99 protein-coding genes, 1 tRNA gene, 2 pseudogenes and 3 riboswitches (1 of these 105 only partly in view) are annotated in these 114552 nt (G+C 62.5%); of the genes and pseudogenes, 67 read left to right on the forward strand and 35 right to left on the reverse strand.

Features of this window, described 5'->3' with window-relative positions; all coding sequences use genetic code 11:
- The 3 genes from ACZ9IU_RS21860 to ACZ9IU_RS21870 form a co-directional block, all read left to right on the forward strand.
- Positions 1-907, forward strand: partial view of an efflux RND transporter periplasmic adaptor subunit gene (locus ACZ9IU_RS21860; RefSeq protein WP_038547057.1) — the 3' portion only. Its footprint begins 290 nt before the window's first position; 907 of the gene's 1197 nt are visible here — the last part of the coding sequence; its start codon lies beyond the left edge, outside the window; its stop codon occupies positions 905-907.
- A 50-nt stretch (positions 908-957) separates the two neighbouring features.
- A complete protein-coding gene (locus tag ACZ9IU_RS21865; protein WP_038547060.1) occupies positions 958-4056 on the forward strand; it encodes an efflux RND transporter permease subunit in 3099 nt (1032 codons plus the stop codon).
- 132 nt (positions 4057-4188) lie between these two features.
- Positions 4189-5616 carry an efflux transporter outer membrane subunit gene (locus ACZ9IU_RS21870; RefSeq protein WP_038547062.1) on the forward strand — a complete coding sequence of 476 codons (1428 nt, stop codon included), beginning with the start codon at positions 4189-4191 and terminating at the stop codon, positions 5614-5616.
- 100 nt (positions 5617-5716) lie between these two features.
- Here the strand turns inward: ACZ9IU_RS21870 and efp are convergent, their stop codons facing one another.
- Entirely contained in the window at positions 5717-6286 is a 570-nt protein-coding gene (gene efp, locus ACZ9IU_RS21875; protein ID WP_038547065.1) for an elongation factor P, read from the reverse strand.
- 165 nt (positions 6287-6451) lie between these two features.
- Between efp and epmA the strand changes: the two genes are divergently transcribed.
- Both epmA and ACZ9IU_RS21885 read left to right on the forward strand, forming a co-directional pair.
- Positions 6452-7522: an EF-P lysine aminoacylase EpmA gene (gene epmA / locus ACZ9IU_RS21880; protein WP_038547068.1), complete on the forward strand. Its 1071-nt coding sequence runs from the start codon at positions 6452-6454 to the stop codon at positions 7520-7522.
- Positions 7519-8565, forward strand: coding sequence for a lysine-2,3-aminomutase-like protein (locus ACZ9IU_RS21885; protein ID WP_038547071.1), 1047 nt, complete (start codon positions 7519-7521; stop codon positions 8563-8565). The genes epmA and ACZ9IU_RS21885 overlap by 4 nt, the downstream gene beginning before the upstream one ends.
- A gap of 627 nt (positions 8566-9192) precedes the next feature.
- Here ACZ9IU_RS21885 and ACZ9IU_RS21890 read toward each other — a convergent pair.
- Positions 9193-10083, reverse strand: a complete 891-nt coding sequence (locus ACZ9IU_RS21890; RefSeq protein ID WP_038547075.1) for an AraC family transcriptional regulator — start codon at positions 10081-10083, stop codon at positions 9193-9195.
- 137 nt (positions 10084-10220) lie between these two features.
- On the opposite strand from ACZ9IU_RS21890, the gene ACZ9IU_RS21895 reads away from it, so the two are divergent.
- On the forward strand, positions 10221-11000 hold the full coding sequence (locus tag ACZ9IU_RS21895; protein ID WP_038547078.1) for an SDR family NAD(P)-dependent oxidoreductase: 780 nt from the start codon (positions 10221-10223) through the stop codon (positions 10998-11000).
- Between the two features lie 49 nt (positions 11001-11049).
- Here ACZ9IU_RS21895 and thiC read toward each other — a convergent pair whose 3' ends face one another.
- Positions 11050-12861 carry a phosphomethylpyrimidine synthase ThiC gene (gene thiC, locus ACZ9IU_RS21900; protein ID WP_038547080.1) on the reverse strand — a complete coding sequence of 604 codons (1812 nt, stop codon included), beginning with the start codon at positions 12859-12861 and terminating at the stop codon, positions 11050-11052.
- A 99-nt stretch (positions 12862-12960) separates the two neighbouring features.
- Positions 12961-13092, reverse strand: a riboswitch (TPP riboswitch).
- Between the two features lie 179 nt (positions 13093-13271).
- On the opposite strand from thiC, the gene ACZ9IU_RS21905 reads away from it, so the two are divergent.
- Genes ACZ9IU_RS21905 through ACZ9IU_RS21925 form a run of 5 tightly spaced genes read left to right on the forward strand, consistent with a single transcriptional unit; the run spans position 13272 to position 19132 of the window.
- Positions 13272-13523: an acyl carrier protein gene (locus ACZ9IU_RS21905; RefSeq protein ID WP_038549844.1), complete on the forward strand. Its 252-nt coding sequence runs from the start codon at positions 13272-13274 to the stop codon at positions 13521-13523.
- Position 13524: 1 nt separating this feature from the next.
- A complete protein-coding gene (locus ACZ9IU_RS21910; RefSeq protein ID WP_038547083.1) occupies positions 13525-14706 on the forward strand; it encodes an acyl-CoA dehydrogenase family protein in 1182 nt (393 codons plus the stop codon).
- 46 nt (positions 14707-14752) lie between these two features.
- Positions 14753-15664 carry an amino acid--[acyl-carrier-protein] ligase gene (locus tag ACZ9IU_RS21915; RefSeq protein ID WP_038547086.1) on the forward strand — a complete coding sequence of 304 codons (912 nt, stop codon included), beginning with the start codon at positions 14753-14755 and terminating at the stop codon, positions 15662-15664.
- A 4-nt stretch (positions 15665-15668) separates the two neighbouring features.
- Complete coding sequence (locus ACZ9IU_RS21920; RefSeq protein ID WP_038547088.1) at positions 15669-16652, forward strand: DUF1839 family protein; 984 nt, start codon at positions 15669-15671, stop codon at positions 16650-16652.
- A complete protein-coding gene (locus ACZ9IU_RS21925) occupies positions 16649-19132 on the forward strand; it encodes a beta-mannosidase (RefSeq protein WP_080719241.1) in 2484 nt (827 codons plus the stop codon). Before ACZ9IU_RS21920 ends, ACZ9IU_RS21925 begins: the two co-directional genes overlap by 4 nt.
- Here ACZ9IU_RS21925 and ACZ9IU_RS21930 read toward each other — a convergent pair.
- The gene (locus tag ACZ9IU_RS21930; RefSeq protein ID WP_244447451.1) at positions 19100-20941 is read right to left on the reverse strand and encodes an alpha/beta hydrolase family protein; all 1842 of its coding nucleotides are present in this window, start codon (positions 20939-20941) and stop codon (positions 19100-19102) included. The genes ACZ9IU_RS21925 and ACZ9IU_RS21930 overlap by 33 nt on opposite strands.
- Before the next feature lie 487 nt (positions 20942-21428).
- Between ACZ9IU_RS21930 and purU the strand changes: the two genes are divergently transcribed.
- The 3 genes from purU to ACZ9IU_RS21945 all read left to right on the forward strand — a co-directional run bounded on the left by purU (position 21429) and on the right by ACZ9IU_RS21945 (position 25674).
- Positions 21429-22313 (forward strand): formyltetrahydrofolate deformylase, encoded by an 885-nt coding sequence (gene purU / locus ACZ9IU_RS21935; RefSeq protein ID WP_038547091.1) that lies wholly within the window; start codon positions 21429-21431, stop codon positions 22311-22313.
- Positions 22314-22398: 85 nt separating this feature from the next.
- Positions 22399-25044 (forward strand): aminotransferase class III-fold pyridoxal phosphate-dependent enzyme, encoded by a 2646-nt coding sequence (locus tag ACZ9IU_RS21940; RefSeq protein ID WP_038547094.1) that lies wholly within the window; start codon positions 22399-22401, stop codon positions 25042-25044.
- 432 nt (positions 25045-25476) lie between these two features.
- The gene (locus tag ACZ9IU_RS21945; RefSeq protein ID WP_038591355.1) at positions 25477-25674 is read left to right on the forward strand and encodes a hypothetical protein; all 198 of its coding nucleotides are present in this window, start codon (positions 25477-25479) and stop codon (positions 25672-25674) included.
- Positions 25675-25726: 52 nt separating this feature from the next.
- On the opposite strand, the gene ACZ9IU_RS21950 is transcribed toward ACZ9IU_RS21945, so the two are convergent.
- Positions 25727-25963, reverse strand: coding sequence for an Lrp/AsnC ligand binding domain-containing protein (locus ACZ9IU_RS21950; protein WP_038547100.1), 237 nt, complete (start codon positions 25961-25963; stop codon positions 25727-25729).
- A gap of 53 nt (positions 25964-26016) precedes the next feature.
- Complete coding sequence (locus tag ACZ9IU_RS21955) at positions 26017-26955, reverse strand: LysR family transcriptional regulator (RefSeq protein WP_038547103.1); 939 nt, start codon at positions 26953-26955, stop codon at positions 26017-26019.
- A gap of 98 nt (positions 26956-27053) precedes the next feature.
- Here ACZ9IU_RS21955 and ACZ9IU_RS21960 point away from each other — a divergent pair, with 98 nt between their 5' ends.
- The 3 genes from ACZ9IU_RS21960 to ACZ9IU_RS21970 are packed head-to-tail and all read left to right on the forward strand — an operon-like array spanning position 27054 to position 30937.
- Complete coding sequence (locus tag ACZ9IU_RS21960; RefSeq protein WP_038547106.1) at positions 27054-28337, forward strand: NAD(P)/FAD-dependent oxidoreductase; 1284 nt, start codon at positions 27054-27056, stop codon at positions 28335-28337.
- Between the two features lie 56 nt (positions 28338-28393).
- On the forward strand, positions 28394-29935 hold the full coding sequence (gene amaB, locus ACZ9IU_RS21965; protein ID WP_038547109.1) for an L-piperidine-6-carboxylate dehydrogenase: 1542 nt from the start codon (positions 28394-28396) through the stop codon (positions 29933-29935).
- A 3-nt stretch (positions 29936-29938) separates the two neighbouring features.
- A complete protein-coding gene (locus ACZ9IU_RS21970; protein WP_038547112.1) occupies positions 29939-30937 on the forward strand; it encodes a P1 family peptidase in 999 nt (332 codons plus the stop codon).
- Here ACZ9IU_RS21970 and cobD read toward each other — a convergent pair.
- On the reverse strand, positions 30930-31958 hold the full coding sequence (cobD, locus tag ACZ9IU_RS21975) for a threonine-phosphate decarboxylase CobD (RefSeq protein ID WP_051899891.1): 1029 nt from the start codon (positions 31956-31958) through the stop codon (positions 30930-30932). The two genes, ACZ9IU_RS21970 and cobD, sit on opposite strands and share 8 nt — an antisense overlap.
- On the opposite strand from cobD, the gene cbiB reads away from it, so the two are divergent.
- Positions 31957-32922: an adenosylcobinamide-phosphate synthase CbiB gene (gene cbiB / locus ACZ9IU_RS21980; RefSeq protein ID WP_038547115.1), complete on the forward strand. Its 966-nt coding sequence runs from the start codon at positions 31957-31959 to the stop codon at positions 32920-32922. The genes cobD and cbiB overlap by 2 nt on opposite strands.
- Here the strand turns inward: cbiB and ACZ9IU_RS21985 are convergent.
- The 4 genes from ACZ9IU_RS21985 to ACZ9IU_RS22000 are packed head-to-tail and all read right to left on the reverse strand — an operon-like array spanning position 32906 to position 35940.
- Entirely contained in the window at positions 32906-34375 is a 1470-nt protein-coding gene (locus ACZ9IU_RS21985; RefSeq protein WP_038547118.1) for a cobyric acid synthase, read from the reverse strand. The two genes, cbiB and ACZ9IU_RS21985, sit on opposite strands and share 17 nt — an antisense overlap.
- A gap of 2 nt (positions 34376-34377) precedes the next feature.
- Positions 34378-34992 carry a cob(I)yrinic acid a,c-diamide adenosyltransferase gene (cobO, locus tag ACZ9IU_RS21990; protein ID WP_038547121.1) on the reverse strand — a complete coding sequence of 205 codons (615 nt, stop codon included), beginning with the start codon at positions 34990-34992 and terminating at the stop codon, positions 34378-34380.
- Positions 34989-35750 carry a CbtA family protein gene (locus tag ACZ9IU_RS21995; protein ID WP_038547124.1) on the reverse strand — a complete coding sequence of 254 codons (762 nt, stop codon included), beginning with the start codon at positions 35748-35750 and terminating at the stop codon, positions 34989-34991. Before ACZ9IU_RS21995 ends, cobO begins: the two co-directional genes overlap by 4 nt.
- 13 nt (positions 35751-35763) lie before the next feature.
- Positions 35764-35940, reverse strand: coding sequence for a CbtB domain-containing protein (locus ACZ9IU_RS22000; protein WP_038547127.1), 177 nt, complete (start codon positions 35938-35940; stop codon positions 35764-35766).
- 37 nt (positions 35941-35977) lie between these two features.
- Positions 35978-36206, reverse strand: a riboswitch (cobalamin riboswitch).
- 59 nt (positions 36207-36265) lie between these two features.
- Positions 36266-36504, forward strand: a riboswitch (cobalamin riboswitch).
- A 108-nt stretch (positions 36505-36612) separates the two neighbouring features.
- On the opposite strand from ACZ9IU_RS22000, the gene ACZ9IU_RS22005 reads away from it, so the two are divergent.
- Genes ACZ9IU_RS22005 through ACZ9IU_RS22035 form a run of 7 tightly spaced genes read left to right on the forward strand, consistent with a single transcriptional unit; the run spans position 36613 to position 45022 of the window.
- Complete coding sequence (locus ACZ9IU_RS22005; protein ID WP_038547130.1) at positions 36613-37023, forward strand: DUF1636 family protein; 411 nt, start codon at positions 36613-36615, stop codon at positions 37021-37023.
- Entirely contained in the window at positions 37020-38057 is a 1038-nt protein-coding gene (cobW, locus tag ACZ9IU_RS22010; protein WP_038547132.1) for a cobalamin biosynthesis protein CobW, read from the forward strand. Before ACZ9IU_RS22005 ends, cobW begins: the two co-directional genes overlap by 4 nt.
- A gap of 18 nt (positions 38058-38075) precedes the next feature.
- Positions 38076-41585: a cobaltochelatase subunit CobN gene (cobN, locus tag ACZ9IU_RS22015; protein WP_038547135.1), complete on the forward strand. Its 3510-nt coding sequence runs from the start codon at positions 38076-38078 to the stop codon at positions 41583-41585.
- Positions 41582-42895: a precorrin-3B synthase gene (gene cobG, locus ACZ9IU_RS22020; RefSeq protein WP_038547139.1), complete on the forward strand. Its 1314-nt coding sequence runs from the start codon at positions 41582-41584 to the stop codon at positions 42893-42895. The genes cobN and cobG overlap by 4 nt, the downstream gene beginning before the upstream one ends.
- Positions 42892-43521 carry a precorrin-8X methylmutase gene (locus tag ACZ9IU_RS22025; RefSeq protein ID WP_038547143.1) on the forward strand — a complete coding sequence of 210 codons (630 nt, stop codon included), beginning with the start codon at positions 42892-42894 and terminating at the stop codon, positions 43519-43521. Before cobG ends, ACZ9IU_RS22025 begins: the two co-directional genes overlap by 4 nt.
- Positions 43518-44258, forward strand: a complete 741-nt coding sequence (locus ACZ9IU_RS22030) for a precorrin-2 C(20)-methyltransferase (RefSeq protein ID WP_038547146.1) — start codon at positions 43518-43520, stop codon at positions 44256-44258. The genes ACZ9IU_RS22025 and ACZ9IU_RS22030 overlap by 4 nt, the downstream gene beginning before the upstream one ends.
- Entirely contained in the window at positions 44255-45022 is a 768-nt protein-coding gene (locus ACZ9IU_RS22035) for a precorrin-3B C(17)-methyltransferase (RefSeq protein ID WP_038547149.1), read from the forward strand. Before ACZ9IU_RS22030 ends, ACZ9IU_RS22035 begins: the two co-directional genes overlap by 4 nt.
- On the opposite strand, the gene ACZ9IU_RS22040 is transcribed toward ACZ9IU_RS22035, so the two are convergent.
- Complete coding sequence (locus tag ACZ9IU_RS22040) at positions 44998-45753, reverse strand: cobalt-precorrin-6A reductase (protein WP_038547152.1); 756 nt, start codon at positions 45751-45753, stop codon at positions 44998-45000. The two genes, ACZ9IU_RS22035 and ACZ9IU_RS22040, sit on opposite strands and share 25 nt — an antisense overlap.
- A 1-nt stretch (position 45754) precedes the next feature.
- Here ACZ9IU_RS22040 and ACZ9IU_RS22045 point away from each other — a divergent pair, with 1 nt between their 5' ends.
- The 3 genes from ACZ9IU_RS22045 to cobM are packed head-to-tail and all read left to right on the forward strand — an operon-like array spanning position 45755 to position 48173.
- Positions 45755-47008: a bifunctional cobalt-precorrin-7 (C(5))-methyltransferase/cobalt-precorrin-6B (C(15))-methyltransferase gene (locus tag ACZ9IU_RS22045; RefSeq protein ID WP_038547155.1), complete on the forward strand. Its 1254-nt coding sequence runs from the start codon at positions 45755-45757 to the stop codon at positions 47006-47008.
- Positions 47005-47391 carry a cobalamin biosynthesis protein gene (locus ACZ9IU_RS22050; RefSeq protein WP_038547158.1) on the forward strand — a complete coding sequence of 129 codons (387 nt, stop codon included), beginning with the start codon at positions 47005-47007 and terminating at the stop codon, positions 47389-47391. Before ACZ9IU_RS22045 ends, ACZ9IU_RS22050 begins: the two co-directional genes overlap by 4 nt.
- A complete protein-coding gene (gene cobM, locus ACZ9IU_RS22055; RefSeq protein ID WP_038547161.1) occupies positions 47388-48173 on the forward strand; it encodes a precorrin-4 C(11)-methyltransferase in 786 nt (261 codons plus the stop codon). Before ACZ9IU_RS22050 ends, cobM begins: the two co-directional genes overlap by 4 nt.
- Here the strand turns inward: cobM and ACZ9IU_RS22060 are convergent.
- Positions 48146-49258 carry a cobalt-precorrin-5B (C(1))-methyltransferase gene (locus ACZ9IU_RS22060; RefSeq protein WP_038547164.1) on the reverse strand — a complete coding sequence of 371 codons (1113 nt, stop codon included), beginning with the start codon at positions 49256-49258 and terminating at the stop codon, positions 48146-48148. The two genes, cobM and ACZ9IU_RS22060, sit on opposite strands and share 28 nt — an antisense overlap.
- 53 nt (positions 49259-49311) lie before the next feature.
- Here ACZ9IU_RS22060 and cobA point away from each other — a divergent pair, with 53 nt between their 5' ends.
- The 8 genes from cobA to ACZ9IU_RS22100 all read left to right on the forward strand — a co-directional run bounded on the left by cobA (position 49312) and on the right by ACZ9IU_RS22100 (position 58164).
- Positions 49312-50091, forward strand: a complete 780-nt coding sequence (gene cobA, locus ACZ9IU_RS22065) for a uroporphyrinogen-III C-methyltransferase (protein WP_038547167.1) — start codon at positions 49312-49314, stop codon at positions 50089-50091.
- Complete coding sequence (locus ACZ9IU_RS22070) at positions 50088-51401, forward strand: cobyrinic acid a,c-diamide synthase CobB (RefSeq protein ID WP_038547169.1); 1314 nt, start codon at positions 50088-50090, stop codon at positions 51399-51401. Before cobA ends, ACZ9IU_RS22070 begins: the two co-directional genes overlap by 4 nt.
- A gap of 164 nt (positions 51402-51565) precedes the next feature.
- On the forward strand, positions 51566-52759 hold the full coding sequence (gene kynU / locus ACZ9IU_RS22075; protein ID WP_038547173.1) for a kynureninase: 1194 nt from the start codon (positions 51566-51568) through the stop codon (positions 52757-52759).
- 4 nt (positions 52760-52763) lie between these two features.
- Complete coding sequence (locus ACZ9IU_RS22080) at positions 52764-53279, forward strand: MarR family winged helix-turn-helix transcriptional regulator (RefSeq protein ID WP_080719242.1); 516 nt, start codon at positions 52764-52766, stop codon at positions 53277-53279.
- A gap of 144 nt (positions 53280-53423) precedes the next feature.
- On the forward strand, positions 53424-54572 hold the full coding sequence (locus ACZ9IU_RS22085) for an ABC transporter substrate-binding protein (protein ID WP_038547176.1): 1149 nt from the start codon (positions 53424-53426) through the stop codon (positions 54570-54572).
- 74 nt (positions 54573-54646) lie between these two features.
- A complete protein-coding gene (locus tag ACZ9IU_RS22090; protein WP_038547178.1) occupies positions 54647-55681 on the forward strand; it encodes a branched-chain amino acid ABC transporter permease in 1035 nt (344 codons plus the stop codon).
- Between the two features lie 3 nt (positions 55682-55684).
- On the forward strand, positions 55685-57454 hold the full coding sequence (locus ACZ9IU_RS22095; RefSeq protein WP_051899895.1) for a branched-chain amino acid ABC transporter ATP-binding protein/permease: 1770 nt from the start codon (positions 55685-55687) through the stop codon (positions 57452-57454).
- On the forward strand, positions 57451-58164 hold the full coding sequence (locus tag ACZ9IU_RS22100) for an ABC transporter ATP-binding protein (RefSeq protein ID WP_038547181.1): 714 nt from the start codon (positions 57451-57453) through the stop codon (positions 58162-58164). The genes ACZ9IU_RS22095 and ACZ9IU_RS22100 overlap by 4 nt, the downstream gene beginning before the upstream one ends.
- A gap of 27 nt (positions 58165-58191) precedes the next feature.
- Here ACZ9IU_RS22100 and ACZ9IU_RS22105 read toward each other — a convergent pair whose 3' ends face one another.
- Complete coding sequence (locus ACZ9IU_RS22105) at positions 58192-59832, reverse strand: sulfatase-like hydrolase/transferase (RefSeq protein WP_038547184.1); 1641 nt, start codon at positions 59830-59832, stop codon at positions 58192-58194.
- Between the two features lie 27 nt (positions 59833-59859).
- Here ACZ9IU_RS22105 and ACZ9IU_RS22110 point away from each other — a divergent pair, with 27 nt between their 5' ends.
- Entirely contained in the window at positions 59860-60786 is a 927-nt protein-coding gene (locus ACZ9IU_RS22110) for a lysylphosphatidylglycerol synthase transmembrane domain-containing protein (RefSeq protein ID WP_038547187.1), read from the forward strand.
- 5 nt (positions 60787-60791) lie between these two features.
- Here ACZ9IU_RS22110 and ACZ9IU_RS22115 read toward each other — a convergent pair whose 3' ends face one another.
- Together ACZ9IU_RS22115 and ACZ9IU_RS22120 are read right to left on the reverse strand one after the other, a co-directional pair.
- Positions 60792-61541, reverse strand: a complete 750-nt coding sequence (locus ACZ9IU_RS22115) for an FkbM family methyltransferase (protein ID WP_038547190.1) — start codon at positions 61539-61541, stop codon at positions 60792-60794.
- The gene (locus tag ACZ9IU_RS22120) at positions 61528-62322 is read right to left on the reverse strand and encodes a CDP-alcohol phosphatidyltransferase family protein (RefSeq protein ID WP_051899897.1); all 795 of its coding nucleotides are present in this window, start codon (positions 62320-62322) and stop codon (positions 61528-61530) included. Before ACZ9IU_RS22120 ends, ACZ9IU_RS22115 begins: the two co-directional genes overlap by 14 nt.
- A 219-nt stretch (positions 62323-62541) precedes the next feature.
- Between ACZ9IU_RS22120 and ACZ9IU_RS22125 the strand changes: the two genes are divergently transcribed.
- The 4 genes from ACZ9IU_RS22125 to ACZ9IU_RS22140 are packed head-to-tail and all read left to right on the forward strand — an operon-like array spanning position 62542 to position 65776.
- Positions 62542-63543: a zinc-dependent alcohol dehydrogenase gene (locus ACZ9IU_RS22125; RefSeq protein WP_157885192.1), complete on the forward strand. Its 1002-nt coding sequence runs from the start codon at positions 62542-62544 to the stop codon at positions 63541-63543.
- 12 nt (positions 63544-63555) lie between these two features.
- On the forward strand, positions 63556-63954 hold the full coding sequence (locus ACZ9IU_RS22130) for a 6-pyruvoyl trahydropterin synthase family protein (RefSeq protein ID WP_038547193.1): 399 nt from the start codon (positions 63556-63558) through the stop codon (positions 63952-63954).
- The gene (locus tag ACZ9IU_RS22135) at positions 63951-64994 is read left to right on the forward strand and encodes a glycosyltransferase family 4 protein (protein WP_038547196.1); all 1044 of its coding nucleotides are present in this window, start codon (positions 63951-63953) and stop codon (positions 64992-64994) included. Before ACZ9IU_RS22130 ends, ACZ9IU_RS22135 begins: the two co-directional genes overlap by 4 nt.
- Complete coding sequence (locus tag ACZ9IU_RS22140; RefSeq protein ID WP_038547199.1) at positions 64991-65776, forward strand: class I SAM-dependent methyltransferase; 786 nt, start codon at positions 64991-64993, stop codon at positions 65774-65776. Before ACZ9IU_RS22135 ends, ACZ9IU_RS22140 begins: the two co-directional genes overlap by 4 nt.
- Here ACZ9IU_RS22140 and ACZ9IU_RS22145 read toward each other — a convergent pair.
- From ACZ9IU_RS22145 to ACZ9IU_RS22155, 3 genes are all read right to left on the reverse strand, one after another.
- The gene (locus tag ACZ9IU_RS22145) at positions 65735-66553 is read right to left on the reverse strand and encodes a RibD family protein (RefSeq protein ID WP_038547202.1); all 819 of its coding nucleotides are present in this window, start codon (positions 66551-66553) and stop codon (positions 65735-65737) included. The two genes, ACZ9IU_RS22140 and ACZ9IU_RS22145, sit on opposite strands and share 42 nt — an antisense overlap.
- Positions 66554-66926: 373 nt before the next feature.
- Positions 66927-68780, reverse strand: a complete 1854-nt coding sequence (locus ACZ9IU_RS22150; protein WP_038547204.1) for a methyl-accepting chemotaxis protein — start codon at positions 68778-68780, stop codon at positions 66927-66929.
- A 355-nt stretch (positions 68781-69135) separates the two neighbouring features.
- Positions 69136-69225 (reverse strand) — tRNA-Ser (locus ACZ9IU_RS22155).
- Between the two features lie 321 nt (positions 69226-69546).
- On the opposite strand from ACZ9IU_RS22155, the gene rplU reads away from it, so the two are divergent.
- The 4 genes and pseudogenes from rplU (at position 69547) to ACZ9IU_RS22175 (ending at position 71509) form a co-directional block, all read left to right on the forward strand.
- On the forward strand, positions 69547-69858 hold the full coding sequence (rplU, locus tag ACZ9IU_RS22160; RefSeq protein WP_038547207.1) for a 50S ribosomal protein L21: 312 nt from the start codon (positions 69547-69549) through the stop codon (positions 69856-69858).
- A gap of 32 nt (positions 69859-69890) precedes the next feature.
- Positions 69891-70161: pseudogene (rpmA, locus tag ACZ9IU_RS22165) on the forward strand (50S ribosomal protein L27).
- A gap of 128 nt (positions 70162-70289) precedes the next feature.
- Complete coding sequence (locus tag ACZ9IU_RS22170) at positions 70290-70925, forward strand: GNAT family N-acetyltransferase (protein WP_038547209.1); 636 nt, start codon at positions 70290-70292, stop codon at positions 70923-70925.
- On the forward strand, positions 70922-71509 hold the full coding sequence (locus tag ACZ9IU_RS22175) for a GNAT family N-acetyltransferase (protein ID WP_038547212.1): 588 nt from the start codon (positions 70922-70924) through the stop codon (positions 71507-71509). Before ACZ9IU_RS22170 ends, ACZ9IU_RS22175 begins: the two co-directional genes overlap by 4 nt.
- Positions 71510-71554: 45 nt before the next feature.
- On the opposite strand, the gene ACZ9IU_RS22180 is transcribed toward ACZ9IU_RS22175, so the two are convergent.
- The gene (locus ACZ9IU_RS22180; RefSeq protein WP_038547215.1) at positions 71555-72418 is read right to left on the reverse strand and encodes an endonuclease/exonuclease/phosphatase family protein; all 864 of its coding nucleotides are present in this window, start codon (positions 72416-72418) and stop codon (positions 71555-71557) included.
- A gap of 114 nt (positions 72419-72532) precedes the next feature.
- Between ACZ9IU_RS22180 and obgE the strand changes: the two genes are divergently transcribed.
- From obgE to ACZ9IU_RS22230, 10 genes are all read left to right on the forward strand, one after another.
- Positions 72533-73594, forward strand: coding sequence for a GTPase ObgE (obgE, locus tag ACZ9IU_RS22185; protein ID WP_038547218.1), 1062 nt, complete (start codon positions 72533-72535; stop codon positions 73592-73594).
- Positions 73591-74769 carry a glutamate 5-kinase gene (gene proB, locus ACZ9IU_RS22190; RefSeq protein ID WP_038547222.1) on the forward strand — a complete coding sequence of 393 codons (1179 nt, stop codon included), beginning with the start codon at positions 73591-73593 and terminating at the stop codon, positions 74767-74769. Before obgE ends, proB begins: the two co-directional genes overlap by 4 nt.
- Positions 74762-76045: a glutamate-5-semialdehyde dehydrogenase gene (locus tag ACZ9IU_RS22195; RefSeq protein WP_038547226.1), complete on the forward strand. Its 1284-nt coding sequence runs from the start codon at positions 74762-74764 to the stop codon at positions 76043-76045. Before proB ends, ACZ9IU_RS22195 begins: the two co-directional genes overlap by 8 nt.
- A 42-nt stretch (positions 76046-76087) precedes the next feature.
- Positions 76088-76684 (forward strand): nicotinate-nucleotide adenylyltransferase, encoded by a 597-nt coding sequence (locus ACZ9IU_RS22200; RefSeq protein ID WP_244447539.1) that lies wholly within the window; start codon positions 76088-76090, stop codon positions 76682-76684.
- 150 nt (positions 76685-76834) lie between these two features.
- Positions 76835-77266 carry a ribosome silencing factor gene (gene rsfS / locus ACZ9IU_RS22205; RefSeq protein ID WP_037086221.1) on the forward strand — a complete coding sequence of 144 codons (432 nt, stop codon included), beginning with the start codon at positions 76835-76837 and terminating at the stop codon, positions 77264-77266.
- A gap of 108 nt (positions 77267-77374) precedes the next feature.
- Positions 77375-77857, forward strand: coding sequence for a 23S rRNA (pseudouridine(1915)-N(3))-methyltransferase RlmH (gene rlmH, locus ACZ9IU_RS22210; protein ID WP_038547232.1), 483 nt, complete (start codon positions 77375-77377; stop codon positions 77855-77857).
- Between the two features lie 91 nt (positions 77858-77948).
- The gene (locus ACZ9IU_RS22215; RefSeq protein ID WP_051899898.1) at positions 77949-79364 is read left to right on the forward strand and encodes a murein hydrolase activator EnvC family protein; all 1416 of its coding nucleotides are present in this window, start codon (positions 77949-77951) and stop codon (positions 79362-79364) included.
- Positions 79354-80688, forward strand: a complete 1335-nt coding sequence (locus tag ACZ9IU_RS22220; protein ID WP_038547237.1) for a S41 family peptidase — start codon at positions 79354-79356, stop codon at positions 80686-80688. The genes ACZ9IU_RS22215 and ACZ9IU_RS22220 overlap by 11 nt, the downstream gene beginning before the upstream one ends.
- A gap of 89 nt (positions 80689-80777) precedes the next feature.
- Entirely contained in the window at positions 80778-81974 is a 1197-nt protein-coding gene (locus ACZ9IU_RS22225) for a divergent polysaccharide deacetylase family protein (RefSeq protein WP_038547240.1), read from the forward strand.
- Positions 81975-81990: 16 nt separating this feature from the next.
- Positions 81991-82536, forward strand: coding sequence for an RNA pyrophosphohydrolase (locus ACZ9IU_RS22230; RefSeq protein ID WP_038547244.1), 546 nt, complete (start codon positions 81991-81993; stop codon positions 82534-82536).
- Positions 82537-82652: 116 nt separating this feature from the next.
- Here ACZ9IU_RS22230 and bfr read toward each other — a convergent pair whose 3' ends face one another.
- The 5 genes and pseudogenes from bfr to ACZ9IU_RS22255 all read right to left on the reverse strand — a co-directional run bounded on the left by bfr (position 82653) and on the right by ACZ9IU_RS22255 (position 89405).
- Positions 82653-83138, reverse strand: coding sequence for a bacterioferritin (gene bfr / locus ACZ9IU_RS22235; RefSeq protein ID WP_038547247.1), 486 nt, complete (start codon positions 83136-83138; stop codon positions 82653-82655).
- Positions 83104-83507 (reverse strand): annotated as a pseudogene (locus tag ACZ9IU_RS22240) ((2Fe-2S)-binding protein). The gene bfr and the pseudogene ACZ9IU_RS22240 overlap by 35 nt, the downstream one beginning before the upstream one ends.
- 57 nt (positions 83508-83564) lie before the next feature.
- The gene (locus tag ACZ9IU_RS22245; protein ID WP_038547251.1) at positions 83565-87005 is read right to left on the reverse strand and encodes an error-prone DNA polymerase; all 3441 of its coding nucleotides are present in this window, start codon (positions 87003-87005) and stop codon (positions 83565-83567) included.
- Positions 87002-88555 carry a Y-family DNA polymerase gene (locus ACZ9IU_RS22250; protein WP_498957799.1) on the reverse strand — a complete coding sequence of 518 codons (1554 nt, stop codon included), beginning with the start codon at positions 88553-88555 and terminating at the stop codon, positions 87002-87004. The genes ACZ9IU_RS22245 and ACZ9IU_RS22250 overlap by 4 nt, the downstream gene beginning before the upstream one ends.
- A complete protein-coding gene (locus ACZ9IU_RS22255) occupies positions 88467-89405 on the reverse strand; it encodes an ImuA family protein (protein ID WP_038547258.1) in 939 nt (312 codons plus the stop codon). The genes ACZ9IU_RS22250 and ACZ9IU_RS22255 overlap by 89 nt, the downstream gene beginning before the upstream one ends.
- 172 nt (positions 89406-89577) lie before the next feature.
- On the opposite strand from ACZ9IU_RS22255, the gene ACZ9IU_RS22260 reads away from it, so the two are divergent.
- Positions 89578-90015, forward strand: a complete 438-nt coding sequence (locus ACZ9IU_RS22260) for a metallopeptidase family protein (RefSeq protein ID WP_038547261.1) — start codon at positions 89578-89580, stop codon at positions 90013-90015.
- Between the two features lie 17 nt (positions 90016-90032).
- Here ACZ9IU_RS22260 and ACZ9IU_RS22265 read toward each other — a convergent pair whose 3' ends face one another.
- A complete protein-coding gene (locus ACZ9IU_RS22265; RefSeq protein WP_007764402.1) occupies positions 90033-90239 on the reverse strand; it encodes a DUF1737 domain-containing protein in 207 nt (68 codons plus the stop codon).
- Positions 90236-91138 carry an HpcH/HpaI aldolase/citrate lyase family protein gene (locus tag ACZ9IU_RS22270; protein WP_038547265.1) on the reverse strand — a complete coding sequence of 301 codons (903 nt, stop codon included), beginning with the start codon at positions 91136-91138 and terminating at the stop codon, positions 90236-90238. The genes ACZ9IU_RS22265 and ACZ9IU_RS22270 overlap by 4 nt, the downstream gene beginning before the upstream one ends.
- A 107-nt stretch (positions 91139-91245) precedes the next feature.
- On the opposite strand from ACZ9IU_RS22270, the gene ACZ9IU_RS22275 reads away from it, so the two are divergent.
- The 5 genes from ACZ9IU_RS22275 to lpxE all read left to right on the forward strand — a co-directional run bounded on the left by ACZ9IU_RS22275 (position 91246) and on the right by lpxE (position 94791).
- On the forward strand, positions 91246-91473 hold the full coding sequence (locus ACZ9IU_RS22275) for a hypothetical protein (RefSeq protein WP_038547268.1): 228 nt from the start codon (positions 91246-91248) through the stop codon (positions 91471-91473).
- Positions 91474-91610: 137 nt separating this feature from the next.
- A complete protein-coding gene (leuD, locus tag ACZ9IU_RS22280) occupies positions 91611-92216 on the forward strand; it encodes a 3-isopropylmalate dehydratase small subunit (protein ID WP_038547271.1) in 606 nt (201 codons plus the stop codon).
- A gap of 16 nt (positions 92217-92232) precedes the next feature.
- Positions 92233-92622: a RidA family protein gene (locus tag ACZ9IU_RS22285; protein ID WP_038547274.1), complete on the forward strand. Its 390-nt coding sequence runs from the start codon at positions 92233-92235 to the stop codon at positions 92620-92622.
- Between the two features lie 108 nt (positions 92623-92730).
- Complete coding sequence (gene leuB / locus ACZ9IU_RS22290) at positions 92731-93840, forward strand: 3-isopropylmalate dehydrogenase (protein WP_038547277.1); 1110 nt, start codon at positions 92731-92733, stop codon at positions 93838-93840.
- 135 nt (positions 93841-93975) lie between these two features.
- Positions 93976-94791 (forward strand): lipid A 1-phosphatase LpxE, encoded by an 816-nt coding sequence (gene lpxE, locus ACZ9IU_RS22295; protein WP_038547280.1) that lies wholly within the window; start codon positions 93976-93978, stop codon positions 94789-94791.
- A gap of 94 nt (positions 94792-94885) precedes the next feature.
- On the opposite strand, the gene ACZ9IU_RS22300 is transcribed toward lpxE, so the two are convergent.
- Positions 94886-96769, reverse strand: a complete 1884-nt coding sequence (locus ACZ9IU_RS22300; protein WP_038547283.1) for an MFS transporter — start codon at positions 96767-96769, stop codon at positions 94886-94888.
- Positions 96770-97272: 503 nt separating this feature from the next.
- Between ACZ9IU_RS22300 and ACZ9IU_RS22305 the strand changes: the two genes are divergently transcribed.
- Together ACZ9IU_RS22305 and ACZ9IU_RS22310 are read left to right on the forward strand one after the other, a co-directional pair.
- Complete coding sequence (locus tag ACZ9IU_RS22305) at positions 97273-98307, forward strand: aspartate-semialdehyde dehydrogenase (protein WP_038549857.1); 1035 nt, start codon at positions 97273-97275, stop codon at positions 98305-98307.
- Positions 98308-98510: 203 nt separating this feature from the next.
- The gene (locus ACZ9IU_RS22310) at positions 98511-99323 is read left to right on the forward strand and encodes a lytic murein transglycosylase (RefSeq protein WP_038547286.1); all 813 of its coding nucleotides are present in this window, start codon (positions 98511-98513) and stop codon (positions 99321-99323) included.
- 37 nt (positions 99324-99360) lie between these two features.
- On the opposite strand, the gene ACZ9IU_RS22315 is transcribed toward ACZ9IU_RS22310, so the two are convergent.
- Together ACZ9IU_RS22315 and pdxY are read right to left on the reverse strand one after the other, a co-directional pair.
- Complete coding sequence (locus ACZ9IU_RS22315; RefSeq protein ID WP_038547289.1) at positions 99361-100035, reverse strand: carbonic anhydrase; 675 nt, start codon at positions 100033-100035, stop codon at positions 99361-99363.
- Positions 100036-100105: 70 nt separating this feature from the next.
- Positions 100106-100978 (reverse strand): pyridoxal kinase PdxY, encoded by an 873-nt coding sequence (gene pdxY, locus ACZ9IU_RS22320; protein WP_038547291.1) that lies wholly within the window; start codon positions 100976-100978, stop codon positions 100106-100108.
- A gap of 175 nt (positions 100979-101153) precedes the next feature.
- On the opposite strand from pdxY, the gene ACZ9IU_RS22325 reads away from it, so the two are divergent.
- Positions 101154-105920: an NAD-glutamate dehydrogenase gene (locus tag ACZ9IU_RS22325; protein ID WP_038547293.1), complete on the forward strand. Its 4767-nt coding sequence runs from the start codon at positions 101154-101156 to the stop codon at positions 105918-105920.
- 34 nt (positions 105921-105954) lie between these two features.
- The gene (locus ACZ9IU_RS22330; RefSeq protein WP_038547296.1) at positions 105955-107337 is read left to right on the forward strand and encodes an MFS transporter; all 1383 of its coding nucleotides are present in this window, start codon (positions 105955-105957) and stop codon (positions 107335-107337) included.
- A gap of 202 nt (positions 107338-107539) precedes the next feature.
- Here the strand turns inward: ACZ9IU_RS22330 and purH are convergent, their stop codons facing one another.
- The 4 genes from purH to htpX form a co-directional block, all read right to left on the reverse strand.
- A complete protein-coding gene (gene purH, locus ACZ9IU_RS22335) occupies positions 107540-109156 on the reverse strand; it encodes a bifunctional phosphoribosylaminoimidazolecarboxamide formyltransferase/IMP cyclohydrolase (protein ID WP_038547299.1) in 1617 nt (538 codons plus the stop codon).
- An 86-nt stretch (positions 109157-109242) separates the two neighbouring features.
- Positions 109243-110925 (reverse strand): heparinase II/III family protein, encoded by a 1683-nt coding sequence (locus tag ACZ9IU_RS22340; protein ID WP_038547302.1) that lies wholly within the window; start codon positions 110923-110925, stop codon positions 109243-109245.
- Positions 110926-111024: 99 nt separating this feature from the next.
- Complete coding sequence (locus tag ACZ9IU_RS22345; RefSeq protein WP_080719243.1) at positions 111025-112443, reverse strand: RsmB/NOP family class I SAM-dependent RNA methyltransferase; 1419 nt, start codon at positions 112441-112443, stop codon at positions 111025-111027.
- Positions 112434-113396, reverse strand: a complete 963-nt coding sequence (gene htpX, locus ACZ9IU_RS22350) for a zinc metalloprotease HtpX (RefSeq protein ID WP_038547307.1) — start codon at positions 113394-113396, stop codon at positions 112434-112436. The genes ACZ9IU_RS22345 and htpX overlap by 10 nt, the downstream gene beginning before the upstream one ends.
- A gap of 123 nt (positions 113397-113519) precedes the next feature.
- Here htpX and ACZ9IU_RS22355 point away from each other — a divergent pair, with 123 nt between their 5' ends.
- Positions 113520-113738, forward strand: a complete 219-nt coding sequence (locus ACZ9IU_RS22355) for a DUF1674 domain-containing protein (RefSeq protein ID WP_038547309.1) — start codon at positions 113520-113522, stop codon at positions 113736-113738.
- A 49-nt stretch (positions 113739-113787) separates the two neighbouring features.
- Complete coding sequence (locus ACZ9IU_RS22360) at positions 113788-114234, forward strand: thermonuclease family protein (protein WP_038547312.1); 447 nt, start codon at positions 113788-113790, stop codon at positions 114232-114234.
- 14 nt (positions 114235-114248) lie between these two features.
- On the opposite strand, the gene ACZ9IU_RS22365 is transcribed toward ACZ9IU_RS22360, so the two are convergent.
- Entirely contained in the window at positions 114249-114506 is a 258-nt protein-coding gene (locus ACZ9IU_RS22365; protein ID WP_366518548.1) for a hypothetical protein, read from the reverse strand.
- Positions 114507-114552: the final 46 nt, after the last annotated feature.

The following is a 114552-nucleotide window of genomic DNA, read 5'->3' on the forward strand; positions in this document are numbered from 1 at the left end:
TAAGATCGAGGACAGCACCTATGCAGCCGAGGTCGCCCAGGCGAAGGCGACCGTCTCGAAGGCGGAAGCCAGCATCCCGAGTGCCCAGGCGAACCTCTCCCGCTACGAGCGGCTGGTCAACAGCGGTGCGACGCAGATCGAATATGAGAGCGCGCGAGTGACGCTTCTCCAGGCGCAGGCGGATGTGGCGCAGGCCAATGCCGCGCTCAATGCCGCCCAGATCAATCTCGACCTGACCGAAATCCGCGCGCCCTTCGACGGCGTCACGTCGATCTCCAATGTCAGCATCGGTAATATCGTCACCGCCAACCAGACGACGGCGCTGACGACGCTCCGCCGCCTCGATCCGATCTATATCGATCTCATCGATTCCAGCACCAATCTTCTCGAACTGCGCTCGGCCATGGCTTCCGGCCGCTTGAGCGGCGATCCGCGCAAGGCCGATATCCGCCTGACCCTTGAAGATGGAACGGACTATCCCCTGACCGGCAAGCTCGACATGGCCGACATGGCGGTCAGCGAAACGACCGGCACCTATCAGATCCGCGCGCTCTTCGAGAACCCGAGGGACATGATCCTGCCAGGCACCTATGTGCGCGCCACCGTCACCCTCGGCAACGAGACCGGCTACCTGATCCCGCAGCGCGCCGCGACGCGCAATGCCCGCGGAGAACTTTCCGCCAAGTTCGTCACGGCGGACGGCAAGGTCGAGACCCGCATCTTCCCGACCAGCGGCGTCTCCGGCAACAATTGGCTGGTTACGCAGGGCGTAACCGACGGCGATCGCCTGGTCGTCGACGGCTTCCAGTGGATCGCCGATGGCGCGACGGTCCAGCCGGTCGAGGCGACGGTCGACGACAAGGGCTTTGTCGTCGAGGCGCCGAAGCCGACCGCTGCAAAGCCGTGAAGGCCTCAAGCGGAAACGATCATGACGAAACGCGGCAAGGAATAATCTGAATGGCCAAGTTCTTCATCCGGCGACCGGTCTTCGCCTGGGTCATCGCGATCGTCATCATGCTCGGCGGCGCGCTCGCCATCGCGACGCTCTCGATTTCGCAATACCCCGACATCGCGCCGACCACGGTCAGGATTACGGCAAGCTACAATGGCGCAAGCGCCGAGACCGTCGAGAAATCGGTGACGACGATCATCGAGGACGGCATGACCGGTCTCGACGACCTCACCTATATGACCTCGTCCTCCTCGACCGGCCGCGCCACCGTCACACTCACCTTCGGCAGCAGCGTCCTTCCGGACATTGCCCAGGTTCAGGTGCAGAACAAGCTGCAGCTGGTGCAGTCGCAACTGCCCGACGTCGTGCAGCAGGCGGGCATCGAAGTCGCCCGTTCGACATCGAGCATCCTGATGGTCGGTGCGCTGGTATCGACCGACAAGAAGCGGAGCTCCGTCGATCTCGGCGACCTGTTTTCCACGCAGATCGAGGACCAGGTCAAGCGCCTGGAAGGCGTCGGCAGCATCGACATCTTCGGGTCCGGTTACGCAATGCGCGTCTGGCTCGATCCCTATAAGCTGCAGAAATACCAGCTGACGCCGGCCGATGTGACGTCAGCGATCCAGTCTCAGAACACGCAGGTTTCCGTCGGCGCGCTCGGCGGTCTTCCGGCCAAGGCGGAGCAGCAGCTTACGGTCACCATGACCGCGCAAAGCCAGCTGACGACGGTCGACGATTTCGAACGGATCATCCTCAAGGTCGAACAGGACGGCGCAACGGTGCGCCTCAGCGATGTCGCCCGCGTCGAGATCGGTGAAGAGAGTTATGGCGGCGGTTCTCGCCAGAACGGCCTGCCATCCACGGGTTTTGCCGTGAATCTCGCGACCGGCGCCAACGCTCTCGATACCGCCGCACGCGTCAGAGAGGCGCTGACCGCCGTCGGACCCCATCTTCCAGACGGCGTGGAGATCACTTACCCCTATGATACGACGCCCTTCGTGCAGCTTTCGATCGAAAAGGTCGTCCACACGCTCATCGAAGCAATCATCCTGGTTTTCGTCGTCCTGCTCATCTTCCTACAAAATCTGCGTGCAACGCTGATTCCGATGATTGCCGTGCCCGTCGTCCTGCTGGGCACGTTCGGGGTGCTGGCGTTGACCGGATATTCCATCAACACGCTGACGATGTTCGCCATGGTTCTGGCCATCGGCCTTCTCGTCGACGATGCCATCGTCGTCGTCGAAAACGTCGAGCGTATCATGGACGAAGAGGGCTTGAGCCCGCTTGAAGCGACCGAAAAGTCGATGGGCGAGATCACTGGCGCCATCATCGGCATCGCGCTCGTCCTGACGGCCGTGTTCATTCCGATGGCCTTCTTCGGTGGCTCGACCGGCATCATCTACCGCCAGTTTTCGATCACCATCGTATCGGCCATGCTGCTTTCGGCGCTGGTCGCCATCGTGCTGACGCCGGCGCTTTGCGCCACCATGCTGAAACCGATCGATCACCACAAGAAACGTCGCGGCATCGGCGCCTTGTTCAACCGCGGTTTCGATCGGTCGACCCGCGGCTACGTCAGCACCATCGGTTATCTCCTGAAGCGTCCGTTCCGCGTGATGCTGCTGTTCCTGCTGGTGATCGGCGGCTGCGCCTGGCTTTTCACCAAGCTACCGAATTCCTTCCTTCCGCAGGAAGACCAGGGCGTTCTGCTGACCATTATCCAGACGCCGGTCGGCGCCACCACGCCGCGCACCGATGAGGCGGTCAAGAAGGTGGAGGCCTATTTCCTCGAAAAGGAAAAGGGCAATGTCGACGCGGTGTTCGGCGTCCTCGGCTTCAGCTTCAGCGGAAGCGGCCAGAACAATGCCATCGTCTTCACCAAGCTCAAGGATTTCGCCGAGCGCGCCAGGCCGGAGCAATCCGCCGCGGCTATCGTCCAGCGGGCAAGCCGGTATTTCTTCACCATCCGCGATGCGCAGGTCTTTGCCCTTCTGCCACCGGCCATCCAGGGGCTCGGCACGTCGAGCGGCTTCTCCATGTATCTGGTCGACAGCGGCAACAACGGCAATGCAGCGCTGACCACGGCATCGCAGCAGCTCATTCAGGCCGGCACGGGCAACCCCAACATCAGTTCACTGCGCAGCAGCAGCCAGCGGTCAGAAACCCAGCTCAAGATCCTGCTCGACCAGGAAAAGCTCGGCGCGATGGGCGTCGACCTCGCTTCGGTCAACTCCATGCTGGCAACCATTTTTGCCGGACGCGACGTCAACGACTTCACCCTCAATAACGAGCTGAAGCCGGTCTATGTGCAAGGCGATGCGCCCTATCGGATGCAGCCGGACGACCTGAAACACTGGTTCGCCCGCAACAACAAGGGCGAGATGGTTCCTTTCTCCTCCTTCAGCACCGTCCAATGGATCAGCGGTACGCCGCAGCTCGCACGCTTCAACGGCACCAGCGCCATTCCGCTCGACGGCGCGGCCGGCCCGGGCGTCAGCACCGGCCAGGCGATGGACGAGATGCAGAGGCTGACGGCTGCACTGCCGGGCGGCTATTCGGTGGCCTGGCAGGGCATTTCCTACCAGGAGCGGCTGTCCGGCTCACAGGCGCCGATGCTCTACGCGCTATCGGTTCTGATCGTCTTCCTGTGCCTTGCGGCGCTCTATGAAAGCTGGTCGATCCCGTTCTCAGTCATATTGGCTGTCCCGATCGGCGTGCTCGGCGCACTTACCGCAGCGCATTTCTTCGGCCAGGCGAACGACGTCTACTTCAAGGTCGGGCTTCTGACGACGATCGGCTTGGCGGCCAAGAACGCCATCCTGATCGTCGAATTCGCCAAGGATCGGCAGGCAGGCGGCATGAGCATGATCGAAGCCACCCTCGAGGCCGCACGCCTGCGACTGAGGCCGATCGTCATGACGTCGCTCGCTTTTATCCTCGGCGTCGTACCTCTGGCAATCGCGACCGGCGCCGGATCCGCGGCCCAGAATGCCATCGGTATCGGCGTGCTGGGTGGTATGCTTTCTGCAACACTTCTCGGAATTTTCTTCGTTCCGTCCTTCTTTGTTGTCGTTAGACGGTTATCAAAGCGTGAAAAAGAGTAGGATGACGATTACGTTCGTTAACGTATTCGACTTTTAATGCCGTCAGAGATTATGCGAATCGCTGCTGACGGGACAATCGGAAGAGGCATGAGTGCTGACCTTCCATGCGTTGTAGGGCACTGGGACAGAAAAATGATATCTATTCGTGTTATTGCTCCTCTCACTATGCTGCTGCTTTCGGGCTGCGTTGTCGGTCCAGATCACAAGGCGCCGGAAATTGCTCTTCCGGGCAAATTTGCCGAAGCCGGCAAGACCAGTAATGGCGATGTCTCCCAGGTTACCTGGTGGACCGCATTCAATGACAGTCGTCTGAACGGCTACGTCAATCAGGGAATCAGTCAGAACCTCGATATTCTCCAGGCCATGGAGCGGATCAATTCTGCGCAGGCCAGCGTGACCGTCGCCGGCGCGGGCGCCCTCCCTTCGCTGGATGTCTCGGCAGCCAATACGACCACCGGCACTCGTACCGACCCGGGTTCGTTCTCGCGATCGACCGTGACGGCAGGTACTGCGGACGCATCTTGGTTCCTTGATCTTTTCGGCCTCTACAGGCGTTCGAAAGAAAGTGCGCTCGCAAGCCTCGATGCCGCCTATGCCAGCGAAGATGTTGCACGTCTCACGTTCCTGTCTCAGGTCGTGGCGGCCTATATCGACGTACGCTACTACCAGGAGCGTATCGCGATCGCTCGCCGGAACCTCGATTCGCGGCGCGAAACGCTGAACCTCACCAAGCTCCAGCTGGATGCCGGTGCGGCTTCGCGTCTGGATGTCGTCCAGTCGGAAGGCTTGGTCAATTCGACCATCGCAGAAATTCCAGGCCTGGAGACGAGCTTCCGGGGTGCGGCGCACCGTGTCGCCACGCTTCTGGCCATGCCTGCATCGTCGCTTGTCCCCGAATTGCAGAAGGGCACACGCCAGCCGGTCGCACGCTTCAACACCAAGGCCGGTATTCCGGCGGACCTGATCCGCAATCGTCCGGACATCCGTGCCGCGGAACGCCAGCTCGCATCGGCAGTCGCCGAAATCGGTGTCGCCGAGGCCCAGCTCTACCCGGCCATTACGCTCGGCGGCTCCATTTCCCCGAGATACAACGTCCTTTCCGGCGGCCTCGATACCCGGGCCTTGACCTGGTCCTTCGGGCCGCAGCTGAGCCTGCCGATCTTCGACGGCGGCCGCCTGCGCGGCAACGTCAAGATCGCCGAATCCAGCGCCCGCGGGCGGTATCTCGCCTGGAAGCAGACGGTTCTGAACGCAGTCGAGGAAGTGGAAAATGCGCTGGCCGCAGTTTCCCGCGACAGCCGCACGGTCTCCTCTCTTCAGGCAACCGTGAAGTCCTACGAAGAAGCCCTGCAGCTCGGCACCGCAAGCTATCGGGACGGCGCATCTTCGCTGCTCGACGTTCTCGACGCCCAGCGTCAGGTCTCGACCGCTCAGTCGAACCTCGCCGCTGCCGTGCGTCAGATGGCTCAGGACTACGTCTCGCTCAACGTGGCGGTCGGCGGCGGTTACGCCTTCGGCAAGACCGATACCAAGGTCGCTTCGGTGGTCATCAAGAAGTAGGCTCCACCCCAACATTACCGACAACAAAAAACCTCCGGAGCCAACGCTTCGGAGGTTTTTTTATCACGCCCGGAAAGGCCGGGGACGATCAATTCGACAATCAGTTCTTGGCGCGCTCGACGTAGGAATTGTCTTCCGTCGCGATCACCACGCGGGTGCCGGCATCGACATGCGGCGGAACCGCGGTACGGATGCCGTTCGACAGCATGGCCGGCTTGTAGGACGAGGAAGCCGTCTGGCCCTTGACGACCGGTTCGGTCTCGACGATCTCCAGCGTCACGTGGCGCGGCAGCTGAAGAGCCAGCGCAATGCCTTCATGCATGGAGAGAACGCAGGTCATGCCTTCCTGGAGATAGGCCTTCTGGTCGCCCATCGTATCCACGTCCACCACGACCTGGTCGTAGTTTTCCGGGTTCATGAAGTGGAAGCCTTCGCCGTCTTCATAGAGGAACTGGTGGTTGACGTCCTCGACGAAGGCGCGCTCGACCTGCTCGGTCGTCCGCCAGCGTTCGGACACCTTCACGCCGTCGACGATGCGGCGCATATTGACCTGCGTGACAGGCGTGCCCTTGCCGGGGTGGAAGTTCTCGGCGGTGAGAACGACATAAAGCTTGCCGTCCACATCGATGACGTTGCCCTTGCGGACTGAAGAGGCGATGACCTTGACCATAGGATTCCTTGTGGTGCGAACCGGCTTGTAACTGCCGAAAATGCGTCGTAGAGGACCGGGCGATAACCGGCCCGAAGGACGGATCGTCTGTTTTCCGGCCGGAACTACTCCAAAACCGCGCAAAGTGGAAGCCTTGCCGGGAAGAACCGGCGAAGAAAGCCGCAAATGAGCTCGTCGCAGTCCGCCATATCCCGCCCGCCCTGGTGGAGACCGGCAAACCACGCCGACCGCCGGCCCTTCCTGAAAGGCCGCAATGCGGTCCAGACGGCGTTGCGCGACTTCTTCTCCGAGCGCGATTTCATCGAAGTCGATACGGCGACGCTCCAGGTTTCCCCGGGCAACGAGACCCATCTGCATGCCTTCGCAACCGAGGCGGTCGCGACCGACGGCGGCAGAGCGCCGCTCTACCTGCACACGTCGCCGGAATTCGCCGCCAAGAAGCTGCTGGCTGCCGGCGAGAAGCGTATCTTCACCTTTGCGCATGTCTACCGCAACCGGGAACGCGGGCCGCTGCACCATCCGGAATTCACCATGCTGGAATGGTACCGGGTCGGCGAAAGCTACGAGCAACTGATGGCCGACTGCGCCGAGATGCTGGCTCTGGCCGCCGATACCGCCAAGACGGGACGCTTTGTCTTCCGGCATATGGAAATCGATCCTTTCGCCGAGCCGGAACGCCTGACGCTCACTGACGCCTTCGACCGGTTCGCCGGCATCGACCTGCTCGCCTCCGTGGCGACGAACGGCGAAACCGACCGCGATCTTCTGGCGGTCGGCCTGAAAAAGGCCGATATCCGCTTTGCGGAAGACGACACCTGGGCCGATCTCTTCAGCAAGGTTCTGGTCGAGAAGGTCGAGCCGCATCTCGGCCAGGACCGTGCGACGATCCTCTACGAATACCCTGTTTCCGAGGCAGCGCTCGCCCGGCCCTCCACCCGTGATCCGCGCGTCGCCGAACGTTTCGAGCTTTACGCCTGCGGCGTCGAGCTTGCCAACGCCTTCGGAGAACTGACCGACGCCGGCGAACAACGCCGCCGGTTCGAGCACGAAATGGCCGAAAAATCCCGTATCTACGGCGAACATTATCCGCTCGACGAAGACTTTCTCGACGCACTTTCGATCATGCCTGACGCGAGCGGCGCGGCACTCGGCTTCGACCGGCTCGCCATGCTGGCAACGGGCGCGACCCGCATCGAACAGGTGATGTGGGCGCCGGTCGCGGAGGTGTTTTCGTGACCGCAGTCCGTTCATTGAAAACCCCGGAAGATCTCGCGGCTGCCGGCCTGATCGAGCCCCAAAAGCTCGACGGCATCCGAGCCGTCGCAGACCGCTACGCGATCGCGCTGACGCCAACCGTGGTTTCGCTCATCGACCGCGCAGACCGGCAGGATCCGATCGCTCGGCAATTCGTGCCCGATCCCGCGGAGTTGCTGACGACGCCGCAAGAGCGTGCCGACCCGATCGGCGATCAGGCGCACAGCCCGGTCAAGGGCATCGTTCACCGCTATCCGGACCGGGTGCTGCTGAAGGCCGTGCATATCTGCCCGGTCTATTGCCGCTTCTGCTTCCGCCGCGAAATGGTCGGCCCTCAGGGCGACGGTACGCTTTCGCCCGAGGAGCTGTCGGCAGCGTTCGGCTATATTCGCGAGCGTCCGGAGATCTGGGAAGTGATCCTCACCGGCGGCGACCCGCTGGTCCTCTCGCCGAGGCGGCTTGCTGCCATGATGCGCGGCCTTGCCGAGATACCCCATGTAAAGATCGTCCGCTTCCATACGCGGGTGCCCGTCGTCGAACCGGACCGTATCGACGCGGCAATGATTGCGGCACTGAAGGAAAGCGGCAAGGTGGTTTATATCGCGCTGCACGCCAACCATCCGCGCGAGATGACCGGCACTGCCCGCACCGCCTGCGCCCGGCTGGTCGACGCCGGCTTCCCGATGCTGAGCCAGACCGTGCTCTTGCGTGGCGTCAACGACGATCCGGCGGTACTCGGCGACCTTATGAGAGCTTTCGTCGAGACGCGGATCAAGCCCTATTACCTTCATCATCCGGATCTCGCGCCCGGCACTGGCCATTTCCGGCTGGATATCGCCGAGGGCCAGAAGATCGTCTCGGCGCTCCGGGGCACCATCTCCGGCCTCTGCCAGCCGACCTATGTCCTGGATATCCCCGGCGGCCACGGCAAGGCGGTGATCGGCGAAAGCGCCGTGCGCGGCGAAGGCGGCTGTTATTCCGTCAGCGATTTCCGCGGCGGAGAGCATGCATATCCTCCGAAATGACACGGGTTCTTGTTCACGCGGCGGAGTGCGCCCGTGGCTTGGCCTGGAATTTGGAGAGCCCACACGAATGCGGAACCTCGATTGATTTTTTTAATAGTGGCTCCGCATTCGCGTGGCCTTCGGCGTTCTTTCGAGGCTTCCGGCCCCTACAGGTGATCATCTCGCCTCGCTGCGTGGCTTTATTCACGATCTCCTTTCGGGAAATCCTGCCACTTGCACGGCTCAACCGAACCGGACATGGCTGTCCGGGGGAGGCTTGATAGGAAGGCTTGCCTTTCAGCCCACCCTCCATGGCTTTCACCTCTTCCACCATCCCCGCACGTTACGGTTTTGATGAAAGCGCCGGCCCCCGCCTGCCCGCGAACGTCTCGCGAAACACTCCGGCGACGGAAGCGGGAGGATTGTAGGCATAGGTTAGAGGGGCGGGGACGAGGCGAGGCACGCCCGCTACCTCTTCTCTTGCGGAGAGGTAGAAAAATCAGCACCTTAGCTGATAACCAAAGCGTGAAATTTTTCAGGTGAGGGGCAAACTCGTCCCCGTATGAATTCCTCGCCGACAAAATCTGCAGCTTAGCCTTGCGAAAGATCGTGATTTTGTAATCGTACGCAAGAAAGCAATCTCACCTTCTAAGCCGCCAGCCCCCTCAGTGCCGTGACGTCGCGCCGCGGTGGCGTGCCGAACATGCGGGCATATTCCCGGCTGAACTGCGAAGGGCTCTCATAGCCGACCAGAAACGCCGCGGTTTCAACATTCGCCGCTTCCGCCACCATCAGCCGCCTGGCCTCCAGAAGGCGAAGCTGCTTCTGATATTGCAGCGGCGTCATCGAGGTGATCGTCTTGAACTTGCGGTGGAAGGCGGAAGGGCTCATCCCGGCCCTCTCCGCCAGATCCTCGATCCGCATCGGCTCGGCGAAATGGCCGCGCAGGCCGTGGATGACGCTGACGATCCGATGCGTATGGTCGTTGCCGAGCGCCATGCGGACCACATCGCCGCCATGCGGACCGGTGAGCAGCCAGTAGGAAATTTCGCGCATGATCGCTGTATGGAGGACCGGGATGGCACCCGGCGTATCGAGGAGCCGCACCATCCGCAGCGCGCAATCGGCAAGCGGGCCGTCGAAATCCGTCACGAACACGCCGGACGTTATGTCGCCGCCCGGGCGCGGCGGGTTGGGCATCGCCTCCAGGACCTCGCGCATGATGGCGAGATCGAATTCGATGATGAGGCCGAGATAGGGCTCGGTCGGGCTCGCCTCCGCCACGCGGCCGAAGGCCGGCATCTCGACGCTGACAACGAGCGCCTGGCCCGCGCGGTAATCCACATGGCGGTCGCCGAACACAGCCCATTTCGCGCCCTGGAGGACGATGCAGAGCGCCGGCTTGAAAATCAGGTGGTCTGGCCGTTTCTCGTGATCCGAGCGAAGGATGGTCAGGCCTTCGATCGCCGTCGCGAAAGGGCTGGTTCCCGCCTGTCCATCCGTGAACCGCTTTACCGCATCGAGCAGGGCTGCCGGCATGCCACACCTCCGAGGTTTCAAGGCCAAACATAGGCCTGCGAGCAGGATCAGGCAAGAAGTGGGAAAGTTCCGGCATTCAGGCGCGTGGCCGAGGGGAGTAGTTTCCGGTCATCCAATCCAGACAAGGAACCTCCATCATGACGCATCAAACATCTCAGAAATCGGCAGCCAAGCTCGCCATCGTGACCGGCGGCAGCCGCGGTCTCGGCCGCAACACTGTGCTCAGCCTTGCAAAGCGCGGTATCGACGTGATCTTCACCTACAACTCCAATCAGGCAGAAGCAGCAGCCACGACCGCAGCGGCGGGCGAACTGGGACGCAGGGCGATCGCCCTGCAGCTCGATGTCGGCGATGTCGCGTCGTTCGACGCGTTCGTCGGCCGGGTGCAGGAAGCCCTGGCCGGGATCGGCGCTGAAAAATTCGATTTCCTCGTCAACAATGCCGGCACGTCGCATCATGGCGATTTCGAAAAGACCACCGAAGCGGAGCTGGACGAGCTCTTCAATGTTCACTTCAAGGGCGTCTTCTTTCTAACCCAGAAGCTATTGCCGCTGATCCGCGACGGTGGCCGGATCGTCAACTTCTCCACCGGGCTTACCCGCATCACCGTTCCGGGCAGCGGCGCCTATGCGGCGATGAAGGGGGCGGTCGAAGTGCTGACCCGGTATCTGGCCAAGGAGCTTGGCGCCCGCGGCATTGCCGTCAATACGGTGGCGCCCGGCGCGATCATGACCGATTTCAGCGGCGGCATGGTGCGCGACAACCCGGAGATCAACAGGCGCGTCGCCGAGATGACCGCACTTGGCCGTGCCGGCGAGCCGGATGATATTGGCCCGATGGTCGCCTCGCTGCTGTCCGAGGACAACCGCTGGGTCAATGCCCAGCGCATCGAGGTGTCGGGGGGCATGGCGCTCTGACGTTCGAGCGACCCCTGCCGGCTGCGACCGGCAGGGGTCGTGAAGTTGATCATCCCTTCTCGACCGGCATATAAAGGTCACCGCCATCTCGATATTTCGCAGCCATGGCTTCCAGACCCTCTTTCTGCGCTTCGGCGCGGATATCGTGGGAAATCCGCATCGAACAGAATTTCGGGCCGCACATGGAGCAGAAATGCGCCACCTTGTGCGCCTCCTTGGGCAACGTCTCGTCATGCATCGAACGGGCCGTTTCCGGATCGAGCGAGAGGTTGAACTGGTCCTCCCAGCGGAACTCGAAGCGGGCGCGCGACAGCGCGTCGTCACGCACCTGGGCGGCCGGATGGCCTTTGGCAAGATCGGCGGCATGCGCGGCGATCTTGTAGGTGATGACGCCCACCTTGACGTCGTTGCGGTCCGGCAGGCCGAGATGTTCCTTGGGCGTCACGTAGCAGAGCATGGCGGTGCCGAACCAGCCGATCATCGCAGCCCCGATGCCGGACGTGATGTGGTCGTAACCCGGCGCAATATCGGTGGTCAGCGGCCCGAGCGTATAGAATGGCGCCTCGCCGCAGACCGCGAGCTGCTTGTCCATGTTCGCCTTGATCTTGTGCATCGGCACATGGCCGGGGCCTTCGATCATCACCTGGCAATCCTTCGCCCAGGCGATCTTCGTCAGCTCGCCGAGCGTTTCCAGTTCCGCAAACTGCGCCGCGTCGTTGGCATCGGCGATCGAACCCGGGCGAAGACCGTCGCCGAGCGAGAACGAGACGTCGTAGGCGCGGGCGATGTCGCAGATTTCCTCAAAGTGCTCGTAGAGGAAACTCTCCTTGTGGTGATGCAGGCACCATTTGGCCATGATCGAGCCGCCACGGGAAACGATGCCGGTGACGCGATTGACGGTGAGCGGAATATAGGCGAGCCGCACGCCCGCGTGGATGGTGAAATAGTCGACGCCCTGTTCCGCCTGTTCGATCAGCGTATCGCGATAGACCTCCCAGGTCAGGTCCTCGGCAATGCCGTTCACCTTTTCGAGCGCCTGGTAGAGCGGCACCGTGCCGATCGGAACAGGTGAATTGCGGATGATCCAGTCGCGGATATTGTGGATGTTGCGGCCGGTCGACAGATCCATGACCGTATCGGCGCCCCAGCGGATCGCCCAGACCATCTTCTCGACCTCCTCCGCCATGGACGAGGTGACGGCCGAATTGCCGATATTGGCATTGATCTTCACCAGGAAATTCCGACCGATGATCATCGGTTCGGATTCGGGGTGGTTGATGTTGGCGGGAATGATCGCCCGGCCTTCCGCGACTTCGCGGCGAACGAATTCCGGCGTCACGAAATCCGGCACATGGGCGCCGAAACTTTCGCCGTCGCGGACGAGCGGTTCCCTGGCCGCCTGCCGGCCGAGGTTTTCGCGGATGGCGACGAATTCCATCTCCGGCGTGATGATGCCGGCCCGCGCATAGGCAAGCTGGGTGACGGCCCTGCCAGCCTTGGCCTTGAAAGGCTGGTTGCGGACCGGGAATTCCGGCGTCAGCCGGTCGCCGGAGACGAAGCCATTGTCCTCCGGCCTGACGATCCGGCCCTCATAGGCCTCGACATCGCCACGGGCCGAAATCCAGTCTTCGCGCAGGCGCGGCAGGCCGGCATCGATGCTGATCGCGGCACCTTCGACGGTATAGGGGCCGGAGGAATCGTAGACGGTCACCGGAGGTTCGCCGGAGGTCGGATGCAATGCGATCTGCCGCATCGGCACGCGGATGTCCGGATGGATCGTTCCCGCTTTCAGGACTTTCGTGGAGGCGGGAAGCGGGCCGGTGGTGACGACCGGGGTGAGCTTGGTGGTCGCAATATTCATGGTTCGAGGCTCCAAGGTTTGACGTTTGGAGACCCAGTTCCAGAGTTGGAATGATGGAAGAACACGTTGGAATCCGAAGGACGGTTTCCCGCCCTCGCTGCCGCAGCGCTCGCACCGTCCCTACGCCAGTATGAACTGGATCAGGTTCAACGGGTCACTGCGCCTCGGGCGGCCAAACCGGCCCGACCAGCAGTATCTCAGCCCCTTGACGGGACCCCCCTGGTGAATGCGGCCATCAGAAACCTGCCGATCGCGCATGTCAAGCCGGTCCCTGCCTGCGTCGATAGGTCGAGTTTTAACGAATCCCGCAGCTCCAAATTGATGACGTTTATTACCGGAATCTTATGCTATCTTGCGCGATAACGTCCCTAGCGATGAGCGCAGAATTCGAACGATCGGGAGATGTCGAGATGAACGAGACCATTCGCGGATTGCTGACACGGGTGGGCGGCCTTCCGGTCGCCGTGACGGAGCTGGAAGACGCTGCCGATCTTTATGCAGCCGGGCTTTCCTCCTTCGCATCGGTGCAGCTGATGCTGGGCCTGGAAGAGGCCTTCGACATCGAATTCCCGGATAGCCTTTTGAACCGCAAGTCCTTCGCCAGCATCGCGGCGATCGAGCAGACGGTTTCCCACATCTTGAAAGCCTCCGAGGCCGCCTGAGATGAACCTTCCCGTCTTTGCCGCCGACATGAGCCTCAGCGCCCGCGCTCACCGCGTGGCGGCCGTGGCGGCTGAATTCGCCGAACGCGTCGACCATGACGGCCGCTTCCCCCGCGAAGCGGTCGATGCAATGAAGGCCGAGCGCCTCATCGGCATCCAGATCCCGGTCGCATTCGGCGGCGAGGGTGCTTCCATCACCGAGATTGCCGAGGTCTGCGCCATCCTGGGACAGTCCTGTGCCTCGAGCGCCATGGTTTTCGCCATGCACCAGATCAAGGTTTCGAGCCTCGTGGTGCACGGGGCCGACAGCGCCTGGCACATGGATTTCATGCGCGAGCTCGCCGACCGCCAGCTTCTCGTCGCCTCCGCGACGACCGAGGCCGGCATCGGCGGCAATATGCGCAACTCGATCTGCGCCATCGAGGTCGACGGCGACACCTGCCGGCTGACCAAGGACGCGACGGTGATTTCCTATGGCGCCCACGCCGATGTCATCATGATCACCTCGCGCTCGAACGAGAAGGCCGCCCCGACCGACCAGGTCATGACCGTCTTCAAACAGGGCCAATATACCCTACAGAAGACCGTCGACTGGGATACGCTCGGCATGCGCGGCACCTGCTCCGACGGCTTCCTCTTCAATGGCGAAGCACCTTCGGTCCAGATTTTCCCGAAACCGTTCGCCGAAATCGCGGCGCAGTCGATGCTCGCTACCTCGCATCTCCTCTGGAGTGCTGTCTGGTACGGCATTGCCGCCGACGCGGTCCTGCGCGCCCAGGCTTTCGTGCGCGCCGCGGCCCGCAAGGCGGGCGGCACCCAGCCGCCCGGCGCGCTGAGGCTCGCCGAAGCGTCGAACCTGCTGCAGCTGCTCAAGGGCAATATCCTGTCGGGCCTCAAGACCTACGCGGATGCGAAACACGATCCCGACAAACTGTCGTCCATGGCCTTTTCGATCGCCATGAACAATATCAAGCTCGCCTCTTCCGAGACGATCCTGACCATCATCAACCAGACGATGATCATCTGCGGCATCATGGGCTACAAGAACGGTACGCCCTATAGTCTCGGACGGCATCTTCGCGACGCGCACTCCGCCCAGCTGATGATTTCCAACGACCGCATTCTCGGCAATACGTCGACCATGCTGCTCGTTCAAAAACCGGACACCAGCCTGCTCGGCTGACGCCCCATCACTTCAGATGTAATCGTTTAAAGAATGAGGTGAATCCATGGATCTGCAAGTTTCCTTTCTCGACCGCCTGTTCGACGCTGGCCTGCTGATCGAGACCGGCGTCGACGGACTGTATGGCCGCAGCGGCCAGTTCGAAGACGTTATTGCCGCCTTCGAGCGGCTGATCGACAAGGTCGGCGGTGCCGACGGTGCGGAGGTGATGCGCTTCCCGCCGGGCATGAACCGTGCCTTCTTTGAGACCAGCGGCTATATGAAGAGCTTTCCGCAGCTCGCCGGCACGGTTCACTCGTTCTGCGGCAACGAACTCGACCACATGAGCCTGCTGAAATGCATGGAAGTCGGCGAGGAGGACTGGACCAAGGGCCAAGAAGCGACCGACATCGTGCTGACGCCGGCGGCCTGCTATCCGCTCTACCCAACCGTCGCGCGCCGCGGCAACCTGCCCGCCGGCGGCGGTCTTTTCGACCTGCAGAGCTACTGCTTCCGCCACGAGCCCTCCAAGGATCCGGCCCGCCAGCAGCTTTTCCGCATGCGCGAATATGTCTGCATGGGGACCGAACAACACGTGACCGATTTCCGCCAGCTGTGGATGGACCGGGGCGTCGAGATGATGAAGTCCGTCGGCCTCGACGTCACCATCGACATCGCCAACGATCCTTTCTTCGGCCGCGCCGGCAAGATGCTGGTCAACAACCAGCGCGATCAGAACCTGAAGTTCGAACTGCTGATCCCCATCGCTTCCGTTGCCCAGCCGACCGCCTGCATGAGCTTCAACTATCACCAGGACAGTTTCGGCCTGAAATGGGGCCTCAACCTGGAAGACGGCAGCGTCGCGCATACGGCCTGCGTCGGTTTCGGCCTGGAACGAATTGCGCTCGCGCTTTTCCACACCCACGGTCTGGACGTGAAGGAGTGGCCGGAACACGTCCGTGCCACGCTCTGGGGCTGATCCCATGACGGCGGTGTTTCCCGCGCTCGATCCGGGCAACTACACGACGCATGCGCTGCATTCAGCCGAGCACATGTGGCCGGAGACGAACTGTTACGTCGATCTGTGGATCGAAGTGCTTTCGGCGCAGGGCCTGCCGCCGGAAGCGATGCTTGGTTTCACCCTGACCCAGGATTTCGAAGGCGACCAGTTCACCTTCTTCAAGGTGCCGCTGGAGGATCTCGAAACCCTGTTCGGCATTCGCGTGACCGAACTGGCGATCTTCGACCGGCCGGAACGGCATGTCGCGGAGCAGATCCGCCGCGGCCGGCTGACGCTGGTCGAACTCGACAGCTTTTATCTGCCCGATACGCGCGGCGTCGCCTATCGCCAGGAGCACGGCAAGACGACGGTGGCCATCAACCGGCTCGACCTCGAAAGCCGCGGGCTCGACTATTTCCACAACGGCGGCTTCTTCACCCTTTCCGGCGAAGATTTCGATGGCCTGTTCCAGTTGAACGCGGCCCCGGACGCGCTGCCCTTCCTGCCTTATACGGAATTCGCCAAGTTTCCGGCGGCCTATCCGGAGGCGAGGGAAATTCGCGAGACCGCATGGAAACTGCTCAGGCATCATTTTGCCCGGCGGCCGGAGGACAATCCGATCCGTGCCTTTGCGAAAGTTTTTCCAGAGCAGGTCGAGCGGATTGCCGACAGGGATTTTGGCTTCTTCCACAAATATGCGTTCAACACGCTCCGCCAGTTCGGCGCCAATTTCGAGCTGCTGGCGAGCCATCTCGCATGGCTGAACCCCAACGCGTTCGCTCAGTCCGAGCAGCAGGCGCTGAAGATTTCGGAAGTGGCAAAATCCACCCAGTTCCAGCTTGCCCGCGCCCTCACCCGCAAGAAGTTCGAGCCACTCGCGACCGCGCTCGATCCGGCCGCTGATGCCTGGGACCTGCTGATGCGCGACCTGGCCTCGACGCTGACCCAGACCCGCGAGGCCGCGTGAGCCTTCTTATTCCGATCGGGTCAAAGACCAGCCTTCTTGCCGAAGGCTGGTCTTTGACGTTAACGGAGCCAGGCGCCTACACCCTGCCGGCCGACCTTCCTTCGGATCTGGAATACCTGCCAGCCATGGTGCCGGGCACGGTCGCCGCCGCCCTGGAAACCGCAGGCCGCTTCGACCGCAACAATCCCGAGCCGCTGATCGACAAGGATGCCTGGTATCGCCGCTCGCTTGCCGGCGAGACGCCCGGATCCGCAATCCTGCGGTTTGCGGGGCTTGCGACGGTGGCCGAGGTGTTTCTCGACGAGACGCCTATCCTGTCCTCGGCCAGCATGTTCGAAAGCCACGACGTTGCGGTCGAGTTGACCGGCACGGAAACGCTGGCGATCTGCTTTCGGGCCTTGAGACAGCATCTGGCCAGGACCGGGCCTCGCGCCCGCTGGCGGCCGCGGCTGATGAACCAGCAGGGGCTTCGGCTGATCCGCACCACCGCGCTGGGCTTCATGCCCGGTTGGAGCCCCGAAATTCATGCGGTGGGGCCCTGGCGGCCGGTTTCGGTGATGCGTGCCAACGATAGCCGCTTGGCTTCGCCCCCCTCGTCCGGTCCCACAGGCCACCTTCTCCCCGCGGGAGAGAAGAGGGAGTTTGCGGTTTCGGCGACGCTCGATGGAAGCGGAACAGGCATTTTGAATGTCGGCTTTGCTTTCGACGGACCAACCCTTGATTTCCGGCTTGTCTGCAACGGCACCGAGGCGCGCTTCGCGAACGACGGCAGACGATATTCGGCCGAGCTTTGCCTGCCGGAGATAAAACCCTGGTGGCCGCATACCCATGGCGAGCCGGCACTATATGACGTGACACTCAAGATCGAGGACAAGGAGTTCCCGATCGTCCGCACCGGCTTTCGGAGCCTGACGGTCGATCGCGGCACCGATGGCAATGACTTCGCCGTTGTCGTCAACGGTCGGAAAATGTTCTGCCGCGGTGCCGTCTGGACTTCCGCCGACATCGCAAAGCTACCCGGCGACCGCGCGAGCTACGAACCCTGGCTGAGGCTCGCGAAGGAAGCGGGCATGAACATGATCCGCATTCCGGGCATCGCGACCTATGAAAGCCCGGAATTCTTCGCGCTGTGCGACGAACTCGGCCTGCTGGTCTGGCAGGACCTGATGTTCGCCAATTTCGACTATCCCGCCGGCGATCCGGATTTCATGATTCACGTGAAAACCGAGGTCGAGCAGTTCCTGGCGGCGACACAAGCCTCGCCATCGCTTGCGGTCCTTTGCGGCGGCAGCGAGGTCTATCAGCAGGGCGCGATGCTCGGCCTGCCGGAACGCATCTGGAAAGGTCCACTCTGCGAAGAGATCCTTGGCACTTTCGCCAGCGAGTGCCGGCCGGATCTCCCCTATGTGGCCAATTCCCCTTCAGGCGGCGCATTGCCTTTTTATCCGAATGCGGGTGTCGCCCATTATTACGGTGTCGGGGCCTACAAGCGGCCGCTCGAAGATGCACGACGGGCAAACGTCCGTTTCGCAGCCGAGTGCCTGGCTTTCTCCAACCTCTCCGCGTCGGAAACCCTCGCCGGCGGCAAGGCCGGCATCCCGCGCGACACCGGAGCTGACTGGGATTTCGAAGACGTGCGCGACCATTATCTGGGCACGCTCTACGGTGTCGATCCCGTGGCACTGAGAGCGCAGCAGCCCGAACGGTACCTCGCTCTTTCCCGTGCCGTGACCGGCGAAGTGATGGAGGCGGCTTTCGCCGAATGGCGGCGGCCGGGCTCGACCTGCAACGGTGCGCTCGCCTTCACCTTCCAGGATGTCATGCCCGGCCCCGGTTGGGGCGTCGTTGACGTCGACGGCAGGCCGAAACCGGCCTGGTTTGCGCTGAAGCGCGCCTTCCGGCCGATCCAGGTCGTGTTTGCCGACGAGAGCACCAATGGGCTGGATGTTCATCTTATCAACGAAACGCCGAACGATCTGCCGGCGGTTCTGGAGATCGCTTGCCTGCGGGAGGGCAGGATGCCGGTCGTATCGGGCCGCCGCGATCTGACGCTTAAAGCCGGAAGCAGCGCGAGCATCGCTTCGACCGACCTGTTCGGCGCCTTTTTCGACGCGAACCATGCCTATCGTTTCGGCCCACCTTCCCACGATGTGACGGTGGCACGCCTCAGGCATGCGGAAACCGGCGAAATCCTCTCGGAAGCTTTCCATTTTCCGCTCGGGCGTGCCAGTGCTTTTCATGATGCCGAGATCACGGTCTCGGTCACCGAGGATGAGGGGGAATTCTGGCTGGAGATTTCGACCGACATCTTCGCGCAGACGGTCAACATCGAATGCGACAATTACTGCGCGTCGGACAATGGATTCCATCTGGCGCCGGGCGCAATCAGGCGTATCCGCCTTGCAGCGCTTTCCAAAACCGCCGAACGACCCGCTGGCATGATCCGATCACTCGGCGGCGACCGATCCGTCCGCTTTTGAATAGACGCCTTCTTCCAGAGGAAAACGGAAAGCCATTTCCCTCAATGCCTCGAGATAGACCTTGCGGGCATGCTCGGGCGTCAGGTTGTGATCGGCATCCGGGATGATTTTCGGCGATACGTTTGGAAAGCGAGCCAGGCCCGATCCGTCATGGCCGAAATAGAAATCGTACTGTTCGAGACCGAGATCGTTCTCGCTGTAAATCAGCGAGACGGGCATGCCGCGCTGGTGGAGGGTGCGGAAGGCACCGTAGATCGCCCGTCCCTCCGGCAGGAACCCGCGGAAAGCATGGAAGACCTTGCCCATGGCCCGGTTGCCGAGACTTTTGGCGATATTGCGGACGGCGGCGACGGTATCGACCTCGCCCCTCAGGATGCGTTTGAACGTATCGGCCCGCAAGGCCCGCTTGCGGTAGTCGCGAAGACTGCGCGCGCCATTGACGATCATGTCCTCGACGGACCGGCCGGGGCGCCAGCGGAGGACCGCCGGATTGACCGAGACATTGCCAGCGATGCGCGGTTCGACGAGTGATGCCTGGAAGCCGAGAAAGGCGCCGCTGCAGCGGCCGGCGGCGACGACCGGTGTCATGTTGCAGGCAGCGAGGAAATCGATCGCTTCCGAGACGTCGGCATTCTGGTCCGAATGATAGAGAACCTGGTCCAGCCGGCCAGGCACCGGCGGACTGTCACCGACATTGGCCGTGTCGAAACGCAACGACGGAATGCCGGAACGCGCAAGCGCGCGAGCCAGCCCCACCGTTGAACGGCCCCACCCGGCATGTCGGTCATAGGCCGATGTCAGGAAAAGCACCGTCGCCCCCGCGCGATCGTGCAACGGCTCGCAGAGAACTCCGAAAAGATGGCTGTTGAGACCGAAGCGTGCCGGCGTTTCGGTAAAGCCGTCGCCAGCGAGAGGGGCCGCCGGCACCGGCGAGCGCGATGGTGCGGAAGCAGCCGGTCCGGACGGCAATGCGACGATCCAGTTCGTCAGATTATCGGCAACTGTCAGCGGCAATTTGACGATCACCGGGTTTGAAACGAGCTTGTCGTAACCTTCGAAAGGCTGTTCATCCACATCGGCGCCAAGCGCCCGCAGGCGAACGGCAAACTCCTTGTCGGAGGGCCGATCCGCCCGGCCGATGACCAGCACGCGTGGCGCAGGCGGCCGGTCGACCTTTAACAGATTGACGTTGCGAACCTCGTCGGCGATCTCACCGGGCATGGTGAGCGACGCGATAGAGACGCCGATTTCACTATGCTGTGCTTCGGTAAGGCCCAGATTTTCGTCGACCACCCTGGACCAGACCGCGAGCTCGCGGATATGCAGGCGGCCGGAAACCACCGGCGCCATATAAACGACGGCATCGAGCGCCTCGATCTCGTCGGCGGCCCGGGTGGCGACGAGCGCCCCCAGCCCCTGCGAGATGACGGCGATGCGCTCGCAGCCGGAAAGCTCCTTGAGATGCGCGGCAGCGGAAACGAGACTGTCGGACCAGACGGAAAGCCCGCCTTCGAAATCGATATCGTCAAGCGCATCGCCGGTGCCGGGATAATCGAACCGCAGGCTGGCAATACCGCGATCGGCGAGCTTTTCGGAAATGATGCGCCAGAATTTGCGCGTGCACATTTCCTCCAGCCCCCAGGGACTGGCGAACAGCACGGCAGTGCTCGACGGCTGGGTACCGTTCGACGGCGGCGTGAAAAGCCCGATCGTGCCGTTGAAGGTCAACGGTTCGGAAGCCGAGCGTGGCAGCAGCGGCGATATTTCCCCAGCGGACGAGGATTCATTTCGGGCGTTCATCATAGCCATGCCGGCGATTTTTCCATCACTATAACAGCAATACGCCCGGCCTTGCTGATAAAGACTTAAACTATCAGCGGCGATTTTACCGATCGCAGGCGGAACTGTTCCGAAAAGAGGCGAGGGAACTTGGATCTGCGGCCTGTCACCGATTTTGCCAGACTTTTCAGGACCTCTGCTTCAAGTCTTCCTCCAGTGCGAAACCGCAACCCGCCACCATAATGTCAAGTAAATGCGAATCGTTGCTCGAAGCAGCTTCCGCGGCGGTGATGCGCGCGCCGACGGCGCAAAGGGAACGGAATTTTGGGTGGCTGGCTTTAAGGTCGGGAGGTAAGAAGCTTGCCTGGACATTCAAACGAGGCTGGCTGTACACATTCTAGGACCAAGCTCAGGCCTCGTTGGGCATTTTCCTGTCCCGTAGGGGCTGGATATTGCCCGGCGCCAATTTTATGTATACACGGAACGGCCGACCGATGGCAGAGGAGGGAGAATTTGCATGAACAACTACGTCCTGACCGTATCCTGCAAGACAACGCGCGGCATTGTCGCGGCGATTTCCGGCTTTCTGGCGGAAAAGGGTTGCAACATCATCGACTCATCGCAGTTCGATGACCTCGACACGGGCAAGTTCTTCATGCGCGTCAGCTTTCTCTCCGAAGAAGGCGCCGAGCGTCCGGCGCTGCTCGAAGGCTTCAAGCCGATCGCCGGCCGGTTCGAGATGGAATGGGAGATCTTCGATACCGATGAGCGGATGAAGGTTCTCCTGATGGTCTCCCGTTTCGGCCACTGCCTCAACGACCTCCTCTACCGCTGGAAGATCGGCGCGCTTCCGATCGATATCGTCGGTGTCGTCTCCAACCATTTCGACTACCAGAAACAGGTCGTCAACAACGACATCCCCTTCCACCACATCAAGGTGACGAAGGAAAACAAACCGCAGGCCGAAGCCCAGCTTCTCGATCTGGTCGAGCAGAGCGGCACGGAGCTCATCGTGCTGGCCCGCTACATGCAGGTTCTGTCCGACAGTCTCTGCAGGAAGATGTCCGGCAAGATCATCAATATCCACCACTCCTTCCTGCCGAGCTTCAAGGGTGCCAATCCCTACAAGCAGGCCTATACCCGCGGCGTCAAACTGATCGGCGCGACGGCCCATTATGTCACCGCCGATCTCGACGAAGGCCCGATCCTCGAGCAGGACACGGTGCGCATCACCCATGCGCAGTCGGCCGACGACTATGTTTCGCTTGGTCGTGACGTCGAAAGCCAGGTCCTGGCGCGCGCCATCCACGCCCATATCCATCACCGTACCTTCATCAACGGCAATCGTACCGTCGTCTTCCCGCCGAGCCCCGGTTCCTACGCTTCGGAGCGTATGGGCTAAGACCCAGCCAATGTCGGTGAAAAGGCCTATGGACGCAGGCCTTTAACGCTCTATCCTCTTCGGAAGCGCCCTTCCGGAGAGGTTCATGTCCGACGTCCTGCCAGAACTCATCGAGCCTCCTGCAAACGACCTTTCGATCGACGCGATCGAGGGCGTTCTACGCGACCACTACGGGCTTTCCGGGCAGATCTTCCCGATCGAGGGACGGCAGAACCCCTACTTCCTGATCGACAACGGCCACTTGCGCTATCTGCTCAAAATATCGCCCGCCAACGATCCCATCGAGGAGGTCGAGGCGGAACACGCCTTGATGCGCCATATCCTGCGCAGTCCCGACGGGCCGCGGGTTCCCGAACCGGTGATGACCAAGGACGGCGGCGACATGCTTGTCCTGCCGCTCGGCGGCGAAGACCGGCGTGTCCGCCTCCTGACATTCCTGGAAGGTGCGCCGCCGCCGACCGGTGAACGACTGTCGGATCGATCCGTCGCCGCCTTCGGATCGATCTCGGCCGAGCTTGCGAAAAGCCTCCAGGATTTCGAACATCCGGTCCTCGAGCGCGAGCCGGAAGGCGACCTGCGCAAGGCCGGCCCCCAGACGGTCTCGCTTCTGTCCACCGTCGCCGACCAGGAAATCCGCGACGTGATCGCCAAGGCGATGGTGACGGCGCTTCGGCGCATCCAGCCGCTCGGCCCGGGCCTCAGGGTCGCGGCGGCACATCAGAACCTGAATGCCGGAACCGTCATCGGCGAAGATACGGAAGGCACATGGATGCCGACCGGCGTGACGGATTTCTCAGGCATTTCCAACGGCTGGCTCGTCGCCGGTTTTGCCAATACCTGCGCCTACCTGCTCGCGGACCGCGATGGAGATCCGTTCGCCCTGCTGCCGGCGATCCGCGCCTACCACGAGATCTATCCTTTCACCCTGGCCGAGCTCGAAGCCCTGTGGCCGCTGGTCGTCGCCCGCACCGGCATTCTCGCCGCCGAAGCCGAGAGCCGGCAGGCGTTGTCGCCCGATGATCCGCAGGCAAAGGAGGAGACCGAGAAACGCCGTGCGGTGCTGAACGGCGCAACCGCCATTTCCCCGGCACAGGTATTTGCTGCCATCCTCGATGCTACGGGAATGACGAAGCCGCTGCCGGAAATCGGCCGGCTCCTGCCCGATATCGACCCGGAAACTTTCCGGCTGGTGGACCTGAGCGTCACCAGTCCGCTTCTCTACGGCGGAAACTGGACGGACAACGACAACGACTGGAAGCTGCTTGCCCACATTTCCCGAGAGACCGGCCGCGCCAGCACCCGTTACGGCGAATACCGACTTTCGAAAGGCAGCACCGACCCGCAGCAGGAGCCGGAAAGTTTCGCGCTCCATATCGATGCCTGTATCCCTGCCCGGATAACGGCAGTGGCGCCTTTTGCCGGGACGCTGAAAAGCGCCGGCCCCCGCCTTGTCCTTGTCGGACGCGATCTGACCCTGCATGTCGAAGGCCTCGAATGTACGCTTGCCGAAGAGACGGAACTCGCCGCAGGCGACCCGATCGGCGTGATCGCCGGAGCGGACAACTCGGTAGGCGGCCTGCGGCTCAGGTTCTGCCTCGATCCGGATCTCGTGCCGCCGCTCTTCTGCACGCCGACCGGGGTCGGCAGGTGGTCGAGGTTATGTCCTTCCCCGGCTGCATTGCTCGGCATCGATGCGAATGCCCCGGCGCCGAAACATTTCGATCAGCCGGTCCGCGGCTGGAAGGAATATCTCTTCGACGCGGCGGGGCGCACCGCGCTCGATCTCGGCGGCCAAGCGCCGCTGATCGGCCACGGACATCCGCGCCTCGCCGCCGCGACGTACCGCCAGACCATCCTGCTCAACCGCGCCACGAGCCATCCATCCGAGCCGGAGGAGGTGTTGCGAGTGCAACTGGCTGAGCTTGCGCCTGAAGGTTTGAACCATGTCGCGTTTGCGGCCAGCCGTGGCGACGCTCTGGATCTCGCCTTCCGGCTCGTCCGCGCCCACACGAACAAGGCCCGGATCATCGGCCTGCCGGGCTTCCGGGTGGATCGCCGCGATCCGGACCTTTTCACTGTCCCCGCCATCGGCACCGCAGCCGACATGATCCACGATCTCGAGGATATCGCAGCCGTGCTCGCGAACGGTTACGACGAGGCCTTGCATCTGGACGAGCCGCTGGCCGAACTTCGAGAGAAGGCCGGCCTGCTGGTCGTCGACGAAACCGGAACGGGCTACGGCCGTCTTGGCCACCACACCTGGGGTTTCTCGCACCGGGGCCTGGCGCCTGACTTTCTGATCGCCGACGGACCGGACGGAGGGGCGCCGGCGCTTCTGCTGACACGGCCCGAAATCGCGGCAAGCCTTGCCGCCGACGAACGTCCGCGGGCGATCTCTCCGGTTGAAGCAGCAGCGGCCGCAGCGGCGCTCGATGTCATCAGGGAAGAGCAATTGCGGGAGAACACCCGCGAGATCGGCGGCCATCTGAAGGCGCGGCTCGAAAGCCTGGCCGAACGCTTTCCGGCGATCCGTGCCGTGACCGGCAGCGGCTTGCTGCTCGTGGTCGATCTGTCGGACGAGGCGGCGAACCTCGGCGAACGGCTACGACCCGGGTTTATCGTGGACGATAGCATACCGAAGCGCATTGTCCTGCGTCCGCCGCTATGTCTCAGCCGCGAGAGCGCAGACGGGTTGGTGGATCGGATCGAAACCCTGCTCTCGGAAATTTGAGCTGGCCGATCCGGGCTTTGCCGGAAATTTTCCACTCTCGATCCTTGCTTGGATGGAAAAGCCACCTATCTCAGGGCTGACAGGCAATGATCAGGAATCGCGAATGAAATTTCACAATTCGGCCTTCTTCCTGTCATCAGTCGGAAAAAAATTCTAGGTAGATTGATTTCCGTTGATCATTTTGTGGGACTCGCCTACAGATGATTTTCGTTCGGCCTGCTGAGTCTCGCCGACTTTCGCGCAACGCCATGAAGGGAGAGTGACATGTTTAAATTCGTCCGCGTCGCCGCCTTTGGTGAGGCCGCGTTCAAAATGAATGGCACGGATCGCCGCTCCCTTCCGTGCTGTCGAATGTAACGCTTCAGTTCAATCGTTCCTGAAAATTTTCATTCGCCAGAGCTGCGTCGCAAGCAGCCAAAGCGGGAGTCTGCCATGCAGAAGCAAGTAATCGAATTCGGCGGCGAGCCCGTCGGTATTGTCATTCCTGACGCGGATCGGCTGAAATTCATCGCCGTGAAATTCCATGTCATCGATCTGGACGAGCAGCGTTTCGGCTCTGCCGACGAAGTGCGTCTTGCCATCCGCGAGCTGGTTCGCTCGCGCAACAGCGCCTCGGCGGCGCATGCCTGAGATTTTTAAATCCAATCCAAAAAGCCGCCCCTGTGGCGGCTTTTTTTTGCGCTCAGAACGCTGTGAAGGTCATCGTCGTCAACGAACGTTCGATGCCCGGAATCGAGGCGATCTTCTCGTTTACGAAGCGGCCAATCTCGTCGTTGTCCTTGATGTAGACCTTCAGCAGCAGGTCCCATTCGCCGCTGGTCGAATACAGTTCGGAGGCGAGCTCGGTCTTGTAGATGGCGTCGGCAACCTCGTAGGTCTTGCCGGGCTTGCAGCGGAGCTGGACGAAAATAGGTTTCATGGACGTCTTCCCGTCGGTCGGATCGCCTTCGCGATCATGATGGACATGTCCGACTATTGGCCGATGCGACCGCCGTTCGCAAGCGCATCCTGGTGAATCTCTTGCCTGTGGATCTCCTGGATGATCCACTCCCTGAAAGCCGCAAGCGGCGGATAGGTGGCTCGGTCGGGCGGATAGGCGAGATGGTATTGGCCGGTCTCCATTCTCTCGGCCTTCACGGCGGGCACCAGCAGGCCCTGCTCCAGCTCCCGGCCGATCAGGAACCGCGGCAGCAGCGCGGCACCGAGGCCGGCGGTCGCCGCCTCGACCATGGTGATGAACTGGTCGAACAGCATCCCATGCAAGGCATCGAACGTGATGTTGTTCTTTGAAAACCACAATTCCCAGGCGTCCGGCCGGGTATTGAGATGCAGTAGCGGCGCCTGCAGCACGTCTGCCGGAGTTTGAAGATTGTGCCGCGCCTTGAACTCCGGACTGCATGCGGGCAGCACTTCCTCATCCATCAGAAAGGTAAGCGCCGCGCCCGGCCAGCGAGCCGCACCGAAATGAATGGCGGCATCCAGCGTGTCGAACCGGAAATCGAACGGTTCGAGCCGTGTGATCAGGTTCACGACCATGCCCGGATGCGCCTCCAGGAAGCGGCCGATGCGCGGGGTGAGCCATCGCGTGCCGAAGAACGGCAGGATGGCGAGGTTCAGCGTGCCGCCGGAAGGATTGGCCCTGAGATTGAGCGAGGCATGCGAAATACGCCTGAGCGCCTCCCGCACCTCGCGGGCATACCCGTCTCCGGCAAGCGTCAACCGGATCGTCTGCCGCTCGCGTAGGAACAAAGCCACGCCGAGCTGTCTTTCCAGCGCCGAAATCTGGCGGCTGACGGCGCTCTGGGTGAGGCCAAGCTCGTTTGCCGCCGCCGTGACGCTGCCGGTGCGGGCAGCCGCCTCGAAGGCGGAGAGCAGCGAGAATGACGGGAGAAAGCGCCGGGGCGGCAGCATGTCATTCCTCCAGCGAATGATCTGTTGAGAACATGTCGATATTCATCGATAACTGCTCCCTGTAAAGAGTTGGCGATCAACGCTCCCGGACAATCATCATGCTGAACGATCCCCGCTCTCACGGCCTCTGGGAAAAGACCGCCCCCGCCCCGCCGCTCACCACTCGGCTGGAGCAAGCGATATCTGCCGATGTGGTGATTGTCGGCGGCGGATATACGGGTCTCTCGGCCGCGCTGCATCTTGCGCAAGCGGGGACCAATGTCGTGCTGCTCGAAGCAGCCGAGATCGGTTTCGGCGGCGCCGGCCGCAATGTCGGCCTGATCAATGCCGGCATGTGGGTGATGCCCGACGATTTCCCCAAGGAACTAGGCCCTGTCTACGGTGAACGCCTGCTCGACCTGCTCGGCAACGGCCCCGCCCTCGTCCGCGAACTGATCGACAAACACGCCATCGCCTGCGAGCTCGAAAAGAACGGCACGCTGCATTGCGCCGTTGGCCCGGGAGGGCTGAAAGAACTGGAGGAGCGCGCTCGCCAATGGCAGAAGCGCGGCGCCCCGGTGACTTTGCTCGATGCCGCCGAGACGGTAAGACGTGTCGGTTCCACCGCCTATTCCGGATCGCTGCTCGACATGCGTGCCGGCACGCTGCAGCCGCTCGCCTATGCGCGTGGTCTTGCCCATGCGGCGGTGAAGGCCGGCGCCAAGCTCCATACCGGCAGCGCCGTCACCGGCACCGGTGAGGTCGAGGGCCGAAAATTCGTCAAGACCGCCCTCGGCCAGGTCACCGCCGACTGGGTGATCGTCGCAACCGATGCCTATAGCACCGGCCCTTGGGAAGAGGTGCGGCGCGAACAGGTGCACCTGCCCTATTTCAACCTCGCCACCACGCCGCTCAGCGACAACCTGCGCCGCTCCATCCTTGCCGGGCGCGAGGGTTGCTGGGACACCAAGGAAATCCTCTCTTCCTTCCGCATGGATCAGGCCGGCCGGCTGGTCTTCGGTTCGGTCGGCGCCCTGCGCGGAACAGGAACGGCAATCCACAAGAGCTGGGCTCGGCGCTCGCTGAAACGCATCTTCCCGCAGCTCGGCGAGGTGGAATTCGAGGCCGAGTGGTACGGCAAGATCGGCATGACCGACAACGCTTTGCCGCGTCTCCACAAATTCGGCCGCAACACGATCGGTTTTTCGGGCTATAACGGCCGGGGCATCGCGCCCGGCACGACATTCGGCAAGCTGCTTGCAAAACATATCCTCGGGGAGATCTCCGAGGCCGACCTGCCCCTGCCGCTTTCGGACCCGCAGGAACCGGCCTTCCGCGCCATCAAGGAAGCCTATTACGAAGCGGGCGCACAGATCGCCCATTTCGCCGGCGGGCGGTTCTGATTGCGAAACTGCCACCGATTTGTAGATTGACGAAAATTACCCATCCGGAGACTGACATGACGCTCGCCACACTCGATCTCGCCGCTGAGGTGAAACACATTCTGAGCGGTCTCGGCGTGAAAGCCGAAAGCTATAACGGCGGCACGCTCGCCGTCCGTTCGCCGATCACCGGCCTGGAAATCGGCAGACTGCCAGAAGAAACCGCCGCAGGTGCCGTAAAGGCGATCGATGCCGCCCACGCGGCCTTCCTCGAATGGCGGCTGGTGCCGGCTCCGAAGCGCGGCGAACTGATCCGCCTTCTCGGCGAGGAACTGCGCGCGGCCAAGACCGCACTCGGTCGGCTCGTCTCCATCGAGGTCGGCAAGGTCACCTCCGAAGGCCTCGGCGAAGTGCAGGAAATGATCGACATCTGCGATTTCGCGGTCGGCCTGTCCCGCCAGCTCTACGGCCTGACGATCGCCACCGAACGCTCCGAACACCGGATGATGGAGACCTGGCATCCGCTCGGCGCGATCGGCATCATTTCCGCCTTCAACTTCCCGGTCGCTGTTTGGTCCTGGAACGCCGCGCTCGCGATCGTCTGCGGCAATTCCACCGTCTGGAAGCCGTCCGAAAAGACACCGCTGACCGCGCTCGCCACCCAGGCAATCTTCGAAAAGGCACTCGCCCGTTTCATCGCCGACGGCGGAAAGGCCCCGAAGAACCTTTCGACCGTTCTGATCGGCGGGCGCGATATCGGCGAAGTCCTGGTCGATCACGACAAGATCCCGCTGGTTTCCGCAACCGGCTCGACGGCCATGGGCCGGGCCGTCGGCCCGCGGCTTGCGTCGCGCTTCGCCCGCTCGCTGCTGGAACTCGGCGGCAACAATGCCGCGATCGTCGCCCCGACCGCCGATCTCGACCTGACGCTTCGCGGTGTCGCCTTCGCCGCCATGGGCACCGCCGGCCAGCGCTGCACCTCGCTGCGCCGCCTCTTCGTGCATGACAGCGTCTATGAAACGCTGGTGCCGCGCCTCGCCAAGGCCTACCAGTCGGTGACGATCGGCAGCCCGCTCGAAAACGGCAATCTCGTCGGCCCGCTGATCGACAAGGCCGCTTACGACAAGATGCAGAAGGCGCTGGAAGCCGCCAGGGCCGAAGGCGGCAAGGTGACCGGCGGCGAACGTGTTCACCAGAACGAGGCCGCAGACGCCTATTACGTCCGCCCCGCGATCGTCGAAATGCCGGCCCAGTCCGGTCCGGTCAAGGACGAGACCTTCGCCCCGATCCTCTACGTGATGAAATATTCGAGCTTCGACGAGGCGCTCCACCTGCACAATGACGTGCCGCAGGGCCTTTCCTCCTCGATCTTCACCAACGACATGCGCGAAGCGGAAACCTTCGTTTCCGCCCGCGGCTCCGATTGCGGCATCGCCAATGTCAATATCGGCCCTTCCGGCGCCGAAATCGGCGGCGCGTTCGGCGGCGAGAAGGAAACCGGCGGCGGTCGCGAATCCGGCTCCGACGCATGGCGCGTCTACATGCGCCGCGCCACCAACACCCTGAACTACGGCCGCACCCTGCCGCTCGCGCAGGGCGTCAAGTTCGACATCGAATAACCGATGGCCGAACCGCTGAACCTGCTGACCGACATCGAGGGCGTGGCCGTTGGCCATGCCACCGATCTTGCCTTGGGGTCGGGCGTCACGGCGATCATCTTCGACGAACCGGCAATCGCCTCCGGCTCCGTCCTCGGCGGCGCTCCGGGCGGGCGGGACACAGCCCTGCTCGATCCGTCGATGACCGTGCAGACGGTCGATGCCTTCGTGCTGTCGGGCGGCTCTGCCTTCGGTCTCGATGCGGCCGGAGGGGTGCAATCGGGTCTGCGGGAAATCGGTCGCGGTTTCCAGGTCGGCAGCGTCCGCGTGCCGATCGTGCCGCAGGCGATCCTGATGGATCTCCTCAACGGCGGCAACAAGGACTGGGGCCTGCATTCGCCCTATCGCGACATGGGTTACGAGGCCTTCAAAGCTGCCGCCAAGGGTGAGTTCGCACTCGGAACCATCGGCGCCGGAACGGGCGCCACGACGGCAACGTTCAAGGGCGGCATCGGCTCGGCAAGCGCCCGGACTTCAACAGGCCATACGGTCGCGGCACTGCTTGCCGCCAATGCCCTTGGCTCGGCGACGATTGGCGAAGGCCCGCATTTCTGGGCCGCTCCCTTTGAAGAAGACAAGGAGTTCGGCGGCCTTGGACTACCTCCGACCTTCGACAACCGCATGCGCCTCAAGGGCCGCAATGTGACGTCGACGACGATAGGCGTCATCGTCACCGATGCCGTGCTGACCAAGGCACAGGCGCACCGGCTTTCCATCCTCGCCCATGACGGGCTTGCCCGTGCCATCCTGCCGGCACATCTGCCCTTCGACGGCGACACGATCTTTTCGGCGGCGACCGGGGCGAAACCTTTAAGCGACCCCTCGGATTTCATGGAAATCTGCCATCTGGCGACGCTGGTAACCGCCCGTGCCGTGGCCCGCGGCGTCTACGAGGCGACGGCTTTGCCCAATGCAAGCGCCCAGATCGCCTGGCGCGACAAATTCACTTCGCCGGCTAAATAGTTTTTAAGGCTTCTTGGAGCCGCGGCCAGTCGCGCTCGCAGGGAAGGCCGATCCTCAGATCCTCGGGCCGTTCCTCGAACCGGCGCACCAGAATGCCCTGCTCTCCAAGATGCCGGAAAACCGCCTGCGCGCGGGGATCCCGGATGAAGCGGAACAGCGACGTCCCACCCGCAACAGGTATTCCCGCGGCCCCGAGCAGGGCATCCAACCGCGCCGCATCCTCTTTAAGCCTCAGCCGCATTGCGTCCTGCCATGTCACATCGGCGAGTGCCTCGTTCCCCACGTGCAATGCCGGACCGGACACCGCCCAGGGACCCAGCCGGTTCTCGATTTTCGCGATCGTTTCGGGATGCGAAATCACGAAGCCGAGTCGTAGGCCGGCCATGCCGTAGAACTTGCCGAAGGAGCGCAGCACCACCAGCCCACCGGCATCCACCGCGTCGGTGACGCTCGATGCTTCCGAAACATCCATGAAGGCTTCGTCCACGACCAACAGCCCGTTCTTTGCCCGCATGATGGTGGCGAGCGCCAAAAGATCGGCACGCGCGACGATGCGCCCGGTCGGGTTGTTGGGATTGACGATGACGGCGAGGTCCGCTTCCGCCAGCCGATCCAGATCGTCGGTTTCGCTGACCTCGAAGCCGGAAAACCGCGCCGCGCGGGCATGCTCCGCATAGGTGGGCGAAAGAACCGCGGCACGGCCTTTCCGGGCGATCAGATCAGCGACCATCGGCAGCAGGATCTGCGTCCCCGGCCCCGCCGCGACATGTGCCGCCGACGGCGCGCCGTAGGCAGTAGCGGCAAGGCCCTTCAGCCTTTCCGCCGATGCGACGTCAGGCAGTCGCGTGAAAGCATTGTCGGGCAGGGGCGAATACGGATAGGAATGCGGGCTGATACCGGTGGAAAGATCGACCCAGGGTTCCGGCGCATGTGGAAACAGTGCCCGGGCACGGGAAAGATTACCGCCGTGCTGTATCGGATCGCCAATTTCACCGCCAATCTCAGGGCCTGCCAACTTCATGTTCCTTCTCGCATTTTTCGCCCTGATCACGGAGCGCATCGTGGGTTATCCGGACTGGTTATTTCGGCGCATCGGCCATCCGGTCACCTGGATCGGCGCATTGATATCCCGGCTCGACCGCGATCTGAACCGCGAAAGGGACGACTTTTCCACGCGCAAGCGAAAGGGCGTGTTCGCGCTTCTGGCGCTTCTCGGCATCACCGTCCTGCTCAGCCTGGTGATCGAATACGACCTGAGAATGATCCCCCTCGGGCCGATCCTGCTGGTTCTGGTTGCCGCCAGCCTGCCCGCGCAGAAGAGCCTTGAAACCCATGTCGAGGCCGTGGCGACGGCGCTGCGATACGGAGGTCTGGATGCCGGGCGGAAAGCGGTCTCGAAAATCGTCGGGCGCGATCCGGAAAAGCTCGATGAAGCCGCCGTCTGCCGCGCGGCGATCGAGAGCCTCGCCGAGAATTTTTCGGACGGCGTCGTGGCGCCGGCCTTCTGGATGGGGATCGGCGGTCTCGCGGGCGGCGTCGGCTACAAGGCGGCCAATACCGCCGACAGCATGATCGGCCACAAACTGCCGCGTTACGAGGCCTTCGGCTGGGCGGCAGCGCGGTTCGACGATCTCATCAACCTGCCCGCCTCGCGCCTGAGCGCCCTTCTCTTCGTGGTCGCAGCAGGTTTCATCGATCGCGCCTCGCCGGGCAACGCGATCCGCGCCATCAGGCGGGATGCCCGCCATCACCGGTCGCCGAACGCCGGCTGGCCGGAAGCGGCGATGGCCGGCGCGCTCGGCATTGCGCTTGCCGGACCGCGCAGCTATGGCGGACAGATGATCGAGGCACGGTTCATGGGCGAGGGTGGGCGCTCCGAGCTCACCTACGACGACATTCGCCGCGCGCTGAAACTCGCCCGCGTTGCCGACGCTCTGCTGATCGGCCTTTTCGGCCTTCTGGCGCTGATCATCTGGCAAGTTTGAGCAGCCCATCCAGATCGAGATGCTTTTCCATATGGCCGGCCAGCCGGTCCAGCACTGCGTCCACGCCAGCCTCGTAGTCCAGGTCCGATACAGAACCTCCGAGCCGCGCCAGCCAGGCCGACCGCTGCCGGTCGTCCGAGAACAGGCCATGGAGATAGGTGCCCCAGACCCGGCCATCCCCCGATATCGCACCTTCCGGGTTACCGCCGATTGTCGCAAAAGACTGCCTGCAATCGGCACCGGTGGTTCGCCCGATATGCATTTCATAACCGGACAGGGAAATTCCGTCGAAACTCGCGCCCGCAACGGCCTCAAGCCGTTTATCGCCCGCGAGAACCGTCTCGACATCCAGCAGGCCAAGCCCCTCGATCGAGCCGGGCGGCCCTTCCGTCCCTTCCGGATCGGAAATCGTCTTGCCAAGCATCTGGTATCCGCCGCAGAGACCGAGCACCTGCCCGCCGCGGCGGACATGGGCTGCGATATCGACGTCGAAACCGGCCGCCTTCAGCGCCCGGAGATCGGATATCGTCGCCTTAGAACCGGTGAGCAGCACGAGATCGCAATCGCCGGGAATGGCCTGTCCCGGCCGGACCCGGATCAGATCGACATCCGGCTCCGCTTCCAGCGGATCGAGATCGTCGAAATTGGAGATATGCGGCAGGATCGGCACCGCGATCCTGATCTTCGCACCAGCCTTCCGCACAGAAGGTGCATTAAGGCCAAGCGCATCTTCGGCCGGCAGCCGGGCCGCATCGGCAAAATGCGGCAACAGCCCGATCGACTGCCAACCGGTGAGTTCCCCGATCATCCGCATGCCGTCGGCGAACAGGGCCGGATCGCCCCGAAAACGATTGACGATAAAACCCCGGATCATCGCCGCATCCTCGGGATCGAGCACCAACCTCGTGCCGGCAAGGCTGGCAATCACCCCGCCGCGGTCGATATCGCCGATCAGCACCACCGGCACGTCGGCGGCCCGGGCAAACCCCATATTGGCGATGTCATTGTGGCGAAGATTGATTTCCGAGGCGCTGCCGGCACCCTCGACCAGCACGAGATCAGCCTGATTGCGGAGGATTTCGAAACTTTCCAGAACCCGCGGCATGAGCCCGGGCTTGAGGCTCTGATACTCGGCGGCCTTGGCATTGCCTTCGACCCTGCCTTGCACCACCACCTGCGCACCCACCTCGCTCTGCGGCTTCAGGAGCACCGGGTTCATGTGGACGCTGAGCGGTGCGCCGGCGGCACGCGCCTGCAGCGCCTGCGCCCGGCCGATTTCGCCGCCATCCGCGGTGACCGCGGCATTGTTCGACATGTTCTGCGGCTTGAAAGGCATGATCTTCAGGCCGCGTAGCGTAAAGGCGCGGGCAAGCCCGGCCACGACCAGCGACTTGCCCACATCCGAGCCCGTTCCCTGAAACATCAGCGCCCGAGCTGGCTTGACCCCAACCATGGCTAAAACTCGATGCCGGCCTGGGCCTTCACGCCCGCCTTGAAGTGGTGTTTGACCAGCGACATCTCGGTCACCATGTCGGCGGCCTCGATCAGCGCCGGCTTGGCGTTGCGGCCGGTGACGACCACATGCAGATCCAGCCGCCGTGCCTGTAACGCGGCGACGATCTTGTCGAGATCGAGATAGTCATAACGGAGCGCGATGTTGAGTTCGTCGAGGATGACGAGCCCGATCGTCTCGTCCGCCATCAGCTCGAGTGCCTTTTCCCAGGCCTTTTCCGCCGCGGCGACGTCGCGCTTCAGGTCCTGGGTCTCCCAGGTAAAACCTTCACCCATCGTGTGCCAGGCGACGCGGTCGCCGAAGACGGCAAGCGCCGGCTGCTCCCCAGTCGACCAGGCGCCCTTGATGAACTGCACGACGCCGACCCGGCGGTTGTTGCCGAGCATGCGCAGCGCCAGGCCGAAGGCGGCTGTGGATTTGCCTTTTCCGGAGCCGGTATGGACGATGAGAAGACCCTTTTCCTGGGTCTTCTCTGCCACTTCCGCATCCTGAACCGCCTTGCGGTTCGCCATCTTGGCGCGGTGACGCTCGACGGACGCCTCATCGATCTCCTTCACCGGGAAGCGAGCTTCGCCGAAGATCCGGCAGAAGCTTCCTCGCCAGCGCGGAACTTTTCGCGGACGACACCGGCCAGCGCACCGAGCACCGCCCAGAACACCAGGTTGGTGGCATAGACGGCGTTGACGAAGCGGGCATAGAGATCCATCGGGACGGCCGTTTCATGGCTGGGCGGCAGCGGCGCGCCGACCAGATGCGGGGCGATCAGCAGCACGACCGCAAGCGCTGCAAATACGGCCGAGCGTGTGTAGGCGAGCAGGCCGAGACCGATTGCCGTGCAGACAGCCGTCGAGACCCACCAGATCTGGCGCGGACCGAGTTCCGCGGCCGGCATGCCGGGCAGTTCCGGCGGCAGGCCAAGGCCGGGCGCGAGAATGACGGTGAGAAAGCCGGCAATGCCGAACATCAGGCCACCGCGCCAGCCCTTGAAGCCGCCGAACGCTTCCGAGGCGGCGATGAGGACAAGGGCAAAACCGATAGCCGACAGCATGTCCGCGGCGAGTGTATAGATGAAACGCTCGAAGCCATCGGCGGGAGCCCAGGCTTCCTCGCCGTGGTGATGCTCGGCGGCGGATGACGCAGCACCTGCGGCAGGTGCTGCGTCATGGCTGTGGCCTGCCTCGGGCGCGGCATTTTCGAACACTTCCGCCCGCAGGATCAGCGGCACGGTGGAGAAACTCTGCATCACGGTCAGCAGCAGTCCGGACAAAAGCCCGGCGATCACCGCCGTGAAGACGATGTTGCGAAACAACGACATTGGGGAGAACTCCTCAGTGGCAGGGGAAGGCGAGCGAGTGGCGCGTGTCATGCGCGGCATTGTGGACGACTTCCAGATGCGAGAAGCCGACAAAGCCGACGATGAACAGGCCGAGCAGGGCCGTCATGCTGAGGGGAATGATCTTCGAAGCGGAAATGGTGACTGCAGCTGCAGCAGAATTCGTAACCATGGTCTCGTCCTTTCGCCCTCCACCCGAGGGCCGTTCACGTTCTTTGCCGCCTCTGGCAGGTCTCCTGGCTCGCGGATCGGACGCCTTCTCCCGCCTTCCCAGAAGTCCGTTGGCCGGATTTCCCAGTGGCATGACGGCCGGACGGCCGTTTTGGTCGAAGACTTTCCGCTTACAGTTGCGGGGGCAGCCGCGGGTTGGACGGCAGAATTCCGTCGCACCGCATTCCCTCTAAAACCCTTTCGGGCACCATAGGCTCGATCACTATAGACGAATTCGCCGTCACGGCAATCGCCTTTGCGACGCATTGACATGGGCCTGCGACCGGGCTTACTTGAAGAGAGATGGTCCCTTTCCGGCAACGGGGAGGGCTAAGAGAGAATGCGGTGCGATCCCTTTTCAGGATCAATGCCGCGGCTGCCCCCGCAACTGTAGGCGGCGAGCCATTGCCTAAAACGGCCATTTGGCCGTCAAGCCACTGGGAAATCCGGCCAACGGTATCCTGGGAAGGCAGGCAAATGGCGACGACCCGCGAGCCAGGAGACCTGCCGTCCGATTAATTTTGCTTCACCGGGCGGGGTGCTCCGGAGGAAGTTTCTCGATCACCGCAGAGGGATTTTCGACCTTCTGCTCCGCGCCCCGATTTTTCGACCCCGGCGGGAACGCGGCTGACCGATGAGTGACCACCGACCAGATGATCCGGCAACCGCCGGCCCGGCAGATGTGACGATTTTCGTCTGCACCAATTGCCGTGACGCGTCCGACGGCGAAATCCGGCCAGGCATCGCACTGATCGCGGCGCTGCGCGAGGCAGCAAGCGGCAAGCCGCTCGCGGTCAAGCCGGTCACCTGCCTTGCCAATTGCGAAAAAAGCCCGAGTGCCGCCTTCAACCACAAGAGCGGCTGGTCCTATGTCTTCGGCCACCTGTCGCTCGACAATGTCGAGGACATCGTCACCGGCGCGATGATGCTGGCCGAGGACGAGCGCGGTTTCCTTCCCCTTCGCGGCCGCCCGACCTGCCTGCGCGGCAAGGGCATGACGGCCCGTATTCCACCCTTTCATCACCACGAGGACATGCCATCATGAGCGTTTCGTTCGACCGCGTTCCCTGCACCGTCGTTACCGGGTTTCTGGGAGCCGGCAAGACCACGCTGATCCGCAACCTGATCGAAAACCTGAAAGGCAAGCGGCTGGCGATCATCGTCAACGAATTCGGCGATGTCGGCATAGACGGCGACGTGCTGAAGGGCTGCGGCATCGAAAGCTGCCCGGAAGACAACATCATCGAGCTTGCCAACGGCTGCATCTGCTGCACCGTGGCGGACGATTTCGTGCCGGCGATCGACCGTATCCTGGCCATCGAACCCTGCGTCGATCACATCCTCATCGAGACCTCCGGCCTCGCGTTGCCGAAACCGCTCGTCCAGGCCTTCCAGTGGCCTGACGTCAAGGCGCGTGTGACGGTTGACGCCGTGATTGCCGTGGTCGACGGACTGGCGCTCGCCGAAGGTCGCGTTGCCGACGATCACGAGGCGCTGGAAGCGCAGCGCGACGCGGACGGTTCGATCGACCATGACGACCCGGTCGAGGAAGTGTTCGAGGACCAGGTGGCCTGTGCCGACATGATCGTGCTCACCAAGAGCGACCTCCTGGATGCCGCCGGCCTCGCGACCGCCAGGGATCGCGTGTCCGCCCATCTGCCGCGTGCCGTGAAAATCGTCGCGGCCGCCAATGGCGCCATCGATCCGGCCGTACTGATTGGCCTCGGCCTCGCCGTCGAGGACGATATCGAAAACCGCAAGACCCATCACGACGACGAACTCGACCACGATCACGACGATTTCGACAGCTTCGTCGTCGATCTGGCCGCAGTCACCGATGCCGAACAGCTCGCCGCCCGCATTTCTGCGACCGCGGAGGCAGAGAACGTGCTGCGCATAAAAGGCTTCGTGGAAGTCGCGAACAAGCCGATGCGCCTGCAGGTTCAGGCGGTAGGATCGCGCGTGAACCATTATTTCGACCGTGCCTGGGCACCCGGCGAAGCGCGGACAAGCCGCCTTGTCGTGATCGGCGAAAAAGGCATCGACCGCGCCGCGATCGAAAGGATGCTGGCCGCATAAGTAGGCCCCGAGGGAAGGATGCACATACTCGCCACCACATCGTCGTCGCTTGACGACCTCATCGAACCGGTCGACCTTAATCAGTCGCCGGCCGACGTGGTGGTGCTGTCCTTTTCAGGCAGCGACCTGAACGGCATTGCGGCCGTCTGGAATTCGGCTGGGTACGGCGGTTTGGATACCCCCCTCTGGCCTGCCGGCCATCTCCCCCTCAAGGGGGGAGATCAGCAAGACGCACCCGCCTCCATCAAGAACCAGCGCCGGAGTGAGGCGTGGCGTGGCCACGATTCGATCTCCCTCCTTGTGGGGGAGATGGCCGGCAGGCCAGAGGGGGGTGGCGACATGCATGAACATGGCAGCAAGCACGTGCCGGCCCCTTTCCCAAGCCTCCGCCTCACCAACCTCTCCGATCTCCGCCATCCCATGTCGGTCGATCTCTGGATCGAGAAGACGGCGGCCCATGCCAAGGTCATCCTCGTGCGCATTCTCGGCGGTTACGATCGCTGGTCCTACGGCGTAGAGGAGCTTTCGCGGCTGGCGCGCCGCAGGAAGATCGCGCTGGCGCTGCTGCCCGGCGAATGCAGCATCCGCGACGAGCGGCTGACCGTCGCCTCGACCGTTTCGGAAGACCGGATCGCCGGCATCCTGAGCTGCTTCCGCGAAGGCGGGCCGGCCAACATGCGGCTTCTGGCGAGGTTGCTGACGACGCTGGCCGAGGGCAAAACGGAACCGCTGCCGCAGGCAGCCCCGGTGCCGAAGGCCGGCTATTACGCGCCCGGAAAAGGCATCGTCGAGGCCAACGACCTGCTGGCCCGCTTTGCGCCGGATGCGCCGCGCTTGCCGATCCTGTTCTACCGCTCCATGCTGCTTGCGAATGACGCGGCGCCGATCGACGCACTGTTCGAGGCGCTGAAAAAGCGCGGTTTTGCACCTGTGCCGATCTTCGTCGGCGGACTGAAGGAACCGGATGCACTGGCCTTCGTCGAACAGACCGTCTCTGATCTGAAATCCGCGGCCATCCTTTCCACCACCGCCTTTGCCAGCGGCACTGACGGCAACGGCGAAACGATTTTCGACCGCACCGGCGTGCCGGTCTTCCAGATCGTTGTCGCCACGACCCGCCGCAATGGCTGGGCGGAAAACCGGCGCGGCCTCAACCCCGCCGACCTCGCCATGCATGTCGTCCTGCCGGAACTCGACGGACGCATCCTGGCCGGCACGATCTCCTTCAAGGCAGGCGAAAGCTCCGCCAATCTCGTCAACCAGCCGGAACCGGACCTGGTCGAGCAAGTCGCCGATCGTATCGCCGCTTTCCTCCGGCTCAAAACCACGCCACGACCCCAGCGCAAAATCGTCATCCTGATGCCGGATTATCCGAGCGTGCCGGGCCGTACTGGTTATGCGGTGGGCCTGGACGTGCCCCAGAGCGTGCTCGGGATATTGCAAGAATTATCGGTAGCCGGCTATAATGTTTCGGATATCCCTGAGACTCCCCGTGATCTCCTGGACCGCTTGAGCGCCAAATCCGCCGGCCACGCACGCTCCGCCTACGATGCCCTGCCCGTTGCGGAGGCGGCGTGGGGCAGGTCCGAAGCCGATGAAGACTTCAGGGACGGCACTTTCCGTTTCCGCGCCGCGAGCTTCGGCAACATCACCGTCGCGCTCGCGCCCGACCGCGGCCGCAACGCCGATCGCCGCGCCGACTATCACAGCCCGGACCTCCCCCCGCGCCACGCGCTGATCGCCTTCGGCCAATGGATGCGCGAAACGCTCGGCGCGCATGCGATCGTCCATGTCGGCGCGCATGGGACGCTCGAATGGCTGCCGGGCAAGACCGTGGCGCTGTCGAAGAACTGCTTCCCTGAGATCGTCACTGGCGGTCTGCCGGTCATCTATCCGTTCATCGTCTCCAATCCGGGCGAGGCGGCGGTCGCCAAACGGCGGATCGCCGCCGTCACCATCGGCCATCTGCCGCCGGTCCTGGCCGGCGCGGGTCTTTCCGACGAACAGACGAAGCTGGAACTGCTGGTCGACGAATATGCGCAGGCCGACGGGCTCGATCGCCGCCGCCGCGACCGGCTGGCCAAGCTGATCGTCGAAACCGCCCGCGACACCGGACTGGCCGGCGAGGCGGGCGTCTCGAACAGCGACGATCCCGATACGGCGCTCACCCGCATCGACGCCTTTCTCTGCGATCTCAAGGACTTTTCGATCAAGGACGGCCAGCACGTCTTCGGGCAGGTGGCGCCCGGCGATGACGATACGCTGCGTGTCCAAAGCGCCGAGACCGAACGACAGGCCTTGCTCGACGCACTGGACGGCAAGCACATCCGCCCAGGCCCATCCGGTGCCCCGGCCCGCGGCCGCCGCGACGTCATGCCGACCGGCCGCAACCTCTTCGCCAGCGATCCGCGCACCCTGCCGACGCCGACCGCCTTCGAACTCGGCAAGCGTGCGGCCGACGAAATCCTGCGGCGTTATCTCCAGGATCACGGCGACTGGCCGAAAAGCCTCGTCTTCGACCTCTGGGGTAGCGCGTCCCTGCGCAGTGGCGGCGAGGAAGTCGCCCAGGTTCTGGCGCTGATGGGGGCGCGACCCGTGCAGGATACGGCGACAGGCCGCGTCACCGGCATCGAAGTCCTGCCTCCGGCAGCGCTCGGCCGGCCGCGCGTCGACGTGACGCTGAGGATCTCCGGCCTGTTCCGCGATATGTTTCCGGCTCTCATCGCCTTGCTCGACGCCGCGATGCGCGCCATCGCCAGCCGCGAGGAAGCGCCGGGCGACAATCCGCTGGCCGAAGAGACACAAACGCTCGGGCACGTCCCCTCACGCATCTTCGGCTCGGCACCGGGCACCTACGGCTCCGGTATCGAGGAAAAGCTCGCCGATGGCACTTGGGGCGAACGCGAGGAGCTGGGCCGCATCTATCTCGATGCGACGAGCCATTCCTTCGGCGGCGCGGAGGGCGATGCCAGCCACGTGCCCGGCCAGTTCGCGAACCGCATCGGTACCGCCGATCTGCTGGTCCATACAGGAGACGATCCCGGCCGCGACCTGCTGGACGGGTCGGCCGATGTCGCCTTCATCGGCGGCTTTGCGGCGGCCGTTGCAGCACTCGGCGGCAAGGCGGATGTGATCGCGCTCGACACGACCGATCCTCAAAAACCCCGCGCCCGCTCGATTTCCGAAGCTGTAACCCGCGTGGTGCGTGCCCGCGCCGTCAATCCGCGCTTCATCGCCGGCCAGATGCGCCACGGCCCGCGCGGCGCAGCGGAACTGGTGGAGACGGTCGACCGTCTGATTGGTTTTGCCGAGACTACCCATGCCATCCCGCAATCGCTGATCGAGGCGACCTACGACGCCTATCTCGGCGACGAAAAGGTCCGCGACTTCCTGCTGAGCCAGAACGCCGAAGGAGCCCGCTTCATGGCCGCGCGGTTCCGCTCGGCGCTTCGCCGTGGCCTCTGGCATCCCCGCCGCAACGCGGTCGACGCCGAGCTCGAAATGCTCACCCGGGAGAAGGTCGCATGACGACGCTTTCCCTCGATCGAAGCACGCCGGATATGCGCCGCGGCGCCTGCCCCGCCCTGTCCGCCCCGATGCAGACCGGCGACGGGCTTCTTGCCCGCGTCGCACTGACTGACGCGATTACCCCGGCACAGCTGGCGGAGCTCTGCCGGCTGGCCCGGCGCCATGGCAACGGCATTCTCGATATTTCCGCCCGCGGCAACCTGCAGGTCCGGGGACTGAGCGAGGCCTCGGCTCCCGTTCTCGATGCCGATGTCCGCGCGCTGGACCTGCCGCTTCGCGAGGGACTTGCTGTCGAAACTCCGCCCCTGGCGGGGATGGACGACACCGAGATCGCCGATCCGCGCGCCATAGCCGAGGCGATCCGCCAAGGCGCCCGCGACATCCCCGGCCTTGCTCCAAAGATGTCGGTGGTGGTTGACGGTGGCGGACAGCTCAGGCTTTCCGACCTCCTGGCCGATATCCGGCTCACCGCCGTTTCCAGCGATGAAGGCATCCACTGGACCCTACTTTTGGGCGGGACCGAAACAACCGGTCGCGTTTTCAATGTTTTACGTGAAACAGAGGCCGTCTCCGCCACTCTGGCGCTGCTTCGAAAGCTCGGCGAAAAGGGACCTGAGGCGAGGGGACGCGATCTCGCCGCCGGTTTGCCCGTGCACGATGCGCCCGGCCGGACAGCCTCCCCTTTCGGCACCTTCCACCTCTCCAGCGACCGTTTCGCCGCAGGCATCGGGCCGGCCTTCGGCCAGGCAAACGCCGAGGACCTGATCGTTCTTTGCAATGAGGCCGAGCGACTGGGAATACAGTCCCTGAAACCGGCCTTCGACCATTCCCTCCTGTTTTTTGGCGCTCAAACCGCCTGCGAAGCGCTCACCGCTTTTGCCGGCAGCAACGGCTTCGTCACCTCGCCGAGCGATCCGCGTTCGGCGATTGCCGCCTGTCCCGGAAGTCCCGCCTGCAATTCCGCGAGCGTCGCCACCCATGAACTCGGCGCCAAAGCGGCGGAACAGTGCGGCGATCTGCTGGATGGCTCGTTCAAGCTGCACGTCACCGGCTGCCCAAAGGGCTGCGCCCATCCGCAGCCGTCAGCGCTTGCACTCTGCGGAACGGCGGCCGGCCTTTCGCTCATCGCCGGAGGAAAAGCGGCTGACGAGCCCTTTGCCTCGGTCGCTTTTGCCGATACCAACAACTCCCTTCGCCGCATCGCCGATCTTGTCCGAGACGAAAGGCGCGCCGGCGAAAATTCCGCCGCCTGCCTCGCCCGTCTGGGACCGCACCGGCTTGCTGCGGCCGTTACGTCAGGAAGACCATGAACAGTTACGACTACATTCGCGAAGGTGACGCGATCTACGAAAAGTCATTCGCGATCATCCGCGAGGAAGCCGATCTCTCGCCTTTTTCGTCGGAACAGGCCGAGATCGCGGTGCGCATGATCCACGCCTGCGGGCTGGTCGAGGCGGCTCAGCATTTCCGGTTCTCCAAGGATTTCGTCGCGCAGGCGCGCGGCGCGCTGCACGCCGGCAAGCCGATCTATTGCGATGCCGAGATGGTGGCGCATGGCATTACCCGCGCCCGCCTGCCGGCCCATAACCAGGTGATCTGCACGCTGCGCGACGGCCGCACGATCGAGCTGGCAAAGACCATCGGCAACACCCGTTCGGCTGCCGCGCTGGATCTCTGGGACGAGATGGAAGGCGCAGTCGTTGCGATCGGCAATGCGCCGACCGCGCTCTTCCGCCTGCTTGAAATGCTGGACGCCGGCGCGCCGCGCCCGGCTGCCATCATCGGTATGCCTGTCGGTTTCGTCGGCGCGGCGGAATCCAAGGAAGCGCTGATGGAAGCGACGCTCGGTATTCCCTATGCAATCGTGCGCGGCCGCATGGGCGGCTCAGCGATGACGGCTGCCTGCGTCAACGCACTGGCGAGGGCCGGACTGTGAACGCCGCGCTCATCAAGGGCAGGCTCACCGGCGTCGGCACCGGACCCGGCGACCCCGAACTGCTGACGCTGAAGGCGGTGCGTGCGATCCACGAAGCGGACGTGATTGCCTTCTTCTGCAAGAAGGGTTCGAGCGGCAACGGCCGCGCCATCGTCGAGGCACATATCCGGCCGGGTACGCTCGAATTGCCGCTGGTCTATCCGGTCACGGTCGAGACCCACAAGGACGAGGCCGATTATCGCGGCCCGATCGCCGATTTCTTCGATCGCTCCGCGGACGACATCGCCGCGCATCTCGATGCGGGCAGGCACGTCGCCGTGCTGAGCGAAGGGGACCCGCTGTTCTACGGATCCTACATGCACCTGCATGTGCGGCTGGCCAGCCGCTACCACGCGGAAGTCATCGCCGGCGTCACCGCCATGTCCGGCTGCTGGTCGATGACCGGCATGCCGCTCGTCCAGGGCGACGATATTCTAAGCGTGCTGCCGGGAACCCTGTCCGAAGAGAAGCTTGCGGAGCGGCTTGAAAACACCGACGGCGCAGTGATCATGAAGGTTGGCCGCAACCTGCCGAAAATCCGCCGGGCACTGGCCTCCGTCGGCAAGCTGTCCGGAGCGCTCTATGTCGAGCGCGGCACGATGGCGAACGGCGCAGCACAGCGTCTGGAAGAGCGCGACGAGAGCCCTGCACCCTATTTCTCGATCGTACTCGTGCCCGGCTGGAAGACGCGGCCATGACAACGGGTTCGTTGACTGTTGTTGGCCTCGGTCCTGGCAATCCCGACCAGATGTCGCCAGAGGCGGCCGCCGCAGTGACGGTTGCGGAGGATTTTTTTGGCTATTTTCCGTATATCGACCGTTTGAACCTCCGCCCCGACCAGCGCCGCCATGCATCCGATAACCGGGAGGAACTGGCGCGCGCCCGCACCGCGCTCGAAATGGCGGCAGGCGGAGGCAAGGTCTGTGTCGTCTCGGGCGGCGACCCCGGCGTGTTCGCTATGGCCGCCGCGGTCTGCGAGGCGATCGACGAAGGTCCGGCCTTATGGCGCGAGATCGATTTTTCGGTCGTTCCCGGCATTACCGCCATGCTGGCCGTCGCGGCCAAGGCCGGTGCGCCGCTTGGCCATGATTTCTGCGCCATCTCGCTTTCGAACAATCTGAAGCCCTGGGATGTAATCGAGAAACGCCTGGTCGCAGCGGCGACGGCCGGGTTCGTGATGGCTTTTTACAACCCGATCAGCAAGGCGCGCCCGCATCAGCTCGGCGAAGCCTTCGATATCCTGCGCGCCCATCTGCCCGGCACCGTGCCGGTGATCTTCGGCAGAGCCGCCGGCCGGCCGGATGAAGCCATCCGGATCGTGCCGCTTGCTGAGGCGACAGGCGATATGGCCGACATGGCGACATGCGTGATCGTCGGCACCGCGGAAACGCGGCTGATTGAGCGGGAGAACCGGCGCCCGATCGTCTATTCCCCGCGTTATTTCAGGGGCGCCGGCGCATGATCGAGCCAGGCCAGCATCTCCTCCACGGTCTCGACGGACGGCACTTCCGGCAGGTCCGGACGGCGGATCAGGACGACATCGATACCAAATTCGCGCGCAGCGGCGATCTTGCCGTAGCTCGCCGGTCCTCCGCTGTTCTTGGCGACGATCGCCTCGATGCCGTAGTCCCGCAGGAGCCGGGCCTCGTCCGCCTTTTCGAAGGGACCGCGCGCGGTCAGATAGACGGCGTTCGGGACGGAAAGCGGCGGATCGACCGGATCGACGCTGCGGACCAGGTAGTGGTGCTGGGGCGCGGCCTCGAAGGGCAGAAGTTCCTGCCGGCCGAGCGTCAGGAAGGCTTTTCGCGGGACCGCTCCCAGGGCAGTGACCGCATCGGCGACGCTCTCGACTTCAATCCAGCGGTCGCCGGGCTGTCTCTGCCAGGCCGACCGTCGCAGGGCGACAAGCGGAACGCCGGAAATCTCGGCGGCTTTGGCCGCGTTGCGGGAAATCTGAGCTGCATAGGGATGCGTCGCATCGATCAGGATCGAGATGCCTTTTTGCCTGAGATAGGCAGCAAGCCCTTCGGCACCGCCAAAACCACCGACACGCACCGGCACGGGCTGCGCGGCCGGCGCGCGCGTGCGGCCGGCGAGCGACAGCTCCACGGCAAACCGCGGATCGCCGGCGAGTTTTCCGGCCAGCGCGCGGGCTTCCGCCGTGCCGCCGAGAATGAGAATGGAGCGTTGCAAGATGCCTCCTGAATCAGTTCGGAAACCTTTAAACCAAAGCCGCTGGCTGTCCATCGTCGGCATCGGCGAAGATGGCGTGCCGGGCCTCGGCGACAATGCGCGCGCGGCAATTGCTTCGGCCACCGTGGTCTTCGGCGGCAGGCGGCATCTGGAACTGGCAGCCTCTCTGATCACCGGCGAAGCCCGACCGTGGCCGACACCGTTTGATGCAACAATGCGCGACGTCGTGGCGCTGCGTGGCCAAAAGGTCTGCGTGCTGGCCTCCGGAGACCCCTTCTTCTTCGGCGTCGGCGCAACGCTGTCCCGCCATGTCGCGCCTGAAGAATATACCGCTTATCCTGCCCCCTCGGCCTTTTCGCTGGCCGCCTCAAGGCTTGGCTGGCCGTTGCAGGACATCGAAACCGTATCATTGCATGGCCGTCCGCTCGATTACATCCGACCGCTGCTGCATCCTGGCCGGCGGATCATCGCGCTGACATCCGATGAGAACGGGCCGGCGGCGCTGGCGGAGCTTTTGTCTCGCACCGGTTTCGGGCCTTCTCGGATAACTGTTCTGGAATCTTTGGGCGGGGCGGCGGAACGCATTCGTTCGCAGCAGGCAGATGAGTTTGCGCTAGTGGATATCCACGTGCTGAATGTCGTCGCCATCGACGTAAAGGCCGAAGCAGGAGCCTTTATTCTCCCGCGCGCTTTCGGACTGGACGACACGCTGTTCGAACATGACGGGCAGATCACCAAGCGTGAAATCCGGGCGCTGACGCTCTCGGCATTGGCTCCGCACCGCGGCGAGTTGCTGTGGGATATCGGCGCCGGATCGGGTTCGATCGGCATCGAATGGATGCTGGCCGACCCTTCCCTTAAGGCAATCGCGATCGAGGCCACCGCCAATCGGGCAGCACGGATCGGACGGAATGCTTTGGCATTCGGCGTGCCAGGCCTGCGCATCGTCGAAGGTGAAGCACCGGCGGCTCTGGCCGGCCTACCGCAGCCGGATGCGATCTTCATCGGCGGCGGCGGCAGCGAGCCCGGCGTTTTCGACACGGCCCTGGAGGCGTTGAAGCCCGGCGGGCGGCTGGTCGCCAATGCCGTGACGCTGGAAATGGAAGCGGTCCTCCTGACAGCGCATGCGAAACTCGGCGGCGAACTGATCCGCATGGAGGTTTCCCGCGCAGCGCCGATCGGCGGCATGTCGGGCTGGAAGCCGGCCATGCCGGTCACCCAATGGAGCTGGACGAAACCCGGAGTGAAACCATGATTGCCGCCGGTCTCGGCTGTCGCAAGGGGACGTCCGCGGAAGCGCTGCTTTCGGCGCTGACTGCCGCCTGTGCCGCGGCGAATATTTCACGTGAATCCGTTTCCGTTCTGGCGACCGGCGAGATCAAGCGGCATGAGCCGGGGATGGTCGCGCTTGCGCAGCGGCTGCGCCTGCCCTTGCAGATTGTCGACGAGGCGGCGCTGAAGCAGGTGGAAGCGCGCACCAGAACAGTTTCGAAACACAGTCTTGCGCAAACGGCCACGCCAAGCCTTTCCGAAGCCGCGGCACTGGCCGCCGCTGGCGAGGCTTCCGAACTGATTGTCGCGCGGCTGATTGCCGATGGCGCCACCTGCGCGCTGGCACGCTCGAAGGACCACTCATGACCGTGCATTTCATCGGCGCCGGACCGGGTGCCGCCGACCTCATCACCGTGCGCGGCCGCGATATTCTCGCCCGCTCGCCGGTCTGCCTTTATGCCGGCTCGATCATGCCGAAGGAACTGCTCGACTATTGCCCGAAGGATGCGCGGATCGTCGATACCGGGTCGCTGTCGCTGGACGATATCGAGGCGGAATACGTGGCGGCCCACAAAGCCGGCCGGGATGTCGCGCGGCTGCATTCCGGCGATCTTTCCGTCTGGAGCGCGGTTGCCGAACAGATCCGCCGGCTGGAGAAGCACGGCATCGACTATACCCTCACTCCCGGCGTGCCCTCCTTTGCCGCCGCCGCGGCGGCTCTGAGGCGGGAGCTGACCATCCCGGAAGTGGCGCAGAGCCTGATTCTCACCCGCGTTTCCGGCCGGGCGTCGAAAATGCCGGAAGGCGAGACGCTGGCGGCCTTTGGTGCGACCGGCGCGACGCTGGCAATCCACCTCGCCATCCATGCGCTCGACCGCATTGTCGCCGAACTGACACCGCTTTATGGCGCCGATTGCCCGGTCGCAATCGTCGTTCGCGCCTCCTGGCCGGAAGAACGGATCATCCGCGGTACGCTTGCCGATATCGAAGCAAAGCTGGCGGCGGAACCAGCCGAACGCACGGCGCTGATCTTCGTGGGCAAAGGCCTGGGCGCTGCCGATTTCGTCGAGAGCCAGCTCTACAATGCGGACTATGTGCGCCGCTTCCGGCCCGGCTGGCCTCAGGCCGGCGACAAGGATCCCGAATGATCGGACGGCGTAAACGCGGTCCGGCCGACCAACCGGCCCTCGCGATCGAAGACGAGGATTTCCAGCGCGACCTCGGGCTGTTTGAGCGCCTTGGCGGCCGTCTTCCAGGCGAGCGCGGCAATCCGGTCGCCCAGCGCCAGGCCGTTTTCGCCAGCGAGCGCGAACGCTTGGGATACGGTATTGGCGGCCGCTATCTGCGCCGCAAGTTCATCGCTCGCCCCGGCTTCACCGGCGAGTTTCGCCAGAGCTTCGAGATCGGCCAGTCCGCGCTTGGAGTGGACGTCGAGCATGCCCTGCGCGAGCTTGGTCATCTTGGCGACGCCGCCGGCGATCGTCACTTTCGGCACCGGATGATCGCGCAGATATTTCAGCATGCCGCCGACGAAATCGCCCATGTCGATCAGCGCGATCTCGTGCAATCCATGATGCGCCTGCACCGCCTTTTCGGACGTGTTGCCGGTGGCGCCCGCCACATGATCGAGCCCGGCGGCACGCGCCACATCGATGCCGCGCCAGATGGAATGGATCCAGGCCGAGCAGGAAAAGGGAATGACGATCCCCGTCGTGCCGAGGATAGATATGCCGCCCAGGATTCCGAGCCGACCGTTGAGCGTCTTCTCGGCAATTTTTTCACCATGGGCGACGGAAATCTCGACCTCGAAATCGGCCTCTTCGCCGGCGACCTCTGCGATCGCCTGGGCGATCATCTTGCGCGGCACCGGATTGATCGCGGGCTCGCCAACGGGCAGGGGCAGTCCGGCGCGGGTGACGGTGCCAACGCCTTCGCCGGCCTTGAAAACAATGCCGCTGCCGGCCGCGCCGCGCCGCACGGTGCTCTTGATCAGCGCGCCATGCGTGACATCCGGGTCATCGCCGGCATCCTTGACGATCCCGGCTCTTGCAAATCCCTCGCCGGTTTCTTCGACGGCGAGCGCGAAGGACGGCGTCTGCCCGCCGGGCAAAGTCACCTCGACCGGATCGGGGAATTTTCCGGAAAGGAGAGCAAGACAAGCCGCCTTGCTCGCCGCCGCCGCACAGGTTCCCGTGGTCCAGCCACGACGAAGGTTCTTGCCATCCACTTCCATGGCCGTTTCTATAGCCCGACCGGGGCCGAGCGTCACCGGTCAAAGGTCCGCATATGAATGAAAGCATCGAAACTATCGTCGCAGCACCCGTCTTCGAGCCCGGCCATGTCTGGCTCGCCGGCGCCGGCCCCGGCCATCCGCGTTACCTGACGCTGGAAGTCGCCGATGCGATCGGCAAAGCGGACGTGATCGTCCATGACGCGCTAGTCTCCGACGGCGTGCTGTCGCTCGCAACGACCGCAGAGCTGATCTTCGTCGGAAAACGCGGCGGCAAACCCTCCGTCGCCCAGGATGACATTACCGGCCTGCTGATCGAACTTGCCCGCAAGGGCCGGCGTGTCCTGCGGCTGAAGGGCGGCGATCCCTTCGTGTTCGGGCGCGGCGGCGAGGAAGCGGAAGCGCTGGTTCGAGAAAACATTCCATTCCGCATCCTGCCGGGCATGACTTCGGCGCTGGCGGCTCTCGCTTCCGCCAACATTCCCGCGACGATGCGGGGGATGAGCCGCGCGATCACGCTTGCGACCGGCCATGCGGCCGGCAGCCCCGGCGACCTGGACTGGAAGGCGCTGGCGAAAACCGGCGAGCCGATCGTCGTTTATATGGGCGTCAGCACGATCGGCACGATCGCCAGGCTGCTGATCGAAGGCGGGTTGCCGCCGGAAACGCCGGTCGCGGTGCTGATGGCGGCGACGACGCCGGACGAACGCTCGCTGACCGCAACGCTGGCAACGGTCGAGGCCGAGGTCGTGCGGCAGAAATTCGCCGCGCCTGCCCTGATCGTCATCGGTCGGATCGTCTCCATGCAGGCCGTCTTGTCGGGGGGCAAGTCATGACCGCCCGCGCGCTCATCATCGGTGCGCCACGTTCCGGCTCCGGCAAGACCAGCGTCACCATCGGCCTACTGCGCGCCTTTGCCCGCCGGGGCGTCAAGGTGCGCGGCATCAAGACAGGCCCGGATTATATCGATCCGGGTTTCCACGAGGCCGCGACGCATCGGCCGGGCCTCAACCTCGACAGCTGGGCGATGGCGCCGGACCTGCTGCGGCACCTGGCGCGCGGACAGGCGGAGGATGCCGAGCTGCTTCTGATCGAAAGCGCCATGGGCCTTTTCGACGGCATCGTCAGCGAAGAGAACCGTTCGGGCGCTGCCTCCGATCTTGCCCGGCTGTTCCGCCTGCCCGTGCTGCTGGTGCTGGACGTCTCCGGCCAGTCCCAAACCGCCGGCGTGATCGCCTACGGCTTTGCTCATTATGATCCGACCGTGAAAATCGCCGCCTGCGTGCTCAACCGGGCCGGCAGCGAACGGCACAAGAAGCTGTGCGGCGATGCCATCCAGGCGGCCGGAATTCCCGTCGTCGGCACCATCCTGCGTGATCCCTCGCTGGTTCTGCCCGAACGGCATCTCGGCCTGGTGCAGGCGAGCGAACACCCGGAAATGGACGCGCATATCGAGCGGCTGGCCGACGCCATGGAAGCCTCGCTCGACCTAGATGCGATCTATGCCGCAGCAAAGCCCTTCAATATTCCAAGCGGCTCGGCGGAAAAATCCCTGCGTCCGCCGGGCCAGCGGATCGCGCTGGCGCAGGATGCCGCCTTTACCTTCCTCTACCCGCATCTGATGCGCGAATGGCGCTCGGCCGGCGCCGAGGTCGTACCCTTCTCGCCACTGGCCGGTGAAGCGCCGGCTATCGGCTGCGACGTCTGCTGGCTGCCGGGCGGATATCCCGAACTGCATGCCGGACGGCTTGCCGCCGCCGAGAATTTCAAGTCCGGCCTAACGCGATTTGCGGAAACAAAGCCCGTTCACGGAGAGTGCGGCGGCTATATGGTGCTCGGAGAAACGCTGGAGGATGCCGATGGCGTGACGCACGCCATGACCGGTCTCCTGTCCCACCGCACCAGTTTCGCCAAACGCCGGATGAACCTCGGTTACCGCCAGGCGGAGATCGCCGAGAACAGCCCGCTCGGCGGCAAGGGCGATACGATCCGCGGCCATGAGTTCCACTATGCCAGCGTTGTTTCGCCGGGAACCGACCGGCCATTTGCGACGATCGCCGACGGTCGCGGCAAGTTGATTGGACCGACAGGCGGCCGGCGGGGCTTCGTCAGCGGCGCCTTTTTCCACGCGATTGCCCGCGGCTAACCGGCAGCGGCTGAAAGCGCCACAACCGCCGTTCGGCGTCCGCCGCCCGCAAATAATCGAATAGGGCGCAAATCTGTCTTGCGCGTCCCTCGCCAGCTTCTAGTCTGGGTTACTCGGGGCTAGATGCCCCTCAAACGATTGGTTTCCAACAGCAAGGTGTTCCGGTGACGGATTTCGAAAAGACCCGCTCGCTCTTCTATCTGCCGGAGGGCGTGATCTATCTCGACGGCAATTCGCTCGGACCGCTGCCGCTTGCAGCCAGGGAACGCGTCGCCCGGCTGATGACCGATGAATGGGGCGAGCTGCTGATCAAGGGTTGGAACAAGGCCGGCTGGATGGCAATGCCGCGGCGGATCGGCGACCGGGTGGCCAAGCTGATCGGGGCGGCGGAAGGCACGGTCGTCATGGGCGACACCCTGTCGATCAAGGTCTACCAGGCGCTCGCCTCCGCATTGGAACTGGTGCCGGAACGTAAGGTCGTATTGTCCGACAGCGGCAATTTTCCGTCCGACCTCTATATGGCGCAGGGCCTGATCGGTTCGCTCGGCAAGGGCCACGAGCTGAAGATCGTCGAGCCGGAAGGGATCGAAGCCGCGATCGACGAAACCGTCGCCGTGGTCATGCTGACCGAGGTGGACTATCGCACCGGGCGGCTGCACGACATGAAGGCGCTGACCGAAAAGGCGCATGCAGCCGGCGCGATCACCGTCTGGGATCTTGCCCACACGGCCGGTGCCCTGCCTGTCGATCTTTCCGGTGCGAACGCGGATTTTGCGGTCGGCTGCACCTACAAGTACCTGAACGGCGGGCCCGGCGCGCCGGCCTTCATCTATGTCGCGCCCCGCCATGCGGACAAGGTGCGGCCGGCGCTGTCCGGCTGGCTGGGGCACGAACAGCCCTTCGCCTTCGATCTCGGTTATCGTCCGGGTGGCGGTATCGACCGCATGCGGGTCGGCACGCCGCCGATCATCGGGCTTGCAGCGCTCGATGCAGCGCTCGATGCCTGGGACGGCGTCGACATGGGAGACCTGCGCCGCCAGTCGATCAAGCTCTGTGATCTGTTCGTCGCGGAAGTCGAAAGGCGCTGCCCGATGCTGAAGCTCGGTTCCCCCCGGGACGGGATGAAGCGCGGCAGCCAGATTTCCTTCCTGCACGATGAAGGCTACGCGATCATGCAGGCCCTGATCGCGCGCGGCGTGATCGGCGATTTCCGCGCCCCGAACGCCATTCGTTTCGGCTTCACGCCGCTCTATATCGGCGAGGCCGAGGTGTTGGGAGCGGTGGATATCCTCGAAGACATCATGACCAATCGCCTCTGGGACACCACCGAATATAGACAGCGGGCGCTGGTGACCTGAGCGGATGACGGAAGAACGGCCCACATCCCCCCGAAAGCTCTCCAAGGTCGTGCCCTACCGGCTCGCGCGCAGCAACGCGGAAATGATGAAGCTCGTCAGCCTGCTTTGCGAAGCCAACGGTTTCAAGCTGAATATCTGGCGGGTCATGTCCGCGATCGGCACCTATCGATCGATCTCGCCGATGGAGATCGGCAAGCTTACGACAATCGACAAGGCGATGGTGTCGCGTGCCATCCGCGAGCTTGTCGACCGCGACCTGATCGACCGCCGCGCCGACGCACGCGATGCGCGATGGGCCCAGATCCAGCTGACGACAGCAGGAACGGCCGTCTACGAAAAGATGGTGGCCGGCATCGATGCCCTCGAGAAACACATGTTCGGCGATCTGCCGCCCGAAAAGACCGCAGCCTTCATGGAGATGCTCGAACTGATCGAGCGTCGCGCCAAGTCGGCGCGTGAGATGGTGGAATTGAACGGCAAAGCCGGTTTGGCGCGGCTGTTGGGAAACGATGTCGAGTGAGACTTCCGCACTCCGACCACGTCCAGGCCGGGCCTCCGTAAGCTTTTCATAACCATTATCAGAATTGTTTACAAAGAAACAATCTCCCTGTAAACAAATGGCAGGGCGGGAGGAGATCGCCCGCTTTTGTCCTGGGAGGATCCTATGAAGAACCGGTTTTTTGCTGGGATGGCGCCCGTTGCCGCCCTGTCCATGTCCCTATTTGCAAGCTCTGCGCTGGCCGACATCACGATCGGCGTGACCATATCGTCGACCGGCCCGGGTGCGGCGCTCGGCATTCCGCTGAAGAACTCCGTCGAATTGTGGCCGACCGAAGTGGGTGGCGAAAAGCTGAAGGTCATTGTTCTCGATGACGCCGGCGACCCGTCCATCGCCACCACCAATGCCCGCCGCTTCGTCAACGACGACAAGGTCGACGTGTTGGTCGGCTCGGCACTGACCCCCGCTTCGATCGCCGTCGCCGGCGTAGCGGCTGAAAGCAGCACGCCGCATCTCGGATGCTCGCCGGTTCCGCCGAACATTTCCAAAGGCAAGTGGACCTTCATCATGCCGCAGGATGCCGGCCTGATCGCCAAGAACCTGTTTGCCAAGATGAAGGCCGACGGGGTCAAGACGGTCGGTTATATCGGCTTCTCGGATAGCTATGGCGACCTGTGGATGGGCCAGTTCAAGGCGATCGGCGAACAATACGGTTTGAAGGTCATCGCCGACGAGCGTTATGCCCGTCCCGACACCTCCGTTTCCGGCCAGGTATTGAAACTCGTTGCCGCCCGTCCGGATGCCGTCTTCGTCGGAGCCTCCGGCACCGGCGCCGCGCTGCCGCAGATCGGCCTGCGCGAACGCGGCTTTACCGGCAAGATCTACCAGACCCATGGCGCCGTGACCTTCGATTTCCTGCGCATCGCCGGCAAGGCTGCCGACAACACGATCTTCGCCTCCGGCCCGGCCATGGCGCCGGAAGCCCTGCCGGATACCGCGGAGACCAAGCCGGAAGGCATGGCCTACGTGACGGCCTACGAAAAGAAGTTCGGTCCCGGCACCCGCACCCAGTTCGGCCCACATATCAACGATGCCATGGCCATCCTGAAGAAAGCCATCCCGGTCGCGCTCAAGAAGGCAAAGCCCGGCACGCCGGAATTCCGCGCGGCTCTCCGTGACGCTATCGAAACCGGCGGTCCGTTCCCGGCAAGCCAGGGCGTCTTCAACTTCAAGGCCGACGATCACCTTGGCCTCGACGACCGCGCCGTCGTGCTATTCACAGCCAAGAACGGCAAGTTCGAAATCACCAAGTAAAGAGCAACTGAACGAGGCCCGGCGTCCGCGCCGGGCCTTTTTGCAGCGTCTTTTCTGTTATCGGGGGAAATTCTTTGGACGCGATGATTGCGACCTTCCTGATCCAGGATGGTGTCACCAATGGCGCGATCTATGCGCTCCTCGGCCTGGCGCTGGTCCTGCTCTTTTCGGTCACGCGGGTGATCTTCATTCCCCAGGGCGAGTTCGTCGCCTATGGCGCGCTGACGCTGGCGCTTCTCGACGGCGGCAAGGTGCCCGCCACCACCTCGCTTCTCGTCTGTTTTGGAGCGATCGCCTTTCTGTTCGATCTCTGGAGCATGCGCCGCGGCACCGATATCCGCACCTTTCTGCGCAGTCTCGCTCTTAATCTGGTGCTTCCCGGCGTGATTTACGGCATCACCATCGTGCTTGCCCCGCTGGCCTTGCCGTCCATCGCCAAGGCGCTGCTCACAATTCTGATCATCACACCCATGGGCGCCTACATCTACCGTATCGCTTACCGGCCGCTTGCCGATGCTTCCGTGCTCGTCCTGCTGATCGCTTCGATCGGCGTGCACCTCGCCATGATGGGGCTTGGCCTCGTCTTCTTCGGCGCCGAGGGCCTGCGTGCCGAACCGCTCGCCAACGACAACTACACGATCGGCTCGTTGATGGTGAGCGCCCAGAGCCTCTGCATCTACGGTGCGACGATCGCGATCATCGTCGGCCTCTACCTGTTCTTCGAGCGGACGCTGCTCGGTAAGGCGCTACGCGCCACCGCCGTCAACCGGCTCGGCGCCCGACTGGTCGGCGTTCGCACCCATCTGACCGGCATCACCGCCTTCACGTTGGCCGCGGCGATCGGCGCCGTTTCAGGCGTGCTGATTGGCCCGATCACCACGATCTATTACGACACCGGCTTCCTGATCGGGCTCAAGGGCTTCGTGGCGGCGATCATCGGCGGGCTTGCGAGCTTCCCGATCACCGCGATCGCGGCGATCGGTGTCGGGCTGGTCGAATCCTTCTCTTCCTTCTTCGCCAGCAGCTTCAAGGAGGTCATCGTCTTCGGGCTCATCATTCCCGTTCTGATCTGGCTGTCGCTGAGCGGCAGTTTCCACGAGGAGGAGTGAGCGATGAAGATCGAGCGTTTGCTTCCCGGCCTTGCCGGCATCGTTTTCCTGGCGGTCATCCCTCTCCTGCCGGTGCCGCCGTTCTGGCTGACGATCCTCAACAATATCGGCCTCGCCTCTCTGGTGACGATCGGCCTGGTGCTGCTGACCGGTGTCGGCGGCCTCACCTCGTTCGGCCAGGCCGCCTTCTGCGGTTTCGGGGCCTATACGACGGCCGTGTTGAGCACGAATTACGGCTTTTCGCCCTGGCTGACCCTGCCGCTGTCGCTGATCGTCGGGGCGTTGACCGCCCTGCCGCTCGGCCTCATCACCGTGCGCCTTTCCGGCCATTTCCTGCCGCTCGGCACGATCGCCTGGGGCCTGGCGCTCTATTATCTGTTCGGCAAGATCGACCTCCTCGGCCGTTACGACGGCATTTCCGGCATCCCCCCGGTCGAAGTCGCCGGATATCGCTTCATGAGCGACGGATCGATCTATTACCTCATCTGGTTCTTCGTGATTGCTGTCGCGCTCGGCGCGAAAAACCTGCTGGACTCGCGGATCGGCCGCGGCATCCGCGCGTTGCGCGGCGGCGGCCAGGCGGCGGAAGCGTTCGGCGTCAACATCGTGCGCGCCAAGCTCACCGTTTTCGTGTTCGCCGGCGTGGTCGCGGCCCTTTCCGGCTGGCTCTATGCGCATATGCAGCGTTCGGTGAACCCGACGCCGTTCGGGCTCAGCATGGGCATCGAATATCTGCTGATGGCCGTGGTCGGCGGTTCGGGTCATGTCTGGGGCGCAATCTTCGGCGCCAGCATCGTGCTGATCATGAAGGACGTGCTGCAGCGTTTCCTGCCGGACCTGATCGGCACAACCGCCAATCTGGAAATGGTCGTTTTCGGCATTCTGCTGGTGGTGATCCTGCAGCTCGCCCGGGATGGCCTCTGGCCATTCGTCTTGAAGCTCCTGCCGAAGCGGCCCCCGCGGCCTCTGCCGACTTCCGACGACAGGCTTGCCAAGCGAACGCTGGCGCCGGCCGGCTCGTCGCTGATCAAGGTGGAAAAGGCGCGAAAAGCCTTTGGCGGCCTGGTGGCGGTCAACGATGTTAGTTTCGAAGTGCGGGCCGGCCAGGTCGTCGGCCTGATCGGGCCGAATGGCGCCGGCAAGAGCACGACCTTCAACCTCATCACTGGCCTCGCTTCGTTGACCAGCGGATCGGTTTTCTACGAGGGCCAGCCGATGACCGGCGACAGCCCGCGCGAAGTCGCCAAACACGGCATCGCCCGCACCTTCCAGCACGCGAAGATCCTGCCGGACATGTCGGTGCTGGAAAATGTGGCGCTCGGCGCGCATCTGCGCGGCTCGGCCGGTGTCTTCAGGAGCTTCCTGCGGCTGGAGCGCAGGCAGGAGGCGACGCTGTTGGCCGAAGCCGCCTTCCAGCTCGAACGCGTCGGGCTCGGCGCCTATCGCGACCGGCCGGCCGGCGATCTGGCGCTCGGCCAGATCCGCATCCTGGAGATCGCCCGCGCCCTGTCCGCCGATCCGGCCGTACTACTACTCGACGAACCCGCGGCCGGCCTGCGCCACGGCGAAAAACAGGAGCTCGCCAACCTCTTGAAGAAGCTGCGCGAGGAGGGCGTCAGCGTGCTCCTCGTCGAACACGACATGGGCTTCGTCATGGGTCTGGTCGACCATCTCGTGGTGCTCGATTTCGGTACCCTGATCGCCGAAGGCAAGCCGGCCGACGTGCGCAAACATCCGGCGGTCGTCGCCGCCTATCTCGGAGGCGTCGCATGAACGGAAACCTGCTCGAACTCTCCGACATCCACGTCTCCTACGGCCGCGCCGAGGTGCTGCACGGCATATCGATGAGCATGAAGCCTGGGAGCATCGTCACCGTGATCGGCGCAAACGGCGCCGGTAAATCGACGCTGCTAAACGCCATCATGGGCATCGTTCCCTCTTCCGGCACGATCATCTACGACGGTGCACCCGTGCCGCGCTCGGTCGAGGGCCGCGTCGCCGCCGGCCTCTGCCTCGTGCCGGAAAAGCGCGAACTGTTCTCCACCATGTCGGTCGAGGACAATGTCGAGCTTGGCGGCTTCCTGCGCAGCGCCACTGAGCGCGCCGAGACGCGCGAGGACGTCTATACGCGTTTCCCGCGCCTGGCCGAACGCCGCAAGCAGCTGGCCGGCACGCTTTCCGGCGGCGAGCGGCAGATGCTGGCGCTCGCCCGCGCCCTGATGAGCCGGCCGCGCCTGCTGCTGCTCGACGAACCGAGCCTGGGCCTCGCGCCGAAGATCGTCATCGACATCCTCAACATCGTCTCGGAACTGCGAAAGACCGGTGTCTCCATCCTGCTCGTCGAGCAGAATGCCCGCGCCGCGCTCGAAATCGCCGACGAGGGTTATCTGGTCGAATTGGGCGAAGTCCGCCTTTCCGGCCCGGCAAGCGAAATGGCGGTCAATCCGGCGCTGATGGAAAGCTACCTCGGCACCCATTCCTGATGAGATAATTCAGCCTGACGCGGTCGATCAATCGAAGCTCTCGACCAGCTTCCGACGGAACTCGTCCATACGATAGACCGGGGTGGATAGCAGCGGGATCATGCCCTTCTGCCAGTTCCAGCCGTCGAGGCGTTTCAGGAGGTCCGGATTGCCGGTGACGATATGCATCGGCACGTCGCGCGAGGCCCCCTCGCCGGTAACGATCGACGCCGGCTGGTGATCGCCGAGCAGGATGAACAGCGTGTTCTTCCCGTAGCGCGCCATATACGAGCCGAGCGTCTCGATCGTGTAGTCGATCGAGGTGAGATATTGCGCCCGCACGCGGTTGGGATCGGCCCAGACGACCGAGGGCGGATCGCCGCTTTCCGCCTGCGCATTAAAGACGGCGCCATCGCCGATCCGGTCCCAGTCGACCAACGAGGGAAGCGGCGTCCAGGGTGCGTGGCTGGAGATCAGCGCCATTTCCGCCATGACCGGTTTGTGGCCCACCGGACGCTCCAGTCTTTCAAATGCCTCGAGCGTGAACTGATCCGGCATCGTCACCCAGTTGAAGGGTTTGCCGCGATAGCCGAGCCCTGCGGCGGCATGGATGCTGTCATAACCGAAATAACCGGCTTCCGGCCAGTCGAGCGTGATCGCCGGCATCACCGCCGTGGTGCGCCAGCCAGAGGAACGGAAGAGGTTGTTGAGGCTCGTCCGCTCGCTGGTGATCATCCGGTCGTAGCGCCCCTGGTTGTCGACCCAGAGACCGGAGAGCAGCGTACCATGCGCCAGCCAGCTGATGCCGCCGACCGTCGGCGAGGTGAGCCAGCCGCTGCGGGCCTGCAGGCCTGCGGCCCCGATCTCGTTCTCCACCGACGTCAGCCGGCTGTTGATGACCGTCGCGTAACGCGGATCTTCGATCGCGCTGCGGCCATAGGATTCGACGAACACCAGCACGACATCGGTACCGGCAAGCGCCGAGAAATGCGGCCCGGCGGTGACCGGATCCTGCTTCAGTTCGTCCTCGAACCGGGCGAGATCGGCAATCGAACCCTTCACCATCGCGATGCGATTGACAAAATAGGAAGCGGCATCGGCCTCGACGCCGAGGGCGGGGCGATCGTCATTTTGGACCGCAAGCGCCGCTAAGCCGATTAACAGAACCGCACCGGAGACGAGAGCGGACTTGCGCCGGGCTCCCCCCGAAAGGCGCCGGAAACCGCCCAGCGACCAATAGAGGACGGCGGCGACAACCAGCCATGCCAGAAGACCCGCACAGATGATTCCGACCGCCTTCGTGATGCCGGCGGAACCGCTTAGGAGATTCCAGCCGTCGGTGAGGATCTTGAGGTCAAGATAAGGATTGAACGGTCGCTGGAAAGCGGTGCCGGTGCCTATGTCCGCGAGTTTCAGGAACAGCATTGCCGCCAGCAGCAGGGTGACCGCAATGCGCAGAAGGGAAAAACCGAGACCTGCCAGCACGGAAGCCAGCAAAGCAACTGCGGCCACTTCCAGCGGAAACCTGACCTCGGAAAAATCGGTGAAATCGGAAGGAAGCGCCAGGATGACCGCAACGATCGCCAGCGCAGTCGTGATCCTCAGAAATGGCAGTCTATTTGCCTTGCGCTGCGCGATATGCCCTATTCGGTCGATGTCACTCTGGCGAAAAGGCCGAAACTCGTTCATGCGCTGCTCCTGCAAAACCTTCGGCCCATGCGTTTTCTGAAACTTATAGGCTTATCTGCGGCCTTCGCACTTCTCATTGCCGTGATCCTGCGCTTCGATCCGCAGCGGATCGCCACAGGCCTCGCCTCAGCGGACCCGAGCTACGTGGGCGCCGGGCTTCTTCTGGTGCAGGTGCAGATCGTTCTTTCCGCACTCCGCTGGCGGTTCACGGCAGCGCGGCTGGGCCAGCACTTGAGCGTTGGGCAAGCGATCGGCGATTATTATCTCGGAACGTTGATCAACCAGCTTCTGCCGGGCGGCGTGGCCGGCGATGCCGTACGCGCCGTCCGCAACCGGGCTCATGGTGATGGCGGCTGGAAAGTGCCGGCGCAGGCCGTGATCTTCGAGCGGATCGCCGGACAAGGCGTGTTTTTTCTGCTCGCCACCATCGGCGTCATGCTCTGGCCGCTTCTGGGCAGGGCGATGATTCCGGAGGAGCTGCGCCACCTTCTCTCCGGTTTCGCGCTTGTCGTCGCCGGGTTGGTCTTCGTGTGTCTGTTGCTGCTCCGCTTCCCGCCGCGCCGCATCCGACCTCAGCTTGAAGGGCTGAAGTCCGCGCTGGCGCAGGTCTTCTTGCAGGACGGAGCCTGGATAATGCAGACGCTATTCAGCATCGTCATCGTCGCAAGCTATATCGCCATGTTCATGCTCGCTTCAGCAGCCGTCGGCTCGCCTTTGCCCGCGCTCGCGGCGGTCACCGCAATTCCGCTCTGTCTGCTGATGATGCTGATCCCTGCGACCATTGCCGGCTGGGGCGCCAGGGAGGCGGCGGCAGCGGCGCTCTGGCCGCTCTTCGGTTATCCCGCCTCCGATGGCGTCGCCGCCAGCATCCTCTACGGCATTCTGGCGCTTGTCGGCGCAGCACCCGGCCTGGCGTTCATTTTCGCCGCGCTGCTCAAAAGGCGAAAACGCTGAAATCGTTAAGACTTCAGCCGTGCATAGATATCGCCGGAAGACGTCTGGCCGGAAAGGCCGGCAATCTCCGCCAGCATCGCGTCGGCGGCAATCCACTCTTGATGGACGAGCCGATGCCGCTCGCCCTCAACCCGGTTGAAGCGATAGGGACCAAGCTTCCGCAGATGCCCGACTGCCTCCTCGGCGATTTCCATCGTCGCGGGGATATACTCGAAGGCGATCAGTGGGATGGGCTGATGCAGCCCGGCGATGATATCCGCTTCCGCGCCCTCCACATCAATCTTGCAGAAGGCAGGCAGCCCGTATTCTTCGATCAGCGCATCGAGCGTCGTCATCTCCACACGTTCGACCCTATCCCACGTGACATTGCGAAAACCGGCGGTCTTTCCGACTTTCGAAATCCACGACGAGGAGATGCTCGTCACGGTCGGGTGGCGGCTGGAAATATGCAGGTCGACATTGCCCGGTTCCTTGCCGACTGCCTTGCGCAACAACGTCAATTCTTCGCCGGCAAAGGATCTGGCGATGAAGTCCGCAAACAACGGCTGCGGCTCCAGCGCGACGATCCTGGCACCGAGCGACAGAAGCGTGCGGCTGCGGCTGCCGGCATGGGCGCCGATATCAAACACCAGATCGCCCTTGCGGATCAGGTCCACATAAAATCGCTTCAACGAAGAACGCCGCCAAGGCTGGCCGTAATAGATCAACAGCGAGCGCGTGAGGCCAAGGAAAGCGGAAAAATCAGGTCGCGGCATGGTGGTTCTTGCTTGCACTCACCAGGAAGATCACGTCGACGGCGAAGGAATAGGTGAGCGAGGCAAGAGCCCCGGCCGCAAGCAGGGTGGAGACCGGCATCGTAACGACCGGAAACAACATCAGACAGAGCGCCACGCCCTGCACGACGCAGATCGCCTTGCGGCGCATCGAATGAGGCAGTTCGCCCTTGAGCGCCGGAAACACCGCCTGCGCCCCGACATAGGCATAACGCATCAATCCGATCAGCAGAACCCAAAGTCCCGCCTTGCCGAGCAGCACGGCCGCGAGCGAGAGAAAAAAGATCAGCAGCGCATCCACTTCCATGTCGAAACGGGCACCGAATTGCGAGACCGTGCCGGTCTGGCGGGCGAGAAAACCGTCGACGCCATCCAGCGCCAGCGCGAAGGCAATCACGAAGCCGAGCAGCCGTAGTGCGCTCTGGTCGAGATCCACGCCGAATTGCGGCGACGCCAGCACCATACCGCCCAATACTGCCGTGAGCGCGGCACGGATCGTCGTCACGATGTTGGCAAAACCGAAACGGCCATGGCTGTGGGCGTGGAGATTGCCGAGAGCGATGGCGGAAATCACTGCATAGACGATGAAGGCGCAGCCGGCAGCGGCCGTGTCGATGCCGAGCCAGTCGCCGAGGAAATGCATCGCCGCAACGAGCGCGGCAGCGACGGTCATGGTCACCGCATAGGCATCCAGGGAGAGCAAGCGATAAGCCCTGCGCGCCGCCTGGCGATCCAGCGGCCCGGCATTCATCCAGTCAGCCATCGGACATGCCTTCCTCGTCCCAGGGATGATATGAAACATTCATGACGCTCTCCTCACAGGCACTACATGGAGAAGAATACGGAGCGCAGCAAAGGCCGGATCCGCAAAACCAGTGTCAAATAAACGTGATAGCGATGTCGACCTCTCGCACAACGACTCCCTTGCCGTCATCGTTGAAGCCTCTAGGTCTGGATTGTTGTGGCGTGAAAGGTGTGATGCGTGACAAGGCGTGAGACAGCCCCCAATGCGGCAACGCAAAAGGACGGAAGAGCCCTCTGGATCGAGGAGACAGGCCGTTGCGCACTTCGGCAGGAGAAATTGCCGGCGGAGTGCGAAGGCGAGGTTGTCGTCCGCACGCTTTATAGCGGCATCAGCCGCGGCACCGAATCGCTGGTCTTCGCCGGACAGGTGCCGGAAAGCGAATACGAGCGCATGCGCGCACCGCATCAGGCAGGCCGGTTTCCCTTCCCGGTGAAATACGGCTATGCCGCCGTCGGAATTGTCGAAGAAGGGCCGGAACGCCTCGTCGGCAGAACTGTCTTCTGCCTGCATCCCCATCAAGATCGTTTTCGGGTGTCCGTTTCGGCTATTCACCCGCTTGCCGACGGTTTACCCCCGCACCGTGCCGTGCTGGCTGCCAATATGGAAACCGCGCTCAATATCACCTGGGACGCAGGCATCCAGCCGGGTGACCGCGTGGCCGTTTTCGGCGCCGGCGTCGTCGGGCTTCTGGTCGCCTACCTTGCGTCGCGGATCATCGGCACTGAAGTGGTGATCTCCGATATCGAACCGGAGCGTGCCGAAACCGCTAAGGCTCTCGGTCTTCGATTTTCGTCTGCCGATGATGTGCCCCATGATTGCGACGTGCTGGTCAATGCTTCCGCTTCGGCCGACGCTCTGGCAACGGCGCTCGATCATGCCGGTTTCGAAGCCCGGGTTATCGAAGCGAGTTGGTATGGAGAAAAGCACGTGGAGATCCCGCTTGGGCATGCTTTTCATGCCAAGCGCCTGTCCATCGTCAGCTCGCAGGTCGCCTCGCTGCCGCCCGGGCGGCGCGCCCGCTGGGACACGAGGCGCCGCATGAGCAAGGCACTCCAGCTTCTCGGCGACGACCGGCTCGACCATCTGATTTCGGGCGAAACACCGTTCGAAACCATCGCCGCCGATTATGCCGACATTATCGGCTCGGCCACCACGCTCTGCCATCGCATCAAATACTGAAGGAAATCCCGCATGTTCGCCGTTGAAGTCCGTGATCACATCATGATCGCGCATAGTCTTCCCCGCCCGGTTTTCGGCCCCGCCCAAGGCATGCATGGGGCAACCTTCGTGGTCGACGCCGCCTTCTTCACCAGCGATCTGGACGAGAACGGGCTTGCGGTGGATATCGGGCTGGCGTCCGAGGTGCTGAAGGACGTGCTGGCGCCGCTCAACTATCAGAACCTCGACACGCTGGAGATTTTCGCCGGCAAGGTGACGACGACAGAATTCCTCGCCAAATACATATTCGACCGCATCGCCGATGCCATCCGGAACGGCCGGCTCGGTGAGGGCGGTGCGCGCATCCGCAAACTGCGGGTCATGCTGCACGAATCACACACCGCCCGCGGCTGGTTCGAGGCCGAGTTGTGAGCCGCGATCTTGTCCTTGCCTATCCCGGCGACCTCGAAACCCGCACCGGTGGTTATGGCTATGATCGGCGTGTCGTCGCGGCCCTTACCGATCTCGGCTGGAATGTCGAACTGATCTCCCTCGGCGACGGCTTTCCAGATCCGAACGCGAAACAGCTCGACGATGCCGGGCGGATGCTCTCCGGCCTTGCCGATGACAGCCTCGTGCTGGTCGACGGCCTGGCCTTCGGCGTGATGGACGAATGGGCCGGGCGCGAAGCAAAACGCCTGAAGATCATGGCGCTCGTGCATCACCCACTGGCCCTGGAGACGGGGCTCGACGGCGAACGACGACAGGCTTTAGCCGCCCGCGAAAAGGCCGCGCTGGCGCAGACCCGCGGTGTTGTCGTCACATCGCATGCCACCGCCGCCGAACTCGCCGCCAATTACGCCATCCCTGCGGAAAAGATCACGGTCGCCATCCCGGGCATGGATCCGGCGCCGCTGGCTGTCGGTGGCGGCGACCCGCCTCTGATCCTCAGCGTCGGCACGCTGACCCGCCGCAAAGGCCACGACATACTGATTTCTGCGCTCGAAAAGCTGCGCGATCTGCCATGGACCTGCCGCATCGTCGGCAGCAAGGTGCTAGACCCCGGCGTCGCCGCGGAACTCGAACGCCAGGTTGCCCAATCCGGGCTCGGTGACCGCATCGAGCTCGCCGGCCAGATCGACGACACACGCTCCGAATTCGCCAAGGCCGACATCTTTGCGCTCGCAAGCCGTTATGAAGGTTATGGAATGGTGTTTGCCGAGGCGCTCGCCCAAGGCCTGCCGATCGTCGGCTGCGCGACGGGGGCCGTGCCGGACGTCGTGCCCAAAAGCGCCGGCTTTCTCGTGCCACCGAACGATCCGGACGCTTTTGCCGCCGCCCTGAGACGACTGCTGGAAGAACCCGAAACCCGCATTTCGATGGCCGATGCCGCCGTAATCGCCGGTGCCAGGCTTCCCTCCTGGCGGGACACCGCCGTCATCATCTCCGATTTTCTGGAACGAGCGTCATGAGCGGCTTCGACAGGGATTGGCTGGCGCTGCGCGAACCCGTGGATGGTCGCGCACGGGACGCGGATTTGCTGGCAGCGGCAATCCAATCCCTCGAAAGCGTCTCTGCCCCGACGATCCTCGATATCGGCTGCGGCACCGGTTCGACCTTTCGCGCGCTTTCGCCAAAACTTCAAAGGCCGGCGCGGTTTCGGCTTTTCGACGACGATCAGCGGCTTCTGGACGAAGCAAATCGCCTGCATGGCGAGGCCATCGAGATTGTTCGGGGCGACCTCAACGAGATCGAAGCTCTGCCGCTCGCCGATGTCGGCCTCGTGACCGCCTCCGCTCTCTTCGATCTCTGTTCGGAGCAGTTCATTCGCCGTTTCGTCGCCCACATTTCGCAAAGAGGCGCCAGCCTCTATGCCGCGCTCAACTATGACGGCCGGATGCGCTGGTCGAAACCACACCCGCTTGACGAGACCGTGGTTGCGAACTTCAACGCACACCAGTTGAGTGACAAGGGTTTTGGACTTTCGCTTGGGCCCCGGGCGTGGGCGACGCTGGCCGATTGTCTCGGGGAGAGCGGCTACACGGTGACGACGGCTGAAAGCCCATGGGCGATGACCGTAAGCGATCGCGACCTGCAGCGTCTTTTCCTCGACGGTATGGTGCGCGCGGTCTATGAATACGGCCAGCTCGACGAGAGCGAACTCCGCGACTGGGCCGATTTCCGGCGAAAAATGGTTGATCGCGATGGCAGCCTATGCCAGGTCGGCCATCAGGACATCCTCGCGATCCGCTGAGGCAGCCACTTCAATGCGGAAATTGCAGTCGAATACGATATCCGTGCCGATATTGTAGACCTGAACCTCCGGGCGGCGAGCCTCCGACAACCGGTCGATCGGCGAAAGCCGGATACCCGCGGGGCCCGAGCCGATGATGATCGGCGCGACCGAGACATGCAGCCGGTCGATCAGGTGTGCATCGACGAAGCGGGAAATCGTAGTTGCGCCGCCTTCGACCAAAACGGTCGTCAGGCCGCGTTCGGCGAGCGCGGCAAGAATATCCCGCGGAGCAAGTCCTCCATCCGCCTGACGCGGCAGCCGGATGGTCCGATACCGGACGTTGCGGAGAGGAACGTCGTCGGCCTGCATGACGTGCACGGGCGCGCCGCCGTCATGCAGCATCTTGGCCCGCTCGGGCATGCGGCCATTGCAATCCACCACGATGCGCACCGGGTTCCTGCCGCTGACGGCACGAACCGAAAGACTGGGATTGTCGGCAACGACCGTCCCGACCCCGATGATCACTGCATCCACCAGCGCCCGGCACCGGTGCAGATGGGCAATCCCATCACAGCCGGACACATCCTGGGCGTCGCCGGTCGGCGTTGCGACGCGGCCGTCCAGAGACTGGCCGACCTGGGCCAGAACCAGCGGCCCGCCACGGACCGCGATCGGCCTGTAGAGCGAGAGACCGGAACCATCGACATCGGCGGAAAGCGCCACCGGGCGCAGGGATCCTTCGCGAAGCGAAAGCAGATGCTGCCACAGTTCCTCGGTCATCCTCACTGATCGCATGTCCGCCTCGTCTTCCGGCCGAAAATGAAGAATGCCGGCACCTTCAAAAGGTTCCCCGCCCGCCCATTCTCCCGTGACTGTAATACGGCGAAAAATTTCACCGGATCAACATTCCGTCAATGCTCCGCTGAAAATTGCTGCCACCATGATCGATAGCCTCTCGAGAGAGTTTTTGGAGGCTTCCACTATCGTGGGAGTGCGCCGCTCCTCACGATTTCAAGGCGCCGGGACGAAAATGACCGAGCGCTTCCCAGGGCTTCCGTTATTCCTGGATTGCCGCCGCCTGATCTTAATCGCCCAAACAAAAAACCGCCGGATCCTTCGACCCGGCGGTTCCTCCGTCCCCTGTATGGGTCCATGTGTGGGATTGGCGTCAGCTGGCGCGGCGCATCTTCTGGGCGACGCGGTTGAGGCTGCCGGCGCCGGCATTGTAGCCGGTATCCTGGTTGGCGTTGATGCGGAAGCTGCTGATCAGGTTCAAGAGTTCGTCGGTATCGGCGGCAAGCGCCTCGGCCGAGGCGGTGGTTTCTTCCGCCATCGCCGCATTGTGCTGGGTGGCCGCGTCGAGCTGGTTCAGCGACGACGAGATCGAGCGCAGCGTGGTGTCCTGTTCGGAAGCCGAATGGGCGATCTTGCCGACGATGTCGCTCGCCGCCTTCACCTGGTTGGAGATCCGCTTCAGCGCTTCGCCGGCCTCGCCGACGAGGCGCACGCCATTCTGCACCTGGCCGGAAGAGCGCGAGATCTGGTCCTTGATCTCCTTTGCCGCAGCGGCGGAGCGCTGGGCGAGTTCGCGCACTTCCTGGGCGACGACCGCAAAACCCTTGCCGGATTCCCCGGCGCGGGCAGCTTCCACGCCGGCGTTCAAGGCCAGCAGGTTGGTCTGGAAGGCGATGTCGTCGATCACCCCGATGATCTTGGAAATCTCTTCCGACGAATGTTCGATACCGCCCATCGCGTCGATCGCCTGGGCGACGATCTGGTCGGAGCGGTTGGCCTCGGCGCTGACCGAGGTGACCCGCTGGGCGGCCTCATGCGCACCTTCTGCCGTCTGGCGAACGGCGACGGTGAGTTCGTCGAGGGCGGCCGACGTCTCTTCGAGATTGGCGGCCTGGCGTTCGGTGCGCTGCGACAACTCGTTCGAGGCGCGGCGGATTTCTTCCTTCGAACCGCTGATATCGATGCCCTTGGCATTGACCTTGCTCATCGCGGCCTCGAGATGGGCGAGCGCCTCGTTGAAGTTGTGGCGCAGCGTCTCGTAGCGCGCCCCGAGATCGGCGCAGCGGACCGTGAGGTCGCCATGGGCCAGCGCTTCGAGCGCTTCGCCGATGGTGGAGACGACGCGGGTCTGCAGCGCTGCTTCCTGCTGCTGCATGTCGAGGTTCTGCTGGCGCTCGCGATCGAGCTCGGTCTTCTGCTTTTCCTCGCGTTCGGCCATCGCATGCCGTTCGCGGATCTTTTCCTGCAGCGCCTGGGTGGCCTTGGCCATCATCCCCACTTCGTTCGACATGTCCGTGTGCGGGATCGTCGCGGTGACATTTTCGTCGGCGACGGCCTGCAACGTGTCATGCACCGCGGCCAATGGCTTGGTGATACCGCGGATGACCACATAGGCGGCGCCGAGGGCGATGATCAACGCAAGTGCGCCGATAGCGAGCGCGTCCAGCACCATTCCGCGGATCTGCGCCTGCAGGTCGTCGGTGTAAACGCCGGTCGCAAGGACCATCTGCCAGGGTTCGAACGCTTTCGCATAAGAGCTCTTCGAAAAGTCCCCATCAGGCTGGCCGGGCTTGCTCGTGCTCATATAATCGACAATTCCGCCGCCGGCCCTGCCAACGGAGACCATTTCGTCGCGGAACAGCTTCCCGGCGGAATCGGGTTTACCCTTGCCGTTTTCTCCAATCTTCTTCGGATCAGGATGCATCAGCATCTTCACGTCATAGTCATAGGAGAAAAGATAGCCGTCAGGCTGGAAGCTCATGGCGGAAACTGCGGCGAAGGCCTGTTTCTGGGCTTCTGCGCGCGTCAGCTCACCGGCCGCCTCACGCTGCTGGAACTTCTTGAGGATGCCGATGCCCGACTCCACCTGGGTCCGCAGCATTCCATACCGTTCGGCATAGATAGCCCGCGTCGAGGCCTGGAGTTCGAAATAGGTCACGACGGCGAAGCCGGCGATCAGAGCCAGAACCAGCAGCACGAGCTGGTTTGAAATCCTCAGATTTTTCATGTTCGTTCCAGGGGTGAGTGAGGCGCATCAAGCGACCGGGAGAAATGATTCTGAATGAAAAAGCGCATCCTGCGCGTGGAAATGTGCGGCACTGCACACTTGCTAGAATGCGGGACAATATTTGAATAAAAATTTAATAAATGATCACGCGTATCTAAAAATTAATAACAATTGGTAGTTGCGAATACTTCATGTGGCCCGAATATTAATCCCGGCGCATGAAAGTAAGTTTATGGAAATACGCCATCTACGCAATGGTCCCTGCAGTCTGTCCGATCCGGAATGCAAACGGTCGATCAGCTAAGAGGAGCGCGCGCTCGGGGAAAGGGTGATCCAGAACGGACCCAACAATATATGGCGGAGAGGGTGGGATTCGAACCCACGGTGCCCTTGCAGGCACGCCGCATTTCGAGTGCGGTGCTTTCGACCACTCAGCCACCTCTCCGCTTAAGACGTGATGACGCGTTGGTCAGCGCGGGCGTTCTCATAGCGGGCAAACATGGGGCTGGCAAGGGGCGAATATCAAGTCTTTATATCCTTTCGTCTTGACAGTTTTTTGCCGCTCGCGTATGTCCGCTCGCGATCAGGCGTGGAAAAGTATCCATGCCTCTTTGTTTGTGTGGAGGTTGTTGGAACAGCCACACGAATTCCACCGGCAGCAAGTTCCAGAAGATCGTCTCTTTCGAAACCCTGCTAGAGCCCGACTGATAAAAAGACGGCCGCCTTTTATGAAGGCAGAGCCGGAACGAACATGAAAGGATAAAAAATGTTCGCAGTCATCAAGACCGGCGGTAAACAGTACCGCGTGGCAGCCAACGACGTGCTCACCATCGAAAAGCTGGAAGCCGAAGCTGGTTCTGTCGTAGAATTCAACGAAATCCTGGTTGTCGGCGTTGGCGCCGATGCCAAGTTCGGCGCTCCCTTTGTTACGGGTGCGACGGTCAAGGCCGAAGTGGTCGAGCATAATCGCGGCAAGAAGGTCCTTTCCTTCAAGAAGCGTCGCCGTCAGAATTCCAAGCGGATTCGCGGCCATCGCCAGCATCACACGGTCGTCCGCATCACGGACATCTTGGCTTAACAACGGGTTTCGAAGGGTAAAGGAGAACTCCAATGGCACATAAAAAAGCTGGCGGTTCGTCGCGCAACGGTCGCGATTCGAATTCCAAGCGCCTTGGCGTGAAGAAGTTCGGCGGCGAAGACCGTCATTCCGGGCAACATTATCGTGCGCCAGCGCGGTACGCAGTGGCATCCGGGCCAGAACGTCGGCCTCGGTAAGGACCACACCATTTTTGCGCTTACCGCCGGCAACGTGAATTACCGAACCAAGGCCAATGGTCGCGTGTTCGTGTCCGTAATGCCGAAAGCCGAAGCAGCAGAATAAAGCCGGTAAGCGTTTTAAGCAGCCGGTGTCACATCGACCCGGCTGAACGCCCAAAGGTTCAGTCAGAAAAAGGGAAGATGGGACACCACCATCTTCCCTTTTTCTTTTCCCCAACAGGAGGACTGAACATGCAAGGCGAACTACTGAGGGCGAGCCAATCCCGGCCGCCAGAGGAACGGTTAAGGCCCGACCGGCCGAGAAGCGATTGCCCCGTCTTACTGTCGCAGAGATTAGTTCTGCGCACGCCCCACGAAGAAGACATCGACGCACTTGCCCATCTCGCCAACAATGCGAATATCGCGACCATGGTGTCGCGTATGCCGCATCCCTATACGGCTAAAGACGCAGCCGATTTCGTGCGACGCACGAAGGCCGGCGAGATTGGCAAATGCGTCTACGCCATCACGCGAGGAGACAACGGCGCCTTTCTCGGTTGCTGCGCGCTCGAACCGCAACAGGACGAAAGAACGCTCGAACTCGGCTATTGGCTGGGCGAACCCTATTGGAACAGGGGTTATGCCACGGAAGCCGCCCATGCCCTGATCGACATGGCCTTCCGCACCCGCAACAACATCGACCATATCGATGCCCGCTGCCGGGTGACCAACATCGCCTCCCGGCGGGTGATCCAGAAATGCGGTTTCCAGTTCCAGGGCACCGGCATGATCGATTGCCTGGCGCTCGGCGGCATGGTCGCCGTCGAGTGGTTCCGGCTCGACCGCAAGACCTGGATGTCCTTGAGAAGCTGGGGAGAACTGCGATGAACGCCGCCGTCCTCCAGAAGACCAGCACGACCGTCACGATGCCGGGCCCTTGCCCGGTCATCACCACCGAAAGGCTGGTGCTTCGCCCGCACAAGATCACCGATGCGACGGCGATTGCCGAATCGCTCGGCGATTTCAAGGTGGCCCGCATGCTGGCGCGGGTGCCGCAGCCCTATGACCGTCAGGACGCGCTGGATTGGTTGGTTCCGAACGCGTCGGGCATCCTGCCGGACTGGACGCTGGCGATCACCACCGGCGACGACGCCCATATCGGCGTCGTCAGCCTGGAATTGAGGCGGGGCCGGTGGCATCTCGGCTACTGGCTGAACCGGCTTTACTGGGACCGGGGTTATATGACGGAAGCGGCGGCCGGGACGCTGGAGCGTTTCTTCCGGCGTATGCCGGAGGCGCAGGTGTTTTCCGGCGCCTTTGCGGACAACCTTGCTTCGCTGAACGTCCAGAAGAAGCTCGGTTTCACCATCGTCGATGCGAGCCAGCTCTTCAGTCTGTCCCGCAACAGGATGGCGCCGCATATCGAGACCATGCTGCTGCCTGAGGATTTCCGGCGGCCGGCCCGACCGTGACGCTCCCATAACAAAGGCCCGGCGGAGGAAACTCCGCCGGATCATTCACTCGACCTCGACCCAGAGCGGAAAGTGGTCTGAACCAGGCGCCTCGTTATCGACCCAGGCGTTTTTCAGCCGCGGCACCAGCCCGGCATTCACGAAGCAATGATCGAGATGCATCTTCATCGGCCCGTCGCCCGGCGGCTTCGCCCAGGTATAGCTCTCCGGCGTCAACGATCCGGAGCGGTCCAGCACGTCGACGGGTTCGTTGGCGCGCAGGATGCGGCCGTAATAACGGTCCCGCTGACCGGCCATGGCGATATACTCGGTCGATTCCGGCTCCATGTTGAAATCCCCCATCAGCAGGAAATCCTCCGGCAGTGGCAGATCGGGGAAACCATCTTCGCCGCCGCCGGTGAGCGAACCGCCCTCGGAGACGAAGTTCAGCACCCGCTCCTTGAGATAACGGATCTGGCCGAGCCGTTCATCGGGAGAGACATGATCGAGGTGGACGGAATAAACCCGGAGCGGTCCGCCGGGTGCGACGATCACCGCTTCCAGCGCTCCGCGCTGCAGGTTGAGCATCTCCACGGTGCGGCTGCGGGGCAGCAGAAGATGACGGGTGGAAAGGATCGGCCAGCGCGACAGGATCATGTTGCCGAACTGAAAACGGCGCTCGATGCGGCGGCCGTTCTCGATAGATACGTCGAGCAGCAGGTCGCAAGGTGCGCCATAGACATGGAAATGGTCCGGAAACAGATCCGAGAAACGGGCGACGAGATCGACATGGCCATTCCTGGGGAAACCGCGGGTCACTTCCTGAAGCGCGATTACATCCGCTCCCTCGATACTCGCGGCGATGCGTTCGGGATCGAACACACCATCCATGCCGATCCCGTATTGAATGTTATAGCTGACGAACTTCATGATATTCTTTGACCTCCGCCCCAACCGACGATATCGAAACCCCTATCGACATGCACTGAGCGCCCGACCTGAAGCGACAGGCATCCCGACTAACACAAGACTGACGGCAACAAGATGAAATTTCTCGACGAGGCAAAAGTCTATATCCGCTCCGGCGACGGCGGCGCGGGCGCGGTCTCGTTCCGGCGGGAAAAGTTCGTCGAGTTCGGCGGACCTGACGGTGGTGATGGCGGGCGCGGCGGCGATGTCTGGGTGGAGGCCGTCAACGGCCTCAACACCCTGATCGATTTCCGCTTCCAGCAGCATTTCAAGGGCCAGACCGGCACCCACGGCATGGGCCGCAACCGTACCGGCGCCAATGGCGGCGAGGTGACGTTGAAAGTGCCCGTCGGCACCCAGATCTTCGAGGAAGACAACGAGACGCTGATCATCGACCTGACCCGCGAAGGCCAGAGGTTCCGGCTCGCCAAAGGCGGCAATGGCGGCTTCGGCAACACCCATTTCAAGAGCGCGACTAACCAGGCGCCGAACTGGGCCAATCCCGGTCTTGAGGGTGAGGAAAAAACCATCTGGCTGCGGCTGAAGCTGATCGCCGATGCCGGCCTCGTCGGAATGCCGAATGCCGGCAAGTCGACCTTCCTTGCCAGCGTCACCCGCGCGCGCCCGAAGATCGCCAACTACCCGTTCACGACGCTGCATCCCAATCTCGGCGTCGCCACCATCGACGCCCGGGAATTTATTCTGGCCGATATCCCGGGCCTGATCGAAGGCGCCCATGAGGGTGTCGGCATCGGCGACCGGTTCCTCGGCCATGTCGAACGCACCCGCGTGCTCCTGCATCTGGTCTCCTCCGTCGAGGAAAAGGTCGGCAAGGCCTACAAGACCGTCAAACACGAACTCGAGGCGTATGGCGGTGGCCTGATCGACAAGCCGGTCATCGTGGCGCTGTCGCAGATCGACGTGCTCGACGACAAGGAACTGAAGAAAAAGGCGAAGGAACTGGAAAAGGCCTGCGGCCAGACACCGTTCCTGATCTCAGCCGTCACCGGCAAGGGGATGACCGAGGTGCTGCGCGCGCTGCGCGACGTCATCGTCGAGGCGAGCGGCGTCAACGACACCGCACTGCCCGATCGCTCGACCCCCATCCAGGATTTCGATGAGGATGAGGATGCATGACGGCTACCCGTAAACCGCTCGCCAGTCATCGCCGCATCGTCATCAAGATCGGCTCGGCTCTGCTCGTCGACCGCAAGACGGGCCTGAAATCGCACTGGCTCGACGCCATCTGCGCCGATATCGCCGCGCTGAAGGCAAGAGGTATCGATGTTCTCGTCGTCTCTTCGGGCGCGATCGCCATGGGCCGCACCGTACTTGACCTGCCCTCGGGCGCGCTGAAGCTCGAAGAGAGCCAGGCGGCGGCGGCGGTCGGCCAGATCGCGCTTGCCCGCGCCTGGTCGGAAAGCCTGTCGCGCGATGGCATCGTGGCCGGCCAGATCCTGCTGACGCTGGGCGACACGGAGGAGCGTCGCCGTTACCTCAACGCCCGTGCCACCATCAACCAGCTTTTGAAGATCGGCGCCGTGCCGATCATCAACGAGAACGATACGGTCGCCACGACCGAAATCCGCTACGGCGACAACGACCGCCTCGCTGCTCGCGTCGCCACCATGACCAGCGCCGATCTGCTCGTGCTGCTGTCCGACATCGACGGCCTTTATACTGCCCCGCCGCATCTCGATCCCGACGCGAAATTCCTGGAAACCGTCCCGGCGATCACGCCGGAGATCGAGGCCATGGCCGGCGGCGCTGCATCCGAATTGTCGCGCGGCGGCATGCGCACCAAGATCGATGCCGGTAAAATCGCCACCGGCGCCGGCTGCGCCATGATCATCGCATCCGGCAAGACGGAACATCCGCTGCGCGCCATCGAGCAAGGCGCCCGCTCCTCCTGGTTCGCCCCCTCCGGGACCCCCGTGACTGCGCGGAAAACCTGGATCGCGGGCCAGCTTCAGCCGGCCGGCGAACTCTTTGTCGACGAGGGCGCCGAAACCGCGCTCGGCACCGGCAAGAGCCTTCTGCCGGCCGGCGTGCGCCGCATCGACGGCCAGTTCCATCGCGGCGACACCGTCGCGATCATTGGCGTCGACGGTCGCGAGATCGCCCGAGGCCTTGTGAGCTATGACGCAGAAGAGGCCCGCCAGATCACCGGCCGCAAGTCCGGCGAGATCGAGGCGATCCTCGGTTATGCCGGCCGCGCCGCCATGGTCCATCGCGACGATCTGGTGATGACCGGGCCGGCGAAACGTAAAGACAAAAAAGAAGATCGCAAGGAGGATGCCGCCCATGCTTGATATGGTTGCGAAGACCGGCGACGTCGCCGCTGTGATGGACCAGATCGGCCGCAATGCAAAGGCTGCGGCACGCCAGCTTGCGACGGCTTCGACCGACGCGAAGAACAAGGCGCTCCACGCCATGGCGGACGCGATCCTTGCCGCCAAGGACAGGATCCTTGCCGCCAATGCCGCCGACCTGAAAGGCGTCGAAGGCAAGGACCTGCTGCCGTCCTTCATCGACCGGCTGACGCTCACCGAAAAATCGATTGCCGGCATGGCGCAGGCGCTTCGCGAGATCGCCGAGTTCAAGGATCCGGTTGGCGAAATCATCGCCGCCTGGGATCGTCCGAACGGCCTTCATATCGAGCGCGTCCGCACGCCGCTCGGTGTCATCGGCGTGATCTATGAAAGCCGCCCGAACGTCACCGCCGATGCCGGCGCGCTCTGCCTCAAGGCCGGCAATGCCGTGATCTTGCGGGGCGGTTCCGATTCGGCCCAGTCGTCGGAGGCGATCCACGATTGCCTCGTCGCGGGCCTGAAGGCAGCTGGCCTTCCGGAACACGCGATCCAGATCGTCCCGACTACCGACCGCGCCGCCGTCGGCGCTATGCTGTCGGGCCTGAACGGCGCGATTGACGTGATCGTGCCGCGCGGCGGCAAGAGCCTCGTCGCCCGCGTCCAGAACGAGGCGCGTGTGCCGGTCTTCGCCCATCTCGAAGGCCTCTGCCATATCTATGTGGATGCCTCCGCGGACCTGGAGATGGCGAAAAAGATCGTCGTCAACGCCAAGATGCGCCGCACCGGCGTCTGCGGCGCGGCCGAGACGCTGCTGATCGACAGTGCCGGGATCGGCACGCATCTGATGCCTATCCTCGAAGCGCTGACGGAAGCCGGCTGCGAAATCCGCGGCTCGGCCACCGTTCTCAAGGTCTTTCCGGGCTTCAAGCCTGCAACGGAGGAAGACTGGCGCACCGAATATCTCGACGCGGTGATCTCGGTCGCGATCGTCGACGGTATTTCCGGCGCCATCCGCCACATCAACACCTATTCCTCGAACCATACGGAGGCGGTGATCGCCGAGGATCCTGAGGTCGTCTCCCGTTTCTTCAACGAACTCGATTCGGCCATCCTGCTGCACAATGCCTCCACCCAGTTCGCCGATGGCGGCGAGTTCGGCATGGGTGGCGAGATCGGCATTTCGACCGGCAAGATGCATGCGCGCGGCCCTGTTGGCGTCGAGCAATTGACCTCGTTCAAATACCGGGTGCACGGCACCGGCCAGATCCGGCCCTGACCGCGCGTGACGGAAGAGACGATCGATCGCCGATATCTGGTCATGCCGCATGCCGAACGCGGCATGGCCGTCGGCCTGTTCGGCGGCTCGTTCAATCCGCCGCACGAGGGCCATCTCCTGGTCGCCGAGATCGCGCTTCGCCGGCTCGGCCTCGACCAGCTCTGGTGGATGGTGACCCCCGGCAACCCGCTGAAAAGCCGCTCCGAACTTGCTTCGCTCGGCGACCGGCTGGCGATGAGCGAAAAGCTGATCGACGACCCCCGCATCAAGATCACAGCCTTCGAAAAGACGCTCGGCGGCTCCTATACCGCCGATACGCTTTCCTTCGTGAAGGCCAAGAACCCGCTCGTGCACTTCGTCTGGGTAATGGGCGCCGACAGCCTGAAGACCTTTCACTTGTGGCAGAAGTGGCAGTCGATCGCCTCGACCTTCCCGATTGCCGTCATCGACCGTCCCGGGGCGACATTGTCGTTCCTGTCATCGAAAATGGCCCGCACCTTCGATTATGCCCGGGTGGACGAGGATGACGCGGGTACGCTCTGGAAGAGGCGCGCGCCGGCCTGGACCTTCATCCACGGTCCGCGTTCGGCACTGAGCTCCACGGCGATCCGCGCTGCAAACGATCGGAAATCGGACTGACATCGGCCAAGCCGTTGCGACCAAAGGGGTCTATATCTTTCTATCACCTTTTCGGGCGCTCTCTTGAAAGATTAAGAATTCGATGCCACCTTAAACACAGCGGCCGAGCGTGAATCGGATTCGCTTCAAGTGCCTGTTGCTGTTACCCGGATGAAAGGACAAACCCTGACAACAGTACATGCCAAGGGCAGAACGGCCTCCGTTCTCCCGCAGAGCCTGGAACGTGGCGCCGATGCCGCCGCCCGTGCTCTCGAACTGGTCCTCGCAAGTCTCGAGGACTCCAAAGCTGAAGACATCGTCACCATCAACATTGCTGGAAAATCAGCGCTCGGGGACTACATGGTCGTTGTCTCCGGACGATCGAACCGGCATGTCATGGCCATCAGCGATCACCTGATTTCCGACCTGAAGGACGAGGGGCTTGGCAACGCCCGCGTCGAAGGGCAGGAGACCGGCGACTGGGTGCTCATTGACACCGGTGACATCATCGTCCACGTGTTCCGGCCTGAAATCCGCGCGTTCTACAACATCGAAAAGATGTGGGCGACGCCGGATATCGAGGAAGGCACGCTGCTGCACTGACGGGTTCGGGCATGTTCTGAACCGGTCGGACTGAGGTCGAAATCACGCGGCTGGGTGCCAACTCGCCGCAGGGTGAAATTTTCGGCCGCAAAATCAACGGATGAGGACATGCGAATAAGCCTTTTCGCCGTGGGACGGCTGAAGACCGGACCAGAGAAGGAGCTTGCGTCCCGATATCTCGACCGCTTCGCCAAGACTGGCCCGGCGGTGGGTCTCGAATTGTCGAAACTGATCGAGATCCAGGAAAGCCGGGCGGCGAATGCCGATACCCGCAAGCGCGAGGAAGCCGGTGCGCTCGAAAAGGCACTTCCCGAAGGCGCGGTTCTCATTCTTCTTGACGAACGCGGCAAGGCGCTCGACAGCGAGGCTTTCGCCGGTGTGATAGGCCGATATCGCGACGGCGGCAAACGCGACCTGATGCTGGCGATCGGCGGTGCCGACGGGTTGGATCCGCAACTCCGCGACCGAGCCGACATGGTGCTCAACCTCGGCTCGATGACCTGGCCGCATCAGCTAGTGCGCATTCTGATTACCGAACAGCTTTACCGCGCGGTCACTATTCTTTCGGGCCACCCCTATCACAGAGCTTAAAAGATCGTTTACCTTCAAACACGATGTTGTTTCTGGCCTCGTCGGGCAAATCAGCTTAGGCTTTCTCGATCCGGCGATGAGCGGAGCGGGAATGCGGACAATCAGGATCACATCGTACCGGCGCGCGCTGCTTCTGGCGGCGGCTCTCGGTTTTGCGCTGGTCCCGCCCTTCCAGATCTCCAATACCGCGCGCGCCCAGAGCGCAACATCCCCAATGGCGCCCCAGGCCGCCCCTCCGGCAGCAGTCGATCCGACAGCCGATCTGCAGCGCCGACGCAACGAAACCCGCGGCGAGCTTGAAGTTCTGACCAAGAGCATGAAGATTTCGGGCGACCGTGCTGCCGCCATTGAAAAAAACATCGCCGATATCAGGAAGAACACCGCCGATGTCCGCCAGGCGCTGATCGATTCGGCGGCACGCCGCAGAGGTCTGGAAACCAAGATCCTCGACAGCGAAAAGAAGATCACCGAACTGAAGCTCAAGGAGGACGGTATCCGCACCTCCCTGCGTGGTCGCCGCGCGGTGCTGGCCGAGGTGCTCGCAGCCCTGCAACGCATGGGCCGCAACCCTCCTCCGGCACTTCTGGTGACGCCCGACGATGCACTCGCCTCGGTTCGAAGCGCGATCCTGCTCGGCGCCGTCGTTCCCGGCATGCGCCACGAGGCGGACAAGCTCGTTGCCGACCTTCAGTCGCTGGCCTCCCTACAGGCTTCGGCTATGACCGAGAAGACGACCGTTTCCAGCACCATCGCCGCGAGCCTCGAAGAGGACCGGCGCATGGATCTTCTGCTTGCCGAAAACGAAAAGTTGAACAAGCGCAACGCGGCCGATCTCGACGCCGAGCGCCGCCGCTCCGAGGAGCTTGCCGGCCGCGCTACCACGCTTGAAAACCTCATTCAGACGTTCGAAGGCGACATCGCCTCGGTGCGCGAGGCAATCGACCGGACGCGCGCCGAGGAAGAGCGCCAGCGCATGATGTCCGACGCCGAGCGTGAAAAGGCAAAGCAGCTGGCCCAAAGCGGCGTGCCCGACAAAAACCGCATTGCGCCCGCATACGCGTTTTCAAGCCTCAAGCAGAAGCTGGAGCTTCCGGTTGCCGGAGATGTATTGCGGTGGTTCGGCGACGCCGATGGGACGGGGCACACGGCAAGAGGCATAACTGTCGCTTCGAATGCGGGGGCAGTGGTGACGGCGCCGGCTGACGGCCTGGTGGTCTTCGCCGGAGCCTTCCGGAGTTACGGCCAAATGATCATCCTCAATGCCGGAGACGGATACCATCTGGTTCTGACCGGCATGGATGTAGTGAATGCGCGGCAGGGCAAGTTCGTTTTCGCAGGCGAACCCATCGCCGTGATGGGTGAGAAAAGAGTGGCAAGCGCAACTGCATTGGCGCTGGAAACAGATCGTCCAACGCTTTACATTGAATTCCGAAAAGATGGCACACCGGTCGATTCCAAACCGTGGTGGACCTCGAAAGAAACTGGAAGGGCACGAAATGATTCGTAGGGCTTCTCTTGTCATCGTCGGTGCACTCTTGGGTGCGACCGCGATGAGCGTGATTTATTCGGCCGGTGTGCCGGCGCAGGCCGCCGGCCCTTCGACCTACAGGGAATTGTCGATCTTCGGCGACGTCTTCGAGCGGGTCCGCGCCCAGTACGTGACGCCGCCGGATGAAGAAAAGCTGGTCGAGAACGCCATCAATGGCATGCTGACCTCGCTCGATCCCCATTCGAGCTTCATGAATGCCAAGGATGCCGAAGACATGCGCACGCAGACGCGTGGCGAGTTCGGCGGCCTCGGCATCGAGGTCACGATGGAAAACGAACTCGTCAAGGTCATCGCGCCGATCGACGACACGCCCGCCTCCAAGGCCGGCATTCTGGCAGGCGACCTGATCTCCGAGATCGACGGCGCACCGGTGCGCGGTCTGAAGCTCGAAGACGCCGTCGAAAAGATGCGCGGCGGCATCAACACCCCCATCAAGCTGACCATCATCCGCCAGGGCGCCGATAAGCCGCTCGACATCACCGTGGTACGCGACATCATTGCGGTCCGCGCCGTGAAGTCCCGCGTCGAAGGCGGCGATGTCGGTTATGTCCGCGTCATCTCCTTCACCGAGAAGACCTATGACGACCTCGAAAAGGCGATCAAGAAGATCAAGGCGGATGTCCCGGCCGACAAGCTGAAGGGTTACGTGCTCGACCTGCGCCTCAACCCGGGCGGTCTGCTCGACCAGGCGATCAATGTTTCGGACGCCTTCCTGGAACGGGGCGAAGTGGTTTCCACCCGCGGCCGCAATGCCGAAGAAACCCGCCGCTTCAACGCCGGACCGGGCGATCTGACCGATGGCAAGCCGGTCATCGTGCTCGTCAACGGCGGTTCGGCTTCCGCTTCGGAAATCGTCGCCGGCGCGCTCCAGGATCTGCGTCGTGCGACGGTTCTCGGCACGCGCTCCTTCGGCAAGGGTTCGGTTCAGACGATCATCCCGCTCGGCGATGCCGGCGCGCTGCGTCTGACGACCGCGCTCTATTACACGCCGTCGGGCAAGTCGATCCAGGGCACCGGCATCCAGCCGGATATCAAGGTCGATCAGCCGCTGCCACCGGAACTGCAGGGTAAAATCAGGGCTGAAGGCGAATCCAGCCTACGCGGCCACATCCAGGGTTCTGCCGAGACCGACGAAGGTTCCGGTTCCGCAGCCTATGTGCCGCCGGAAGCCAAGGACGATATCCAGCTCAACTATGCGCTCGACCTCTTCCGCGGCGTGAAGAAGGATCCGTCCTTCCCGCCGAGCCCGGATAAGGCCGCCGCCGCCACGATCAAGAAGTAAAGACATCATCGGGCCGGCCAGCGTGACGCGTCGAAAAGACGCCGCGCTGGCCGGTTCTTCGTATCTGCAGGAAAAGCGCGGACTAGACCTTGGGCACCGATCTCCATGCACCGCTCGGACAGAACCGGCCGGCCGCTCGACGACGGAGCCGAAAGTTTTCCTTCGCAATCGTTTTTGCCGCTTTCGCGGTTGCCGGCATCCTGGGACTTTCGCTCTACGCCATGCGCGGCGATGATGCGCTGAAGCAGGTTGCTTCCAACGTTCCACCCGCCTCCAAGCCCGAACAGACCCAGCCTCCTTCGAAACCCGACCAGAACGCGGCGCAGCAATCTGCCGGCATGCCTCGATCGGATCCCAATTCCGGCGCTAATATCGAGCGGACGCTCACCGATGATGGGTCGGTCGTGACCAAATATACGCCCCGCTCACGCGATGGCAGCGGGCCGGTGATGATCGGCACCCAGCGGATCGGCCAGGATCCCCGCATGGCTGCCCAACCCAATGATGCGCTTCTGGAGAATTCTCCCCATGGCCGGCTGCCGATTGTCGGTCCCGGCGGGCAGCGTCCGATGGACCAGTACGCGCGCCCCTGGTCCGGCGCGCGCGGCACCCGCATCGCAATCGTCGTCGGCGGTCTTGGCCTTAGCCAGACAGGCACCCAGCGGGCGATCCGCGACCTGCCGCCCACGGTGACGCTCGCCTTTGCCGTCAGCGGCAACAGCCTGCAGCGCTGGATGCAGGATGCCCGCCGTGCTGGTCACGAAATCCTGATCCAGGTGCCATTTGAACCGTTCGATTATCCGGCAAACGATCCGGGCCCCGGCACTTTGCTGACCAAGATGTCCCCCAAGGATAATCTCGGCCGCCTCCATCAGGCCATGGGTGAGATCACCAACTATACCGGCGTCATGAACTATCTCGGCGGCCGCTATCTCTCGGATGCCGGCGCGCTGGAACCGGTGCTGCGCGATATTTCAAAACGCGGGCTGCTTTTCCTCGATGACGGGACATCGGCGCAGTCGAAGACTGCGGTCGTTGCCAAGGCGATCGAACTGCCCCATGCCTTCGGCGATCTGACCCTTGATGGACAATTGCAGAAGGACGCGATCCTCAAGAAACTCGATGAACTGGAGCGCATCGCCGGCCGCAAGGGAACGGCAATCGGCATCGCCTCGGCTTTCGACGAAAGCATCGATGCGATAAGGCAATGGAGCGAGGAAGTCTCGCAGCGCGGGATCGAGATTGTCGGCGTCTCGTCGCTTGCAAGCGAAAGCGTCGAACCGTGATCGATCGGAGTTATCCATGAGCAAGAAAGACAAACGCTCGGTCGTCGCCGAGGAACTTCCCTATCGCCCCTGCGTCGGCATCATGGTTCTGAACCGCGCCGGCCTTGTCTGGGCCGGCCGGCGCATCAGCGAAGGCAATAGCGAGTATGATGGCTCCCCGCAGCTCTGGCAGATGCCGCAGGGCGGCATAGACAAGGGCGAGGACCCGCTTCCCGCCGCCTATCGCGAGCTTTACGAGGAGACGGGGATGCGCTCCGTCACCTTGCTTGCCGAGGCGCAGGATTGGATCAATTACGATCTGCCCGCGCATCTGATCGGCATCGGGCTGAAGGGAAAATATCGCGGCCAGACCCAGCGTTGGTTTGCCTTCCGCTTCGATGGCGACGAGAGCGAGATCGCCATCAACCCGCCGCCGGGCGGACACGCGCCGGAATTCGATGCCTGGGAATGGAAGCCGATGGCGGAACTGCCCAGCCTGATCGTGCCCTTCAAGCGCGCGGTCTACGACCAGGTCGTCGCGGAGTTTACGCATCTGGCCGAAGCGGCAGCCGAACGGCTCTGACTAACCAGGGCCGGCGCTCCTTTCATGCTTCCATAGTCAACGTTCCCATCGACCGAAATAAAAAGACCCGGCGAAGCGGATGCTTCGCCGGGTCTTCTGCGTTCGGATACTGGTAATTATTCGGCTGAATCCGCGGATTCAGCATTAAGGAGGCCGTAGCGTTCCTCGCCGATCTTCGCCAACAGGTCGAGTTGGGTTTCGAGGAAGTCGATATGGCCCTCCTCATCCATCAGAAGCTCTTCGAAGAGCTTCATCGACACGTAATCGCCGGCCGCGTGACAGATATCGCGAGAGGCTTTGTAGGCTGTGCGGGCATCATATTCACCGGCAAGATCGGCCTCAAGGACTTCCTTGACGTTCTGGCCGATGCGCAGCGGGGCAAGCGTCTGAAGATTGGGGTGGCCTTCGAGAAAGATGATGCGATCGATGAGACGATCGGCATGGTGCATTTCCTCGATCGATTCCGCTCGCTCTTTTTTCGCGAGCTTCTTGAAGCCCCAATCCTCCAGCAGGCGATAATGCAGCCAGTACTGGTTGACGGCGCCTAGCTCGAGAAACAATGCCTCGTTAAGCCGCTCGATGACCTTTGAGTCGCCTTTCAATGTCCGCTCTCCTGTTTTCTTCATGGAACTGTCTCAGGCGGGACATATATACGACCACTTCGTCTTCCGTCGAGTGGTGGTGGGCGTGATATTCTTCGGTCGTGCGGATGATCAGGTCGACAACGCTTGGGAAGCAGCCGCAGCAGCGGCCGCGTTTCGCCATGGCATGATAGACCTTTGACGGTACGATGAGCTGCCAACAGTCCTCATCAAGGAGTTGCGTGATGACGTCCTTGATTTCCCTGTCGGTGATGTAATTGCAACTGCAAACCAGCATTCTCGGTCGACCTGCCAAACATGACCCGTAACATCCTCTTTTTGCGAAAGCGGACAGGAGATGTCAAGAAAGAATCGACATATATGAGTCACTTCTTAAGGGAGCCTGCCATACCCACGGCTTCTTCTTTTGTATCATGGCATCGGTAATTAGTGGAAATTGCGGCCCTTCGGCATGACGCTCCCTGGTCCGGCTTCGTAGGAACCGTCAGGCACCGCCTCTTTTGCACTTCCCCTGCGCGCCTCCTCCATTCCATTCGAACGCCTCTTCTGCCGGTGGTCTCCGCTCGATTGCAGCGCCTCGTCCGAGCGGGCCGACACGCCGAACCGCCTCGCCTCCTTCTGCAGCAGACCCAGCATCGGGGTAATGTCTTCGATATGCTCGACCACGGTATGGATGACGCCGCTCTGGCTTTGCAGTCTCCCCCGGATCTTCACCAGCCGCGCGCCCATCACGACCGGCCGATAACGTTCGAAAATCTTCGACCAGACGATCGCATTGGCAACACCGGTCTCGTCTTCCAGCGTCATGAAGATAACCCCCTTGGCCGAGCCCGGCCGCTGCCGGACAAGAACGATCCCGCCGATCGTCACCCTCTGCCCGTTCGGGACCGCCAAAAGATCGACGCTGCGGGTAATCCCCATCGCCTTGAATTCTTCGCGCAGAAACGAAACCGGATGCGCCTTCAGCGAAAGCGAGAGATAGCGGTAATCCTCGATCACCTGTTCGCCGGGCAGCATTTCCGGCAGCGTCGCTTTCGCCTCGGGCCGAAGATCCGCATTGTCCCCAACGTCAAATAGAGATCGGCTCTCGGTCGTCTTTTTGGCATCGAGACCACGAACTGCCCAAAGTGCTTGTCGGCGCGATAACGCAATATCTCCAAAGGCATCAGCATCAGCCAGCCGCTCGATAGCCGATTTGTCGAGACCAGACCGGATCCTTAGATCGTGGACGGACTCATATCCCTGCCCGCGATTGGCGATCAATTTCTTGATCATGTCCTCTTCTGCCAAACCTTTGACCTGGCGGAAACCCAGTCGCACGGCATATCTCGTCCTGATGACATCCCGCATGGATTCGTGACGCTTATCGATCGCGGTTTTGTCGAAGGCGGTTTCTTCCAAGGTACAGTCCCATTCCGACCTGTTGATGTCGACGGGGAGAATCCCGACACCGTGCTCGCGTGCATCCCGTATGAGTTGGGCCGGCGCATAAAATCCCATCGGCTGGGAGTTCATCATCGCCGTGCAGAAAACATCCGGGTAATAGGCCTTGATCCAGGAAGAGGCGTAGACAAGCAAGGCGAATGAAGCCGCGTGACTTTCCGGAAACCCGTATTCGGCGAAACCTTCAATCTGGCTGAAGCAGCTTTCTGCGAATTCTCTGGGATACTTATTCTTCTCCATACCAGCAATGAAATCACGCCTGAATTCATCCACTCTTCCGGAACGCTTGAACGTTGCCATCGACCGACGCAATTTGTCAGCCTTCGCCGCCGAAAAGCCGGCTCCGGTGATTGCGATCTGCATCGCCTGCTCCTGGAAAAGCGGCACTCCCAGCGTCCGTTCAAGAACCTTTTCCAACTCAGGGCCCGGGTATTCGATAGGCTGATTGTTCCGTAAGGCCTCCCGCCGCTTCAGATAAGGATGCACCATGTTGCCCTGGATCGGGCCGGGCCGGACGATCGCCACCTCGACGACAAGATCGTAGAATTTTTCTGGCCTCAGCCGCGGCAGCATGCTCATCTGCGCCCGGCTTTCGATCTGGAAAACGCCGATCGTATCGGCTCGGCAAATCATGCCATAGACGTTTTTGTCTTTATCTTTCTGAAGAAGACCCGCCAACGTCTCCTCTCGATCGTAATGCTGCTTCATCAGCTCGAATGCCTTCTTGAGGCAGGTCAACATACCGAGCGCCAGCACGTCGATCTTCAAAAGCTTCAACGTATCGAGATCATCCTTGTCCCATTCGACCATGTAACGGCCAGGCATTGCCGTTTTCATGATCGGCACGACTTCATCCAGCCGGTCGCGGGTTATCAGGAACCCGCCGACATGCTGGGTGAGATGCCGCGGAAAACCCATAAGTTCCTTGGCATGAGCAATCACCTTGAGTGTCGTTTTATCGGTCACATCGAGCCCCGCGACCCTTGCCTCGCGCTCCGAAAGCCCCTCTTCCGACCAGCCCCAGACCGTGCTCGAAAGGGCTGACTGTACATCTTCGGAAAGGCCGAAAGCCTTGGCCACCTCGCGGCCTGCCATGCGGGTCCGGTAGCTGGTAACCGCCGCCGTCAAGCCGGCATGGCGATAGCCGTAATGCCGGTAGATATACTGGATAACCTCCTCGCGTCGCGCGTGCTCGAAATCGACGTCGATATCCGGCGGCTCGTTCCGCTCCGTCGAAATGAACCGTTCGAAGAGAAGTGTCGTGAAAGTCGGATCGACCTCGGTGATGCCGAGGCAGAAACAGACGGTGGAATTGGCCGCCGAGCCACGCCCTTGGCAGAGAACCTTCAGCACATCTCGGGCATGCCAGACGATGTGGCGTACCGTCAAGAAATACGGCTCGTATCCCATCTCCTTGATCAGATCGAGTTCGTACCTGATCTGGCCTGCGATCTTTTCGGTAATTTCGTCAGGGTATCGGCGCTTTGCCCCTTCCCAGGTCAAGCGTTCCAAGGTTTCCGATACGGTTTCACCCGGAACGCTCTCATCTGGATAATTATGGCTGAGTTCATCGAGCGAAAACTTCAGCCGGCTGAAGAAATTTCCCGTATTGTCGATCGCATCGGGATAGGCGCGGAAGAGCCGCGCCATTTCGGCAGGTTGCTTGATATGCCTTTCTCCATTCGGCGCGAGCCGGAATCCGGCTTCCTGGATCGTCACATGTTCGCGGATTGCCGTGACCACATCCGACAGGGATCGCCGATAAGGGAGATGGAAAAGAGGCAGGTTGGTCGCGACCAAGGGCACCCGGTTGCGCGCGGCAATCCGGGCAAGCAAGTTGAAAACAAAGACATCTCGTCCATCATAGGTCGGCGACAGAACCAGATAGATGTTCTTTTTGAACCGCTCTCTGTATTTACAGAGACAAGCTTCCAGGTGATGCTGATAGGCCATCTCTTCCACGCGGGAAAAATCCGGCACGACTGCCAGCATCATCTCGTCGCACCATTCCAGAAGATCCCATTCTTCCAGAATGCAGGACCCTTTGTTGGTCCTGAGATTTCCACGGCTCAGCAGGCGGCAGAGATTGGCCCAGCCCTTCCGGTTCTGCGGATAGGCGAGAATATCCGGCGTGTTGTCGGAAAAAACGAGCCGCGCTCCCGGATAAAACGCACAAGGGAGGATGGCTGCTTCCTCGTCTTTCTTTCTGCCCTGCTTCTGCTGAAGCTCGTAGGTTTCCTTCATGTTTCTGACTTGGCTATGTGCTCTCACCACGCCGGCAACGGAATTCCTGTCGGCTATACCAAGGCCGGATAGGCCGAGCACGCTTGCCGCCAAGATCATCTCCTCCGGTTTGGCAGCCCCTTCCAGGAAAGAGAAATTGGTCTTTGCACCGATCTCGAAAAAAACGGGAGCGTCCGTCATGCGAAAATCCCATGCACGCGCCAGGTCGGCGCAGTTTTGCCGGCAACGTAATGACCGGCGCGGAAAATCCAGAAGCGGCGGCCCGCCTCACTCTCAAGCCTGAAATAGTCGCGCTCCTCGACATCCTCCTCGTCATTCCACCATTCGGGCGAAATCCGCTCCGGCCCCTCCGCACGGATGACTTCATGAACGATGCGGCGCCAGCGGAAACGCTGCGGAGGGCCATCCGGCACCGTTGCCGCAAAAGCCTCCATCAGTTCCGGATGACGGAAGAGCCGCAAGGGGCGGTCGCTTTTCGGCGCGAAGGTAAAAATCTCCTCGGTCTTTTCCCGGACGATCCGCGAGGCAATCGCCGGCACGAACACTTCCGCGCGCTCCGGCACGTGGCTCTGCTTCGGTTCGGCGATCTGCAGACAATCGGCCCCGAGCCGGGCCGAAACCCGATCGACAAAATCGGCAAGCGAGATTTCGCTATCGCCATTGCCGGTGAAATCACCCTGGGAAATCCTGAAGACATCGTATTGCAACACGTTGAGGCGCAGGAGCTCGAAACCAAAGCCTGCATCGAGGTCATCGTGCACGGCGTTCAGGCGCTCGGAAAACAGCGAAGAGATCCGTTTCGGATCCTGCAACGGCTGCGAGGCACCGGCGGCGATGCGAAACACCCGGCCATCGACCCGGAAAAGCACCAGTTCGAAAACACGCCCCCCGACACCACGGGCTTCCAGTTCCGATTTCAACGAAATGGCAATCTGGCCGGCCAGCTGCAGAATATGTTCTTCCGCCTGGATCGGTTCGGCGAGCCGTCGCTCGGCGGAAAGGGCCGCCACGGGACGGCGAGGCGAGATGGCTTCCTCATTGTGCCCGAGCGCCTGATCCAGCCGAAGCAATAGATGAATGCCAAAACGGCGAGCCAACGGCGCACGCGGCATCGGCAGAAGGTCGCCGATCCTTTTCAGTCCGAGCTTGTAGAGCGCTGCGATGGTGGCCTCATCGATACGCAAAGCGTTGACCGGCAGCGGCGCCAGTACCGCCTCCGTCACCTGGTCGGCAATCACGCCGCCGCGGCCGAAGCGACAGGCGGCCCAGGACAGGCCCGGCGACGAGGAGATCGCCCCTTTGACATCGAATCCCATCTGCAAAAGCCGGCCAAGGATGTCCTTGAGCAGAGCCTCCTCGCCACCGAAGAGGTGGGTGCAGCCGGTTATGTCGAGAAACAGACCTTCGCGGCCGTCCAGCGCCACCAGCGGTGTATAACGGTCGCACCAATCGGCGATCGCCTCAAGAAGGCCCTGGTCCGCCGCGCCATCCTCGTCCACCACGTCGATCTTCGGGAACATGGCGCGCGCTTCCGCCAACCCCTGCCCACGCTTCAGCCCGAGACGTTCGGAAACCTCGTCGAGCGCTGTGAGCCGCATGGCGTTTTCGCGCCGGCCGGCACAGAGAATCGGCGGATGATGTTCAGGACGCCCTTTCGAACGCCACGACAGCCCCCAGAGCCGGCGCGCGATCCTGTCGGTCGGCAGATGCGGGAAGACGAGCGCCAGGATGCGCTGGCGGGTTGCGGAAAGAGAAAGCCTCTCCTGCCTCTCGGCCGAGGGAAAATTGACGGTCATGGGGATTCCACTCCAGAAGTAGGGATAGCGGAGCCGGGATGCGGCTCTTCTCCAGGGTCAGCCTGAAAACGGGATGACCGATGCTGCCGCCAAGCTCGGATCCCTCCGGAAGATGCCGGCGAGCCGCCGGCGCCGGTTCGACAAGGAAGCGGAACGAGGCGCTGCTTGCCTCCTCCTCTCCCGCATGCCGCAACAGAAAGAGCGGCCGTCCCGCCGCCTTTGCCCTCAGACCCAGCCTGCGGCTTTCGGTGAGACCGAAATGCCTGGGGTTGCCCCGGATTTCGAGAATGATGGCGACAACAGCCCCGCTGGCCACCGCAGTCTCCGCAAGCCACAGGGCATCGTCCAGCTTGCGCGGAGAGGCGTAAAGAACATCCCGCTGGCTCAATCCGAACTGTTTGAGGCCGACGGAATAGGGAATTCCGGCCTCCTGCGCGGACACGACATCGCCGATCCACAGAACCGGCGCGTCGCCTGGTTGTCTCGCTTTCAGGTGAGAGGCCAGCGAGAGAGCAAAGCCGCTTGCTGCTCCGGCATCTCCCATCAGCAGCGAGCGGATTTCCGTGATGCCGTCGAGCGGCAGGCCACCTTCCAACGCGGTATCCATCGGCGGTATGCCGAATGGCAGACGCGGTTGATTATTCCTGGTTTTCTGGCCTTCCGGATCAGCGGCCAAGTCCGCCTGTTCCGCCGCGGCAAGTGCCGGGAGGGATTTCCCTTCCAATCTGGCGATCTGTTCGCGCAGGGCAAAAAGCGTCTCCTGCGCCGTGGCGTGCTCGGCCATGGCGTCAGCTCCATTCGTACATGTTCTCTTTATGTTCTTATGGATTCCAGAACTGGCCGAAAGAGTCAACAGCCAAATCCTGGGAATCTTTTCCTCGGATCCTAGGCCAATGATTCTTCACTCGAAAAATATCGCGGGAGGTACTATATGGGCCTGATCAGAAGGAGAGCCTATGGCCCGCATCGACCAGACCGACGATTGGCAGGATCGCCACGCACCGACGATCAGCACGTTCGAGTCGCTGGCAATCGAGGCCTATGGTCATTTACCGGAGGAATTCCGGGCTCTCACCGTCAACCTGACGATCGAGATCGAGGATTTTCCGGACGACGACGTTTTCGAGGATATGGCACTCGAGACGCCTTTCGACCTGCTCGGCCTTTTCGAAGGCCGCGGCATTTCCGAGCGGTTCAACATGGAAACCGGTGAATTGCCGAACCGCATCCGGCTTTATCGCCGGCCGATCCTGGATTACTGGGCGGAAAACGAGGAAACCCTGGGCGATATCATCACCCACGTGCTGATCCACGAGATCGGCCACCATTTCGGCCTCAGCGACGACGACATGGAGCGTATCGAGGCCAGCGCCGACGAAGCTGCTCAGCGCTGATCCTCTCTGACTGGAGCTTATTGCTCGCCGAGCTTCATCTCGGGATCGTATTCCTTGCCGTGAACGGTTTTGGTCACCGCCTGGCCGCACTGCATTTCGCCGGTCGTGGCGTTGAAAGCGTAGGTCGGCGAACCGGAAAGTTCCCAGCCCTTGTTCAGCGCAGCCGTCACCTTGTGGCAGAAGGAGGAATCGTCGGGACCGCTGAGGAAGCGATAAAGTTTCATGGCGTTTTCTTTCGTTCGGCGATGATGCGTGCCCTGGCGGCAAGCTTTTCAGCCTCCACCAGGTGCAGCCGCTCGACCATCTTGCCGTTGAGGTTGATGACGTTGAGATGTTGCGCGTCCGGTCCCGCGAAGGCGGCAATCACCGCTTCCGCCTCTTTCACGGCCTGGGAATCCGGTCCGAAATGCCGGTTGGCAGGTTCGATCTGGGACGGATGGATCAGCATCTTGCCGGAAAAGCCCATGGCGCGTCCCTGGGCGCATTCCGCCTCAAAGGCTTCTGCATCCTTGAAGTCGTTGAAGACGCTGTCGATCACATCTATCCCATGGGCGCGGCCGGCAAGCACGATCTGCATCAGCCAGGGCACCAGATAGGCCCGGCCGGGCTGCGGCAGCACGCCCGTCTCCTTGCGCAGGTCGTTGAGGCCGACCACGAAACACTGGAGCCGCTCGTCGACAGGGGCAATTGCCGGCGCATTCAGGACGCCCTTCGGCGTTTCGATCATCGCCCAGATGGCAAGATCGTCCGGAGCCCCGGCCTCGGACAGGATATCCGCTACCGCCTGGACCTGCGACATGTGCTCGACCTTCGGGATCAGCACAACGTCGGGAGAGACCTCGGTCACCAGGTCCATATCCGCCTTGCCGAATTCGGTTTCGAGCGGGTTGATGCGGATGACCGTTTCCCTGCCCCGGAGCGGATTTTCCTTAAACAACCGGCGCAGGTTGTCGCGGGCCTCCGCCTTCTTTTCCGGCGCGACGGAATCTTCCAGATCGAAGATCGCCGCATCGCAATCGAGGCCATGCACCTTTTCCAATGCCCTCGCATTGCCAGCCGGCACGCTCAGGATCGAGCGGCGAATATGAAAGGAGGCGGATTTGATATCAGTCAAGGCGATCATCCGCGCTTTGTGCCAATCTTTTTGGTCTGCGGCAATACTGCATGCCCAAAGCCCCTTGCAAGACAGGGCGGAAGGCTCCACATTCCTTGATGAGAAAGGTATATACCATGCAAAACATTCGCGTATTCTTCGTCATCATATCGGCCATTGCCGTGCTCGCCATGGCAGCACTTCTGACGGCTTCGCTGACCGTCGCCTTTGCCGGCATTCTCGCAGTTCTGTCCATCGGGCGTGCGCTTTCGGCGCGGCTGAAGCCGATTCCGGTACGGGCCAAGGCGAGCAAGCGCGAGATGCGCGTCTGGAACGACGGCCGCGGCACGATCATCGACCTCTGATCGCGCCGAAGCGGTAAAGAGACGAATGCGCCGGTTTCCGGCGCGTGGGCGTACCGGTTCACGCCAAACAGCCCTTCAAATCCGCGTCAATATGCTTTATGGCAGCTTCCGCAGATAAGTCCACGTGGAGGCAGATCATGGAAAAGTTCACCAAGCTCACAGGCGTTGCAGCGCCGCTGCCGGTCGTCAATATCGACACGGACATGATCATTCCGAAGGATTATCTCAAGACGATCAAGCGCACCGGCCTCGGCAAGGGCCTGTTCGCGGAAGCCCGTTACAATGACGACGGCTCGATCAACCCGGATTTCGTACTGAACAAGCCCGCCTATCAGAACGCCAAGATCTTGGTCGCCGGCGACAATTTCGGCTGCGGTTCCTCGCGCGAACACGCGCCGTGGGCGCTTCTCGATTTCGGCATCCGCTGCGTCATCTCGACGAGCTTCGCCGACATTTTCTACAATAACTGTTTCAAGAACGGCATCCTGCCGATCGTCGTTTCCCCGGAAGATCTTGAAAAGCTGATGGATGATGCCGAGCGCGGCTCGAACGCCATCCTTTCGATCGACCTGGAAGCCCAGGAAATCACCGGCCCGGATGGCGGCTCCATCCGTTTCGACATCGATCCCGGCCGCCGCCATATCATGCTCGAAGGCCTCGACGACATTGCCTCGACGCTGAAGAGCGATGCGGCGATCAGCACGTTCGAAAACAACAACCGAGCCGCTCGCCCCTGGCTCTGATTTCCGGAGCATCCTGATGGTCAAGCGGATTTCCTCCGGATCGCCCTTCGAAGCGCGGATCGGCTATTCGCGCGCCGTCGTCGACCGCGACATGGTCTATGTCTCCGGCACCACCGGCTACGACTATGGTCGGATGGAAATGCCCGAAGACGCCGCCGCCCAGGCCCGCAATACGCTCGGCACGATCGAGAAGGCATTGAAAGAGGCCGGCAGCAGCCTTCAGGACGTCGTCCGGGTGCGCTATTACCTCACCGATATGGCCGATTACGACGCCATCGTTCAGGTACTTGGCGAGACCTTCTCCGAGATCCGGCCAGCGGCCACGATGGTCGTCTGCGGGCTCACCATGCCCGAAATGAAGATCGAGATCGAAGTGACTGCCCGCATCGGCGCCGGCAGCCCTTAAAACCTTTCCAGCCTCGTCGCTCTAGCAGGCTCGGACGAGGTTATGCCAGGCGCGGAATTCCGCGCGGGAGGACGCGAGCCTGCAAAACCCGCAAGGATACCAAACGATATGGCAAAGAACCTCTTCCTCCTTCCCGGCGACGGCATCGGCCCCGAGGCCATGGGCGAAGTCCGCAAGATCATCGCCCATATGAACAGCGCCATGAAGGCCGATTTCGTCCTCGACGAAGGGCTGGTCGGCGGCTGCGCTTACGATGCCCATGGCGCCGCGATCTCCGAAGGGGACATGAGCAAGGCCATGAACGCGGATGCCGTTCTCTTCGGCGCCGTCGGCGGCCCGAAATGGGACCAGGTTCCTTATGAAGTCCGTCCGGAAGCCGGCCTGCTTCGCCTGCGCAAGGACATGGAACTGTTTGCCAACCTGCGTCCAGCCATCTGCTATCCGGCGCTTAGCTCCGCTTCCTCCCTGAAGCCGGAACTGGTCGAAGGCCTCGATATCCTGATCGTCCGCGAATTGACCGGCGGCGTCTATTTCGGCGAACCGAAGGAAATCGTCGACCTCGGCAACGGCCAAAAGCGCGGCATCGATACGCAGGTCTACGATACGTATGAAATCGAGCGCATTGCCGGCGTCGCCTTCGAGCTTGCCCGCACCCGTAAGAATGCCGTCTGCTCGATGGAAAAGCGCAACGTCATGAAGTCGGGCGTGCTCTGGAACCAGGTGGTCACCGAGACGCACAAGGCGAAATATTCAGACGTCAAGCTGGAACACATGCTGGCCGATGCCGGCGGCATGCAACTGGTCCGTGCTCCAAAACAGTTCGACGTGATCGTCACCGACAACCTGTTCGGCGACATGCTCTCCGACGTCGCGGCGATGCTCACCGGCTCGCTCGGCATGCTGCCGTCCGCATCGCTCGGCGCACCCGATGCCAAGACCGGCAAGCGCAAGGCGCTTTACGAGCCGGTCCACGGTTCGGCGCCTGATATCGCCGGCACCGGCGTTGCCAACCCGATTGCGATGATCGCTTCGTTCGCCATGTGCCTTCGTTACTCCTTCAACATGGTCACGGAAGCCGACAACCTCGAAAAGGCCATCGCCAACGTGCTGGATCAGGGTATCCGCACCGGCGACATCATGGCCGAAGGCGCCCGCAAGGTCGGCACCGCCGAAATGGGCGATGCGATCCTCAAGGAATTCGTAGGCCTTTCCGCCTGATAACACCGATCGGTGCCTTTCCGCCCAAGGCGGAAAGGCACCTTCATATTTGGCGTTCGGCATCCTGCTACCCATATCGCGGAATCTATGGGAAAAAGCGGCGCGGGATCGATCCCGCGCCACGGACAGAGGCCGATGAAACGGACAATCGAAAAACTGAAACATCGGCGGTATCGCCATCCATCCGGGCCGCCGTCGCCGCGATGGCTGCCTTATGCGCTGGTCACGATCAACCTGATCCTGATCGCCTTTTTCCTGCTCGATGCCCCCGTCGGCTCCTATGCCGCCCATACGCCCAACGTGCTGCTGCCGGTCGGCAAGGCGATCACCGATTTCGGCACGTCCGGCTGGATCCTTTTTGCGACAGCGCTCCTGTTTTTCGAAGCGCTCGCCGTTATCCGGCTCGCACCCGGCCTGAAAGCCCGCTTCCAGGCGATGCTGGTCAGCCATGTCGCGGCTTATATCTTTGTGGCCGTTGCCGGTTCCGGCCTTCTCGCCAACCTGGTGAAGCGTATCATCGGACGCGCCCGGCCAGGACTTTACGAGCAATGGGGTTTCCACGGCTTCAGCCCTTTTTCCGGCTCTCGGTTCGAAAGCTTCCCTTCCGGCCACGCAACCACGGTGGGCGCGTTCCTGATGGCACTGGCGCTGCTTGCTCCGCGCTACCGCCTGTTCTTTCTGATCATCAGCTTCTGGCTCGGTTTTTCGCGCGTCATCGTCGGAGCCCATTATCCGAGCGATGTGATTGCAGGCCTCTCCTTCGGCGCTTGGTTCTCGGTGATCATGGCAATCGTCTTTTCCCGTTACGGGCTGCTTTTCCGGCAGGAGCCGGACGGCTGGCCGGTTCTGCGCCGGGCGATACCCCTGCTGATACGTCCCGACTGGAAAAACACACCCTTCCCGCCGCGCGGCATGCCACCGAAGCGGGAGACGGACGTAAAACAGCAATGACCCCTTCATGAAAAAAGCCCGGCGCAGTTGCCTGCGCCGGGCTTTTTCATTTTAGCGGGGTTGCTGACGCAAACCCGAACAGGGAACGAAACCCTTATTCCGCGTGGATATCGCGATCCTTGGTTTCCGGCAGGAAGAGCAGCCCGATCACCAGAGTGATGACTGCGAAAACAATCGGATACCAGAGGCCATAGTAGATATCGCCCGCGGCCGCGCTCATCGCAAAAGCCGTTGCCGGCAGAAGGCCGCCGAACCAGCCGTTACCAATGTGGTAAGGCAGCGACATGCCGGTATACCGGATGCGGGTCGGAAAGAGTTCGACCAGCAGGGCCGCGATCGGGCCGTAGACCATCGTCACATAGATGACCAGAACGAAGAGGACGGCGATCGTGCCGATCCAGTTCACCCGGGCCGGATCGGCCACCATCGTGAACGCACCGCCCTTGGCGATCGAATAGACCGGCATGTCGGTGACGCCCTTCGCTTCGTCCGCGGTCAGCAGCTTTTGGCTGACGAGGTCGGCCGCAGGAACGCTCGCCTTTTCGCCGCCGCGAACGGAGGCGGCATTGAGAGCAAGTTCCGGATTGGCGGCGATGAAGGCGTCGAGCTTGGAATCCGCCACCTTGATCGCACCGCGGCTTAGCGGGTAACCGGCATCGTGAAGCGCAACATTGACGCCCTTTTCGAAGGCGCGCTGTTTGGCTGCGGCATCGGCGCCGGCAGCAACCGAGTCAAAGCTGGTGACGCTCTTGCCGGCGATCTTCACCGTAGCCGGCTGGCCGGTGGGACCGACGACAACTTCGTAAGGTACCGAGTTACGGGTCAAGAACGACGTGGCGATATCGCAGGAGCTGGTGAACTTCGATGTGCCGGTCGGGTTGAACTGGAATTTGCAATCCGCCGGATCGGCCGTGACAGTCGCCTTGATCGTCGCCTGGGCTTCGGCAAGTGCCGGGTTCGCCATCGAGGTCATCGCCTTGAAAAGCGGGAAGTAGGTGACCGCCGCAATCAGCAGGCCGGCCATGATGATCGGCTTGCGGCCGATCTTGTCGGAAAGCCCGCCGAAGATGACGAAGAACGGTGTGCCGAGGAAGAGCGCGATCGCGACCATGATATTGGCCGACAGGAGATCCACCTTCAGCACGTTCTGCAGGAAGAACAGTGCATAAAACTGGCCGCCATACCAGACGACGGCCTGGCCCATGGTCGCGCCGAGAAGCGCGATGATGGCGATCTTGGCGTTGCGCCAGGTGCCGAAGGCTTCCGTCAGCGGAGCCTTGGAGCCCTTGCCCTCGGCCTTCATCTTCTGGAATGCCGGTGACTCGTTCATCTTCAGGCGGATCCAGACGGAAACCCCGAGCAGGATGACGGAAACAAGGAACGGAATGCGCCAGCCCCATGCCGCAAACGCGGTGGCACCCATGAGCCACTGGACGAAGACGATGACGATCAGCGACAGGAAGAGGCCGAGTGTCGCGGTCGTCTGTATCCACGAGGTGAAATAGCCACGTCGCCCATGGGGCGCATGTTCGGCCACATAGGTCGCGGCACCGCCATATTCGCCACCAAGCGCAAGGCCTTGCAGGAGGCGCAGGGCGATCAGGATGATCGGGGCTGCGATGCCGATCGTGGCGGCACCCGGCAGGATACCGACCAGGAAGGTCGACATGCCCATGATCAGAATGGTCACAAGGAAGGTGTATTTCCGGCCGACGAGGTCGCCCAGGCGACCAAATACCAGCGCGCCGAAGGGGCGGACCAGGAAGCCCGCAGCGAACGCGAGCAGCGTGAAGATGTTACGCGTTGCTTCCGGATACTGGGTGAAAAAGGTCGCGCCGATATAGGTGGCGAGTGAACCATAGAGATAGAAATCGTACCATTCGAATACGGTGCCGAGCGAAGAAGCGAAGATGACTTTCTTCTCCTCCCGCGTCATCGGTCCGGCCTTCACGCCGACCCCCGTTGCGACATTTGCCATTATCGTCCTCCCTCAAGATAAAACTCGCGTGCCGACTCCGGGCCCGTTCCTCCTGGGCTTGGGCACGGCGACGCATTATCGCAGATTGACAGAATTCAAGGCTCAAGAAGAGGGATGCTTTGGGATTATGACTTTCGTCTAATATCGCGCGCACCGTGCACCACGGATGCCGCAGCGCGGCATGAGGTCAATGCAGCGCAGCAATCGAGTTAGCATCGCTTGACTCATTGCAAAAATCTTCTAAACACCTTCGCGAACGGGAAGACACCCACATGCGCGCCTGCGAATTCGACATCGCTGCCTCCGCACTGCCGGCTATCCAAGCTGCGCAGCGGGCGTGTTTTTCCGCTTTCTTCAAAACCAAGGCCAAAACGACGACGAAAACCGTCTGACGTCTCTGGCCGCCGCTCTCTCCCCGGATGGCCGGGGACAAGGAATTCCGCGACTTCAACCGCGGCTTCCCCCTCACCGGAAACGAGGAGAGACAGAAAGAGAGCAAAAAAATGGGTTTCAAGATCGCAGTCGCCGGTGCAACCGGCAATGTCGGCAGGGAAATGCTAACGATCCTTTCCGAGCGCGGCTTCCCGGTCGACGAAGTCGTGGCGCTGGCATCCGCCCGTAGCCAGGGAACCGAAGTTTCGTTCGGCGACCGGACGCTGAAGGTTTCCAATCTGGAAAACTACGACTTTTCCGACACCGATATCTGCCTGATGTCGGCAGGCGGCGAGGTTTCCAAGAAGTGGTCGCCGAAGATCGGCGCCCAGGGCTGCGTCGTCATCGATAACTCTTCCGCCTGGCGTTACGATCAGGACGTTCCGCTGATCGTTCCGGAAGTGAACCCCGATGCGATCTCCGGTTTCACCAAGCGCAACATCATCGCCAACCCGAATTGCTCGACCGCACAGCTCGTCGTTGCCCTGAAGCCGCTGCACGACTTTGCCAAGATCAAGCGTGTCGTCGTCTCGACCTACCAGTCGGTTTCCGGCGCCGGCAAGGAAGGCATGGACGAGCTCTTCACCCAGACCCGCGCCGTCTTCGTGGCCGATCCGGTCGAATCCAAGAAGTTCACCAAGCGCATCGCCTTCAACGTCATCCCGCATATCGATAGCTTCATGGAAGACGGCTATACGAAGGAAGAGTGGAAGGTCTTGGCCGAAACCAAGAAGATCCTCGATCCGAAGATCAGAGTGACCTGCACTGCCGTGCGCGTTCCCGTTTTCATCGGTCATTCGGAAGCGGTCAATATCGAATTCGAAAACGAGATCACCGCCGATCAGGCCCGTGACATTCTCCGCGAAGCTCCGGGCTGCCTCGTCATCGACAAGCACGAGAACGGCGGTTACATCACGCCCTATGAATGCGCCGGCGAGGACGCCACCTACATTTCCCGCATCCGTGAGGATGCGACGGTGGAAAACGGTCTCAACATCTGGGTCGTTTCCGACAACCTGCGTAAGGGCGCGGCGCTCAACGCCATCCAGATCGCCGAGTTGCTTGTCAATCGCGGCCTGATCAAGCCGCGCAAGGTTGCTGCCTGATAGATAATAAATTTATTAAGCATGTTCCGATAGAAACCCCGTCAGAAATGGCGGGGTTTTTCTGTCGAATCACCCATATCACGAACTATTCATGAACGGATGAGTTGCGATTGTTTGCAACCGCCGCCATAAGGCCGAAACAATGCACATTATCCGGACGCTTCTGGCCGAGCGATCCGGTTCTCGGGGACGGGTTTGACCGCATGAAGAAGATTTTGCTGGCAGGATTGATCGCAACCGGTTTCATGACCGCTAGTCCGGCGCTTGCCGCGCTCCAATGCGGCAACGATTCATCCGGTTTTGCCCGCTGGGTCGAGGAGTTCAAACGGGTTGCGCCGTCGAACGGCGTCAATCCTTCGGTCGTCGAAAAGGCCTTTTCGGGCGTCTCCTACAATCGCCCGACCATCAGCGCCGATCGCGGCCAGAAAAGCTTCAAACTCTCATTCGACGACTTCATGAAGAAGCGCGGCGGGGCTGCCATTATCTCCCGCGGCAAAGGCATGAAGTCCGGCAATGCCGCGCTTTTTGCGCAGATCGAGCGCCGCTTCGGCGTGCCGGCCGGCCCGATCATCGCCATCTGGGGCATGGAAACCGGCTTCGGCAGCTTCATGGGTGATCAGCATACGCTTTCCGCCGTCGCGACGCTCGCTTACGATTGCCGCCGCTCCGCCTATTTCACCGAACAGCTTTATGCTGCGCTTGAGCTGGTCGGCCGAGGTGATCTGAGCGTCACAGCCCGTGGCGCTGCCCACGGCGAAATCGGCCAGACCCAGTTCCTGCCGCTGAACGTTGTCCGCTACGGAGCCGACGGCGACGGCGACGGCCATATCGACATGGTCCGGTCGCGTGCCGATGCGCTTGCCTCGACCGCCAACTTCCTCAAAGGACACGGCTGGAGAGCCGGTGCCGGTTACCAGCCGGGTCAGCCGAACTTCGTTGCTATCCAGGGCTGGAACGCCGCAACCGTCTATCAGCAGGCGATCGCCTATATGGGCGCACAGATCGACGGCCAATAAGCCCGCCGGCAGTGAAGTTTCGCTTCACCTGAAAAATTCAGGCCGACGCTTGTTCGGCCTGAACGGGCAGTTCGGTAAGGTCCGGACGGACGAAGTCGCCCTTGCTGTCCATAATCCACAATTCGCCGCTTGAGATGTCGAACCAGGCGCCGTGAACGCTGAGTTCGCCTTTCTCTCCGCGTTTTTTGACGAACGGGAACGTTTCCAGGTTGGCGATCGAATTGCGGATCGACACCCGTTCCAGCGCTGTCTGCCGCTCGGCCTGGGTCATGAACTCGTTGCTCTGGATCTGTTCGGCGGCCGGTTTGACCAGCGCCATCCAGCGGCCGATGAAATCGCCGGGAGAAAGCGGCGACATGGTCGGATCCAGTGCCGCTCGGATACCGCCGCAACGGCCGTGACCCATCACCACGATATTGTCGATTTCCAAAACCTCGACCGCATATTCCAACGCCGCCGAAGTGGCATGGAACTGGCCGTCCGGTTCAAAAGGCGGGACCATGTTGGCGACGTTGCGGACGACGAAGAGTTCGCCCGGACCGCAGTCGAAAATGGTTTCCGGTGCGGCACGGGAATCGCAACAGGCGATGAGAAGGGTGTGGGGGTTCTGCCCGGTCTCCGCCAACACGCGGTAGCGCTCGCGTTCATCGCTATAGCGCCCGCTCATGAAGTTGCGGTAGCCCGCCAGAAGTTTGGCTGGAAAATCCGTCATGGAACAACGATTATAGCGCCGCCGAGCGAAGATCAACGGCCATTGTGCATCTGCGAACTTCCGATGCCGATTACCGCTTGGTGCGCTGCAACGGATGCACGAGCCGGCGCATCTGCACCATCGCCATGGGAGTGGAGAGGCTGGACGCGTCGGTCTCCAGTGTCAGCTCGTCGCCGCCGCGCTTGGCCGTGCGCGCCAAGACCTCGAAAACGCTCGCGGTAGCCAGCTGCAGCGCCTTTTCCTCGTCCATGCCGGCAAGGATCCGCCCCAGGAACAGGGCTCCCAACAGGTCCCCCAACCCGTTTGGCGGATTGTCTATCAGCCGGTGTTCGGCAAGCAGCGCGTGTTTGCCCGTCAGGTAAAGATTGCCGGTACCGCCCGCCATCATCGGCACGGCCGAAGTCACCAGGATGCGCGGCGGCCCGAGCGCGATTGCGGCATCCATGATATCGTTGTTGGTTTCAAGCGGCGCGCCGGAAAGCCAGGCGAGTTCGTAACGGTTCGGGGTGGCGATCGTTGCCAGCGGAATGAGTTCGTCGCGGATCGCCTCTGCCGTCGGCTGCGGGATATAGAGACCGCCGAGATCGCCCATGACGGGATCGCAGACATAGAGAAGGTCCGGGTTTTTCTCCTTCAGCGCCCTTATCAGCCGCGCCACCGAACGCGGCTGGGCGGCATTGCCGAAATAACCGGTCAGCACCGCCTTCACTTCTCCGAGCCATGGCGCGCGAATAAGATCGTCTATAGCCTTGTCGAAATCTGATTCGGGAAAGGTCAGCCGTGTAGAGGGTCCGTGACCGGGATGCCAGGGGAGGACGACGGTCGGCATTGCCCAGACGGGGAACCCCAGCGTCTCGAGCGCGAAGACGGCGGCACGATTGCCGACCGAGCCGCGCACGACATGACTGGAGATGACGAGGACGGCACTGCTGGTATCCTGCATGAGATCGGTTTCCGGCTACGATGGCCCTGTTGATCGTTTCTTCGCCGCCGCATGTCAACAAGGCTTCACGGAAGAATGAAACGTGTAGTGTCGCTTGACATGGATCAGCCACGTTGCCGCGTGATGACACAAAGCTAATTTATTCCGTGCGGGCACGGAAAAAGGGGAGAGGGACATGGCCGTCAGGCAGAATCCGAAACGGGAAAAACAGATCGAAAGTGCGCGCAAGATCGTTGCTGCGAGCAAGGGGCCGCATCTCGACCCGCTCATCCTGTTCGCCCGGGCCAGCACTGACGACCTCGAAAGCTACACGCCGGAAATGCTGGCGCTTTCCGCCAATCATGCAGCCGAGCGGCTGATGGCCTGGACCCGGATTCGGGCCGACATCACGGTCGAACCGGTCCCCGGCGTCGAGCCGGACGGAATTCCGGTCTCGGTGCTGACCGTCGTAGACCGCAACATGCCCTTCTTGTTCGACTCGGTCATGGGCGAGGTGACCGCCACCCACCGCGACCTCACCATGGCGGTTCATCCGATCCTGGTCGTTGAGCCGGGCAAGGAACCAGCGCTTCGCTCCAATGAACAGCCCAGCAACCCGGCTCATCATGTGAGCCTCATCCAGATCCATCTTTCGCCGCTCAACGAGGAACAGGCCGCTTCGCTCACCGAGCGCATCCGCTACATTCTCGATCAGGTTCATCTGTCGATCACCGACTGGGGCTCCATGCTGGAAGTCTTGGACGGCGCCGCCAAGCAGCTCAACAATTCGACAAGCCGCCGCAAGGCCGATCGCGACGAGGCGCTCGCCTTCCTGGACTGGCTGCGCGACGACAACTTCACCTTCCTCGGCATGCGCGAATACGTCTATTCCGGCAAGGGCACGGAGGCCAAGGTTGAACGCGGCAAGGGCCGCGGTCTCGGCATCCTCTCCGATCCGGATGTGCTGGTGCTGCGCCAGGGCAAGGACGCGGTGACGACCACCCCGGAAATCCTCGAGTTCCTCGACGGCCCCGATTTCCTGATTGTCACCAAGGCGAACGTGAAATCCGTAGTGCACCGCCGCGCCTATATGGATTATGTCGGCGTCAAGCGCTTCGACGAAAAGGGCGAAGTGGTCGGCGAGCTGCGCGTCGTCGGTCTTTTCACGGCCACCGCCTATACCCACTCCGTGCGCGACATCCCTCTCCTGCGCGCCAAGACCGGCCGGGTGGAGGAGCAGTTCGGCTTCGATCCCGACAGCCATTCCGGCCGCATGCTGGAAAACACGCTCGAATCCTATCCGCGTGACGACCTCTTCCAGATCGATGTCGATCTGCTGGCCCGCTTCTGCGAGCAGATCATGGAACTGAGCGAGCGTCCGCGCGTCCGGGTCCTGCCGCGCATCGACCATTTCGACCGTTTCGTCTCGGTGATCGTTTATGTGCCTCGCGAGGACTACAATTCCCTCGTCCGCGAGAAGGTCGGCGACTACCTGACCAAGGCCTATGAAGGCCACGTCTCCGCCTATTATCCGGCTTTCCCGGAGGGTGGCGTCGCCCGCGTCCACATGATCATCGGCCGGCGCGGTGGCAAGACCCCGAGGATCGCACAAGCCAAGCTCGAAGAAGCGATCCGGCTCATCGCCACGCCCTGGGAGGACCGCTTCGCAGCGCTTGCGGAGAAGGGGCCGCGGCTCTCCGTCACCCAGGCCTTCCAGGAAGCTTTCTCGCCCGAGGAAACCTTTGCCGACCTGCCCGACATTGCCGCATGTGCGGCCGGCGAAACGATCCGCATCGCCTTCTATCGCCGGCCCGGCGACCCTGCCAACACCGTATCGCTGAAGATCTTCCACAAGGACCGGCATCTGTCGCTCTCCCGCCGGGTGCCGCTCCTCGAAAATCTCGGTTTCCACGCCGTCAGCGAGCAGACGTTCGAAATCCAGGTGGGGCCGGAAAACGACCGCAGCCAAGTCGTCCTCCACGACATGGAACTGCAGCTCGGCGACGGGCGCGAGGTCGACCTGTCCCGCGAAGGCCCGGCTCTCGAGGAAGCCTTCCTCTCCGCCTTCGAAGGCCTGATCGACAATGACGGCTTCAACCGGCTGGTTCTGCTGGCCGGCCTGTCGGCCCGCGAAGTCACGGTGCTGCGTGCATACTCCCGTTATCTGCGCCAGACTGGCATCGTTTATTCGCAGGCCTATATCGGCGATACGCTGGTGAAATACCCGGCCATATCAGCCGCTATCTTCCGCCTCTTCCGCGACGGTTTCGACCCGAAGATCACTGAGAAGGCCCGTGTCAAGAAACTCACCGACCATCACGCGGAGATCGAGGAGGCGCTCGGCAACGTGCCCAACCTCGACGAGGACCGGACGCTTCGTCGTTTCGTCAATGCGGTCGATGCCACGCTCAGGACCAACTACTTCCAGCGCGACGCCAGTGGTGCACCGCATCGGATGTTCGCCTTCAAGCTCGATCCGAAGCTGCTGGACGGACTGCCGGAGCCCCGGCCCTTCCGTGAAATCTTCGTCTACGGCACCGAGGTCGAAGGTGTGCATCTGCGCTTTGGCAAGGTCGCCCGCGGCGGGCTGCGCTGGTCGGACCGCGGCGAGGATTACCGCACGGAAATCCTCGGCCTCGTAAAGGCACAGCAGGTCAAGAACGCCGTCATCGTGCCGGTCGGCGCCAAGGGCGGCTTCTTCCCGAAGATGCTGCCGCCGGCGAGCGCGCGTGACGCGTTCTTCAATGCCGGCCGGGAAGCCTACAAAACCTTCATCCGCACCCTCCTGTCGATCACTGACAATATCGTCGGCGCCGACATCGTCGGGCCGCCGGATACGATCCGCCTCGATGGCGACGACCCCTATTTCGTGGTTGCCGCCGACAAGGGTACGGCGACCTTCTCCGATACCGCCAACGGCCTGGCCCAGGAAGCCGGCTTCTGGCTGGATGATGCCTTCGCTTCCGGCGGTTCGGTCGGTTACGACCACAAGAAGATGGGCATCACCGCCCGCGGTGCCTGGGAGGCCGTGAAACGGCATTTCCGCGAGAAGGACATCGACATCCAGACGACGCCGTTCACAGTCGCCGGCGTCGGCGACATGTCCGGCGACGTCTTCGGCAATGGCATGCTGCTATCGCGAAAGATCCGGCTCATCGCGGCCTTCGACCATCGCGATATCGTCATCGATCCGGATCCGGATATCGAAAAGTCCTTCGCCGAGCGCGAACGCATGTTCGCCCTGCCCCGCTCGAGCTGGCAGGATTACGACAAGTCGACCCTTTCCGAAGGAGCGATGGTCATTTCCCGCTCGGAGAAGTCTGTCAAGCTCACCAAGCAGGCAGCGGCCGCGATCGGCATCGACAAGACGACCGCAACGCCTTTCGAGATCATGACCGCGATCCTGAAAAGCCCGGTCGACCTTCTCTGGTTCGGCGGCATCGGCACCTATGTCAAGGCGGCCTCCGAGACCGATACGGAGGTCGGCGACCGCGCCAACGACCCGATCCGCATCACCGCGGCCGAGGTGCGCGCCAGCGTCATTGGCGAAGGCGCCAATCTCGGCATGACCCAGAAGGGCCGCATCGCCTATACCCTGAACGGCGGGCGCTGCAATTCCGACGCGATCGACAATTCCGCCGGCGTTAACTGCTCCGACGTCGAGGTCAACATCAAGATCGCCCTCAATTCGGCAATGCAGGACGGCCGCCTGACCCGCGACAAACGCAACCAGCTTCTCGCCTCGATGACCGAGGAAGTCGGCCATCTGGTTCTGCGCAACAACTACCTGCAGCCGCTGTCGATCTCACTGACCGAACGCAAGGGCACCGGCAACCGCGAGGAGCTTTCAAGGCTGATGTCCGTGATGGAATCGCACGGCCAGCTCAACCGCAAGGTCGAAACCCTGCCCGACGACGCGGAGCTTGCCGAGCGTTATTCCTCTGGCCGACCGCTGACCCGACCGGAAATCGGCGTGTTGCTCTCCTATTCGAAGATCGTCCTGTTCGACGCCCTGATCGAAAGCAGCCTGCCCGACGATCCGTATTTCTCAGCCGTCCTGAAAGCCTATTTCCCGGCCAAGATGCAGAAGACTTATGCGGCTGACATCCAGTCCCACCGCCTGCACCGTGAAATCGTCGCCACCACGCTTGCCAACGAGGCGATCAACCGCGGCGGCCCGGGCTTCGTGCAGCAGATGAGCGACATGACCGGCGCTACGGCGGCGAATGTCGTCAAGGCCGCCTTCCTTGCCCGCGACGGCTTCGAACTTCCCAAGCTCTGGGCCGAGATCGATGCGCTGGATGGAAAAATCCCCGGCCAGCTGCAGAACGATCTCTACGCCCGCACCACCGAGACCTTCGCGGAAGCGACCCGCCTCATCCTGCAGACGCAGGTCGGCAGCGGTGATGTGGACGGCGCGATGAGCCGCCTCAAGGCCGCGATCAAGGGGCTGCGCTCGTCGCTCGCGGGCGAAGATTTCGTGGAAACCGCAGCCCGCGCCTCGGAACTCGAAGCGCAGGGCATACCGGCATCGCTTGCCCGTGAAATCCTGTTGCTGTCGACGCTGGTCCTGGTGCCGGAGATCATGCTGATCGCCGACCGTACCGGCGAAACCATGGCGCGCGCCACCGAGAGCTATTTCACTGTTACCGAAACCTTCCGCATCAACCGGCTGATCGGCGCAGGCGAACGCATCAGCACCTCGGAACACTATGAGAGCCTGGCGCTCTCCCGCAGCCTGCAGCAGCTCGCCTCGGCGCGCCGCGACATCGTCATCGCCGCGATGACTGCCCATCCGAAGGAGAAAAAGCCGCTGGAAGCCTGGGTCGGCGGCGATCGGGTGCGAGTGAACCGCATCGGCGCCGAACTGGTGACCTTGAGCGAAAGCGGTGAACTGACGCTTCCGAAGATCACCGTCGCGGCCGGTCTCCTCAGCGATCTTGCGCACGGTCGGGCGATGTAGGACAACGGACCGAACTGGCTGATCCGGGGGAAAAATGGCCATTATTGATGTGGACGATGCGCCGGTGAGAACGAGCCGGCGCGGCATCTGGGGCTGGATGTTCTTCGATTGGGCAGCCCAGCCGTTTTTTACCGTCGTCACCACCTTCATCTTCGGTCCCTATTTCGTTGCGCGGCTGACCGAGGATCCCGTCTCGGCGCAGGCGGCGTGGAGCAATATGGCGACGATCTCGTCGCTGGTCATCGCCGTCTTCTCCCCGGTCCTCGGCTCGATCGCCGATCAGGCCGGTCCGCGGAAACCCTGGATCGCCTTTTTTGCGGTGATCAAGATCATTTGTGTTTCGGCCCTCTGGTTCGCGGCACCCGGCTCGCCGATCATCTGGCCGATGATCTTCATGATCTTCGCGTCGATCGCCGCGGAATTTTCGACCGTCTTCAACGATTCGATGATGCCGCGGCTGGTCTCCAAGGACGATGTCGGCCGCATTTCCAACGTCGCCTGGGGGCTCGGTTATCTCGGCGGCATGATCGTACTGATCGCCGTCGTGGCGCTGCTCGCCGCCAATCCCGAAAGCGGCAAAACGTTGATCGGCATCCCCCCGCTTTTTGGCCTCGACCCGCATCTCGGCGAAGACGCGCGCATCACCGGGCCGATCTCGGCCTTCTGGTATTTTCTCTTTATCCTGCCGATGTTCTTCTTCACGCCCGATGCCAAGAAAGGTCTGCCGCTCGCCGCGGCGGTCCGCTCCGGCATAAGGGAGCTCAGCGGCACGCTGCGGGACCTGAGGCAGCGCACCGGCATCACCAGGTTCCTGGTCGCCCGCATGCTCTACCAGGACGGCGTCAACGGCCTGCTGATCCTCGGCGGCACGTTCGCAGCCGGCATGTTCGGCTGGGCGACGATCGAGATCGGCATCTACGGCATCATCCTGAACGTCGTGGCGATCTTCGGCTGCATCGTCGCCGGCTGGCTCGACCGCCTGCTCGGCTCGAAGATCGTCGTGATCATCAGCCTCGTTCTGTTGCTGGTGGCAACCCTCGGCATCATTTCCACCGGCCCCGGCTTCGTCTTCTTCGGCCTTCTGCCGCTTTCGGCAGAGGACAGCGGCGGCCTGTTCGGCACCGCAGCCGAAAAAGCCTATATCCTGTTCGGATTGCTGATCGGCCTCGCCTTCGGCCCCGTCCAGGCTTCGTCCAGGTCCTATCTCGCCCGCAGCGTCAGCCTTTCCGAGACCGGCCGCTATTTCGGCATCTACGCGCTCTCCGGCCGCGCAACGAGCTTTCTCGCCACCCTGTTCTTCTCGGTGATGACCTATGCCAGCGGTTCAGCCCGGCTCGGCATGGCAACGCTGCTGATCTTCCTCGTGGCCGGGTTGCTGTTGCTGTTTGCGACACCGTATCCGGCCAACAGGAAGTAGGCGGGTAGCTTTCTGGTTGGGATGTGGATTCTCGGGTCGAGCCCGAGGATGACGGAGTGCGTGGGGTCGATGAAGGAAGCCCGGGGACGTTGAAGCTCGCTCAAATCTCTCTTTGGGCAGCCCGAAACACCCTTTCCGTCGTCATCCTCGGGCTCGACCCGAGGACCCACGCCGCACGCTCAGAGCATACCATCCAGCAACATCAGTGCCGGAAATGCCGCATTCCGGTAAACACCATCGCCACGCCATGTTCGTCGGCAGCGGCGATCACCTCGTCGTCACGCATCGAACCACCCGGTTGGATAACCGCCGTGGCGCCGGCCGCAATGGCCGACAGCAGGCCGTCCGCGAACGGGAAGAACGCTTCCGAGGCGACCGCGGAACCCTTTGTCATCGGCTCGGCCCAGCCCATTGCCCTGGCCGCCTCTTCCGCCTTGATGCCGGCGATGCGGGCGGAATCGATGCGGCTCATCTGGCCAGCACCGATGCCGGCCGTCTGGCCGTTTTTGGCGTAGACGACCGCATTCGACTTCACGTGCTTGGCGACCTTGAAGGCGAACTTCATGTCTTCGAGTTCGGTCGCCGACGGCGCGCGCTTGGTGACGACGCGCAGGTCGATATCCTCGACCATGCCGTTGTCGCGAGTCTGGACCAGCAGGCCGCCCGAAACGGTCTTCGCCGTCAGCCCGCGCGAGCGCGGGTCCGGCAGGCCACCGGTCACCAGCAGACGCAGGTTCTTCTTGGCGGCGATGATCGCCTGGGCTTCATCGGAAACTTCCGGCGCGATGATCACTTCCGTGAACAGCTTGACGATCTCCTCGGCCGTCTCGGCGTCCAAAAGCTGGTTGACCGCGATGATGCCGCCGAAGGCCGAGGTGGAATCGCAGGCGAGCGCCCGCAGATAAGCTTCCTTGAGGCTTGGGCCGGTCGCCACGCCGCAGGGGTTGGCGTGCTTGATGATCGCGCAGGCCGGCGCCTTTTCGGGCGAGAACTCGGCAATCAGCTCGAAAGCGCCGTCGGTGTCGTTGATATTGTTGTAGGAGAGCTGCTTGCCCTGCAGCAGTTTTGCGGTCGCGACACCGGGGCGGTTTTCACCGGTCACGTAGAAGCCGGCGCTCTGGTGCGGGTTCTCGCCGTAGCGCATCTCTTCCTTCAGCACCCCGCCGATCGTCCGGTAGCGGGGAATTTCGATGTCAAGCGCTTCCGCAAACCAGTTCGAGATCGCCGTGTCGTAGGCGGCGGTGCGGGCATAGGCCTTCGCCGCGAGCTTCTGGCGGAAGGCATAGACGGTCTGGCCATCGTTCGAACGCAGCGCCTCGATGAGGGCAGGATAGTCGGAAGGATCGGTAACGGTGGTCACATAGGCATGGTTCTTGGCCGACGCGCGGATCATCGCCGGACCGCCGATATCAATATTTTCGACCGTCGTCGGGTAGTCGCCGCCAGCGGCGCGCACCTCCTCGAACGGATAGAGGTTGATGACGGCAAGATCGATGCCCTCGATGCCGTGTTCCTTCATCGCCGCGACATGTTCCGCATCGTCGCGGATCGCCAGCAGACCGCCATGCACCGTCGGATGCAGCGTCTTCACCCGGCCATCCATAATTTCCGGAAAACCGGTGACTTCCGATACGTCCGTCACGGCGAGACCGGCGGCAGCGATCGCCTTGTGGGTACCACCCGTCGACAGCAGCTTCACGCCCTGCTCGGTGAGCGCCTGGGCAAGCTCGATGATACCGGTCTTGTCGGAGACCGAGAGCAGTGCGGTGCGAATCCTGATGCGATCGGGAGCGGGGATTTTCTTGGAAACGACGGCCATCGGTCTCTCCTGGAAACGCGCCGCGGGACCCGGCGCAAAGGTAAGATCGCCGCCCGTTAGCACAGCTTGGCAGAAGAAGAAACGGCCTATTCGCCGCGTCTCAGCATCCAGCGTATTTCCGAGGTCTCCGGCGGAGAAAACTCGATGACCAGCTGCTGACTCGGCCGCACCCCGGAGACGTCGGCAAAAAAGATATCCTCGTCGATCATCACCTGAAGCCCCGGTGCCGCAAAGATCCAGGTCTCGCCATCAGGCGCACGCATGGTGACGCTCTCCTCGTCCCGTCGCGAAAGGTTGATGACGGGATGGATGTGGAAACGCGCAACCGCCAGGAGAGCCTCGTTATCGGGCGCTTCGCCCTCGGGCAGGAAAAGCCGGTCATGTCCCTTGATCTTGTTGCCCTTCGCATTGAGGCCGATTTCACGCTCGTGGAAATAACCTAACTGATGGACATAACCGTCATGGCTGGCGCGCAGCCAGTCATTGCCATGCATGTCGTCCCAGCGCTCCACCTCCACCTCCGAAACGCCGCCGAGCAGCATGGAACCTGCGAAGCGGGACCGGATGATGCGGCTGGACGATGTCTCATTGAGCGTCACCGTCGAATGGGCGGGGGTCGAGCGGGCCATGTGCCGGTAGTTCCGTCCTGCATATTTCGGCGAGCCGCAATTGACGATGAAACGATGCCGACCGGCCGACATCTCGAAGGAAAGACAACCCGCATGCGCGCCGCGGGAAAGACCCGGAGAAAGCGGACGGCCGGTATCGACGATCAGCGTCGTGCCGTCCGCCGAGAGGCGATGATAGTTCATGTGCGGCAGCGCCTTGAACGGCTTGCCGGCGGTCTCGTCGTAGCGCAGCACCGACATCAGCTCGCTCGCCGGCGTCGAGCTCGCACCGTTGAAAAGCGCCAGATCCCCGTCCTGATGGCGAAAGAAGCGCAGCGCCGGATACATTCGGTCGATCGTGGGGATGAGTTTTTGCGGCAGGTCGTGGCCGAGATTGATATAGGTCTGGCGAAGCGGCAGGAGATCAATCAGTAGGTCGAGCACCGCACGTGGATTGCGGGACACATGCCCGCCATCGGCAAGGATCTGACGTTCCAGCTCCCGATCCAGCCGTCTGCCCTCACGACGGATATAGGCAGCCCGCGTCGGCATCGAGATCGAGGCCATGGCAAGCGCGATCCTGAGCCTCAGCCGCGTATCGCCCTCCGGCGTGCAGCCGGCTATCTTTCTCAGATAACGGACCTGGTAGGCGAGGCTTTTCATGAAACGGCGGTAGAAGCCGGCCTCTGCGCCCTGCAGCACCACCGTCGAATGGGAAAGCCAGGCGATCACCCGTTCCGCCGCGACATGCGCCTCCCAGGCAATGCCTTGCGGATCTCGGCCATAAAGCGCGATCCAGTCGGCGACCACCTGACGGGCGCCGGCACAGGCGGCTTCCGTCTTGTTGGTGCGGATATGACGCAGCCAGGCAAACGAATGCAGCCGCTCCGCCGCCGCCCGGGACGGCAGCTCGACGGAGAACGGCGATTGGCCATAGGTTTCGAGTATCCGTCCCGCGAGCGGGAACCGACCTTCCAGGATTTCCTCCGCCACGAACGGGTCGAGCGCCCGCAGATCCGTCGGCGCGACAATCAGCCGATCCGGCACCTGCATGGAAAACGAGGTCACGGCCAAGCGGAATCCGGCGGAACGCCGGCAAAGGCGCCGCCAGATTTCCCGCAAGCCGAAGGACAAAAGCCTCCGGCGATCCGCGAGCCGCATCTTCAATCTGGACACTCCGCAGGAATCAGCCTCCGCCCCGCCGGCGGGAATCAACTATTAGATTGTTCGAAAGTATCGGTCCGTATGGTGAAGAAAGCCTTACCGGACCTGGAGCACGCTTGCGAAGAAGCCATCCATGCCGCCCACAAAATTTTCGCGGGCGGGCAGCATCGCAGGCGTGGTGCGAAATTCGCCGAGCGGCGAGATCGCCCCTTCCAGCCCCGGCCAGTCCTCAGGATTGACGGCCACCCGTTTCAATTCGGGATGGTCCTTGAGCACGCGCACGACCAGTTCCTCCCCCTCCAGCGAATCGAGCGAGCAATTGGAGAAAACGATAGTGCCGCCCGGTTTCACCAGCGTGACGGCGTGGCGCAGCATCTTTTCCTGGAGGGCTGCGAGCTTCGCCACATCCTCCGGTCCCTTGGTCCAGAGCACGTCCGGATGCCGGCGCGTCGTGCCGGTCGAGGAGCAGGGCGCGTCCAGCAGCACGCCGTCCAGCAACTCTGCCGGCTTGAATTCGAAAAGGTCGCCGCCGACCAGCTCCGCCTCGTAACCGAGCCGCCCAAGATTTTCCTTGAGCCGTGCCAACCGGTTGACGGATTGCTCGACCGCGATCACCTCCGCACCGGCCGCAATCAGCTGCGCAGTCTTGCCACCGGGCGCCGCGCAGAGATCTGCGACCTTCTTGCCCTTCAGATCGCCGAACAGCTTTGCCGGAATGCTGGCTGCAACATCCTGCACCCACCAGACACCCTCATCGAACCCTTCGAGCGCGGAAACCGCACCATCGAAGGCCGTCAGGCGAATGCTGCCGGTCGGCAGAACCGTACCGCCGAGCTTTTCCGCCCAGGCGGCTGGATCGGATTTGACCGTCAGGTCGATAGCTGCCGGAACAAGCTGGGCCTCGGCGATACGATCCGCCTCCGCCTCGCCATAGAGGGCGACCAAGCGCTTGCGGAACCATGCCGGTACCGGGGAAATCGTTGCGGTCGCGGCAAGGATCTCGTCCTTTTCCCGGTCCATCCGGCGCAGGACCGCATTCACCAGCTTGGCGAAACGGCGGTTGCGCGGATCACGGTTGGCCTGTTCGACCGCAAGGTCGACGGCCGCATGCGGCGGCACGTCGAGATGCAGGATCTGCGCGGCAGCGATCACTAGCACATGGTGAAGCGCCCGAGCGCCTTCCGGCAGCGGCGTGTCGATCAGCGACGCGATCGCCGCCTCGATGCGCGGCAGATGACGAAGCGCTGTATTGAGAATGGCGCGTGTCAGCGCCCGGTCGGCATCGCTGAGCGCCCGATAGGCCGGATTGCCGTGGACGAGGTCGAGCATGCCGTCGAGCGAAATCTTGCGATCGATGACAGCCGCCAGCAACTTGGCGGCCGTGACACGAACTTCGAAGCCCGCCTTGAAGGGGCCGCTTTCGCGCTCCGAGTGAGCCGGTCTCCTGCGCTGTTCGGCTGGTTTGCCCGATGGCTTGTATGGCTTCTTGTTCTTCTTGTCTTCGTTCAAGACCAGGGACCTTTACGCGGTTCATCCGAGCCGCGGCCCCAACCGGTATTCGGAACGGAGCGCGCGGTGCGCTGCGGTCTATCAGCCTGGAACCCGGCCGTCGAGGCACCGTTGCGGAACTCACCGGCCATCTGCTGAAGCGCGGCGATACGGTTCCCGGTGTCCGGGTGAGTCGAGAACAGGTTGTCCATGCGCTCGCCCGACAGCGGGTTGATGATGAACATATGCGCCGTCGCCGGATTGCGTTCGGCTTCGTAGTTCGGGATCTGATGCGCCGCACCGGCGATCTTGCCGAGTGCGGAGGCAAGCCACAGCGGATTGCCGCAGATCTCGGCGCCGCGACGGTCGGCCGAATATTCGCGCGTCCGGCTGATCGCCATCTGCACCAGCATCGCCGCGAACGGAGCGACGATCATCGCCACCAGCACGCCGACGAAACCGAGCGGATTGTTGTTTTCGCGATTGCCGCCGAAGAAAAAGGCGAAATTGCCGAGCATCGAAATCGCGCCGGCAAGCGTCGCGGTGATCGTCATGGTCAGCGTATCGCGGTTCTGGATATGCGCGAGCTCATGCGCCATCACCCCCGCCACTTCCTCGTGCGTCAGCCGCTGCATCAGCCCGGTGGAAGCCGCAACGGCGGCGTTCTGCGGGTTGCGGCCGGTCGCAAAGGCGTTCGGCTGCGGATTGTCGTAGACATAGACTTTTGGCATCGGCAGGCCGGCATTGGCCGAAAGATCGCGGATCATGTTGTAGAATTCCGGCGCACTGCGCGCATCCACTTCCTGCGCATGATAGGCCGAAAGCACCATCTTGTCGGAATTCCAGTAGGAAAACAGGTTCATGCCGGCAGCGATCACCAGCGCGATCATCATGCCGCCCGTGCCGCCGATCAGGAAGCCGATCCCCATGAACAGGGCCGTCATGAAGGCCAGAAGCATGGCGGTGCGCATTACATTCATCGTCATCTCTCCCGTTGCCGATATCGCCCAAAGGCCTTTAAAGGGTTTTCCCCCAGGCGCGAACGCCTTATGATGTGGTCAATTCACCCAGAGTTTTCAATAATCCACCCGGCGAAGCCCAAGATGCAGAACGCAGATAACGACAATTCGGAAACCGCCCCGGAAGAGGAAGCTCCCAGGAAACCGCTTACTCCAGCTGCCGAGCGTGCCCTCAAGGAAGCCGAGGAACGCCGCCAGGCAGCGGCCAAGGCCGAACTGCCCGAAGAATTCGGCGGCCGCGGCGGCGCCGACCCCGCCCGCTTCGGCGACTGGGAGATCAACGGCCGGGCGATCGATTTCTAAGTAAATATTCCTATTGACTTCCTCCATGGATCGGAATTTATTCCTTTCCATGATCAAGCCCCTTCTGATTCTCACTGGCATCGCCGCGGTCTTCACCACCGGAGTTGAAGCGCGTGACGAAATCTCGGGGCCGGTGACGGCGGAAATCCTGCGGGTCATCGACGGCGATACGCTGCTGGTCGAAGCGCAGCCCTGGCCGCAGCAGAAGATGGAAGTTTATGTGCGTATTCGGGGCATTGACGCGCCGGAGTTGAAATCGAAATGCGAGCGGCTCCGCGAGGCGGGCCTCGATGCCCAACGGGCGCTCGAAGCGCTGACCGCCCAATCACGTAAAATTCAGCTCACCCATATTTCCGGCGATAAATATTACGGTCGCATCGTCGCTGACGTCGTGCTCTCCGATGGCCGCAGCGCCGGCGGCGACCTGCTGCTCGCGGGCCTCGTGCAGCCCTATGACGGCGGACGCAAGCCGCGCGAAGTCTGCGAAGCAGGCTAGCGCAATCTTGAGATTTAAGTGGTTGCTTGCTTTAGAGACGTCGCAAACCTACCGTTACGGCGGGGGTAAGTATGAAGCGACTCACTATTTCTGTCCTGTTTATAGCTGGTTTCGCTGCCTCGGTTGCCGAAGCAAAGACCTGCAAGGAAGTCGACAGCTGCGAAGAAGCCGTGAAAATCTGGTGTGACGGCTATCGTCGGGCGGATGCCGATAAGGATGGCATTCCTTGCGAAAACGTCTGCCGCGCGCGCGACCAAGTCGAAGAAATCCAATCCCGTCTCGGATGCTGAAAAGGCCGCCCGGTTTCCCGAGCAGCCT

It is taken from the genome of Mesorhizobium sp. USDA 4132 (assembly GCF_056279545.1).

Coding starts and splice junctions, on each gene's coding strand:
- ACZ9IU_RS21865 (WP_038547060.1), top strand. CDS start 958: ATGGCCAAGTTCTTCATCCGGCGACCGGTCTTCGCCTGGGTCATCGCG.
- ACZ9IU_RS21870 (WP_038547062.1), top strand. CDS start 4,189: ATGATATCTATTCGTGTTATTGCTCCTCTCACTATGCTGCTGCTTTCG.
- efp (WP_038547065.1), bottom strand. CDS start 6,286: ATGGTCAAGGTCATCGCCTCTTCAGTCCGCAAGGGCAACGTCATCGAT.
- epmA (WP_038547068.1), top strand. CDS start 6,452: ATGAGCTCGTCGCAGTCCGCCATATCCCGCCCGCCCTGGTGGAGACCG.
- ACZ9IU_RS21890 (WP_038547075.1), bottom strand. CDS start 10,083: ATGCCGGCAGCCCTGCTCGATGCGGTAAAGCGGTTCACGGATGGACAG.
- ACZ9IU_RS21895 (WP_038547078.1), top strand. CDS start 10,221: ATGACGCATCAAACATCTCAGAAATCGGCAGCCAAGCTCGCCATCGTG.
- thiC (WP_038547080.1), bottom strand. CDS start 12,861: ATGAATATTGCGACCACCAAGCTCACCCCGGTCGTCACCACCGGCCCG.
- ACZ9IU_RS21905 (WP_038549844.1), top strand. CDS start 13,272: ATGAACGAGACCATTCGCGGATTGCTGACACGGGTGGGCGGCCTTCCG.
- ACZ9IU_RS21910 (WP_038547083.1), top strand. CDS start 13,525: ATGAACCTTCCCGTCTTTGCCGCCGACATGAGCCTCAGCGCCCGCGCT.
- ACZ9IU_RS21915 (WP_038547086.1), top strand. CDS start 14,753: ATGGATCTGCAAGTTTCCTTTCTCGACCGCCTGTTCGACGCTGGCCTG.
- ACZ9IU_RS21920 (WP_038547088.1), top strand. CDS start 15,669: ATGACGGCGGTGTTTCCCGCGCTCGATCCGGGCAACTACACGACGCAT.
- ACZ9IU_RS21930 (WP_244447451.1), bottom strand. CDS start 20,941: ATGGCTATGATGAACGCCCGAAATGAATCCTCGTCCGCTGGGGAAATA.
- purU (WP_038547091.1), top strand. CDS start 21,429: ATGAACAACTACGTCCTGACCGTATCCTGCAAGACAACGCGCGGCATT.
- ACZ9IU_RS21940 (WP_038547094.1), top strand. CDS start 22,399: ATGTCCGACGTCCTGCCAGAACTCATCGAGCCTCCTGCAAACGACCTT.
- ACZ9IU_RS21945 (WP_038591355.1), top strand. CDS start 25,477: ATGCAGAAGCAAGTAATCGAATTCGGCGGCGAGCCCGTCGGTATTGTC.
- ACZ9IU_RS21950 (WP_038547100.1), bottom strand. CDS start 25,963: ATGAAACCTATTTTCGTCCAGCTCCGCTGCAAGCCCGGCAAGACCTAC.
- ACZ9IU_RS21955 (WP_038547103.1), bottom strand. CDS start 26,955: ATGCTGCCGCCCCGGCGCTTTCTCCCGTCATTCTCGCTGCTCTCCGCC.
- ACZ9IU_RS21960 (WP_038547106.1), top strand. CDS start 27,054: ATGCTGAACGATCCCCGCTCTCACGGCCTCTGGGAAAAGACCGCCCCC.
- amaB (WP_038547109.1), top strand. CDS start 28,394: ATGACGCTCGCCACACTCGATCTCGCCGCTGAGGTGAAACACATTCTG.
- ACZ9IU_RS21970 (WP_038547112.1), top strand. CDS start 29,939: ATGGCCGAACCGCTGAACCTGCTGACCGACATCGAGGGCGTGGCCGTT.
- cbiB (WP_038547115.1), top strand. CDS start 31,957: ATGTTCCTTCTCGCATTTTTCGCCCTGATCACGGAGCGCATCGTGGGT.
- cobD (WP_051899891.1), bottom strand. CDS start 31,958: ATGAAGTTGGCAGGCCCTGAGATTGGCGGTGAAATTGGCGATCCGATA.
- ACZ9IU_RS21985 (WP_038547118.1), bottom strand. CDS start 34,375: ATGGTTGGGGTCAAGCCAGCTCGGGCGCTGATGTTTCAGGGAACGGGC.
- ACZ9IU_RS21995 (WP_038547124.1), bottom strand. CDS start 35,750: ATGTCGTTGTTTCGCAACATCGTCTTCACGGCGGTGATCGCCGGGCTT.
- ACZ9IU_RS22000 (WP_038547127.1), bottom strand. CDS start 35,940: ATGGTTACGAATTCTGCTGCAGCTGCAGTCACCATTTCCGCTTCGAAG.
- ACZ9IU_RS22005 (WP_038547130.1), top strand. CDS start 36,613: ATGAGTGACCACCGACCAGATGATCCGGCAACCGCCGGCCCGGCAGAT.
- cobW (WP_038547132.1), top strand. CDS start 37,020: ATGAGCGTTTCGTTCGACCGCGTTCCCTGCACCGTCGTTACCGGGTTT.
- cobN (WP_038547135.1), top strand. CDS start 38,076: ATGCACATACTCGCCACCACATCGTCGTCGCTTGACGACCTCATCGAA.
- cobG (WP_038547139.1), top strand. CDS start 41,582: ATGACGACGCTTTCCCTCGATCGAAGCACGCCGGATATGCGCCGCGGC.
- ACZ9IU_RS22025 (WP_038547143.1), top strand. CDS start 42,892: ATGAACAGTTACGACTACATTCGCGAAGGTGACGCGATCTACGAAAAG.
- ACZ9IU_RS22035 (WP_038547149.1), top strand. CDS start 44,255: ATGACAACGGGTTCGTTGACTGTTGTTGGCCTCGGTCCTGGCAATCCC.
- ACZ9IU_RS22045 (WP_038547155.1), top strand. CDS start 45,755: ATGCCTCCTGAATCAGTTCGGAAACCTTTAAACCAAAGCCGCTGGCTG.
- ACZ9IU_RS22050 (WP_038547158.1), top strand. CDS start 47,005: ATGATTGCCGCCGGTCTCGGCTGTCGCAAGGGGACGTCCGCGGAAGCG.
- cobM (WP_038547161.1), top strand. CDS start 47,388: ATGACCGTGCATTTCATCGGCGCCGGACCGGGTGCCGCCGACCTCATC.
- ACZ9IU_RS22060 (WP_038547164.1), bottom strand. CDS start 49,258: ATGGAAGTGGATGGCAAGAACCTTCGTCGTGGCTGGACCACGGGAACC.
- cobA (WP_038547167.1), top strand. CDS start 49,312: ATGAATGAAAGCATCGAAACTATCGTCGCAGCACCCGTCTTCGAGCCC.
- ACZ9IU_RS22070 (WP_038547169.1), top strand. CDS start 50,088: ATGACCGCCCGCGCGCTCATCATCGGTGCGCCACGTTCCGGCTCCGGC.
- ACZ9IU_RS22080 (WP_080719242.1), top strand. CDS start 52,764: ATGACGGAAGAACGGCCCACATCCCCCCGAAAGCTCTCCAAGGTCGTG.
- ACZ9IU_RS22085 (WP_038547176.1), top strand. CDS start 53,424: ATGAAGAACCGGTTTTTTGCTGGGATGGCGCCCGTTGCCGCCCTGTCC.
- ACZ9IU_RS22095 (WP_051899895.1), top strand. CDS start 55,685: ATGAAGATCGAGCGTTTGCTTCCCGGCCTTGCCGGCATCGTTTTCCTG.
- ACZ9IU_RS22100 (WP_038547181.1), top strand. CDS start 57,451: ATGAACGGAAACCTGCTCGAACTCTCCGACATCCACGTCTCCTACGGC.
- ACZ9IU_RS22105 (WP_038547184.1), bottom strand. CDS start 59,832: ATGAACGAGTTTCGGCCTTTTCGCCAGAGTGACATCGACCGAATAGGG.
- ACZ9IU_RS22110 (WP_038547187.1), top strand. CDS start 59,860: ATGCGTTTTCTGAAACTTATAGGCTTATCTGCGGCCTTCGCACTTCTC.
- ACZ9IU_RS22115 (WP_038547190.1), bottom strand. CDS start 61,541: ATGCCGCGACCTGATTTTTCCGCTTTCCTTGGCCTCACGCGCTCGCTG.
- ACZ9IU_RS22120 (WP_051899897.1), bottom strand. CDS start 62,322: ATGGCTGACTGGATGAATGCCGGGCCGCTGGATCGCCAGGCGGCGCGC.
- ACZ9IU_RS22130 (WP_038547193.1), top strand. CDS start 63,556: ATGTTCGCCGTTGAAGTCCGTGATCACATCATGATCGCGCATAGTCTT.
- ACZ9IU_RS22140 (WP_038547199.1), top strand. CDS start 64,991: ATGAGCGGCTTCGACAGGGATTGGCTGGCGCTGCGCGAACCCGTGGAT.
- ACZ9IU_RS22145 (WP_038547202.1), bottom strand. CDS start 66,553: ATGCGATCAGTGAGGATGACCGAGGAACTGTGGCAGCATCTGCTTTCG.
- ACZ9IU_RS22150 (WP_038547204.1), bottom strand. CDS start 68,780: ATGAAAAATCTGAGGATTTCAAACCAGCTCGTGCTGCTGGTTCTGGCT.
- rplU (WP_038547207.1), top strand. CDS start 69,547: ATGTTCGCAGTCATCAAGACCGGCGGTAAACAGTACCGCGTGGCAGCC.
- ACZ9IU_RS22170 (WP_038547209.1), top strand. CDS start 70,290: ATGCAAGGCGAACTACTGAGGGCGAGCCAATCCCGGCCGCCAGAGGAA.
- ACZ9IU_RS22175 (WP_038547212.1), top strand. CDS start 70,922: ATGAACGCCGCCGTCCTCCAGAAGACCAGCACGACCGTCACGATGCCG.
- ACZ9IU_RS22180 (WP_038547215.1), bottom strand. CDS start 72,418: ATGAAGTTCGTCAGCTATAACATTCAATACGGGATCGGCATGGATGGT.
- obgE (WP_038547218.1), top strand. CDS start 72,533: ATGAAATTTCTCGACGAGGCAAAAGTCTATATCCGCTCCGGCGACGGC.
- proB (WP_038547222.1), top strand. CDS start 73,591: ATGACGGCTACCCGTAAACCGCTCGCCAGTCATCGCCGCATCGTCATC.
- ACZ9IU_RS22195 (WP_038547226.1), top strand. CDS start 74,762: ATGCTTGATATGGTTGCGAAGACCGGCGACGTCGCCGCTGTGATGGAC.
- ACZ9IU_RS22200 (WP_244447539.1), top strand. CDS start 76,088: ATGCCGCATGCCGAACGCGGCATGGCCGTCGGCCTGTTCGGCGGCTCG.
- rsfS (WP_037086221.1), top strand. CDS start 76,835: ATGAAAGGACAAACCCTGACAACAGTACATGCCAAGGGCAGAACGGCC.
- rlmH (WP_038547232.1), top strand. CDS start 77,375: ATGCGAATAAGCCTTTTCGCCGTGGGACGGCTGAAGACCGGACCAGAG.
- ACZ9IU_RS22215 (WP_051899898.1), top strand. CDS start 77,949: ATGCGGACAATCAGGATCACATCGTACCGGCGCGCGCTGCTTCTGGCG.
- ACZ9IU_RS22220 (WP_038547237.1), top strand. CDS start 79,354: ATGATTCGTAGGGCTTCTCTTGTCATCGTCGGTGCACTCTTGGGTGCG.
- ACZ9IU_RS22230 (WP_038547244.1), top strand. CDS start 81,991: ATGAGCAAGAAAGACAAACGCTCGGTCGTCGCCGAGGAACTTCCCTAT.
- ACZ9IU_RS22245 (WP_038547251.1), bottom strand. CDS start 87,005: ATGACGGACGCTCCCGTTTTTTTCGAGATCGGTGCAAAGACCAATTTC.
- ACZ9IU_RS22255 (WP_038547258.1), bottom strand. CDS start 89,405: ATGGCCGAGCACGCCACGGCGCAGGAGACGCTTTTTGCCCTGCGCGAA.
- ACZ9IU_RS22260 (WP_038547261.1), top strand. CDS start 89,578: ATGGCCCGCATCGACCAGACCGACGATTGGCAGGATCGCCACGCACCG.
- ACZ9IU_RS22265 (WP_007764402.1), bottom strand. CDS start 90,239: ATGAAACTTTATCGCTTCCTCAGCGGTCCCGACGATTCCTCCTTCTGC.
- ACZ9IU_RS22270 (WP_038547265.1), bottom strand. CDS start 91,138: ATGATCGCCTTGACTGATATCAAATCCGCCTCCTTTCATATTCGCCGC.
- ACZ9IU_RS22275 (WP_038547268.1), top strand. CDS start 91,246: ATGCAAAACATTCGCGTATTCTTCGTCATCATATCGGCCATTGCCGTG.
- leuD (WP_038547271.1), top strand. CDS start 91,611: ATGGAAAAGTTCACCAAGCTCACAGGCGTTGCAGCGCCGCTGCCGGTC.
- ACZ9IU_RS22285 (WP_038547274.1), top strand. CDS start 92,233: ATGGTCAAGCGGATTTCCTCCGGATCGCCCTTCGAAGCGCGGATCGGC.
- leuB (WP_038547277.1), top strand. CDS start 92,731: ATGGCAAAGAACCTCTTCCTCCTTCCCGGCGACGGCATCGGCCCCGAG.
- lpxE (WP_038547280.1), top strand. CDS start 93,976: ATGAAACGGACAATCGAAAAACTGAAACATCGGCGGTATCGCCATCCA.
- ACZ9IU_RS22300 (WP_038547283.1), bottom strand. CDS start 96,769: ATGGCAAATGTCGCAACGGGGGTCGGCGTGAAGGCCGGACCGATGACG.
- ACZ9IU_RS22305 (WP_038549857.1), top strand. CDS start 97,273: ATGGGTTTCAAGATCGCAGTCGCCGGTGCAACCGGCAATGTCGGCAGG.
- ACZ9IU_RS22310 (WP_038547286.1), top strand. CDS start 98,511: ATGAAGAAGATTTTGCTGGCAGGATTGATCGCAACCGGTTTCATGACC.
- ACZ9IU_RS22315 (WP_038547289.1), bottom strand. CDS start 100,035: ATGACGGATTTTCCAGCCAAACTTCTGGCGGGCTACCGCAACTTCATG.
- pdxY (WP_038547291.1), bottom strand. CDS start 100,978: ATGCAGGATACCAGCAGTGCCGTCCTCGTCATCTCCAGTCATGTCGTG.
- ACZ9IU_RS22325 (WP_038547293.1), top strand. CDS start 101,154: ATGGCCGTCAGGCAGAATCCGAAACGGGAAAAACAGATCGAAAGTGCG.
- ACZ9IU_RS22330 (WP_038547296.1), top strand. CDS start 105,955: ATGGCCATTATTGATGTGGACGATGCGCCGGTGAGAACGAGCCGGCGC.
- purH (WP_038547299.1), bottom strand. CDS start 109,156: ATGGCCGTCGTTTCCAAGAAAATCCCCGCTCCCGATCGCATCAGGATT.
- ACZ9IU_RS22340 (WP_038547302.1), bottom strand. CDS start 110,925: ATGCGGCTCGCGGATCGCCGGAGGCTTTTGTCCTTCGGCTTGCGGGAA.
- htpX (WP_038547307.1), bottom strand. CDS start 113,396: ATGAATGTAATGCGCACCGCCATGCTTCTGGCCTTCATGACGGCCCTG.
- ACZ9IU_RS22355 (WP_038547309.1), top strand. CDS start 113,520: ATGCAGAACGCAGATAACGACAATTCGGAAACCGCCCCGGAAGAGGAA.
- ACZ9IU_RS22360 (WP_038547312.1), top strand. CDS start 113,788: ATGATCAAGCCCCTTCTGATTCTCACTGGCATCGCCGCGGTCTTCACC.